At 74.8% G+C, this 113,335-nt stretch carries 115 protein-coding genes and 3 pseudogenes (1 of these 118 cut by a window edge); 64 read left to right on the top strand and 54 right to left on the bottom strand.

Annotation, left to right across the window (positions count from 1 at the left end; genetic code table 11):
• The 4 genes from ACI79U_RS09375 to ACI79U_RS09360 form a co-directional block, all read right to left on the bottom strand.
• Positions 1-450: the 5' end (the start) of a SpoIIE family protein phosphatase gene (locus ACI79U_RS09375; RefSeq protein ID WP_457066809.1), read on the bottom strand. 1,857 nt of this gene lie to the left of the window's left edge; only the first 450 of its 2,307 coding nucleotides appear in the window; its start codon is at positions 448-450; the stop codon falls past the left edge of the window.
• Positions 451-510: 60 nt separating this feature from the next.
• Entirely contained in the window at positions 511-984 is a 474-nt protein-coding gene (locus ACI79U_RS09370) for a hypothetical protein (RefSeq protein ID WP_457066806.1), read from the bottom strand.
• Positions 977-1,342: a hypothetical protein gene (locus ACI79U_RS09365; protein WP_457066803.1), complete on the bottom strand. Its 366-nt coding sequence runs from the start codon at positions 1,340-1,342 to the stop codon at positions 977-979. Before ACI79U_RS09365 ends, ACI79U_RS09370 begins: the two co-directional genes overlap by 8 nt.
• Positions 1,343-1,406: 64 nt before the next feature.
• Positions 1,407-2,399: an aldo/keto reductase gene (locus tag ACI79U_RS09360; RefSeq protein ID WP_457066800.1), complete on the bottom strand. Its 993-nt coding sequence runs from the start codon at positions 2,397-2,399 to the stop codon at positions 1,407-1,409.
• Between the two features lie 195 nt (positions 2,400-2,594).
• Between ACI79U_RS09360 and ACI79U_RS09355 the strand changes: the two genes are divergently transcribed.
• The 22 genes from ACI79U_RS09355 (at position 2,595) to ACI79U_RS09250 (ending at position 27,663) form a co-directional block, all read left to right on the top strand.
• Positions 2,595-3,554: a siderophore ABC transporter substrate-binding protein gene (locus ACI79U_RS09355; protein ID WP_457066797.1), complete on the top strand. Its 960-nt coding sequence runs from the start codon at positions 2,595-2,597 to the stop codon at positions 3,552-3,554.
• 13 nt (positions 3,555-3,567) lie between these two features.
• Positions 3,568-4,605 (top strand): ABC transporter permease, encoded by a 1,038-nt coding sequence (locus ACI79U_RS09350; RefSeq protein WP_457066794.1) that lies wholly within the window; start codon positions 3,568-3,570, stop codon positions 4,603-4,605.
• Positions 4,602-5,585, top strand: coding sequence for an iron chelate uptake ABC transporter family permease subunit (locus ACI79U_RS09345; RefSeq protein WP_457066791.1), 984 nt, complete (start codon positions 4,602-4,604; stop codon positions 5,583-5,585). Before ACI79U_RS09350 ends, ACI79U_RS09345 begins: the two co-directional genes overlap by 4 nt.
• A gap of 30 nt (positions 5,586-5,615) precedes the next feature.
• Positions 5,616-6,374, top strand: a complete 759-nt coding sequence (locus tag ACI79U_RS09340) for an iron ABC transporter ATP-binding protein (RefSeq protein WP_457066788.1) — start codon at positions 5,616-5,618, stop codon at positions 6,372-6,374.
• 392 nt (positions 6,375-6,766) lie between these two features.
• Positions 6,767-8,527: an N-acetylglutaminylglutamine synthetase gene (gene ngg, locus ACI79U_RS09335; protein WP_457066784.1), complete on the top strand. Its 1,761-nt coding sequence runs from the start codon at positions 6,767-6,769 to the stop codon at positions 8,525-8,527.
• Positions 8,524-8,925 carry a fluoride efflux transporter CrcB gene (crcB, locus tag ACI79U_RS09330; protein WP_457066781.1) on the top strand — a complete coding sequence of 134 codons (402 nt, stop codon included), beginning with the start codon at positions 8,524-8,526 and terminating at the stop codon, positions 8,923-8,925. The genes ngg and crcB overlap by 4 nt, the downstream gene beginning before the upstream one ends.
• Positions 8,922-9,275 carry a fluoride efflux transporter FluC gene (locus tag ACI79U_RS09325; protein WP_457066778.1) on the top strand — a complete coding sequence of 118 codons (354 nt, stop codon included), beginning with the start codon at positions 8,922-8,924 and terminating at the stop codon, positions 9,273-9,275. Before crcB ends, ACI79U_RS09325 begins: the two co-directional genes overlap by 4 nt.
• 77 nt (positions 9,276-9,352) lie before the next feature.
• The gene (locus ACI79U_RS09320; RefSeq protein WP_457066775.1) at positions 9,353-10,744 is read left to right on the top strand and encodes an alpha,alpha-trehalose-phosphate synthase (UDP-forming); all 1,392 of its coding nucleotides are present in this window, start codon (positions 9,353-9,355) and stop codon (positions 10,742-10,744) included.
• The gene (gene otsB, locus ACI79U_RS09315) at positions 10,741-11,487 is read left to right on the top strand and encodes a trehalose-phosphatase (RefSeq protein ID WP_457066772.1); all 747 of its coding nucleotides are present in this window, start codon (positions 10,741-10,743) and stop codon (positions 11,485-11,487) included. The genes ACI79U_RS09320 and otsB overlap by 4 nt, the downstream gene beginning before the upstream one ends.
• Positions 11,488-11,711: 224 nt before the next feature.
• Entirely contained in the window at positions 11,712-14,252 is a 2,541-nt protein-coding gene (locus ACI79U_RS09310; RefSeq protein WP_457066769.1) for a chemotaxis protein CheA, read from the top strand.
• A gap of 1 nt (position 14,253) precedes the next feature.
• Entirely contained in the window at positions 14,254-14,700 is a 447-nt protein-coding gene (locus tag ACI79U_RS09305; RefSeq protein WP_457066766.1) for a chemotaxis protein CheW, read from the top strand.
• A gap of 602 nt (positions 14,701-15,302) precedes the next feature.
• Positions 15,303-16,913: a methyl-accepting chemotaxis protein gene (locus ACI79U_RS09300; protein WP_457066763.1), complete on the top strand. Its 1,611-nt coding sequence runs from the start codon at positions 15,303-15,305 to the stop codon at positions 16,911-16,913.
• A gap of 321 nt (positions 16,914-17,234) precedes the next feature.
• Entirely contained in the window at positions 17,235-18,848 is a 1,614-nt protein-coding gene (locus ACI79U_RS09295) for a methyl-accepting chemotaxis protein (protein ID WP_457066760.1), read from the top strand.
• 281 nt (positions 18,849-19,129) lie between these two features.
• Positions 19,130-20,737, top strand: coding sequence for a methyl-accepting chemotaxis protein (locus tag ACI79U_RS09290; RefSeq protein ID WP_457066757.1), 1,608 nt, complete (start codon positions 19,130-19,132; stop codon positions 20,735-20,737).
• 236 nt (positions 20,738-20,973) lie between these two features.
• Positions 20,974-21,900, top strand: coding sequence for a hypothetical protein (locus ACI79U_RS09285; RefSeq protein WP_457066754.1), 927 nt, complete (start codon positions 20,974-20,976; stop codon positions 21,898-21,900).
• A 100-nt stretch (positions 21,901-22,000) separates the two neighbouring features.
• Entirely contained in the window at positions 22,001-23,134 is a 1,134-nt protein-coding gene (locus ACI79U_RS09280) for a protein-glutamate methylesterase/protein-glutamine glutaminase (RefSeq protein WP_457066751.1), read from the top strand.
• A complete protein-coding gene (locus tag ACI79U_RS09275) occupies positions 23,131-23,955 on the top strand; it encodes a CheR family methyltransferase (protein WP_457066748.1) in 825 nt (274 codons plus the stop codon). The genes ACI79U_RS09280 and ACI79U_RS09275 overlap by 4 nt, the downstream gene beginning before the upstream one ends.
• A gap of 2 nt (positions 23,956-23,957) precedes the next feature.
• Positions 23,958-24,344 (top strand): response regulator, encoded by a 387-nt coding sequence (locus ACI79U_RS09270; RefSeq protein WP_457066745.1) that lies wholly within the window; start codon positions 23,958-23,960, stop codon positions 24,342-24,344.
• Positions 24,341-24,847: a chemotaxis protein CheX gene (locus ACI79U_RS09265; RefSeq protein ID WP_457066742.1), complete on the top strand. Its 507-nt coding sequence runs from the start codon at positions 24,341-24,343 to the stop codon at positions 24,845-24,847. The genes ACI79U_RS09270 and ACI79U_RS09265 overlap by 4 nt, the downstream gene beginning before the upstream one ends.
• The gene (locus ACI79U_RS09260; protein ID WP_457066739.1) at positions 24,844-25,206 is read left to right on the top strand and encodes a response regulator; all 363 of its coding nucleotides are present in this window, start codon (positions 24,844-24,846) and stop codon (positions 25,204-25,206) included. The genes ACI79U_RS09265 and ACI79U_RS09260 overlap by 4 nt, the downstream gene beginning before the upstream one ends.
• Complete coding sequence (locus ACI79U_RS09255) at positions 25,203-25,691, top strand: hypothetical protein (RefSeq protein ID WP_457066736.1); 489 nt, start codon at positions 25,203-25,205, stop codon at positions 25,689-25,691. The genes ACI79U_RS09260 and ACI79U_RS09255 overlap by 4 nt, the downstream gene beginning before the upstream one ends.
• Positions 25,692-25,899: 208 nt before the next feature.
• Positions 25,900-27,663, top strand: coding sequence for a SpoIIE family protein phosphatase (locus ACI79U_RS09250; protein WP_457066733.1), 1,764 nt, complete (start codon positions 25,900-25,902; stop codon positions 27,661-27,663).
• 6 nt (positions 27,664-27,669) lie between these two features.
• Here the strand turns inward: ACI79U_RS09250 and ACI79U_RS09245 are convergent, their stop codons facing one another.
• The 3 genes from ACI79U_RS09245 to ACI79U_RS09235 form a co-directional block, all read right to left on the bottom strand.
• Positions 27,670-28,617: an alpha/beta fold hydrolase gene (locus ACI79U_RS09245; RefSeq protein WP_457066730.1), complete on the bottom strand. Its 948-nt coding sequence runs from the start codon at positions 28,615-28,617 to the stop codon at positions 27,670-27,672.
• A gap of 52 nt (positions 28,618-28,669) precedes the next feature.
• Positions 28,670-29,857, bottom strand: a complete 1,188-nt coding sequence (locus ACI79U_RS09240; RefSeq protein WP_457066727.1) for an AAA family ATPase — start codon at positions 29,855-29,857, stop codon at positions 28,670-28,672.
• A gap of 246 nt (positions 29,858-30,103) precedes the next feature.
• Positions 30,104-30,832: a TVP38/TMEM64 family protein gene (locus ACI79U_RS09235; RefSeq protein ID WP_457066724.1), complete on the bottom strand. Its 729-nt coding sequence runs from the start codon at positions 30,830-30,832 to the stop codon at positions 30,104-30,106.
• Positions 30,833-30,968: 136 nt separating this feature from the next.
• Between ACI79U_RS09235 and ACI79U_RS09230 the strand changes: the two genes are divergently transcribed.
• From ACI79U_RS09230 to ACI79U_RS09220, 3 genes are all read left to right on the top strand, one after another.
• Complete coding sequence (locus ACI79U_RS09230) at positions 30,969-31,358, top strand: phage holin family protein (protein WP_457066721.1); 390 nt, start codon at positions 30,969-30,971, stop codon at positions 31,356-31,358.
• 87 nt (positions 31,359-31,445) lie between these two features.
• Positions 31,446-36,383 (top strand): NAD-glutamate dehydrogenase, encoded by a 4,938-nt coding sequence (locus ACI79U_RS09225; RefSeq protein WP_457066719.1) that lies wholly within the window; start codon positions 31,446-31,448, stop codon positions 36,381-36,383.
• Between the two features lie 11 nt (positions 36,384-36,394).
• Positions 36,395-36,883, top strand: a complete 489-nt coding sequence (locus ACI79U_RS09220) for a PGPGW domain-containing protein (protein WP_457066717.1) — start codon at positions 36,395-36,397, stop codon at positions 36,881-36,883.
• Between the two features lie 21 nt (positions 36,884-36,904).
• Here the strand turns inward: ACI79U_RS09220 and ACI79U_RS09215 are convergent, their stop codons facing one another.
• Both ACI79U_RS09215 and yaaA read right to left on the bottom strand, forming a co-directional pair.
• Positions 36,905-38,317 carry an amidase gene (locus ACI79U_RS09215; protein WP_457066715.1) on the bottom strand — a complete coding sequence of 471 codons (1,413 nt, stop codon included), beginning with the start codon at positions 38,315-38,317 and terminating at the stop codon, positions 36,905-36,907.
• Between the two features lie 42 nt (positions 38,318-38,359).
• Positions 38,360-39,118, bottom strand: a complete 759-nt coding sequence (gene yaaA, locus ACI79U_RS09210) for a peroxide stress protein YaaA (RefSeq protein ID WP_457066712.1) — start codon at positions 39,116-39,118, stop codon at positions 38,360-38,362.
• A gap of 156 nt (positions 39,119-39,274) precedes the next feature.
• Between yaaA and ACI79U_RS09205 the strand changes: the two genes are divergently transcribed.
• Positions 39,275-40,156 (top strand): PP2C family protein-serine/threonine phosphatase, encoded by an 882-nt coding sequence (locus ACI79U_RS09205; RefSeq protein WP_457072786.1) that lies wholly within the window; start codon positions 39,275-39,277, stop codon positions 40,154-40,156.
• Between the two features lie 46 nt (positions 40,157-40,202).
• Here ACI79U_RS09205 and ACI79U_RS09200 read toward each other — a convergent pair whose 3' ends face one another.
• Positions 40,203-40,745 carry a hypothetical protein gene (locus ACI79U_RS09200; RefSeq protein ID WP_457066707.1) on the bottom strand — a complete coding sequence of 181 codons (543 nt, stop codon included), beginning with the start codon at positions 40,743-40,745 and terminating at the stop codon, positions 40,203-40,205.
• Positions 40,746-40,821: 76 nt separating this feature from the next.
• Complete coding sequence (locus tag ACI79U_RS09195) at positions 40,822-41,127, bottom strand: hypothetical protein (RefSeq protein ID WP_457066705.1); 306 nt, start codon at positions 41,125-41,127, stop codon at positions 40,822-40,824.
• A gap of 119 nt (positions 41,128-41,246) precedes the next feature.
• On the opposite strand from ACI79U_RS09195, the pseudogene ACI79U_RS09190 reads away from it, so the two are divergent.
• The 4 genes and pseudogenes from ACI79U_RS09190 to ACI79U_RS09175 form a co-directional block, all read left to right on the top strand.
• A pseudogene (locus ACI79U_RS09190) lies at positions 41,247-41,651 on the top strand (FAD-dependent oxidoreductase); the annotation flags it as partial.
• A 115-nt stretch (positions 41,652-41,766) separates the two neighbouring features.
• Positions 41,767-42,345: pseudogene (locus ACI79U_RS09185) on the top strand (GMC family oxidoreductase N-terminal domain-containing protein); the annotation flags it as partial.
• Between the two features lie 27 nt (positions 42,346-42,372).
• Complete coding sequence (locus ACI79U_RS09180) at positions 42,373-43,038, top strand: GMC family oxidoreductase (RefSeq protein ID WP_457066898.1); 666 nt, start codon at positions 42,373-42,375, stop codon at positions 43,036-43,038.
• Between the two features lie 51 nt (positions 43,039-43,089).
• Positions 43,090-43,527 carry a VOC family protein gene (locus ACI79U_RS09175; protein WP_457066702.1) on the top strand — a complete coding sequence of 146 codons (438 nt, stop codon included), beginning with the start codon at positions 43,090-43,092 and terminating at the stop codon, positions 43,525-43,527.
• A gap of 6 nt (positions 43,528-43,533) precedes the next feature.
• On the opposite strand, the gene ACI79U_RS09170 is transcribed toward ACI79U_RS09175, so the two are convergent.
• Both ACI79U_RS09170 and ACI79U_RS09165 read right to left on the bottom strand, forming a co-directional pair.
• Positions 43,534-44,334 (bottom strand): exodeoxyribonuclease III, encoded by an 801-nt coding sequence (locus tag ACI79U_RS09170; protein ID WP_457066699.1) that lies wholly within the window; start codon positions 44,332-44,334, stop codon positions 43,534-43,536.
• Between the two features lie 33 nt (positions 44,335-44,367).
• Positions 44,368-45,330 (bottom strand): acyl-ACP desaturase, encoded by a 963-nt coding sequence (locus ACI79U_RS09165; protein WP_457066697.1) that lies wholly within the window; start codon positions 45,328-45,330, stop codon positions 44,368-44,370.
• 286 nt (positions 45,331-45,616) lie between these two features.
• On the opposite strand from ACI79U_RS09165, the gene ACI79U_RS09160 reads away from it, so the two are divergent.
• Entirely contained in the window at positions 45,617-47,215 is a 1,599-nt protein-coding gene (locus ACI79U_RS09160) for an LCP family glycopolymer transferase (protein ID WP_457066695.1), read from the top strand.
• Positions 47,216-47,221: 6 nt separating this feature from the next.
• Here the strand turns inward: ACI79U_RS09160 and ACI79U_RS09155 are convergent, their stop codons facing one another.
• Positions 47,222-48,823, bottom strand: a complete 1,602-nt coding sequence (locus ACI79U_RS09155) for an ABC transporter permease (RefSeq protein ID WP_457066693.1) — start codon at positions 48,821-48,823, stop codon at positions 47,222-47,224.
• Positions 48,820-49,746: an ATP-binding cassette domain-containing protein gene (locus ACI79U_RS09150; protein WP_457066691.1), complete on the bottom strand. Its 927-nt coding sequence runs from the start codon at positions 49,744-49,746 to the stop codon at positions 48,820-48,822. The genes ACI79U_RS09155 and ACI79U_RS09150 overlap by 4 nt, the downstream gene beginning before the upstream one ends.
• A 96-nt stretch (positions 49,747-49,842) precedes the next feature.
• On the opposite strand from ACI79U_RS09150, the gene ACI79U_RS09145 reads away from it, so the two are divergent.
• Positions 49,843-50,352, top strand: a complete 510-nt coding sequence (locus ACI79U_RS09145) for a GbsR/MarR family transcriptional regulator (RefSeq protein ID WP_457066689.1) — start codon at positions 49,843-49,845, stop codon at positions 50,350-50,352.
• A gap of 9 nt (positions 50,353-50,361) precedes the next feature.
• Complete coding sequence (locus tag ACI79U_RS09140) at positions 50,362-50,559, top strand: hypothetical protein (RefSeq protein ID WP_457066686.1); 198 nt, start codon at positions 50,362-50,364, stop codon at positions 50,557-50,559.
• A 2-nt stretch (positions 50,560-50,561) separates the two neighbouring features.
• Here the strand turns inward: ACI79U_RS09140 and ACI79U_RS09135 are convergent, their stop codons facing one another.
• The 10 genes from ACI79U_RS09135 to ACI79U_RS09090 form a co-directional block, all read right to left on the bottom strand.
• Positions 50,562-51,551 (bottom strand): LacI family DNA-binding transcriptional regulator, encoded by a 990-nt coding sequence (locus ACI79U_RS09135; protein WP_457066684.1) that lies wholly within the window; start codon positions 51,549-51,551, stop codon positions 50,562-50,564.
• Entirely contained in the window at positions 51,527-51,721 is a 195-nt protein-coding gene (locus tag ACI79U_RS09130; protein ID WP_457066681.1) for a hypothetical protein, read from the bottom strand. Before ACI79U_RS09130 ends, ACI79U_RS09135 begins: the two co-directional genes overlap by 25 nt.
• Positions 51,718-53,073, bottom strand: a complete 1,356-nt coding sequence (locus ACI79U_RS09125; RefSeq protein ID WP_457066679.1) for a hypothetical protein — start codon at positions 53,071-53,073, stop codon at positions 51,718-51,720. The genes ACI79U_RS09130 and ACI79U_RS09125 overlap by 4 nt, the downstream gene beginning before the upstream one ends.
• 1 nt (position 53,074) lies before the next feature.
• Positions 53,075-53,584: a SigE family RNA polymerase sigma factor gene (locus tag ACI79U_RS09120; RefSeq protein ID WP_457066677.1), complete on the bottom strand. Its 510-nt coding sequence runs from the start codon at positions 53,582-53,584 to the stop codon at positions 53,075-53,077.
• Between the two features lie 78 nt (positions 53,585-53,662).
• On the bottom strand, positions 53,663-54,874 hold the full coding sequence (locus tag ACI79U_RS09115; RefSeq protein ID WP_457066674.1) for an acyl-CoA dehydrogenase family protein: 1,212 nt from the start codon (positions 54,872-54,874) through the stop codon (positions 53,663-53,665).
• Between the two features lie 106 nt (positions 54,875-54,980).
• Positions 54,981-55,442 (bottom strand): DUF4383 domain-containing protein, encoded by a 462-nt coding sequence (locus ACI79U_RS09110; protein WP_457066671.1) that lies wholly within the window; start codon positions 55,440-55,442, stop codon positions 54,981-54,983.
• A 124-nt stretch (positions 55,443-55,566) separates the two neighbouring features.
• Positions 55,567-57,216, bottom strand: coding sequence for a carbamoyltransferase family protein (locus tag ACI79U_RS09105; protein ID WP_457066669.1), 1,650 nt, complete (start codon positions 57,214-57,216; stop codon positions 55,567-55,569).
• Positions 57,217-57,306: 90 nt separating this feature from the next.
• Complete coding sequence (locus ACI79U_RS09100; RefSeq protein WP_457066666.1) at positions 57,307-59,013, bottom strand: RecQ family ATP-dependent DNA helicase; 1,707 nt, start codon at positions 59,011-59,013, stop codon at positions 57,307-57,309.
• Positions 59,014-59,069: 56 nt separating this feature from the next.
• The gene (locus ACI79U_RS09095; RefSeq protein WP_457066664.1) at positions 59,070-60,494 is read right to left on the bottom strand and encodes a phospholipid carrier-dependent glycosyltransferase; all 1,425 of its coding nucleotides are present in this window, start codon (positions 60,492-60,494) and stop codon (positions 59,070-59,072) included.
• Positions 60,495-60,497: 3 nt separating this feature from the next.
• Entirely contained in the window at positions 60,498-60,761 is a 264-nt protein-coding gene (locus ACI79U_RS09090; protein ID WP_457066662.1) for a hypothetical protein, read from the bottom strand.
• Between the two features lie 182 nt (positions 60,762-60,943).
• On the opposite strand from ACI79U_RS09090, the gene ACI79U_RS09085 reads away from it, so the two are divergent.
• From ACI79U_RS09085 to ACI79U_RS09045, 9 genes and pseudogenes are all read left to right on the top strand, one after another.
• Positions 60,944-61,711: a polyprenol monophosphomannose synthase gene (locus tag ACI79U_RS09085; protein WP_457066661.1), complete on the top strand. Its 768-nt coding sequence runs from the start codon at positions 60,944-60,946 to the stop codon at positions 61,709-61,711.
• Between the two features lie 69 nt (positions 61,712-61,780).
• Positions 61,781-62,173: a TOBE domain-containing protein gene (locus tag ACI79U_RS09080; RefSeq protein WP_457066658.1), complete on the top strand. Its 393-nt coding sequence runs from the start codon at positions 61,781-61,783 to the stop codon at positions 62,171-62,173.
• A 68-nt stretch (positions 62,174-62,241) separates the two neighbouring features.
• Positions 62,242-63,006 (top strand): molybdate ABC transporter substrate-binding protein, encoded by a 765-nt coding sequence (modA, locus tag ACI79U_RS09075; RefSeq protein WP_457066656.1) that lies wholly within the window; start codon positions 62,242-62,244, stop codon positions 63,004-63,006.
• Positions 63,007-63,016: 10 nt separating this feature from the next.
• Entirely contained in the window at positions 63,017-63,826 is an 810-nt protein-coding gene (locus ACI79U_RS09070) for an ABC transporter permease (protein WP_457066654.1), read from the top strand.
• A 5-nt stretch (positions 63,827-63,831) separates the two neighbouring features.
• Positions 63,832-64,293, top strand: a pseudogene (locus tag ACI79U_RS09065) (ATP-binding cassette domain-containing protein); the annotation flags it as partial.
• Between the two features lie 120 nt (positions 64,294-64,413).
• A complete protein-coding gene (locus ACI79U_RS09060; protein ID WP_457066895.1) occupies positions 64,414-64,869 on the top strand; it encodes a TOBE domain-containing protein in 456 nt (151 codons plus the stop codon).
• Positions 64,870-64,881: 12 nt separating this feature from the next.
• Positions 64,882-65,457, top strand: coding sequence for a nucleotidyltransferase family protein (locus ACI79U_RS09055; protein WP_457066652.1), 576 nt, complete (start codon positions 64,882-64,884; stop codon positions 65,455-65,457).
• 20 nt (positions 65,458-65,477) lie between these two features.
• Positions 65,478-65,897 carry a molybdenum cofactor biosynthesis protein MoaE gene (locus tag ACI79U_RS09050; RefSeq protein ID WP_457066649.1) on the top strand — a complete coding sequence of 140 codons (420 nt, stop codon included), beginning with the start codon at positions 65,478-65,480 and terminating at the stop codon, positions 65,895-65,897.
• A gap of 98 nt (positions 65,898-65,995) precedes the next feature.
• On the top strand, positions 65,996-67,603 hold the full coding sequence (locus ACI79U_RS09045; protein ID WP_457066646.1) for a SpoIIE family protein phosphatase: 1,608 nt from the start codon (positions 65,996-65,998) through the stop codon (positions 67,601-67,603).
• Positions 67,604-67,609: 6 nt separating this feature from the next.
• Here the strand turns inward: ACI79U_RS09045 and ACI79U_RS09040 are convergent, their stop codons facing one another.
• Genes ACI79U_RS09040 through moaA form a run of 3 tightly spaced genes read right to left on the bottom strand, consistent with a single transcriptional unit; the run spans position 67,610 to position 69,203 of the window.
• Positions 67,610-67,891 (bottom strand): hypothetical protein, encoded by a 282-nt coding sequence (locus ACI79U_RS09040; RefSeq protein ID WP_457066644.1) that lies wholly within the window; start codon positions 67,889-67,891, stop codon positions 67,610-67,612.
• A gap of 14 nt (positions 67,892-67,905) precedes the next feature.
• Positions 67,906-68,148, bottom strand: coding sequence for a MoaD/ThiS family protein (locus tag ACI79U_RS09035; RefSeq protein WP_457066642.1), 243 nt, complete (start codon positions 68,146-68,148; stop codon positions 67,906-67,908).
• A gap of 5 nt (positions 68,149-68,153) precedes the next feature.
• On the bottom strand, positions 68,154-69,203 hold the full coding sequence (moaA, locus tag ACI79U_RS09030) for a GTP 3',8-cyclase MoaA (protein WP_457066640.1): 1,050 nt from the start codon (positions 69,201-69,203) through the stop codon (positions 68,154-68,156).
• Positions 69,204-69,321: 118 nt separating this feature from the next.
• On the opposite strand from moaA, the gene ACI79U_RS09025 reads away from it, so the two are divergent.
• The 5 genes from ACI79U_RS09025 to ACI79U_RS09005 all read left to right on the top strand — a co-directional run bounded on the left by ACI79U_RS09025 (position 69,322) and on the right by ACI79U_RS09005 (position 75,125).
• Positions 69,322-70,602, top strand: coding sequence for an MFS transporter (locus ACI79U_RS09025; protein ID WP_457066638.1), 1,281 nt, complete (start codon positions 69,322-69,324; stop codon positions 70,600-70,602).
• A gap of 177 nt (positions 70,603-70,779) precedes the next feature.
• The gene (locus tag ACI79U_RS09020) at positions 70,780-72,069 is read left to right on the top strand and encodes an MFS transporter (protein ID WP_457066636.1); all 1,290 of its coding nucleotides are present in this window, start codon (positions 70,780-70,782) and stop codon (positions 72,067-72,069) included.
• Between the two features lie 178 nt (positions 72,070-72,247).
• Positions 72,248-73,738 carry a SulP family inorganic anion transporter gene (locus tag ACI79U_RS09015; RefSeq protein ID WP_457066634.1) on the top strand — a complete coding sequence of 497 codons (1,491 nt, stop codon included), beginning with the start codon at positions 72,248-72,250 and terminating at the stop codon, positions 73,736-73,738.
• Positions 73,738-74,145, top strand: coding sequence for a MerR family transcriptional regulator (locus tag ACI79U_RS09010; RefSeq protein ID WP_457066632.1), 408 nt, complete (start codon positions 73,738-73,740; stop codon positions 74,143-74,145). The genes ACI79U_RS09015 and ACI79U_RS09010 overlap by 1 nt, the downstream gene beginning before the upstream one ends.
• Positions 74,146-74,282: 137 nt before the next feature.
• Positions 74,283-75,125: an aldo/keto reductase gene (locus ACI79U_RS09005; protein WP_457066630.1), complete on the top strand. Its 843-nt coding sequence runs from the start codon at positions 74,283-74,285 to the stop codon at positions 75,123-75,125.
• 135 nt (positions 75,126-75,260) lie between these two features.
• On the opposite strand, the gene ACI79U_RS09000 is transcribed toward ACI79U_RS09005, so the two are convergent.
• Positions 75,261-76,070 carry a DUF3097 domain-containing protein gene (locus tag ACI79U_RS09000; protein WP_457066628.1) on the bottom strand — a complete coding sequence of 270 codons (810 nt, stop codon included), beginning with the start codon at positions 76,068-76,070 and terminating at the stop codon, positions 75,261-75,263.
• A gap of 264 nt (positions 76,071-76,334) precedes the next feature.
• Between ACI79U_RS09000 and ACI79U_RS08995 the strand changes: the two genes are divergently transcribed.
• Positions 76,335-77,138, top strand: coding sequence for a DUF2382 domain-containing protein (locus tag ACI79U_RS08995; protein WP_457066626.1), 804 nt, complete (start codon positions 76,335-76,337; stop codon positions 77,136-77,138).
• A gap of 81 nt (positions 77,139-77,219) precedes the next feature.
• Here the strand turns inward: ACI79U_RS08995 and ppk2 are convergent, their stop codons facing one another.
• The 13 genes from ppk2 to ACI79U_RS08930 form a co-directional block, all read right to left on the bottom strand.
• On the bottom strand, positions 77,220-78,137 hold the full coding sequence (ppk2, locus tag ACI79U_RS08990; RefSeq protein ID WP_457066624.1) for a polyphosphate kinase 2: 918 nt from the start codon (positions 78,135-78,137) through the stop codon (positions 77,220-77,222).
• Between the two features lie 56 nt (positions 78,138-78,193).
• On the bottom strand, positions 78,194-79,375 hold the full coding sequence (locus ACI79U_RS08985) for a glycosyltransferase (RefSeq protein ID WP_457066622.1): 1,182 nt from the start codon (positions 79,373-79,375) through the stop codon (positions 78,194-78,196).
• The gene (locus ACI79U_RS08980; protein WP_457066620.1) at positions 79,365-80,273 is read right to left on the bottom strand and encodes a lysophospholipid acyltransferase family protein; all 909 of its coding nucleotides are present in this window, start codon (positions 80,271-80,273) and stop codon (positions 79,365-79,367) included. The genes ACI79U_RS08985 and ACI79U_RS08980 overlap by 11 nt, the downstream gene beginning before the upstream one ends.
• Positions 80,270-81,049 carry a GNAT family N-acetyltransferase gene (locus ACI79U_RS08975; protein ID WP_457066618.1) on the bottom strand — a complete coding sequence of 260 codons (780 nt, stop codon included), beginning with the start codon at positions 81,047-81,049 and terminating at the stop codon, positions 80,270-80,272. Before ACI79U_RS08975 ends, ACI79U_RS08980 begins: the two co-directional genes overlap by 4 nt.
• A 149-nt stretch (positions 81,050-81,198) precedes the next feature.
• Positions 81,199-82,578: a glucose-6-phosphate dehydrogenase gene (locus tag ACI79U_RS08970; RefSeq protein WP_457066616.1), complete on the bottom strand. Its 1,380-nt coding sequence runs from the start codon at positions 82,576-82,578 to the stop codon at positions 81,199-81,201.
• Positions 82,579-82,633: 55 nt separating this feature from the next.
• On the bottom strand, positions 82,634-83,323 hold the full coding sequence (locus ACI79U_RS08965) for an ABC transporter ATP-binding protein (protein ID WP_457066614.1): 690 nt from the start codon (positions 83,321-83,323) through the stop codon (positions 82,634-82,636).
• The gene (locus tag ACI79U_RS08960) at positions 83,317-84,276 is read right to left on the bottom strand and encodes an ABC transporter ATP-binding protein (protein WP_457066612.1); all 960 of its coding nucleotides are present in this window, start codon (positions 84,274-84,276) and stop codon (positions 83,317-83,319) included. Before ACI79U_RS08960 ends, ACI79U_RS08965 begins: the two co-directional genes overlap by 7 nt.
• On the bottom strand, positions 84,273-85,094 hold the full coding sequence (locus ACI79U_RS08955) for an ABC transporter permease (protein ID WP_457066610.1): 822 nt from the start codon (positions 85,092-85,094) through the stop codon (positions 84,273-84,275). The genes ACI79U_RS08960 and ACI79U_RS08955 overlap by 4 nt, the downstream gene beginning before the upstream one ends.
• The gene (locus ACI79U_RS08950) at positions 85,087-86,145 is read right to left on the bottom strand and encodes an ABC transporter permease (RefSeq protein ID WP_457066608.1); all 1,059 of its coding nucleotides are present in this window, start codon (positions 86,143-86,145) and stop codon (positions 85,087-85,089) included. The genes ACI79U_RS08955 and ACI79U_RS08950 overlap by 8 nt, the downstream gene beginning before the upstream one ends.
• Entirely contained in the window at positions 86,142-87,755 is a 1,614-nt protein-coding gene (locus ACI79U_RS08945) for an ABC transporter substrate-binding protein (RefSeq protein ID WP_457066606.1), read from the bottom strand. Before ACI79U_RS08945 ends, ACI79U_RS08950 begins: the two co-directional genes overlap by 4 nt.
• A 123-nt stretch (positions 87,756-87,878) precedes the next feature.
• Entirely contained in the window at positions 87,879-88,265 is a 387-nt protein-coding gene (locus ACI79U_RS08940) for a YchJ family protein (RefSeq protein WP_457066604.1), read from the bottom strand.
• 4 nt (positions 88,266-88,269) lie between these two features.
• On the bottom strand, positions 88,270-89,304 hold the full coding sequence (locus ACI79U_RS08935) for an aldo/keto reductase (RefSeq protein ID WP_457066602.1): 1,035 nt from the start codon (positions 89,302-89,304) through the stop codon (positions 88,270-88,272).
• Positions 89,305-89,339: 35 nt separating this feature from the next.
• A complete protein-coding gene (locus ACI79U_RS08930) occupies positions 89,340-89,567 on the bottom strand; it encodes a toxin-antitoxin system YwqK family antitoxin (protein ID WP_457066600.1) in 228 nt (75 codons plus the stop codon).
• 201 nt (positions 89,568-89,768) lie between these two features.
• On the opposite strand from ACI79U_RS08930, the gene ACI79U_RS08925 reads away from it, so the two are divergent.
• The gene (locus ACI79U_RS08925) at positions 89,769-91,706 is read left to right on the top strand and encodes a DUF222 domain-containing protein (protein ID WP_457066598.1); all 1,938 of its coding nucleotides are present in this window, start codon (positions 89,769-89,771) and stop codon (positions 91,704-91,706) included.
• A 14-nt stretch (positions 91,707-91,720) separates the two neighbouring features.
• Here the strand turns inward: ACI79U_RS08925 and ACI79U_RS08920 are convergent, their stop codons facing one another.
• Positions 91,721-93,010: a M18 family aminopeptidase gene (locus tag ACI79U_RS08920; protein ID WP_457066596.1), complete on the bottom strand. Its 1,290-nt coding sequence runs from the start codon at positions 93,008-93,010 to the stop codon at positions 91,721-91,723.
• A 124-nt stretch (positions 93,011-93,134) separates the two neighbouring features.
• On the opposite strand from ACI79U_RS08920, the gene ACI79U_RS08915 reads away from it, so the two are divergent.
• The 6 genes from ACI79U_RS08915 (at position 93,135) to ACI79U_RS08890 (ending at position 98,020) form a co-directional block, all read left to right on the top strand.
• Positions 93,135-93,404, top strand: a complete 270-nt coding sequence (locus ACI79U_RS08915) for a hypothetical protein (RefSeq protein WP_457066594.1) — start codon at positions 93,135-93,137, stop codon at positions 93,402-93,404.
• A gap of 52 nt (positions 93,405-93,456) precedes the next feature.
• Positions 93,457-94,335, top strand: a complete 879-nt coding sequence (locus ACI79U_RS08910) for an AAA family ATPase (RefSeq protein ID WP_457066592.1) — start codon at positions 93,457-93,459, stop codon at positions 94,333-94,335.
• The gene (locus ACI79U_RS08905; protein WP_457066590.1) at positions 94,328-95,428 is read left to right on the top strand and encodes a vWA domain-containing protein; all 1,101 of its coding nucleotides are present in this window, start codon (positions 94,328-94,330) and stop codon (positions 95,426-95,428) included. The genes ACI79U_RS08910 and ACI79U_RS08905 overlap by 8 nt, the downstream gene beginning before the upstream one ends.
• 74 nt (positions 95,429-95,502) lie before the next feature.
• Positions 95,503-96,624, top strand: a complete 1,122-nt coding sequence (locus ACI79U_RS08900; protein ID WP_457066588.1) for an XdhC family protein — start codon at positions 95,503-95,505, stop codon at positions 96,622-96,624.
• Positions 96,621-97,193, top strand: coding sequence for an MOSC domain-containing protein (locus ACI79U_RS08895; protein ID WP_457066586.1), 573 nt, complete (start codon positions 96,621-96,623; stop codon positions 97,191-97,193). The genes ACI79U_RS08900 and ACI79U_RS08895 overlap by 4 nt, the downstream gene beginning before the upstream one ends.
• Before the next feature lie 80 nt (positions 97,194-97,273).
• Positions 97,274-98,020, top strand: a complete 747-nt coding sequence (locus tag ACI79U_RS08890; protein ID WP_457066584.1) for a hypothetical protein — start codon at positions 97,274-97,276, stop codon at positions 98,018-98,020.
• A gap of 30 nt (positions 98,021-98,050) precedes the next feature.
• On the opposite strand, the gene ACI79U_RS08885 is transcribed toward ACI79U_RS08890, so the two are convergent.
• The 3 genes from ACI79U_RS08885 to ACI79U_RS08875 form a co-directional block, all read right to left on the bottom strand.
• Positions 98,051-98,968, bottom strand: coding sequence for a vWA domain-containing protein (locus ACI79U_RS08885; RefSeq protein ID WP_457066582.1), 918 nt, complete (start codon positions 98,966-98,968; stop codon positions 98,051-98,053).
• A 140-nt stretch (positions 98,969-99,108) separates the two neighbouring features.
• Positions 99,109-100,014: an AAA family ATPase gene (locus ACI79U_RS08880; protein WP_457066580.1), complete on the bottom strand. Its 906-nt coding sequence runs from the start codon at positions 100,012-100,014 to the stop codon at positions 99,109-99,111.
• Between the two features lie 8 nt (positions 100,015-100,022).
• Positions 100,023-101,150 (bottom strand): NDMA-dependent alcohol dehydrogenase, encoded by a 1,128-nt coding sequence (locus ACI79U_RS08875; RefSeq protein WP_457066578.1) that lies wholly within the window; start codon positions 101,148-101,150, stop codon positions 100,023-100,025.
• A gap of 145 nt (positions 101,151-101,295) precedes the next feature.
• On the opposite strand from ACI79U_RS08875, the gene ACI79U_RS08870 reads away from it, so the two are divergent.
• Genes ACI79U_RS08870 through ACI79U_RS08860 form a run of 3 tightly spaced genes read left to right on the top strand, consistent with a single transcriptional unit; the run spans position 101,296 to position 103,874 of the window.
• Positions 101,296-102,684 carry a bifunctional 3-(3-hydroxy-phenyl)propionate/3-hydroxycinnamic acid hydroxylase gene (locus ACI79U_RS08870; RefSeq protein WP_457066576.1) on the top strand — a complete coding sequence of 463 codons (1,389 nt, stop codon included), beginning with the start codon at positions 101,296-101,298 and terminating at the stop codon, positions 102,682-102,684.
• The gene (gene cpt / locus ACI79U_RS08865; RefSeq protein ID WP_457066574.1) at positions 102,681-103,214 is read left to right on the top strand and encodes a chloramphenicol phosphotransferase CPT; all 534 of its coding nucleotides are present in this window, start codon (positions 102,681-102,683) and stop codon (positions 103,212-103,214) included. The genes ACI79U_RS08870 and cpt overlap by 4 nt, the downstream gene beginning before the upstream one ends.
• A 21-nt stretch (positions 103,215-103,235) precedes the next feature.
• Positions 103,236-103,874 carry a maleylpyruvate isomerase family mycothiol-dependent enzyme gene (locus tag ACI79U_RS08860; protein ID WP_457066572.1) on the top strand — a complete coding sequence of 213 codons (639 nt, stop codon included), beginning with the start codon at positions 103,236-103,238 and terminating at the stop codon, positions 103,872-103,874.
• Between the two features lie 24 nt (positions 103,875-103,898).
• Here the strand turns inward: ACI79U_RS08860 and ACI79U_RS08855 are convergent, their stop codons facing one another.
• Positions 103,899-104,120 carry a hypothetical protein gene (locus ACI79U_RS08855; protein ID WP_457066570.1) on the bottom strand — a complete coding sequence of 74 codons (222 nt, stop codon included), beginning with the start codon at positions 104,118-104,120 and terminating at the stop codon, positions 103,899-103,901.
• An 18-nt stretch (positions 104,121-104,138) separates the two neighbouring features.
• On the opposite strand from ACI79U_RS08855, the gene ACI79U_RS08850 reads away from it, so the two are divergent.
• Positions 104,139-104,879: a VOC family protein gene (locus tag ACI79U_RS08850; protein ID WP_457066568.1), complete on the top strand. Its 741-nt coding sequence runs from the start codon at positions 104,139-104,141 to the stop codon at positions 104,877-104,879.
• Here ACI79U_RS08850 and ACI79U_RS08845 read toward each other — a convergent pair.
• From ACI79U_RS08845 to ACI79U_RS08835, 3 genes are all read right to left on the bottom strand, one after another.
• Positions 104,770-105,294: an N-acetyltransferase family protein gene (locus ACI79U_RS08845; RefSeq protein ID WP_457066566.1), complete on the bottom strand. Its 525-nt coding sequence runs from the start codon at positions 105,292-105,294 to the stop codon at positions 104,770-104,772. The genes ACI79U_RS08850 and ACI79U_RS08845 overlap by 110 nt on opposite strands.
• 136 nt (positions 105,295-105,430) lie before the next feature.
• Positions 105,431-105,733 (bottom strand): transcriptional regulator, encoded by a 303-nt coding sequence (locus ACI79U_RS08840; protein WP_457066564.1) that lies wholly within the window; start codon positions 105,731-105,733, stop codon positions 105,431-105,433.
• The gene (locus ACI79U_RS08835; protein WP_457066562.1) at positions 105,730-106,200 is read right to left on the bottom strand and encodes a hypothetical protein; all 471 of its coding nucleotides are present in this window, start codon (positions 106,198-106,200) and stop codon (positions 105,730-105,732) included. Before ACI79U_RS08835 ends, ACI79U_RS08840 begins: the two co-directional genes overlap by 4 nt.
• Positions 106,201-106,288: 88 nt before the next feature.
• Here ACI79U_RS08835 and ACI79U_RS08830 point away from each other — a divergent pair, with 88 nt between their 5' ends.
• Entirely contained in the window at positions 106,289-107,491 is a 1,203-nt protein-coding gene (locus tag ACI79U_RS08830; RefSeq protein ID WP_457066560.1) for a cysteine desulfurase-like protein, read from the top strand.
• Position 107,492: 1 nt separating this feature from the next.
• On the opposite strand, the gene ACI79U_RS08825 is transcribed toward ACI79U_RS08830, so the two are convergent.
• Positions 107,493-107,957, bottom strand: coding sequence for an SRPBCC family protein (locus tag ACI79U_RS08825; RefSeq protein WP_457066558.1), 465 nt, complete (start codon positions 107,955-107,957; stop codon positions 107,493-107,495).
• A 15-nt stretch (positions 107,958-107,972) separates the two neighbouring features.
• Complete coding sequence (locus ACI79U_RS08820) at positions 107,973-108,695, bottom strand: mycothiol-dependent nitroreductase Rv2466c family protein (RefSeq protein ID WP_457066556.1); 723 nt, start codon at positions 108,693-108,695, stop codon at positions 107,973-107,975.
• Positions 108,696-108,825: 130 nt separating this feature from the next.
• Here ACI79U_RS08820 and ACI79U_RS08815 point away from each other — a divergent pair, with 130 nt between their 5' ends.
• Complete coding sequence (locus ACI79U_RS08815) at positions 108,826-109,377, top strand: hypothetical protein (RefSeq protein WP_457066554.1); 552 nt, start codon at positions 108,826-108,828, stop codon at positions 109,375-109,377.
• Positions 109,378-109,465: 88 nt separating this feature from the next.
• On the opposite strand, the gene ACI79U_RS08810 is transcribed toward ACI79U_RS08815, so the two are convergent.
• Positions 109,466-110,638 carry a diguanylate cyclase gene (locus ACI79U_RS08810; protein ID WP_457066552.1) on the bottom strand — a complete coding sequence of 391 codons (1,173 nt, stop codon included), beginning with the start codon at positions 110,636-110,638 and terminating at the stop codon, positions 109,466-109,468.
• Positions 110,639-110,712: 74 nt separating this feature from the next.
• Positions 110,713-111,306 (bottom strand): mycofactocin system transcriptional regulator, encoded by a 594-nt coding sequence (gene mftR, locus ACI79U_RS08805; RefSeq protein WP_457066550.1) that lies wholly within the window; start codon positions 111,304-111,306, stop codon positions 110,713-110,715.
• A 118-nt stretch (positions 111,307-111,424) separates the two neighbouring features.
• On the opposite strand from mftR, the gene mftA reads away from it, so the two are divergent.
• The 3 genes from mftA to mftC are packed head-to-tail and all read left to right on the top strand — an operon-like array spanning position 111,425 to position 113,126.
• Complete coding sequence (gene mftA, locus ACI79U_RS08800) at positions 111,425-111,544, top strand: electron carrier mycofactocin (RefSeq protein ID WP_457066548.1); 120 nt, start codon at positions 111,425-111,427, stop codon at positions 111,542-111,544.
• 14 nt (positions 111,545-111,558) lie between these two features.
• Positions 111,559-111,897, top strand: a complete 339-nt coding sequence (mftB, locus tag ACI79U_RS08795) for a mycofactocin biosynthesis chaperone MftB (protein WP_457066546.1) — start codon at positions 111,559-111,561, stop codon at positions 111,895-111,897.
• Positions 111,894-113,126 (top strand): mycofactocin radical SAM maturase, encoded by a 1,233-nt coding sequence (gene mftC / locus ACI79U_RS08790; protein ID WP_457066544.1) that lies wholly within the window; start codon positions 111,894-111,896, stop codon positions 113,124-113,126. The genes mftB and mftC overlap by 4 nt, the downstream gene beginning before the upstream one ends.
• The last annotated feature ends 209 nt before the right edge of the window (positions 113,127-113,335 follow it).

The raw sequence follows: 113,335 nt of genomic DNA, 5'->3' as shown, positions 1-113,335 counted from the left end.
GTCGGAGCTGCGGCGCGCGGACAGCCGGACCGCCTCGCCGGTCACCGGGCGGCCCCCCGCGAGGTGGGAGAGCGGGTTGCCGGTGCTGGCCAGCGGTGCACCGGTGAGGTCGGTCAGGCCGGCCGAGGCGCCCCAGGTGTCGATCGGCAGCGGCAGGCGCGGGTTGCCGGCCAGCTCGATCGCGGCGGTGTTGGCGTAGACGACGGTGCCGTCGCGCTGGTCGATGACGAGCACCGCGACCGGGACCTCGGAGAGCACCCCGGGCAGTACGGCCTGCGCACCGTTCCGGCCGGCTGTCGACGAGACGACGGCCTCGGCGGCGCCGACCAGCGAGGCCTGGTGGCTGCGCTCGCTGTCGACGACCGGTGCCCCGGTGCCCGCCAGGGCAGCTGCGGCCTCCGGCGGGACGCCGGCGCCGGGGCTGACCGGTCCCCCGGCATGGTCCACCACGGTGGGGACCCTATCGAGACACTCGGTTGGGCACCACCGACAGAGCGGGGAACCACCCGGTCAGGGGTCAGCCGGCCGCTCCCGCTCGGCGGCCGTCCCGGCCGGGTTGCCGGACCGGTGGCGCAGCCACAGCAGGCCCAGCACCGGCAGCGCCAGCGGGATGAAGCCGTAGCCCTGGCCGTAGTTCGACCAGACGGTGGCGTCGGGGAAGGCGACCGGGTCCAGCAGCGACAGCGTGCCGACGACGAGCACGCCGGCCAGCTCCACCGAGCAGGCGACCAGCGCCGTCCGCCGGCCGCCCCGCCCGCCGCGGGCGAGCCCGACGGTGGCGACCAGGTACACCACCGCGGCCAGCGCGGAGAGCAGGTACGCCAGCGGCGCCTCGCTGAACCGGGTGGCGAGCTGGACCCCGGCCCGGGCGCCGGCGGCGAGGGCGAAGACGCCGTAGACGGCCACGAGCAGCCGGCCGGGGCCCCGCATGGTGTCCGCGGTCGCCGACGTCGGCTCGGCCGGGGTGCCGGCGTGCTCAGCCACCGGTGACCTGCCACACCTGGTCCAGCCGCCAGACCATGACGGCGACCGCGGCGGCGGTCACCGCGATGATCGTGCCGGCCCACCGGGTGGGGTCGGTGCGCGCCCAGAGCACCCCGGCCAGGGGCAGCAGGACGACGCTGGCCAGGTACCCCAGGAAGGTGGCCAGCTCGGTGGGCCGGTGACCGCCGATCAGCTCCGCGACCGCGACCCCGGCCAGCGCCAGGACCAGCAGCTGCAGCAGCCCGGCGCCGACCAGGTGGGCGGTGCCGATGCGCCGGCGCAGGGCGGTGCTCAGCACGCCGAGCAGGGCCAGGGCGACGGCGACGACGGTCACCGCGACGAGCAGCGGGGTGGTCACCGGCGGGGGCCGGACGGGCGGGCACGCACCCGCCCATCCTGCCCCCTGCGGGCCGGCGCCCGGCTCAGCGGTGCACGCTGGACATGTCCGGGTAGCGGTCACCGACGGTCGCCCCGGCGGGCGCGGCCTCGTCGAGGCGGCGCAGGTCCTCCTCGTCGAGGGTCAGCTGCGCGGCGGCGGCGTTCTCCTCCAGGTAGCTCACCCGCTTGGTGCCCGGGATCGGCACGATCGCCGGGTTGCCGTCCCGTCCGGCCTGCGCCATCACCCAGGCCAGCGCGAGCTGGGTGGCGGTGACGCCCTTCTCCTCGGCGATCTCGCGGACCCGGTCGACCAGCCGCAGGTTCTGCTCGAACGCGGCGCCCTGGAACCGCGGGTTGTGCCGCCGGAAGTCGTCGGGGGCGAGGTCGTCGAGGCTGCGGATCTGGCCGGACAGGAACCCGCGGCCGATCGGTGAGTAGGCGACGAAGCCGATGCCGAGCTCGGCGCAGGTGGCCAGCACCCCGTTGTCCTCCGGGTCGCGGGTCCACAGCGAGTACTCGGTCTGCAGCGCGGTGACCGGCAGCACCGCGTTCGCCCGGCGGATGGTGTCGGGGGCGGCCTCGGAGATGCCGGCGTGCCGGATCTTGCCGGCCTCGACCAGCTCGGCGATCGCACCCCAGGTGTCCTCGATGGGGACCGTGGGGTCGACCCGGTGCTGGTAGTAGAGGTCGATCTCGTCGACCCCGAGCCGCTCCAGCGAGGCGTCGCAGGCGGCGTGCACGTACTCCGGCCGACCGTTGATGCCGAGCCGGGTGCCGTCCTCGCGCCGCTCGTTGCCGAACTTGGTGGCCAGCACCACCTCCGCGCGCCGGCCGGCGATCGCCCGGCCGACCAGCCGCTCGTTGGTGAAGGGCCCGTACATGTCCGCGGTGTCCAGGAAGGTGACGCCCAGGTCGAGCGCCCGCTGGACGGTCCGCTCGGCCTCCGCCTGGTCCCCGGTGCCGTAGAACTCGCTCATCCCCATGCAGCCCAGACCCTGGGCGGAGACGGTCAGGTCGCGGAGCGTGCGTGTCTGCATGGGTCGGGAGTGCCCGCCGCGCGGGCGGCGCAACCCGATGCGTCAGCCCGGTCGGACGTCCCACTGGGTGGGAGATCCGGGCGTCTTGGTCACGAAACGGTCACGGCGGAGTGACAAGCACTGGCTGTGCTGATTGGTTAGGCGGGCCTAAGTGAGGCCAGCCTTTCCTCAGCGAGTTCGACCCTGGAGTCCCGCATGTCCCGAACGTCCCGGCCCTTCGCCGCGACCGCCCTGTCCCTGACCGCCGCGCTGACCCTCGGTGCCTGCGGAGGTGGCGAGGAAGAGGCAGCGGCCTCGGCCGGGGCGAGCAGCACCCCCGCCGAGGTCACCGTGACCCACGCGCAGGGCGAGACCACCGTGCCGGTCGACCCGGAGACCGTCGTCGTCTTCGACGTCGGGGTCATCTCCACCCTGGACAGCCTGGGCGTCGAGATCGCCGGCGTCCCGGACGCGGTCTACCCGGAGGGACTGGCCGAGTACGGCGAGGACGAGTACGCGAAGGTGGGCTCGCTGTTCGAGCCCGACTACGAGGCGGTCAACGCCTTGGAGCCCGACCTGATCATCGTGGCCGGGCGGTCATCCACGGTGTACCCGGAACTGGCCGAGATCGCCCCGACGATCGACCTCACCGTCGACAACACCGACTTCCTCGCCTCGTTCGAGGAGCGGACCACCGCACTGGCCGAGGTGTTCGGCGAGCAGGAGGCGGTCGCCGAGCGGCTGGCCGCCGTCGAGGAGCGGGCTGCCGAGGTGGCCGAGGCCGCCGAGGGCGCCGGCGAGGCCCTGATCGTGATGACCAGCGCGTCGGAGGTCAGCGCCTACGGCGCCGGTTCCCGCTACGGCATCATCCACAACGAACTGGGTCTGGCTCCCGCGGACGAGGGGCTGACCGAGGCGAGCCACGGTGACGCGGTCTCCTTCGAGTACCTCGCCGAGACCGACCCGGACATCATGTTCGTGCTGGACCGGGACGCCGCCATCGGTGAGAGCGGTGCTGCCGCCGAGCAGGTGCTGGACAACGAGCTCGTGCGCGGGACCACCGCCTGGGAGAACGACGCCGTGCACTACCTGGACTCCAGCGTCTGGTACATCGCGCCGAACGGCCTGCCCTCGGTGGAGGCGATGATCGAGGAGATCGCCGCCGCGGTCGAGTGACGGCACCTCGCCCATGACCAGCACGTCCGAACGACCGGTCGACGCCGCACCCGCCCCCCGGGGGCGGGTGCGGCGTCGCCGCGGTGTCCAGCCGTGGCATCTGGCGGCGGCGGCGCTGCTGCTCACCGCCGGTGGGATGGCCTCGCTGTTCATCGGCGTCAGCGACCTCACGCCGCTGGACCTGCTCGATGCCGACGAGTCACAGGCCACCGTCTTCTGGACCAGCCGGGTGCCCCGCCTGGTCTCGATCCTGCTGGCCGGATCGGCCATGGCGGTCGCCGGCCTGGTGATGATGTCGCTGACCCGCAACCGGTTCGTCTCACCACAGACGGCCGGCACCACCGAGTGGGTCGGCCTGGGGATCGTCGTGGCCACGCTCGTCTTCGGCAGCACGTCGGTGTTCGCCAAGATGGCGATCGCAACCGTCTTCTCGCTGGCCGGCACCTTCTTCTTCATCTGGCTGCTGCGGCGCATCGTGCTGACCGACATGATCGTCGTGCCCCTGGTCGGGATCCTGCTCGGCGGCGTGGTCATGGCCGCCGCCACCTTCCTGGCCTACCGGTTCGACCTGCTGCAGTCGGTCGACGCCTGGATGAACGGTGACTTCTCCGGAGTCCTGGCCGGGCGGTACGAGCTGCTGTACCTGGTCCTGGCCGCCACGGTGGTGGCCTACCTCTACGCCGACCGGTTCTCCGTGGCGGGCATGGGCGAGAGCTTCGCGGTCAACCTGGGCATCGCCTACACCCGGGTGGTCACGATCGGTCTGGTCATCGCCTCGGTGGTCACCGCGATCGTGGTGGTCACCGTGGGCAACATCCCCTTCCTCGGCCTGGTCGTGCCGAACATCGTCACGCTGGCCATGGGTGACAACCTGCGCCGGGTCCTCCCGGTGACGGCGCTGGCCGGAGCGGCGTTCGTCCTGGTCTGCGACGTGCTGGGTCGGACGATCCGCTACCCCTACGAGGTGCCGGTCGGGATGATCGGTGGCGTCATCGGCGGGGTGGCGTTCATCTGGCTCCTGCTGCGGGCGCGCAGCCGGGGGGTCTCGTGAGCACCGCCGTCCTGACCTCGACCCAGCGGTCCGCCCGGCGGCGGCGCGCACTGGTCGTCCTCGGCGTGCTGACCGCGGCTGCGGTGGTCGCCTTCCTCACGGTGGGCGTGACCGGCTCCTGGGACTACGCGCTGCAGCAGCGCAGCCGGCGGCTGGCGGCCATGGCCGTCGTCGCGGTGGCGGTCGCGGTGTCCACCGTGCTGTTCCAGACGGTGGTCAACAACCGGATCCTCACGCCGGAGATCATGGGTTTCGACCGGCTGTTCGTGCTCATCCAGACGCTCGGGGTGTTCCTCCTCGGCGCCGGCACGGTCACCACGGCCGACCCCCGGTTGCGTTTCGTGGTCGAGGCCGTCGTGCTGGTGCTCTTCGGGGCGGGGCTGTACAAGGTCCTGTTCGGTCGCACGGAGCGCGACGTGTACGTGCTCGTGCTGCTCGGGGTGGTCCTGGGCGGCCTGTTCACCAGCCTGACGCTGCTGGTCTCCCGGCTGATCGACCCCAACGAGTTCCTGACCCTGCAGGACATGCTGTTCGCCAGCTTCAACTCCGTCGATCGCCAGATGCTGGCGCTGTCGGCCGTCGTGGTCGGCGCCGTCGTCCTCGCCGTGTGGCGGCTGGTCCCCCGGCTGGACGTCATCGCGCTGGGCCGGGACACCGCGCTGAACCTCGGTGTCGAGCACCGGCGGGTGGTCAACCGGACCCTGCTCGCCGTGGCGGTCCTCGTGGCCGTGTCCACCGCCCTCGTCGGGCCGGTGACCTTCCTGGGTCTGCTGGTCGCCAACCTCGCCCGCCAGGTGCTGGGCACCCACCGCCACGTCTGGGTGCTGCCCGGAGCGGCCCTGCTGGCCCTGCTCGCCCTGGTGGGTGGCCAGCTGGTCCTCGAGCAGGTCTTCGGCTTCAACTCGGCGCTGAGCATCGTCATCAACTTCGTGGGCGGGATCGTGTTCATCGCCCTCCTGATCCGGGAGCCCCGCCAGTGAGAGAGCACCGCCAGTGAGGGAGCAGAACCAGTGATTGAGATCGACTCGGTCTCGAAGTCCTACGGCGGCGTCCGGGTCCTCGACGACGTCAGTCTGCAGATCCCGGCGGGTGGCATCACCTCGATCGTCGGTGCCAACGGCGCCGGGAAGTCGACGCTGCTGTCCGTCGCGGCCCGTCTGCTACCGGCCGACAGCGGGCGGGTCGAGGTGGACGGCATGGACATCGCCACCACGCCCGGACCCCAGCTGGCCCGGCGCCTGGCCGTGCTGCGTCAGGAGAACTCGATGACGGTACGGCTGACCGTCCGCGAGCTCGTCGAGTTCGGGCGCTTCCCACACTCGGCCGGTCGGCTCACGGCCGAGTGCCGGCGCCGGGTCGACGAGGCGATCGCCTGGTTCGAGCTCGAGCCGTTCGCCGACCGGCACCTCGACCAGCTCTCCGGGGGCCAGCGCCAGCGGGCCTACGTGGCGATGGTGCTGTGCCAGGGCACCGACTACGTGCTGCTGGACGAGCCGCTGAACAACCTGGACATGCGGCACTCCGTGCAGATGATGCGGATGCTCCGCCGGATGGCCACCGAACTGGGCAGGACGGTCGTCCTCGTCGTGCACGACATCAACTTCGCCGCCGCCTACTCCGACCGGATCGTGGCGATGCGTGACGGCCGGGTGATCGCCGAGGGACCCACCACGGAGCTGATGGATCCCGCGGTGCTCCGGAAGGTCTTCGACGTCGAGGTCGACGTGCACGAGATCGGCGGCCGCCCCGTGGGCGTCTTCTGGACCTGACCCCGGCCCACGCCGAGGCCGGACGGGAACACCGAGCGCCGGTGGCCCATCGTCCGCCCGGTTCTGGGCTGTCGGCGTTCACCGGCCAACGGCAGCGGCGATGAGCTCCACCCGCGCCACTGAGATGTCGGAGGCGCGCGACTCGCCCATCCGCCGGGCGATGTCGGCTACGGGTGCCGGGCCGGTGCCCCCCCAGCTCTGCCAGTGCACGCAGTACGTCCCGCTGGGCAGGTGTGGCCCGGCCCCAGCGAAAGCGGTAGAGCCCGTCATCGACCTCGCGCCGGGCCTCGCGCAGCCCCACGCCGACGTCTGATGCCCTCTGACACACGATGGGCCGAGGGTTGCGTTCCACGTGGAACGCCCCCGTCATCCGGGTCCCCTACGGTGGACGGGTGACCAGTGCACCCCGTCGGCTGGCCGGCCACCGCGCGCGACCGGAGCCCCGTGCGCCGCTCACCAGCCGCTCCTGGCAGCAGCCCGACCCCCACGACCTGGCCGGCATGGAGACCGACGTCGTCCTGGACATGGGCTGGGGGCGGCTGGTCTTCGGTCAGACGTTCGCCGACCTCTCGGGCGTGCTGACCGCCCTGCGCGCGGAGGAGACCGGTCGCCGGGACATCTGCATCTACCCCCGCGACCCGCAGGTGCTGGTGGGCCTGGCCCCGGACGAGCTGTTCATCGACCCGTCCTACGTCTACCGGCTCCCGCTGCACCGGTACCGGCCCCGGGAGGAGGTCATCCGGGGCGTGTTCGTGCGCACCGTGACCTCCGCGGCGGAGATGCAGCGGATCAACGACCTCTACGCGAAGGCCGGCATGGTGGTGGGTGACGCCGCCACGATGTGGCGCAACCACCGCACGCGCACCTTCACCTACCTGGTCGCCGAGGACCGCCGCACCGGCGCGGTGATCGGCACCGTCACCGGCGTCGACCACGAGCTCGGCTTCGGCGACCCCGACGGCGGCACCAGCCTGTGGTGCCTGGCCGTCGACCCGCAGGACGCCCCGCCGGGCACCGGCGAGGCGCTGGTCCGGGTGCTGGCCGAGCGGTACATCGGCCGCGGCCGCGCCTACCTGGACCTGTCGGTCATGCACGACAACGGCGGGGCGATCGCGCTCTACCGCAAGCTCGGCTTCTCCCGGGTCTCGGCGGTCTGCGTGAAGCGGAAGAACCCGATCAACACCCCGCTGTTCTCCGCTCCCCCGGCCGGGCTGGAGGAGCTGAACCCCTACGCCCGGATCATCGCCGACGAGGCGCTGCGCCGGGGCATCCGGGTGCAGGTCACCGACCCCGCGTGGGGGGAGATCCGGCTGACCCTGGGCGGGCGGTCGGTGCTCACCCGGGAGTCGCTGTCGGAGTTCACCAGCGCGGTGGCGATGAGCCGCTGCGACGACAAGCGGGTGACCCGGCGGATCGTCGAGCGGGCGGGGGTGCGGGTGCCCCGCGCCGTCGTCGTCGACGGCGACGACCTGGACGCCGCCCGCGGGCTGCTCGCCGAGTGCGGCGAGCTGGTGGTCAAGCCGGCCCGCGGGGAGCAGGGCAAGGGCATCACCGTCGGCGTGCGGGACGACGACGGGCTGGCCCGTGCGGTCGAGCTCGCCGGTCAGTTCTGCCCCGACGTGCTGATCGAGGAGCTGGTGGCCGGCGACGACCTGCGCGTCGTCGTCATCGACCACGAGGTGGTGGCCGCGGCGCTGCGCCGCCCCGCCGAGGTGGTCGGCGACGGGCGCAAGGACGTCACCGCGCTGGTGCAGGAGACCAGCCGGCGACGCGAGCGGGCCACCGGCGGCGAGTCGAGCATCCCGCTGGACGACGCCACCGCCGAGGTCGTGGCCGACGCCGGGCACGGCATGGGCGACGTGCTGCCCGCCGGGCAGCGGCTGCGGGTGCGGCGCACGGCGAACCTGCACACCGGCGGCACGATCGAGGACGTCACCGACCGGCTGCACCCCGAGATCGGCGCCGCGGCCGTGCGGGCCAGCCGGGCGATCGGCATCCCGGTGACCGGCATCGACTTCCTGGTGCCCGACGTCGCCGGCCCCGACGCGGTGTTCATCGAGGCCAACGAACGCCCCGGCCTGGCCAACCACGAGCCGCAGCCGACCGCCGCCCGTTTCGTCGACCTGCTGTTCCCCGAGACCCGCCGGCGGTGATCCCGTACGTCGCCGCGGCACTGGGCGGCGCCCTGGGTGCGCTGGCCCGCTGGGCCGTCGCCGAGACGCTCCCCTCCTCCCCCGGTGGCTGGCCGTGGGCGACGCTGCTGGTCAACCTCGTCGGCTGCCTGCTGCTCGGTGCCCTGCTCGGGGCGGTGTTCGCCCGGCACCCCGACCACCCGTGGCTGCGCCCCTTCCTCGGCACCGGGGTGCTCGGCGGCTTCACCACCTTCTCCACCTTCGCCGTCGAGACGGTGCGGCTGGCCGACGCCGGCGCGGTGGCGACGGCGGCCGGCTACGGGGCCGCCTCGGTGCTCGGTGGGCTGCTCGCGGCGGTCGCCGGGGTGTGGCTGGCCCGGGTGCTCGCGCCCCCGCGCCCGGCGGAGGCCGCCCGGTGACGGCGCTGTGGGTGGTGCTGGGCGCGCTGGCCGGGGCGCCGCTGCGGCTGCTGGCCGAGCGGGTGGCCGTCGCCCGCCGCGGCCGGGGCAGCGTGGTCGGCACGCTCACGGTGAACGTCGTCGGCAGCGCGCTGCTCGGGGTGCTCCTCGGCCTCCGCGGGGTCTCCCCCGCCGTGCTGGCGCTGGTCGGCACGGGCTTCTGCGGCACGCTGACCACCTTCTCCACGCTCGAGCTCGACGTCGTCCGGCTGGTCGAGGAGCGGGCCGTCGGGCGCGCGCTGGCCTACCTCACGGGGACGCTGGTGCTCGGCCTCACGGCGGCCGCCGGGGCGTGGTCGCTGGTCCGGTGAGCGGCTGAGGGCGCGCTCGACCCCTCCGGTTGCGTAGGGTCGGGGCCGACGAGGACCCCGACGGTGGAGGTGCACAGGTGGGCGCGGACAGCCCGGTGGTGGTGGTTGCCAACCGGCTCCCGGTCGACCAGGTCACCGACCCCGACGGCACGACCCGGTACCAGCGCAGCCCGGGAGGGCTGGTCACCGCACTGGAGCCGTTCGTCGCCGGCCGGGGCGGGGCGTGGGTCGGCTGGTCCGGAGCGGCCGGTGAGGCCCCGGAGCCCTTCGAGTCCGGCGGCATGCACCTGGTGCCCGTGCCGCTGTCGGAGGAGGAGGTCGACCGCTACTACGAGGGGTTCTCCAACGCCTCGCTGTGGCCGCTCTACCACGACGTGGTCGAGAAGCCGGAGTACCACCGGCACTGGTGGGACACCTACGTCCAGGTCAACAAGCGGTTCGCCGAGCGCGCCGCCGAGGTGGCCGCCGAGGGCGCGATCGTCTGGGTGCACGACTACCAGCTGCAGCTGGTCCCGGCGATGCTCCGCCAGCGCCGTCCCGACCTGACCATCGGCTTCTTCCTGCACATCCCGTTCCCGCCCTACGAGCTGTTCACCCAGCTCCCCTGGCGGTCGGCGATCATCGAGGGCCTGCTCGGCGCCGACCTCATCGGCTTCCAGCAGCCGGCCGCGGCGACCAACTTCGTCAACCTCGCCCGGCGGCTGCACGACCTGTCGACCAAGGGCAACACGGTCAGCTACGAGGGCCGCACGGTCACCGCGAAGTCCTTCCCCATCTCCATCGACGTCACCGTCTTCGACGAGCTCGCCCGCAGCCCGGAGGTGCTCGCCCGGGCCGCGGAGATCCGCGAGGAGCTGGGGCAGCCGGACAAGATCATCCTGGGCGTCGATCGGCTCGACTACACCAAGGGCATCGGCGTGCGCCTGGAGGCGTTCCAGGAGCTGCTGGAGGACGGCGCCATCGAGGCCCCCTCCACGGTGTTCGTGCAGGTGGCCACGCCCAGCCGCGAGCGGGTCGAGCACTACGTGACCATGCGCGAGACGATCGAGCAGCAGGTCGGCCACATCAACGGCCTGTACGGCTCGATCGCCGGGCCGGCGGTGCAGTACTTCAACCAGTCGATGCCGCGCGAGGAGCTCGCCGCGATGTACCGCGCGGCCGACGTCATGCTCGTCACCCCGTACCGCGACGGCATGAACCTGGTGGCCAAGGAGTACGTCGCCGCCCGGGGTGACCTGGGCGGGGTCCTCGTGCTCAGCGAGTTCGCCGGGGCGGCGGCCGAGCTGAAGCAGGCACTGCTGGTGAACCCGCACGACATCGCCGGGGTGAAGAACCAGCTGCTGCGGGCGCTGCGGATGGACCCGGCCGAGGCGACCAAGCGGATGCGGGCGATGCGCCGGCACGTCACCAAGCACGACCTCGACCACTGGGCGAACTCGTTCTTCGACTCGCTGGAGGCGCAGGCGTGACCGAGCTCGACCCGGCGCTGGCCACCGCGCTCGACGGGCTGGCCGCCCGGCGTCCGCTGCTGGTGGCCAGCGACTACGACGGCGTGCTGGCCGGGCTGCGGGACGACCCCGCAACCGCCGTCCCCGAGCCGGGTGTCGCCGAGCTGCTGGCCCGGCTGGCCGCCGTCGAGGGGGTCACCGTGGCGCTGGTCAGCGGCCGCGGGGTCGAGGACCTGCAGCGCACCAGCGGGCTCACCGGGCCGTTCCGCTGGATCGGCAGCCACGGCGCCGAGTTCGACGGCCCGCTGGCCGGGGAGCTGCGCGCCGTCCGCGACGAGCTGGTCGCCACGCTGTCGCCGCTGGTGGACGCCGTCCCGGGCGCCCGGCTGGAGGTGAAACCGGCCGCCGTCGCCGTGCACGTGCGCACCGTCCCCGAGCCGGCCGCGCGGCCGGCGCTGCTGGAGCGGGCCGCGGCCGCCGCGGGCCCGCACCACACCCCCAAGCCCGGCAAGGACGTGCTGGAGATCGCCGTCACCGACGCCGACAAGGGCACGGCGCTGCTGCGGCTGCGCGACGAGCTCGGCGCCGACGGCGCGCTGTACCTCGGGGACGACGTCACCGACGAGGACGGCTTCCGCGCCCTGGGCGGCGACGGGGTCACCGTCAAGGTCGGCGACGGGGAGACCGCGGCCGCCCACCGGGTGGCCGACCTCGCCGGGGCACGCGCCGTGCTGGCCCGGCTCGCCGACGCGCTCGGCGGCTGAACCGCCCCTCCCCCCCCCGCCGGTGGTCAGGGGGCCCCGCCCGCCTGCCGATGACTGGGAGCACGACGGGCAACGCCCGGCGCCGGCCTCACCCGATCGGTGGCGTCCGGAGCAGAAAGTCGTGCGCAACGGCCGGGTTCCCCTCAAGGAGATCGGCGGTGTGCCGATGAAACCGACGCTGCGCGGGGAAGGCCCGCCGCGGCACCCAGAGGGAAGAGGCGGGCGTGGACGGTCTGGACGACATCGTCGAGGAGTTCCTCGTGGAGAGCCACGAGAACCTCGACCAGCTGGACCAGGACCTGGTGGCACTGGAGCAGGACCCCCGTTCCCGTGAGCGCATGTCGAGCATCTTCCGCACGATCCACACCATCAAGGGCACCAGCGGCTTCCTCGCCTTCAACCGGCTGGAGGAGGTCGCGCACGTCGGGGAGAACATGCTGTCCCGGCTGCGTGACGGCGCCCTGGACCTGACCCCGGCGCGCACCAACGCGCTGCTCACCATGGTGGACTCCATCCGCGCCCTGCTGGCCGCCATCGAGGCCTCCGGTGGCGAGGGCACCGTCGACGTGGCCGGCACGGTGGCCCTGATCAGCGCCGCCCTCGAGGACTCCCCCGCGCCCGTCGCCGAGGCCGCGCCCGTCGCCGAGGCCGCTCCCGTCGCCGAGGCCGCTCCTGCCCCGGCCGAGCCGGCCCCGGTGGCGGCCGCGCCGGCGAAGAAGGCCGCCGTCCGCAAGGCACCGGCCAGCGCCGCCAAGGCCCCGGCCAAGAAGGCCCCCGCCCGCAAGGCGCCCGCCCGGGCCGCGGCGCAGCCCGTCGTCCCGGCGCCCGCCGCGGCGCCGGAGGTCGAGTCCATCCGCACCCCGGCTCCGGCGGTCCTCGACCTCCCGGCCATGGCCGAGGTCCCCCTGGAGGTCCCCCTGGAGGTTCCCGTGGACGTTCCCCCCGCCCCGGCTGCCGCCGGCGACCTGGCTCCCGAGCCGGGCACCCCGGAGGCCCAGTCCGGCCGGCGCGCCGTCGCCGACAGCACCATCCGCGTCGACGTCGACCTGCTGGACAACCTGATGCTGCTGGTCGGCGAGCTCGTGCTCACCCGCAACCAGATCGTCCAGTACGTCGGCCGGCAGAACGACCAGGACCTGGTCCGCGCCTCCCAGCGGCTCAACCTGATCGCCAGTGAGCTGCAGGAGAGCGCGATGAAGACGCGCATGCAGCCGATCGACCACATCTGGAGCAAGCTGCCCCGGGTCGTGCGCGACCTGGGCCTGCAGTGCGGGAAGTCGGTCCGCCTGGAGATGGTGGGTCGCGACACCGAGCTGGACAAGACCCTGCTCGAGGCGGTCAAGGACCCGCTGACCCACCTGGTGCGCAACTCGGTCGACCACGGCGTCGAGCGCGCGGCCGACCGGGCCGCCGCCGGCAAGCCGACCGAGGGGGTGCTGACCCTGCGCTCCCGGCACGAGAGCGGCCAGGTCGTGGTCGAGGTCGCCGACGACGGTGCGGGCATCGACCCGGCCAAGATCGGCGCCAAGGCCATCGAGAAGGGCCTGCTCACCGCCGACGCCCTGTCCCGGATGAGCCCGCAGGACGTGCTGCAGCTGATCTTCCTGCCCGGCTTCTCCACCGCCGCCGCGGTCACCAACGTCTCCGGCCGAGGCGTCGGGATGGACGTCGTCAAGACCAACATCGAGGCGATCGGCGGCACCATCGAGGTCGAGTCGGTCCCCGGCCACGGGACCTGCACCCGGCTGCGGATCCCGCTGACCCTCGCGATCGTCCCGGCGCTGACCATCGAGTGCGCCGGTGACCGCTACGCCATCCCGCAGATCAGCCTGCAGGAGCTCGTGGCGCTGGACGCCGAGAAGGCTGCTGCCGCGGTCGAGGACGTCGGCGGCGCCTCGGTCTACCGCCTCCGCGGCGAGCTGCTCCCCCTGGTCCACCTGGCCGATGTGCTCGGCCTGCCGTCGGACCGGCACGACGGGCACGTCGTCATCGCGGTGCTCAGCTCCGAGGGACGGCGCTTCGGCCTGGTGGTCGACCGGGTCATCAACACCGAGGAGATCGTGGTCAAGGCCGTCAGCGGCCAGCTCAAGCAGATCGGCCTGTACTCCGGGGCCACGGTCCTGGGTGACGGCGCCGTCGCGCTGATCCTCGACGTGCAGGCGCTGGCCCGCCGCGCGCTGCGCACCGAGACCACCGAGCGCCAGGAGCAGCGCAACGCGCTCGCCGCCGCGACCGCCTCCAGCGCCGAGCGGACCCGGATGCTGCTCGCCGCGATCGGTGGGGGCCGCCGGGTGGCCATCCCGCTGGACACCGTCACCCGCCTCGAGCAGGTGCGCAGCGAGACCGTCGAGCGGGTCGGCTCCCGGGAGGTCGTGCAGTACCGCGGCGCGATCCTGCCGATCGTCCGGCTCGACCGGCACCTGGGCGCCTACGGCGACACCGACCGCGAGGTGCTCGAGGTCATCGTCTACGCCGACCACGGCCGCAGCGTCGCGATCGTCGTGGAGGAGATCCTGGACATCGTCGACGGCGAGGCCGCGGTGCAGAGCGACATCGACGACCTCGGCCTGCTGGGCTCCGCGGTCATCGGCGACCGGGTCACTGAGCTGCTCGACGTCCGGGCCGCGATCCTCGCCGCCGACCCGGCGTTCTACACCACCACCGCCCCGCTCGCCGAGCTGCCGGGGATCGGCCTCGACTCCCCCGCCTTCGGCTTCGACGGCGACTCCCCGGCCCACTCCACCACCCACTTGACGGAGGTCTGACATGAGCAGCGCGACCGCCACGATGCCGGCCAGTGCGCAGCTGGCCACGTTCTGGCTCGACGGTGACCTCTTCGGGGTGGAGGTGGAGCACGTCCAGGAGGTGCTGCGCAGCCAGGGGATCACCCGGGTCCCGCTCGCGCCGCCCGCCGTGGCCGGGCTGATCAACCTCCGCGGCCAGGTGGTCACCGCCATCGAGCTCCGCGAGCGGCTGGGCCGCAAGCCCCGTCCGGAGGGGCAGGAGGCGGTCGTCATCGTCGTCCGCCTGCGGGGTGAGGCGGTGAGCCTGCTGGTCGACAGCATCGCCGACGTCGTCGACGTCAACGTCCGGGACTTCGAGACCCCGCCGGACACCCTCGACGGCGCGGCCCGCGACCTGATCCGGGGCGCCTACAAGCTCGACGGCCAGCTGCTGCTCGCCCTCGACGTCAACCGCGCGGTCGGGACCTGAAGAAGGACCCCGCTGCCCCCACCGCTCGCTCGCTCGCGGCGGGCCCCTGCAGCGGGGCCTGACCGAACCACCACGACGGCCGCCGCGCCTCCTCCCCGGGGGCCGGCGGCCGTCGGCGTACCGGTGACCGACCCGCGGGGTCGACTCGTCGATTCCCGAGAATGGTCACCCGGCAATCTTCGGGAAATGCGCGACAACGGGCCCGGTCACCGGGAGAATGGTGTCGTGGGGGGGGGGGGGGGGGGGGGGGGGGGGGGGGGCGGCGCCCCCCCCCCCCCCCCCCCCCCCCCCCCCCCCCCCCCCCCCCCCCCACCTCCGGAAAGCCGAACACCCCGTCCCGGACGACGGTCACTCGACCGGGACCGCACCACCCCGCGGCCACCGCCCCGCCCCCTTCCCCGGGTGAGGTGGTGGCCGCGGTGGCGTTCTGGGGCAGGAGCGTCAGAAAGAGCCTGGAGTGTCGATATGGACACCGGGGAGAATGGTCACCCAGAAATACCCCGACCGGCTGCGCGACACGTGCGGAGAACGGGTACAGCGCATTTCCGTATCCCGCACCATGGACTCCGACGAACTTTTCACCTGCTGTTCTGGAGCCCGCCATGCACGCACCCGCCACCCCGTCCTCCCAGCGCTCCTGGTGGGGCGATCGCAGTGTCCGGACCAAGGTCCTGGCCACCGCCGGCGTCGCCAGCGCCGTCGCCGCCGGCATCGGCGTGATGGGCCTGACGGCGCTCGGCGGCTCGGCCGACGCCGCCGACACCCTGTACGCGGACAACCTGCTCGGGATCGCCGCCGCCGCGGAGATGGACGCCCGGATCGGGGACATGCGGGTCAACCTGCGCGACACCATCCTCGGGGCCGACCCGCAGGCCGCCGTCGCGCAGATCGACGAGCTCGGCGAGACCTTCCGGGCCACCTCGGAGGACTACCGGGCTGCCACCGACGATCCCGGCAAGCTGGAGCTGCTCGACGGGATCGTCGCCGACGTCGGCCAGTACCTCCAGTTCCAGCAGACCGTGCTGGTGCCGCTCGCCCAGGCCGGGGACTACCAGGCGTGGATGGCCCAGAACGCCAGTGGGGGCGCCCCGCCCGTGACCTCGGCGATCGAGGGCATCCAGGAGCTCACCGCGATGGAGTCGGCCGAGGCCGCGGCGATGGTGGCCACCAACCGCGACCTCTACGAGAAGCAGCGCACCCTGTCGCTGGTGCTGATCGTGCTGGGCGTGGCGATCGCCCTGGGGCTGGGCTGGTTCGTCGCCCGCTCGATCTCCCGCGCCGCCGGCCGGGTGCAGGCGGTCGCCGAGGGGCTGGCCGCCGGCGACCTGACCCGCACCAGCGGGCTGACCACCCAGGACGAGCTGGGCCGGATGGGTGCTTCGCTGGACGCCGCGGTGGTCGAGCTGCGGTCGGTGATGACCTCGGTGGTCGCCTCGGCGGATGCGGTGGCGGCCTCGTCGGAGGAGCTGTCGGCGTCCTCGGCGCAGATCTCGGCGTCGGCGGAGGAGACCTCGGCGCAGTCCAACGTCGTCTCCTCGGCGGCGGAGGAGGTGTCGCGCAACGTGGGCACGGTGGCCGCGGGCGCGGAGGAGATGGGCGCGTCGATCCGGGAGATCAGCCAGAACACGAACGAGGCGGCGCGGGTCGCGGCCTCCGCGGTGGCCGAGGCGGAGGCCACCACGCTCACGGTGACCAAGCTGGGCGACAGCTCCCGGGAGATCGGTGAGGTGGTCAAGGCCATCACCTCGATCGCGGAGCAGACGAACCTGCTGGCGCTGAACGCCACCATCGAGGCCGCGCGGGCCGGGGACGCCGGCAAGGGCTTCGCCGTGGTGGCGAACGAGGTGAAGGAGCTGGCCCAGGAGACCGCGCGGGCGACGGAGGACATCGCGCGTCGGGTGGAGGCGATCCAGGGCGACACGTCGGGGGCGGTGGCGGCGATCGGGCGGATCAGTGAGGTGATCGGGTCGATCAACGACTTCCAGCTGACCATCGCCAGCGCGGTGGAGGAGCAGACGGCGACGACGAACGAGATGTCGCGGTCGGTGCAGGAGGCAGCCGGCGGGTCGACGGAGATCGCCGCGAACATCACCGGGGTGTCGTCGGCTGCGGCGTCGACCACGCAGGCGCTGGGTCAGACCCGGCAGGCGGTCGACGAGCTGTCCCGGATGGCCAGTGACCTGCGGGGGAGCGTCGCCCGCTTCACCTTCTGAGCGCGCCACGGCCCTCGTCATTCCCGGGTGTCGCGGTGTGCATGCCGCGCGATCTGCCGCACCATCGGACACGCCGCGATGAATGGCGGCCGCGGGCGAAGTGTGCATCATCATCTTCCCGCAGGGCGAATCCGCCACCGGTGAGCCGGGTGGTGGCCGGTCAGCTGGAACTGTCGACAGAGCGACTGTTCCGGCTCATCGGCGACCTTTCCGGGAAAGCAGCGCGACGCGCTCGCCGGCGGGCGAATCCTGGTGGTGTGCAGCCACATGATGGGCGGAACGCAAGGCCCCTCCGGCAGCACCAGGAAAGGCACGATTGCAATGCGCAGGTCCTCCCCCGGGTCCCGTTTCCGAGACCTCGCCGTCACCACGAAGATCGCCCTCGCGGTGGCCCTGGCCGTCTTCGTCGCCGTGGGCACCGGCCTGGTCGGACTGAGCGCGTTGTCCACCTCGGCCGACCGCACCGCGGACATGCACCGGCAGAACGTCCTCGGTGGGCAGCTGGCCCAGGAGATCCGCTTCCAGTTCCTCGCCAGCCGGTTCGCCTCGACGAACGGCACCTACTCCGCCGACCCGGCGGCGAAGGAGCGCTTCATCGTCCAGCGGGACGAAGCCCGCGCCGCGCTCGCCGCCGCGGGTGAGCAGATGCGCTCGGAGACCACGCCCACGGCGGCGGTCCGGGCCGCGCTGGACACCTCGCTCGCCGACATCGACCGCTACATCGAACTCGGCGTGCAGCTCGACGCACTGGCGGCGGCCGGGAAGGCGCAGTCCCCCGAGTTCATCGAGCTCCGCACCACCCAGGTCGCGCCGCTGAGCGAGGAGATCGTCGCCGACCTGCAGGCGCTTGCCGACCTCCAGGCGTCGATCGCCGCCGACAGTGCGGACGCCGCGGCGGACGCCTACTCCGCCACCCGCACCTGGCTCGTCGTCCTGGTCGGCGTCGGCAGCGCGCTCGCCCTGGGCCTCGGCGTCGTGACCGCACGGTCGATCAGCGGTGCGCTGGCGCGGGTCCGCCACTCCGCCGAGCGGCTGGCCGAGGGTGACCTGACCCAGGCGACCGGGGTCGATCAGCGGGATGACGTCGGCCGGATGGCGGCCGCGCTGGACACGGCCCAGGAGAACCTGCGCTCGGTGATGGCGTCGGTGGTCGCCTCGGCGGATGCGGTGGCGGCGTCGTCGGAGCAGCTGAGTGCGTCCTCGGCACAGATCTCCTCCTCCGCTGAGGAGACCTCGGCCCAGTCCGGCGTGGTGTCCTCGGCTGCCGAGGAGGTGTCCCGGAACGTCGCGACGGTGGCCGCGGGCGCGGAGGAGATGGGCGCGTCGATCCGGGAGATCAGCCAGAACGCGAACGAGGCGGCCCGGGTCGCGGCCTCCGCGGTGACCGAGGCGCAGTCGACGACGGAGACCATCACGAAGCTCGGGACCTCCTCGACCGAGATCGGTGCGGTGGTGAAGGTGATCACCAGCATCGCGGAGCAGACGAACCTGCTGGCGCTCAACGCCACGATCGAGGCCGCCCGGGCCGGCGAGGCCGGGAAGGGCTTCGCGGTGGTCGCGAACGAGGTGAAGGAGCTGGCCCAGGAGACGGCGCGGGCGACGGAGGACATCGCGCGTCGGGTGGAGGCGATCCAGGGCGACACGTCGGGGGCGGTGGCGGCGATCGGGCGGATCAGTGAGGTGATCGGGTCGATCAACGACTTCCAGCTGACCATCGCCAGCGCGGTGGAAGAGCAGACGGCGACGACGAACGAGATGTCGCGGTCGGTGCAGGAGGCCGCGGGCGGGTCGACGGAGATCGCCGCGAACATCACCGGGGTGTCGTCGGCTGCGGCGTCGACCACGCAGGCGCTGGGTCAGACCCGGCAGGCGGTCGACGAGCTGTCCCGGATGGCCAGCGACCTGCGGGGGAGCGTCGCCCGCTTCACCTTCTGACGCAGCGCACGGCTGACGGCCGTCGTCCCCGCAGTCCGGGGGGGCGACGGCCGTCGTCGTGCCCGGGCCGCGGTCACCGGTCGACCGCTGTCGACAAGGAGCTGCCCCGGACCGGTGACCCGACGATCTCGCGGGGGTCGCCGCGACACGCAGCCCGACGGGCCGTGGAGGCGGTTTCAACCCGCCACGATCCCCCGGTAAGCCGGTCCGCCGAGACGGGGGATCGAGTGGGGCCGCCAGCGGCGCGGTCCCCAGTCCCCCCCGCACACCTTGGAGAACTCATGAGCACGGTCGCCTCACCCAGCCGGAGGCTCGCGTGGTTCGCCGACCGGCCGATCGGCGTCAAGATCGGCGCGGTCATCGCGCTCCTCGCCGTCGTCGTCCTGGGCACCAACCTCCTGGCGGTGACGCGGATGAACGACATGCACGCCGACCAGGAGGCGATCTACGCCGAGAACCTCAAGCCGCTCAACGCCCTCTCCGCGGTGCAGCGCGCCACCGCGGCGCACCGTGCACGGGTGCTCGAGTACGCCTTCTCCGACCCGGCCCGCCAGCAGGAGCTGGTCGGTCAGATGGACGAGAAGCAGGCCGACGTGGATGCCGCGCTGGCCGAGTACCAACCCCACGTCGTCGACCAGGCCGCGATGGACAAGTACCTGGACGCCCGCTCCGGGTTGCTGGACCTGCTGACGACGACCGCCTTCCCGCTGGGCGCTTCCGGCGACCTGGGCGGCTACGCCCAGCTGGTGCGGGAGACCATGCAGCCGTACTTCGACGACATCGCCGACGGGCTGGAGGAGGAGGGCATCGCCCAGTCCGAGCAGGCCGCTGCGCGCAACGTGACCGCCGCCGAGGAGGCGCGCGCCTCGATCACCCTGCTCCTGACGATCTCGGTGACGGCAGTCGTCGTCGCCGCCGCACTCGCCTTCCTCGTCGTCCGCCGGCTGCTCACCACCGTGCGTTCGGTGCAGGGGTCCATCCAGGCGATGGCTGCGGGCGACCTGACCCGCGCTCCGGAGGCCCGTGACCGGGACGAGATCGGCCAGATGGCGCAGTCGCTCGCCGCGGCCCAGGAGAACCTCCGCTCGGTGATGGCGTCGGTGGTCGCCTCGGCGGACGCGGTGGCGGCGTCGTCGGAGGAGTTGAGCGCGTCGTCGGCGCAGATCTCGGCGTCGGCGGAGGAGACCTCGGCGCAGTCCGGGGTGGTGTCCTCGGCGGCGGAGGAGGTGTCGCGGAACGTGGGCACGGTGGCCGCGGGTGCGGAGGAGATGGGGGCGTCGATCCGGGAGATCAGCCAGAACGCGAACGAGGCGGCCCGGGTGGCGGCGCAGGCGGTGGCCGAGGCGCAGTCGACGACGGAGACGATCACCAAGCTCGGCACGTCGTCTCAGGAGATCGGTGCGGTGGTCAAGGCGATCACGAGCATCGCGGAGCAGACGAACCTGCTGGCGCTGAACGCCACCATCGAGGCCGCGCGGGCCGGTGACGCCGGCAAGGGGTTCGCGGTGGTGGCGAACGAGGTGAAGGAGCTGGCGCAGGAGACCGCGCGGGCGACGGAGGACATCGCCCGGCGGGTGGAGGCGATCCAGGGCGACACCTCGGGTGCGGTGGCGGCGATCGGGCGGATCAGTGAGGTGATCGGGTCGATCAACGACTTCCAGCTGACCATCGCCAGCGCGGTGGAGGAGCAGACGGCGACGACGAACGAGATGTCGCGGTCGGTGCAGGAGGCCGCGGGCGGGTCGACGGAGATCGCGGCGAACATCACCGGGGTGTCGTCGGCTGCGGCGTCGACCACGCAGGCGCTGACCCAGACCCGGCAGGCGGTCGACGAGCTGTCCCGGATGGCCAGTGACCTGCGGGGGAGCGTCGCCCGGTTCACCTTCTGAGCACGTACCCGGTCGCGACGGCCGTCGTCCCCGCAGTCCGGGGGACGACGGCCGTCGTCGTGCCCGGGTGTCATCGTCCGGGTGACGGGATGTTCACGCTGTGTTGCCGGATCCTGACCGAACGATGCAAACGCGCAGCCCGCCCCCGGTCGCTGTCGCGCGACCGGGTGACGGCCGCGTGGCGCACTCCGGCCGTCACCTCCACGATGGGTGCACCAACTTCCACAGGAGGCGACGTGCCCTACTCCCTGGTCAGCGCGGCGACGCTCGGCTTCGACCTCGTCCGCCTGCCCGCCGGCGGCCAGGTCGCCGACGTGCTGCTGACCGGTCTGGGCGCCGACGCCGCGACCCTGCACCGGCTCGCGGCGGCCCACCCGGGCGCCGGCCGGCCCGCCGCGGAGCGCGCCGAACTCGCCGTCCGGGCCCGCCGGGCGCACGAGCTGGCCGCCGCCGGCGTGCCCCAGCTGCGTGACGTCCCCGGCGCGGTCCCCACCACCGGCGAGGGCGGCGGCGAGCGCGACGCCCGGCTCGTCGCACTGCTCGAGCGGGGCACGATCGGCAACACCCCCGCACTCGAGCGCCTGGTGCGCGACGACGTCCTCGGCGCCGAGCACCCGGTGGTCGCCGACCTCGACCCGGCCGTGGCGGCGGTCGCCGCCGACGTGCTGGCCGACGCCGCCACCGGCTGGTGGGCCGCCGAGGCCCTCGCCCGCCCGGTCCGGCAGGAGCTCACCGCCCCCTACGCCACGGCGACGGCGCTGGAGCCCGCTCCGCGCCCGGACCTCGGCCCCGCGACCGCGGGGCTGGCCGAGCTGCTCGACGAGGTCCGCGGGCTGGGCGAGACCGGCCGCCGCCGCTGGCGGTTGGCCGTCGAGGTCGGCCGGGCGCAGCGGCGGCCCTGGGCTGCCGCGATGCACGGTGCCGCCTGGGCCGCCCACGTGTCCGGCCGCACCCGCACCCTCGCCGCCGCGCAGCTCATGGCGGTCACCGCGTTCACCGAGAGCGGCTTCACCTCCCGCGACGGCGCCGAGGGCGTCTGGAACGCGCTGGCCGGGTGCGTGCAGGGCCTGGCCATGTCCGACCTGCTCGACGAGGAGTCGTTGACCGTCCTCGGTGCGCCGTGGGCGATGGTGACCGGGAGGTCGCTCCCCCTCGCGGGGTAGTGCTCAGCTCGTCCCCCCGCTGCACTCAAGAGAAGGCAGCGGATGCCGATGAAAGTCGTGTGCGGCCCACCTGGCCGGTACATCGGCAGCGGGGGAGCGCGTGGACAAGATCAAGGTGATGGTGGTCGACGACTCGGTCGTCGTCCGCAAGATCGTGACGGACGTCCTCTCCGGGGATCCGATGATCCAGGTCGTGGGCACGGCCGCCAACGGCCGGCTGGCCGTGGCCAAGCTCGAGCAGCTCAAGCCCGACCTGGTCACGATGGACATCGAGATGCCGGAGATGAACGGCATCGAGGCGGTGCGGGCGATCCGCAGCCGCGCCGGCGGCCAGGCGTACAGCCGGGTGCCGATCATCATGTTCAGCACGCTGACCGAGCGCGGTGCGTCCGCCACCCTGGACGCGCTGTCCGCCGGTGCCAACGAGTACGTGACCAAACCGGCCAACGTCGGCAGCGTCGCGCAGTCGATGGAGAGCGTCCGAGAGCAGCTCATCCCCAAGATCAAGGCGCTCACCGGGCGGCCGATCACCTCCGGCCCGGCCGCCGCGCCGGCCCCGGCAGCGGTCGCCCCCCGGCCGCCGGCGCCCCGGACCCGGGCCGCCAGGGAGCCCGCCGTCCTGGTGATCGGCTCCTCGACCGGTGGCCCGGAGGCGCTGACCAAGGTGCTGCCGCTGCTGCCGGCGTCCCTGCCCGTGCCCGTGCTGCTCGTGCAGCACATGCCGCCGGTCTTCACCCGGCAGTTCGCGCAGCGGCTGGACCGGCTGTGCCCGCTGCAGGTCGTCGAGGCCGTCGACGGCACCCCGCTGGCGCCGGGCACCGTGCACATCGCCCCCGGCGACCACCACCTCACGGTCAGCTCCAGCGGTGGCAACAAGCGCACGGCGCTGAGCCAGGCGCCGCCGGAGAACTTCTGCCGGCCCGCCGTCGACGTGCTCTTCCGCTCCGCGGTGGCCGCCTACGACGGCGCGGTGCTCGCCGTCGTGCTCACCGGGATGGGCTCCGACGGCCGGATCGGTGCCGGCCAGATCCGCGAGGCCGGCGGCACCGTCATCGCCCAGGACCAGGCCACCTCGGTGGTCTGGGGCATGCCCGGCGCGGTCACCCAGGCCGGCTTCGCCGACGAGGTCCTGCCGCTGTCCCGGGTGGCCGAGGCGATCACCCGCCTGCTGCCCCACCCCCGTCCGTTCGGCGGCACCGTCCGCCCCCTCACGACCTCGGGAGGCACGCGATGACGCTCACCGCCACCAGCTTCGACTGGGTGCGCCAGCTGGTGCACCGGGAGAGCGCGATCGTGCTGCAGCCGGGCAAGGAGTACCTCGTCGAGGCCCGGTTGCTGCCGATGGCGCAGCAGCGCGGCCTCTCCGGGGTCAGCGAGCTCGTCGAGTCCGTCCGCAACCGCCCGGACGCGGCGACCACCCGGCGGATCGTCGAGGCGCTCACCACCAACGAGACCTCCTGGTTCCGCGACGGCGACCCGTTCACCGCGCTGACCAGCCTGGTGCTGCCGCAGCTGGTCGCGGCCCGCGGGCCCAACGAGCGGCTGCAGATCTGGTCGGCGGCCTGCTCCAGCGGGCAGGAGGCCTACACGATCGCGATGCTGCTGTCCGACGCGCTGCCGAACGCCACCAGCCGGGTGTCGATCACCGCGACCGACCTCTCCCGCGAGATGGTCGAGCGCACCCGGGCCGGCCGGTTCAGCCAGCTCGAGGTCAACCGCGGGCTGCCCGCGCCGATGCTGGTCCGGCACTTCACCCGGGCCGGCAACGAGTGGGAGATCGCCCCCGAGCTGCGCCGGATGGTGACCGCGAGCGAGTGCAACCTCGCTGCGCCGCTGCCCCGGCTCGGTCCGTTCGACGTGGTCTACCTGCGCAACGTGCTCATCTACTTCGACCTCCCCACCAAGCAGGGGATCTTGACCCGCGTCCGTCAGCTCATGCGACCCGACGGGTGGCTGTTCCTGGGCGCGGCCGAGACGACGCTCGGGGTCGACGACAACTGGGAGCGGGTCGTGCTCGGCCGTGGCTCCGCGTACCGCCCGAGGAAGGGGTCCTGACCGTGCGAGCCCTCGTGATCGACGACTCCCGCGCCATGAGGCGCATCGTCGGCAGCACCCTGACCGACCTCGGGTACGAGGAGGTGCGGGAGGCCGGCGACGGCCGGCTGGCCCTCGACGTCCTGGAGTCCGGGTTCGTCCCGGACATCTGCTGCATCGACTGGAACATGCCGGTGATGGACGGGCTGCAGTTCGTCTTCGCCGTGCGCGCGAACCCGGCCCACCGCCAGGTGACGCTGATGATGGTCACCACGGAGAGCGAGCACGGGCAGATCGTCAAGGCCCTGGCCGCCGGGGCGCACGAGTACCTGATCAAACCGTTCACCGCCGATGCGATGCGCGACAAGCTGGCGCTCCTCGGCCTGCTCCCGGAAGGTGCCCCCGCATGACCGCCCCTGAGCTCGCCCAGCCGATCTCCGCGTTGCTCGACGCGGCGACCGTGCAGAGCATCGCCGACGACGTCTGGCCCTCGCTGGTCGGCGACGGCGAGGTCTTCATCCCCGTCCCGGCCCCGCCGCCGCTCGAGCCGGTCAGCGCGTGGGTGACGATCTCCGGCCCGTGGAACGGCGCCGTCGTCCTCACCTGCGACAGCGAGACGGCCGCTGCGCTCACCGAGAGCGTGCTCATGCTCCGTCCGCCGACCGTGGTCGAGGACGAGGACGTCGAGGACGCGCTGGGCGAACTGGCGAACGTGCTCGGCGGCAACATCAAGTCCGTGCTCCCCGGGCCCTCGAGCCTGGGGCTCCCCCAGACCGGCGCCGCACCGCCCACCGGGCGGCTCGACGACGTCTGCCGCATCAACGGCCAGTGGCGCGGCCAGTCCCTGACCATCACCGTCCAGGGCGCCCCCATGGCGCCGGACACCGAGCGGAACGAGGTGCCGCAGCAGTGAAGATCCTGGTGACCGACGACAGCCGTGTCATGCGGCAGATCGTGATCCGCACCCTGCGCCAGGCCGGGTACGACGACCACGACATCATCGAGGCCGAGGACGGCCGCCAGTGCCTGGACAAGGTCGGGTCGGACAAGCCCGACCTGGTCCTGTCGGACTGGAACATGCCCAACATGAGCGGCATCGAGTGCCTGGAGGCGCTGCGCGCCTCCGGTTCCCAGGTGCCCTTCGGGTTCGTGACCTCGGAGGGCTCGCCGGAGATGCGGGAGAAGGCGGCCAACGCCGGTGCCCTCTTCCTCATCGCCAAGCCGTTCAACGAGGAGACCTTCAAGGACGCCCTGGACGGGGTGATCGCGTGACCGCCGCCGTGCAGCCGGCCACGCTGCCCACCGCGAAGCACGTCCGCGACATGCTCCAGGGGCTCTTCGGCAAGGAGGTCGTGGTCTCCCCCGGGGACCCGGTCTCGCTGAACGACAAGCCCGCCGTCGCCGTCTACGTCGACCCGACCATGGCCACCACCGCGCTGTGCCTGGTCGACCTGCGGCTCGGGGCCTGGCTCGCCGGCGCCCTCGCGCTGCTGCCCAAGGGTGGCCTCGAGGACGCGATCGACGAGGGCGAGCTCTACCCGATGCACGTCGAGGCGCTGTACGAGGTGGTGAACATCGCCGCCTCCATGTTCAACGGCGAGGGCGTGAACCACTCGAAGCTGCACACGCTGCACGCTCCCGGGGAGCCCGTCCCCGGGGACATCGCCGGGCTGGCCGCGGCGTTCAACCGGATCGACCTGAAGGTCGACGTCGCCGGCTACGGGTCGGGCTCGCTGTCCATCGTGATGGCGCACTGACCCACCGCTGCACCCGTACGACCCCGGGACCGGGGGAGCGAGGCCACTCGGCCGCGTTCCCCCGGGCCCGTCGTCGTCGGGCCCGTCGTCGTTGCACCCGTGGATGTGTCCGAACGCAGCAGCAGGGTCACCCTGCGGGAGGACGCGCCGGGGTGGTTCCCGGTCCGGCGGGGGAGCGATGTCCCCGGCATGAGGCAGAGTGACCGCCATGAGCCCGGACGGCGCCGCGCCGCCGGCGGACCTGTTGCTGCAGGCGGTCGACGCGATGCCCCGGCCGCTGTTCGTGCTCGACCACGACTGGCGGTTCAGCTACGTCAACCCGGCCGGCGCCCGGCTGCTCCGGCGGCGGGTCGGGGACCTGCTGGGCCGGGTGATCTGGGCGGAGTTCCCGGAGGCCGTCGGCAGCGAGTTCGCCCGGCAGTACGAGCACGTCGCGCGCACCGGTGAGCCGGTCGCCTTCGAGTCCTGGTACCCGCCCCTGCGCACGTGGTTCCACGTCGACGCCTTCCCCGCGGCCGCCGGCCTGGTGGTCACCTACGACGACGTCACCGAACGGCGGGCGGCCGAGCAGGCCCGCGTCGAGGCGGTCGCGGCCCGAGAGGAGGAGGCCGAGCGCGCCGCCGACGCCGCGCACGCCGCGGAGCTGGCCGGCCGGCACCTCCTGCTGCTGGGGGACGTCAGCCAGGCGATGACCGCCACGCTGGACGCCGGCGAGGCGGTGCAGCGCCTCGCGGAGCTGATCGTGCCGCCGCTGGCGGACTGGTGCCTGGTCAGCGTGGTCGAGGACGGCGTCCGGCGGGACGTCGGACGCGCCCACCGCGACCCGGCGATGGTGCCGCACATGCACCGGTACGCCGACCTGCGCGCCCGCACCAACCAGGCGACCGCGCCGGTGCCCACCGCGCTGCGGGACGGCCGGCCGGTGGTCATCCAGGGCATCGCGCCCCAGCAGGTGGTGGCGATGACCACCCCGGCGGCCCGGGCGGCGCTGGAGCCGCTGCGGGTGCACTCGGTGGCGACGTTCCCGCTGATCGCCCGCGGCGAACTGTTCGGCGCCGTCACCCTGGTGACCGGCCCGGAGCGGGGCGCGTTCACCGACGCCGAGCTGCGCACCGCCGACATCATGTCCCGGCGGGCCGGGCTGGCGCTGGACAACGCCCGGCTGGCGACCGCGCAGACCCGGGTGGCCGAACGGCTGCAGCGCAGCCTGCTGTCCCCGCCGGTGCAGCCCGACGCCCTGGAGCTGGCCGTCCGCTACCGCCCGGCGGCCCAGGACGTCTCCATCGGCGGCGACTGGTACGACTCCTTCCTCCAGCCCGACGGCGCCACCGTGCTGGTCATCGGCGACGTGATGGGCCACGACCTGGAGGCGGCCGCGACGATGGCGGAGCTGCGCACCCTGGTGCGGGCCATCGCCTACGACCGGCAGACCGGGCCGGGCGAGGTGCTGCGGCGGGTCGACCGGGCCGTGGTCGGCCTGGACGCCGCCTCCCTGGCCACCGCCCTGGTCGCCCGGATCGAGATGGACGACGCCGACCGGGCCGCCGGTGTGCGCCGGCTGCGCTGGGCGATCGCCGGGCACCCGGTGCCGCTGCTGGTGCACCCCGACGGCACGGTGGCCGACCTCGAGGCGCCGGTCGGGCCACCGCTGGGCATCGGGCTGGGCGGCGCGCGCGGCGAGGGGCTGGCCGAGCTGCCGCCGGGCAGCACGCTGCTGCTGTTCACCGACGGGCTCTTCGAGCGGCGGACCAGCGACCTGGACGCCGACCGCCAGCGGCTGCGCGCGGCGGCCTCCCGGCTGGCGGGGGAGCCGCTGGAGCGGCTGTGCGACGAGCTGCTGCGGGAACTGCTGGCCGGCGGTGCGGAGGACGACGTCGCCCTGCTGGCGGTGCGCTGCCACCCCGTGGACGCGCCCCGGCCGCCGGCGGCCGGCCCCCGGACGCGGCCGGCCGCCGTCCCCGCCTGGGACTGACCCGGGTCAGCGGCCCTGCGCCGCCGCTGCCCGGACCGCCTCGGCGATCGCGGCCACGCCGTCGGCGGACCAGATGATCGTGTCGTGGTCGGTGCCGGGCACCTCCCGGGCGCGGACGTGCGCGTCGGAGAGGTTCATCCGGTCCAGCCGCACCTCGTCGTAGAGGCCGGGCACCTCGCCGTCCATGCCGCGGGTGGCCCACAGCAGGGTGGCCGGCACCGGCAGGTTCGTCGTCGTCTCCAGCACCGCCTGGTTGCGGAGCATGTCGGCGCCGTCGACCCGGACCGCCTCGTGCACCACGGAGCTGCGCAGCTCCGGCGACTCCCCGGTGAGGTCACGGGCCAGGAAGGCGCCCACCGTGGGGTCGTCGACCCACCGGCCGATGACCGGGTGGTCGGCCCAGAACTCGCGGACGGCGGCGAGGTCGGGGAAGGCGACGTCCAGCCGGTCGAGCGTGGGGCCGAGGAAGGCGGCGAGCATGTCGTCGGTGTCGGCGGCCGGGGGGACGGCGAAGGGGAGGCCGCCGTCCACGAGCACCAGGCCGTGCACCAGGTCGCGGGCCTGGCCGGCGGTGGCCAGGGTCGCGACGAAGCCGCCCATCGAGTGCCCGACGAGCACCGTGGCGTCGGCGCCGGCCTCTCCGTCGGCGCCGAAGTGCTCCAGCAGGGCGGTGACGTCGGCGGCGTGCGCGGACAGGCCGTAGGGGCCGGGCAGGCCGGCGCTGCCGGCGCGGCCGCGCAGGTCGGGGGCGACCACCTCGCACTCGCCGGCCAGCGCGCCGGCCACCGGCCCCCAGGTCGCGGCGTTGGAGGTGATGCCGTGCAGCAGCACCACCAGGGGGGAGCCGGGCGCGTCGGCGGACCAGTACAGGGCGGCCAGGTCACCGCCGGCGACCGGCACCTGGATCTCCTCGGGCGTGCGGACGTCGTAGCTGCTGCTCCCGGCGGTGCTCATGCCCTCACCCTGCCCGCGCGCCGGTGGTGTTGCACGTGGAACGGCCGCCGGTTCAGTCGGGGTGGCTGAGCAGGTAGCGCCCGAAGTGCGGCACGGTGAAGGCGATCTGCCCGCGTTCGGCGGAGTAGACCAGGCCCTTCTTGATCAGCGAGTCGCGCGCGGGGGAGAGCGAGGCCGGCTTGCGGCCGAGCGCCCCGGCCACCTCCGCCGTCGCCACCGGGGTGCCCTGCGGGCCGCCGAGCTCGGCCATCGCGTGCATGTACTCGCGCTCGGCCGGGGTGGCGCGGTCGTAGCGGGACCCGAAGAAGCCGACCGCGAGCTCGGCCTCGGCGGCGGGGGCGGCCATCGCCACGTCGGCCGCGGTGACGGGGGAGGAGGCGGCGACGTCCCAGGTGACCTTGCCGTAGGCCTGCACGAAGTACGGGTAGCCGTCGGCGGCGGCGTACAGGGCGTCGAGCGCGTCGGCCTCGAAGGTGACGTCCTCGCGCTCGGCGGGGGCGAGCAGCGCCCGGTCGGCGGCGGGCCGGTCGAGCCGGTCGATCCGCAGGTAGCGGAACAGCCGCTCGGAGTAGCTCTTGGACGCCGAGAGCACCGCGGGCAGGTGGGGGAGCCCCGCGCCGACGACGATCAGCGGGGCCCCCTGCTGGGACAGCTCGTGGCAGGCCGCGCAGATCGCCGAGACGTCGGGCGCCTGCACGTCCTGCATCTCGTCGATGAACAGCGCGATGCCCTTGCCGACGTCGGCGGCGAGGCCGGCGGCGTCGCTGAGCAGCTCGACCAGGTCGATCTCCATGTCCCCGGAGTCGGCCCGGCCGCTGCTGGCGGGGGCGTCGATCCCCGGCTGCCAGCGCTCGCGCACCTTCGCCGAGGCGTCGGACCCGCGCAGGGCGAACGCCTTGAGCACCCCCAGCACCGCCTCCATCGACTCCTGGTCGGGGTGGCGCAGCTCGCGCAGGGCCATGTGCAGGGCCGAGGAGACCGGCCGGCGCAGCGACTGGTCGGGCCGGGCCTCGATCTTCCCGGTGCCCCAGCCGCGGCTGATCGCCGCCGAGCGCAGCTGGTTCAGCAGCACCGTCTTCCCGACCCCGCGCAGGCCGGTGAGCACCAGCGACCGCTCCGGCCGGCCGTGCGCGATCCGCTCGAGGACGACGTCGAACGCGGAGAGCTCGGTGTCCCGGCCGGCCAGCTCGGGCGGGCGCTGCCCGGCGCCGGGGGCGTACGGGTTCCGCACGGGATCCATGTCGAGCACCCTATGGCCTCGTATAGACCAAGGGGTAGAGACGGATAGACGACGGCATGCAGCGACGACTCGACGGTCGTCTGCCGATGTCTAGCCCTGCCGCTAGACGCGGTCAGACGAGGGCAGAGCACTCGCTGTCCGATGCCGGCGAGACTAGCAGACTCCTCGAACGTGTGTTCGAATGAGTGGGACGCCGACGAGGAGGTCGTGGTGACGAGTGCGGTCTTCGGCTCTCTGCTGTGTGCGCTAGAGAGCGGTAGACGGCGGCAGAGCCGACTGCTCCTGCTCGGGGCTGCCGGCCACCGCGGCCCGCCGCCGCCACCAGTGCGCAGCCCCGAACCCGACGAGCGCCAGGGTCAGCGGCACCAGGGTCACCAGCAGGGTCCGGCCGTCGCCGAGTCCGGCGGCACCGACGGTCGCCCCCACCGCCACGTGCAGCACGGTGCCGGGCGTGAGGCCGATCGCCGAGCCCAGGAGGTGGTCGCGCAGCCGCATCCCGGACAGGCCCCCGGCGTAGCTGATCAGGGTGAACGGCACGATCGGCACCAGTCGGGCGACCAGCGCCGACACCACGCCGCGGTCGGTGAGCAGCGCATCCGCCCGGGTCAGCCGTGGGCCGGCCAGGCGGGCGACCGCCTCGCGGCCCAGCAGCCGGGCCACGGTGAACCCGGCCAGTGCACCGAGCACGCCGCTGGTCAGCGCCAGCGCCAGCCCGCCCCAGAACCCGGCGAGCACCCCGGCCAGCACCGACAGCGCGGTCCGCGGCACCGGGGCCAGCGTGGCCAGCGCCGATCCGACCAGCAGGCCTGCCCACCCCGCGGGGCCGGCGTCGTCCAGCCACGCACGCACCTGGCCCACCCCGGGCACGTCGACGACGAGCGCGAGGCCGGCGCCGAGGAGCAGCAGCACGACCAGGAGCGCGGCCCGGCCGGCGGCGGGGGCCGGCAGTCGGCGACGGCGGGGCTGGTCGGTCATGGCCCACCCAGTGTGCCGGGGTGCTGTTCGGTGCCCGGCCGACTGTCGGTGTCTGCACTGCTCTAGCAGAGACGCGATACTGCGCTAGACGGCCGAACAGGGGGTGGCGCCCATCGTCGGGGGCTAGCGTGCCGACGTGGCCACGATCGGGAAGTTCGCCGTCCGCGTCGTCGTGCTCGCGGCGATCATCTATGCCGTCACCCGGCTCGTCGACGGGATCGAGGTGATCGGCAACCCCACCGGGTTCTTCGGCGAGACCGGCACGTACCTCTGGGTGGCGCTGCTGTTCGCCGTGATCAACTCGATCGTGGGGCCGATCGTCCGGTTGCTCGCGTTGCCGTTCATCATCCTCACCCTCGGGCTGTTCCTGCTGGTGATCAACGCCGCGCTGCTCGGCCTGACCGCGGTGATCTCCGACCGGTTCAGCGTGGAGAGCTTCTGGGCGGCGCTCGTCGGCGGCTTCCTCATCGCCCTGTTCAGCTGGATCGCCGAGCTGATCCTGCCGCTGAAGGTCCGTGCCGGCTGACCCCGTGCCGGCTGAGCCGGCGGCGAGCCGCGCCCGGCTCGCCGGTGTACGTGCGGCCCGGGGGAGCGGCCACTAGCGTGGCCGGACATGGTCCGCCGCGGTTCCTCCCCCGACGTCGGTGCCGACATGGCCGCCCTCGAGGCCGCCCAGGAGGAGAAGCGCCGGCTGCTCGACCGGGCGGCCGAGGCCGCCGGCACGCTGGTCGCGACCGCGGAGCCGGCCGCCGGTACCGCCCCGCTCGGCCCGGGTGGCGCGGCGGCGCTGCTGCACCGCTTCTACGCCGGTGAGCCGGCCGCCGAGATCGTCGGGCACGACCCGGCCGACCTCGCGGGGCTGGCGGTGGCGCACCTCCGGCTGGCCGCCTCCCGGCCGCCGGGCACCGCCACCGTCGACGTCCACCGGACCGCCGGCGGGCGGGCCGTGCTGCGGGTGGTCGTCGACGACATGCCCTACCTGGTGGACTCGGTCACCGCGGAGGTGGTCCGCCAGGGCGTGGTGGTGGAGCACGTCGTCCACCCGGTCGTGGTGGTCCGCCGGGACGCCGTCGGCGGGCTGACCGAGTTCTGCGACAGCGCCGACGCCGCCGGCTGCGGCGCGGACGCGGTCGCCGAGTCGTGGATGGCCGTGGTGCTCGCCGGCCAGGTCGACGACGAGGCCGCCGACGACCTGGTCGCCGGACTCGCCGGGGTGCTCGCCGACGTCCGCCGCGCCCACGAGGACGCCGCGGCGCTCGCCGACCGCGCCCGCCAGGTGGCCGGCGCCCTGGACCGGCTCCCCGCGGACGGTGGCGACCACCCGGCCGACGACCCGGCCGAGGCCGCGGCGCTGCTGCGCTGGCTGGTCGACGGCACGTTCCTGTTCCTCGGCGCCCGGACCGTGGAGCTGGTCGGGGCCGAGGCCCGGCCCGAGGTGGTGCCCGGCTCCGAGCTCGGCGTGCTGCGCAGCTCCCCGGACCGGGTCACCTCCGTCGCCCCGGCCGCGCTCGCTGCCCGCGGCGGCACCGGCCACCGGGTGCTGGTCACCAAGGGCGACGCCCGGTCCACCGTGCAGCGTCCGGCCTGGCTGGACCTCGTCGTCGTCGACCTGCCCAGCGACACCCCCGGCAGCCGGGTGCGCCAGCACCTGCTGGTCGGCCTGTTCCCCACCGAGGCCTACGCCAGCAGCGTCCGGGACGTGCCCCTGGTGCGCCGCACCGCCGCCGCGGTCCTCGCCGGCTCCGGCGTGCCGGCCGACAGCCACTCGGGCAAGGAACTGCTCGACGTCCTGGAGAGCTACCCGCGGGACGAGCTGCTGCAGGTCGACGTCGACGAGCTGCTGCCGGTCGCCCTGGCGGTGCTGCACCTGCGCGAGCGCCGGCAGACCCGGCTCTTCCTGCGGCGGGACCCGTTCGACCGGTTCTTCTCCGCGCTGGTCTACCTGCCCCGCGACCGCTACACCACCGCGGTCCGGCTGGCGATGCAGCAGCTGCTGCTGGAGCACCTGGGCGGGACGACGGTGGAGTTCACCGTGCGCTCCAGCGAGTCGGTGCTCACCCGGCTGCACTTCGTCGTGCGGGTGCCGGTCAGCCGGCGGGGGCTGTCCCGGCTGCCCGACGTGGACGTCCGGGCCCTGGAGACGGCGCTGGCCGGTGCCGCCCGGAGCTGGACCGACGACCTGGCCGACGCGCTGGCCGCCCGGCACGGCGACGAGGCGCCCCGGCTGCTCGCCCGGGTCGCCGACGCCTTCCCCGCCGCCTACCAGGAGGACTTCCCGGCGGCGGTCGCCGTCGACGACCTGGCCCGGCTGGACCGGCTCGCGCCCGGGCAGATGGACCTGCGGCTGCGGTCGCCGCGGGGGCCGGTGGGGTCGAGCAGCACCGAGGGGGAGCGGCGGCTGACGATCTACCGGGTGGGGGAGCGGCTGCTGCTGTCCGACGTCCTCCCGGTGCTGCAGCACATGGGCGTCGACGTGCTCGACGAGCGGCCCTACGAGATCGACCGGATCGGCGCCCCGATGGCCTGGGTCTACGACTTCGGGCTCGCCTCCCCCTCCGACGAGGTGCCCTTCGCCGGCACCCTGCCGGAGCGGTTCACCGACACGGTCACCGCGGTCTGGGCCGGCCGCACCGAGGACGACGGGCTCAACGCCCTGGTGCTGCGGGCCGGGCTCACCTGGCGGCAGGTGGCGGTGCTGCGCGCCTACGTGCAGTGGCTGCGCCAGGGCGGGCTGTCGTTCGGGCAGGGCTACGTGCAGCAGACCCTCGCCGCCCACCCCGGCATCGTCGCCCGCCTGGTCGCGCTCTTCGAGACCCGGTTCCACCCCGACCGCGCCGCCGGCCGGGAGTCCCGCACCGAGGCGCTGGTCGCCTCGCTGACCGATGCGATCGGCGAGGTGGCGTCGCTGGACGCCGACCGGGTCCTCACCGCACTGCTGGCTGCGGTCCGGGCGACCCTGCGCACCACCGCCTACACCGCCGACGTCGCCGCCGGGCGCGCGCCGCTGGCGCTGAAGCTCGACCCGACCAGCGTGCCCGACCTGCCCGAGCCGCGGCCGGCCCGGGAGGTCTGGGTCAGCTCACCGCGGGTGCTCGGGGTGCACCTGCGCTTCGGCGCGGTCGCCCGGGGCGGGCTGCGGTGGAGCGACCGCCGTGAGGACCTGCGCACCGAGGTGCTCGGGCTGGTCAAGGCCCAGACGGTGAAGAACACCGTCATCGTGCCCACCGGTGCCAAGGGCGGGTTCGTGCCCCTCCGTCCGCCGGGTGAGGGCGCCTCGCGCGACGAGGTGCTGGCCGAGGGGCAGGCCTGCTACCGGATGTTCATCGGCGCCCTGCTCTCCCTCACCGACAACCTGGTCGAGGGCGAGGTCGTCCCGCCGGAGCGGGTGGTCCGCCACGACGGCGACGACCCCTACCTGGTGGTCGCCGCGGACAAGGGCACGGCGACCTTCTCCGACCTGGCCAACGCCGTGGCCCTCGAGCGCGGCTTCTGGCTGGGCGACGCCTTCGCCTCCGGCGGCTCGGTCGGCTACGACCACAAGGCCATGGGCATCACCGCCCGCGGCGCCTGGGAGTCGGTGACCCGGCACTTCCGCGAGCTCGGTGTCGACGTGCAGAGCCAGGAGGTCACCGTCGTCGGCATCGGCGACATGTCCGGCGACGTCTTCGGCAACGGCATGCTGCTGTCCGAGCACCTGCGGCTGGTCGCCGCCTTCGACCACCGGCACGTGTTCGTCGACCCGACGCCGGACGCCGCCGCGTCCTTCGCCGAGCGGCAGCGGCTGTTCGGCCTGCCGCGCTCCTCCTGGGCGGACTACGACCGGTCGCTGATCAGCCCCGGGGGCGGGGTGTGGCCGCGGACGGCGAAGGCGGTGCCGGTCTCCGCGCCCATGCGCGCCGCCCTGGGCCTGCCCGAGCGCGTCGAGTCGCTCAGCCCGGTGGAGCTGGTCCGGGCCGTGCTGCTCGCCCCGGTCGACCTGCTGTTCAACGGTGGCATCGGCACCTACGTGAAGGCGGCCACGGAGAGCGCGGCCGACGTCGGCGACAAGGCCAACGACGCCGTCCGGGTGGACGGCGGCGAGCTGCGGGTGCGGGTGGTGGGCGAGGGCGGCAACCTCGGCCTGACCCAGCGCGGCCGGATCGAGTACGCGCTGGCCGGCGGGCGGCTGAACACCGACGCCATCGACAACTCCGCCGGCGTGGACACCTCCGACCACGAGGTGAACATCAAGATCGCGTTGAACCGGGTGGTCGACGAGGGCCGGCTGGACGCCGACGGGCGGGCCCGGCTGCTGGCCGAGATGACCGACGAGGTCGCCGTCGCGGTGCTCACCGACAACCACGCGCAGAACGCCACGCTGGCCAGCGAGGCCGCCGCCGCCCGGGGACTGCTGGACGCCCACCAGCGCTACCTGCGCTGGCTGGAGCGGGCGGGGCGGCTGGACCGGGCCGTGGAGTTCCTGCCCGACGACCGGGCGATCGCCGAGCGCCGCCGCGACGGGCTGGCGCTGACCAGCCCGGAGCTGGCGGTGCTGCTGGCCTACGCCAAGATCGAGGCCGGCGACGCGGTGCTCGCCTCGGGGCTGCCCGACGACCCGGCGCTGGCCGGGCTGCTGTCGGACTACTTCCCCGGCCCGCTGCGGAGCCGGTTCGCCGCCGCGCTGGCCGACCACCCGCTGCGCCGGGAGATCGTGGCGACCGCGCTCACCAACCGCACGGTGAACACCGCCGGCGTCACCGGGGTGTTCCGGCTGGCCGAGGAGACCGGAGCGCCGCTGGCGGCGGTGGTCCGGGCGCACGCCGTCGCCCGGGCCGTCTTCGACGTCGAGCGGCTCTGGGACGCACCCCGGCAGCTGGACAACCGGGTGCCCGCGGCCACCCAGGTGCACATCCGCACCGAGGCGACCCGGCTGGCCGAGCGGGCCACCCGCTGGCTGATCCGGCTGCCGGAGCTGACCGCCGAGCCGGCGCCGTCGCTGCAGGAGGTCGTCGACCGGTTCGCCGGGCCGGTCGCGGCGGTCCGGGCCGGGCTGCCCGGGTGGCTGCTGGGCGCCGACGCCGCCGGCTACGCCGAGCGGGCCGCGGCGCTGCACGCCGACGGGGTCCCGGCCGAGCTGGCCGCCGAGGTGGCCGTCGCGCCGCTGCTGCCGGCGGCGCTGGACCTCGCGGTCGTCGCCGAGACCACGGGCGCGCCGATCGAGCTGGCCGGCCAGGTGGCCCAGTGCCTGGGGGAGCGGCTGGGGCTGGTCCCGCTGCGGGAGCTGGTCATCGCGTTGCCGCGCAACCGGCGCTGGGACTCCATCGCCCGCACCTCGCTGCGTGACGACCTCGCCGCCGAGCAGGTCAGGCTCGCCGCCGACGTGCTGGGCCTGCGCGGCTCCGACGACGAGCCGGCGGACGCCCTGGTCGGCCGGTGGGCCGACGCCTGGGACGTCACCCAGCAGCGCGCCGCGGTCCAGCTGGAGGAGCTGGCGAGCGGGGAGCGGCACGAGCTCGCCGAGCTGCTCGTCGCCGTCCGCACCCTGCGCGGGCTGCGCCGCCGCGTCCGGTGACGCCGGCGGGCATGACCCGCAGACATGTGGGGCACAACCGGATCGTGAAGACCGTCGCCGTCGCCACCCTCGGTGGCCTGCTGACCCTCGCCGGCATCGCCCTCCTGGTGCTGCCCGGCCCGGGGTTCGTCCTCGTCGCCGCCGGGCTGGCGGTGCTGGCCACCCGGTTCGCCTGGGCGAGGAAGCCGTTGGACTACGCCCAGGACCGGGCCGTGGCGGGCGTCGAGGAGGTCGGCCGGAGCCCCTGGCGGGCCGTCCTCGCCACCGTCGCCGCCCTGGCCCTGGTCGCCGCCGGCGTGCTCGTGCTGGCCGGGCTGGACCTGCCCTTCGTGAACGCCGTCAGCGCCGTCGTCCTGGTCCTCTCCGGGCTGTTCCTCGTCGGCACGGTGCTCTTCGCCCGCCGCCACGAGCACACCATGGAGGCCCGGGCGCACCGCCCCGCCGGCGTGCCCGGCACGGGCGGCGCCTACCGCGCGGCCGACACGCCCGACCAGGCCTGACGCCGGCTCCCTGCGGCGTCCTCAGAGCTCGGGGCGCCGGAGGCCGTGGCCGGTGGCCTGCTCGAATGCGTGGCCGACCTCCAGCACCCGGCGGTCCGCCCGGGGCGGGCCGACGATCTGCAGGCCGACCGGCAGCCCGTCGGCGGTGAAGCCCCCCGGTACCGACAGCGCGGGGCAGCCGGTGGCCGAGATCAGCGTGCAGGAGCGCATCCAGCCCAGGTAGTCGTCGAACGCCACCCCGTTCACCTCGCTCGGGTACTCGACCTCCACCGGGAAGGGCAGCACCTGGGTGGTCGGGGCGAGCAGCACGTCGTACCGCTCGAAGAACGCCACGACGCGCTCGTACAGCGTCGTGTGCGCGACCTCGGCCCGGCCGACGTCGGCCCCGGTCAGCTCCGCGCCCCGTGCGGCGTTCCAGCGGATCGTCTCCTTGAACGCACCGGGCTCGAGCCGGACCAGGTCGCCGAAGCTCGCCTCGAACAGCCAGGCGCGCAGCACCCCGAACACCTCGTCGGCGCCGCGCAGGTCGGGGCAGTCCTCGTCCACGGTGGCGCCGAGCTCGCGGAAGACGCCGAGCTGGGCCATCAGCACCTCGGTGATCGCCGGGTCGACGGGCACCCGGCCGCCGAGGTCCGGCGTCCAGGCGACCCGCAGGCCGGTCAGCTCGGTGGGCAGCGGGGCGGCGAAGGGGTGCCCGGGGTCGGACAGCGAGATCGGCACCCGCGGGTCGGGCCCGGCCAGCACCGACAGCTGCAGGGCGACGTCGGCCACGGTGCGGCCCATCGGGCCCTGCACCGACAGCTGCGACCAGCCGATCGGTGCGGGGTGGGTGGGCACCCGGCCGGGCGTGGTGCGCAGGCCGACGACGTTGCAGAAGGCCGCCGGGTTGCGCAGCGAGCCGCCCATGTCGCTGCCCTCGGCCAGCGGCACCAGCCCGGCCGCCAGCGCCGCGGCCGCACCGCCGGACGACCCGCCCGCCGACAGGCCGTGCCGGTAGGGGTTGTGCGTGGCGCCGAACAGGGTGTTGAACGTGTGCGAGCCGGCGGCGAACTCCGGCACGTTCGTCTTGCCCACCCGGATCGCGCCGGCGGCGCGCAGCCGGGCGACGGCCAGCTCGTCGCGGGCGGGCACGGTGTGGGCGTGCAGCGGCGAGCCCCACGTCGTCCGCATGCCGCCGGTCCGGTGCGTGTCCTTGTGCGCCACCGGCAGACCGTGCAGCGGGCCGACCGGTTCTCCCGCGGCCAGCTGGGCGTCGGCGGCGTCGGCGGCGGCGCGGGCGCCCTCGGCGTCCAGCGTCACGATCGCGTTGAGCGCCGGGTTCAGCCGGTCGATCCGCGCCAGGTGGGCGTCGAGGAGCTCACGGGCGCTGACCTCCCGGGAGCGGACCAGCGCCGCGAGCTCGGTCGCCGGGCGGGTGCAGAGGTCGTCGCTCACCCCGGCGACGCTAGCCGGTCTCTCAGCGCTGAGAAACCTCACTCACCGGGTCACCGCATCGGCCGGGACGACGAGCGTCAGCTGGGTCCCCCCGTCGTGTTCCACGTGCAACCCGTTCCGGCGCAACAGCGCCCGCAGGCGCACCACCGAGTCCGGCTCGGCCGTCGTGGTGGCCAGCAGCCGGGCCAGCCGGCCCTTGTGCGCCTTGTTGAAGTGGGACACGACCGCGCGGGTGCCGTCCGGCCGCTCGCTGAGCACCTGCACGGTGACCGCGTCGGGCACCGGGGCCAGCTCCGCGTAGGCGCCCGAGCGCAGGTCGACGACGAGCTCCTCGGTGGCGGTCAGCACGTCGGTGAGCGCCGGCTTCCACAGCGACCGCAGGGTGGGCAGGCCGGGCAGCGCCGAGCCCGCCGACAGCCGGTAGGCCGGCACCGGGTCGCCGGCCCGGACCACGCCGAACAGCGCCGAGCCCACGGCCAGGCGCCCGGCCGCCCGGGTCCGCTGGGCCCGGGTGAGCGACCGGACGTCCAGCGCGTCGTAGAGCACGCCGGTGTAGCGCTCGATCGCCGGCAGCGTGGGGCTGGTGCGCAGCGCGGCGTTGCGGGCGATCTCGTCGTCCTGCTTCGCCGAGAGCCCGAGCGCCGCGCGGGCGCCGGGGACGTCGGCGGCGAGGGCGACCAGCGCGTCGACCAGCTGCGCGCGCAGCGGCGTCAGCTCCGGCGCGGTCAGCGCGGCCAGGTCGAGCGGCGGGCCGTCGCCCCCGGGCTGCTTGGTCTCCGACGGGGGAAGCAGGACGAGCACGTCGGCCGACGGTACGGGGCGGTGGTGAGTCCCCGGACACCCCGGTGGCAGGCTGTCAGGACGCCCGGATCCGCGGGCGGCGTACGGCGCTGCCCGCGGGCGATGCGCCGTCGAGTCATCTAACGTCCTCGTGATCACTGCGGTGCGTGATGCCCGGTGGGACGTGCTGCAGGTCAGGAGGTGGAGACGGTGCTCGTGCTGGACAGCGCAGCCGTCTCCACCCGCGGGCCGCGCCCGGACAACCAGGACTCCGCCGTCGGTGGCCCCCTGCTCGTCGCGATCGCCGACGGCGTCGGCGGCAACGTCGGTGGCGCGGTCGCCTCCTCGCTGGTGGCCACCTGGCTCGCACCGCTGGCGGTGGGCAGCACCGGGGAGGGCTCCGACGACCCGGTGCGGGTGGTGGCCAGCGCCAACGAGCGCATCCGTGCCGCCTACACCGAGCGCCCGCGGCTGCGCACCATGGCGACCACGCTCACCGCGGTGCACGTGGACGCCGAGGGCCTGGTGCTGCTGCACATCGGCGACTCCCGCGGTTACCTGCTGTCCGGCGGTGAGCTGCACCAGGTGAGCACCGACCACACCCTCGTCCAGGCGCTGATCGACGCCGGCAGCCTCACCCCGGCCGAGGCCCGGGTGCACCCGCAGCGGTCGGCGGTCTACGCCGCGCTGCACGGCGCCGACGACGACGTCGCCGCGCTGGACGTGATCCGGCTCGATGCGGGCCCCGGCGACCGGGTGATGGTCTGCTCCGACGGGCTCTCCGACGTCGTACCCCCGGACGTCATCGGGCGGCTCCTCGCCACCGGCACCCCCGCCGAGGCCGCCGCGACGCTGCGGGACGCCGCGCTGGCCGGCCCGCCGACGGACAACATCACCGTGGTCGTCGCCGACGTGCGCGCGACCGACGCCGACCCGCGCCCGCTGCGGCTGTGCACGGTGGGCGCGGCGCAGGAGCTGCGCGAGGAGACCGCCGAGGCGCTGGAGGCCGACTGGCCCGGCCCGGTGCCGGTCGGCCTGGTCCAGCACCGCCCGCACTGACGCCCTGAGCCGCCACGGCGGCTCGGGGCGGCGGCTCAGGGCGGTCTCACGGCCTCCGGTCGGCGTCCTCGGCCGTCGGGCGCGGGTCCGGGTCCGGGTCCGGGTCCGGGTCGGACGGTACGCCGGCGGTCTCCACGCCGTCGTTGTCGTCGTCGCGGAGCCGCTCGTCGTCGCCGTGAGCATCCGCGTCGTGCACGGCGCCGGTGCGCGGGGCGTCGTCGGTGCCGGAGTCGGTGTCGGTGTCGTGCTCGATGCGGTTCTCGTGGCTCCCGGACTTCGCCAGGCCACGGGCGAGCAGGTAGCCGACCGTCAGGTAGGTGATGTAGCGGAGGGCGGACTCGGCGCCGAAGGGGTCGTCGCCCCCGAGGCCGTCGTCGTTGACGGCGAGCGCGGTGATGACCACGGCGAGCACGGCGCCCACGTACGCGATGAACTCGGTCGTCCGCACTGCGGACTTCGTCTCGGTGCTCGGGCGGAGGCGCACCGCGTCCGCGGCCGGGCCCCTGGTGGTGTCACGGTTCGCGGGGCGGTTCGCCTTCTGGTTGCCGCTCTGCTTGTTGCGCCTCTTCCGGCGCTGGTTGCGGGACATGGGTGGTGCTCCGATCCGAGGTGGTGTCGGGGAGCGGGCGCGGCGTGCGACCGCGCTCCCCGCAGACCGGCAGAGGTCAGTTGCCGTGCTCGTCGTAGAAGTCGCGACTGCCCGACTTGGCCAGACCGCGGGCCAGCATGTAGCCGATGGTGAGGAAGGTGATGTAGCGGATGGCCTCGTTCGCGCCGAAGGGGTCGCCACCGTCGCCGTCGCCGTCGCCGACGACGAAGGCGGTGACCACCACGGCCACCACCGCGGCGACGTAGGCGTACAGCTCGGTGGTCTTGGTCGACGCCTTCGTCTCGGTGCTGAGACGACGGTCGCGGATGGTGCGCTGGGCGGTGTTCGCCACGGAGTTCTCCTGGAGGTGTCTGGTGCGCACGCGGCAGAGCCCACGCGGTCGCAGCCACGACAGGCGGCGCGCCGACATGGGGCTCATCGGGGTGGCTGAGCGAGCGGGTGGGTGACGTGCTCATCGCTCGCCGGGCCGGCGACGCGCTGATGCGGGAGTCCGCGCTGTTGGGACTCCTCGGGTACTCATTCCTACGGCACCCCCGGTCCACCGGCCACTCGGGAGAGCCCCGGCGCTGCTCGCCGCGGTGGTCTTCCGCCGCCGCCGTGCGGGGGATGACGGCACGTGCCGGACGCGGCACGCTGGGCACCGTCATCGGCGCCGCGCGTCGACCGCCGTCACGAGAGGTCCCGATGAGCCGACAGCGGCCTGGGAGCGACCCCCGATCGGCACGCGACGCGGGTGGGCCGGGTCGGCCTGCGGCCGTCGACGTCCTGGTCATCGGTGCGGGCAGCGCCGGCGCGGTGATCGCCGCGAGGCTGTCCGAGGACGGTCATCGGAGCGTGCTCCTGCTGGAGGACGGTCCGGACCACCCGACGTCGGGAACACCTGCCGCCCTGCGGGGCCCCAGCATGTTCGCTGCCGTGTCGGAGCCGGGCCGGGTCTTCGATCGACTGACCGCGCGGCACCACCCCTCCCAGTCGCCGGCGCCGTACCTCTGGGGGCCGTGGCGTCGGCGGGTCGTCGAACGTGAACGCGATGATCGCCCTCCGCGGAGCACCGCAGGACTACGACCACTGGGCCGAGGACCTGGGCTGCGCCGGCTGGTCGTGGCGCGATCTCGAGCCCTGGTTCCTGGCGGTCGAGGACGACGTGGACCTCGGCGACGGGATCGGTCACGGCACGGGCGGACCGATCCCCCTGGCGCGTCCGCCGGCGGACCAGTGGTCGCCGTGGGACCTCGCCCTGCAGGACGCCGCCCTCGGCCTGGGGTATCCAGCCTGTCCGGACCACCACGCGCCCGGCGCGGTCGGCTTCGGGCCTGCCGCCCTCAACATCCGCGACGGACTGCGCGTCTCGACCAACGAGGCGTACCTGGAACCTGCGCGCTCGCGCCGTAACCTCCGCGTTCGCGGAGACACGAAGGTGGACCGGATCCTGTTCGACGGCACGCGCGCGCGAGGGGTCGTCACCGTCGACGGCGAGGAGATCCCGGCGAGCCACGTCGTGCTGTGCGCGGGCGCGATCCACTCACCGGCCATCCTCCTGCGCTCCGGCCTGACCAGTCCGGCGGTCGGCGGCAACCTGTGCGAGCACCCGCAGCTCCCCGTCGCGATGGCGCTGACCGGAGATGCGGCCGAGCGTGCCCGGGGCGCCCGGACGGTGACCACCCTCATCCGCTACACGTCCGGGATGGCCGGTGCGGGCGTCGGCGACATGCAGCTGATCCCGCTGACCGGGATGGGCACCGAGCCACCGCTCGACTCGCTGTGCGTGCTCAGTGCAGCCGCCATGCAGGTCTTCTCGCGCGGGCGCGTCACGCTCGCGTCGGACGACCCGCGGGTCGAGCCGGCGATCGAGCTGGACCTGCTGTCCGACGAGCGGGACCTGAGCCGGATGCGCGACGGCGTTCGCCGGATCATCGAGCTGGTCCGCCATCCAGCCGTCGGGCGGGTGGCCGCGGGCCCGCTGGAGGGGTTCATCCCCGAGGCCGATCTCGACCACCCGGACCGCTGGGACGACTGGATGCACGCGAACGTGAGCAACTACGTGCACCCGGCCGGGACGTGCCGGATGGGCCGGGCGGACGACCCCCGCGCCGTCGTCGATCTGGACTGCACGTTGATCGGCCACCAGGGGGTCTCGGTCGTGGACGCGTCCGTGCTGCCCGACGTACCGCGGGCCAACACCCACCTGACCGTCGTCGCCGTCGCCGAGCGCATGGCGTCGCGGCTGCGCAGCGACATCCTGCCGCCCCTCGGCACGCACGGCGGGAGCTGACCCGAGCTCGCCCGCAACTCCCCGACGATCCTCAGGAGGACCCCCGTGTCCATGCCCAGCCGCAGCCAGGCGCCCTCCCTGGCCGGGTTCCACCACTTCTCGCCCACCGTGAACGACGTCGAGGCCAGCGCCGCCTGGTATGAGCGCGTCCTGGGCCTGCAGCGGCTGCCCGGCACGATCCCGCACCACGGGTCGGAGGAGCACGGGTACGCCGTCCTCCTCGTCGACCCGGCCTCCGGCGTCGCGATCGGGCTGCACCACCACGACGACCACCAGCAGCAGCCCGCCGACGAGCGGCGGACCGGCCTGGACCACATCTCCTTCACGGTGGCCGGCCACGATGAGCTGCACGCCTGGGCCGACTGGTTCGACGAGCAGGGTGTCACCCACTCCGGGGTGATCGACCTGACCACCCCCTCGCCCTACTCGGTCGTCGTCTTCCGGGACCCCGACGAGATCCAGCTGGAGCTCATGTACGTGCCGTCCTGACCGGTGTCAGTCGGCGAGGTCGACGACGACCGGGGCGTGGTCGCTGGCGCCCTTGCCCTTGCGCTCCTCGCGGTCGATCCGGGCGGCGGTGGCCCGGCGGGTGAGCGCGGGGGAGCCGAGCACGAAGTCGATCCGCATGCCCTCGCGGCGGGGGAAGCGCAGCTGCGTGTAGTCCCAGTAGGTGTAGACCCCCGGTCCGGGGGTGTACGGGCGGACGACGTCGGTGAACCCGGCCTCCACCACCCCCGAGAACGCGGCCCGCTCCGGCGCGGAGACGTGCGTGGAGTGGCTGAACACCGAGATGTCCCAGACGTCGTCGTCCTGCGGGGCGATGTTCCAGTCGCCGACCAGCGCCACCTGCGCGTCGGCGTCCTCGCTCAGCCAGCCGCCGGCGGCCACCCGCAGCGCTTCGAGCCACTCCAGCTTGTACTGCAGGTGCGGGTCGGTGAGCGTGCGGCCGTTGGGCACGTACAGGCTCCACACCCGCACGCCGCCGCAGGTCGCCCCCAGGGCACGGGCCTCGGCGGCGGGTTCAGCGCCTTCCTTGGCCCACGACGGCATGCCCGGGAAGCCCACCTGGACGTCGGTCAGGCCGACCCGGGAGAGCAGCGCCACGCCGTTCCACTGCGAGTAGCCGACGTGCGCCACCTCGTAGCCCAGCGCGCGGAAGCGGTCCTCGGGGAACTGCTCGTCCTTGCACTTGGTCTCCTGCAGCGCCAGGACGTCGACGTCGCTGCGCTGCAACCAGGCCTCCACCCGGTCGACGCGGCTGCGGATGGAGTTCACGTTCCAGGTGGCCAGGCGCACGAGGACCCAGCGTAGGTGCGGCCCTGCGTGCGCTCAGGCCTGGGGGAGCGGGGTCAGCTGGGTGTCCTGCCGGGCCTGCTGGCGGGCGCGCAGCCGCTCGCGGCTCTCCACGAACTTCGTCGCCTGGGCGTCCAGCCCGACCATGAACTGGGCCAGCTCCTCCCGGGCCTGCTCACCGACGGGGCCGAGGTTGGTCCGCTCGAACACCTTCCAGGCGCGCAGCACCGGGGAGATGACCTCGTCGTGGTGCAGACGCAGGTCGTAGATGCCGGCCTTGGCGATGATCACCGAGTTCTTCCGGAAGCCGGCCATGGTGGCGCCGGGCATCTCGAACCGCATCACCTCGTCGGCGACCGCCCGCATGGTGGCGTCGGGGTCGATCTCGAAGGCCGCGGAGACGATGTTCCGGTAGAAGACCATGTGCAGGTTCTCGTCCTTGGCGATCCGGGCGAGCAGCTGGTCGGCGATCGGGTCGCCGGTGGCCTTGCCGGTGTTCCGGTGGCTCACCCGCGTGGCGAGCTCCTGGAACGACACGTAGGCGACCGTCTCCAGCGCGGTCTTGTCGCCGGAGTCGTAGCCGGAGGTCATGTAGTCCATCCGGGCCCGCTCGAGCTCCACGGGGTCGACGCCGCGGGTGACGACGAGGTAGTCGCGCAGGGCGATGCCGTGCCGGTTCTCCTCTGCCGTCCAGCGGCCCACCCAGGTGCCCCAGGCACCGTCCCGGCCGAACTGGGTGGCGATCTCCCGGTGGTAGCTGGGCAGGTTGTCCTCGGTCAGCAGGTTGGTGAACATGGCCGCCTTGGCGGTCTCGTCCAGCTGGGACTGCTCCGGTGACCAGTCCTCGCCGCCGAGGAACGCGAAGTCGCGGCCCTGGGACCACGGGACGTAGTCGTGCGGGTGCCACTCCTGGGCCAGCCCGAGGTGGCGGTTGAGGTTCTCCTCCACGACGGACTCGAGCTCGATGAGCAGTGCGGACTGTGACGGGGTCTGCGGCACGGGTCCTCCTCGGATGGCACCTACGGTCTCGTAACCTACGCGACCGTAACAACGCGGGCGACGGTGCCGCGTCCCGTCGAACTACCCGCGATCGCCCGGCGCAGTCCGCCGGCTGTGCCGCCGGTCACCGCCACGCCCTGCATCGGCGGCTGACGGTGATCGCCTGCGGACGCGCCGTCGACCTCCGCGGTCCGGCGGGTGACCCGGGATCGCGCCGGCGCGCGCGACCCGCCGACGGTGGGATCATGGCCGGGATGACCGGTTGCTGCGAGGGGACGACGGCTGCGTGAGCGACGACCCGTCGGGCCCGGCCCACCACCCCCCTGGCCCCGCGCCGTCCACCGGAGCCAGCGCCGCCCCTCGGGGCAGGCGCTCCGTCCTCGGCTTCGGCGCCGCGCTGGGGCTCACCGTCGTCGGCGCGGTCCTGCCGGGGACGGCGCTGATCGCCGGTGGCCGCCGCCGGCTGGGCGCCGCCGTGCTCGTCCTCTTCGGGCTGTTGATGGTCGGGCTGGCGTGGCTGGGCCTGGGCGGCTGGCGGGACGCCATCCAGGTGGCCGTCGACTCCACCGCCCTGACCTGGGTGGTCGTCGCGACGATCGTCCTCGCGCTCGCCTGGGCGCTGCTCGTGGTCGCCGGGTACCTGGTGCTGCGCCCGCGCCGGCTGCGTCCCTGGCAGCAGGCCGTGGGGGCGGGGGTGGTCCTGGCCCTCTGCGCGGGGATCGCCTGGCCGGCGTACCAGGCGGTGGGGGCCGCGCTGGCCCAGCGCGACCTGGTCGACACCGTCTTCGCCGACCGCGAGAGCGCCACGGTCACCGATCCGGTCGACCAGGAGCACCCCTTCGGCGACCGGGAGGAGGTCAACGTCCTCCTGCTCGGCGGCGACGGCGGGGAGGGCCGTGAGGGGGTGCGGACCGACACTGTCATCGTCGCCAACATCCAGACCGAGACCGGCGAGACGACGCTGTTCAGCCTGCCCCGGAACCTGCAGGAGCTGCCCTTCCCCGAGGACAGCCCGCTGCACGACGTCTGGCCCGACGGGTTCGACGTCGGCAGCGAGAGCGAGAGCCTGCTCAACGCCGTCTACCGCAACGGGCCGGCCTGGTACCCGGACATCCTGGGGCCGACCGACGACCTCGGTGCGGACATGCTCAAGCTCGGCGTCGGAGAGGCGCTCGGCCTGCACATCGACTACTTCGTGCTGGTGAACCTCGAGGGGTTCAGCCGGCTGGTCGACGCCCTCGGCGGCATCACCGTCAACGTGAACTACTGGGTGCCGGTGAACGGCATCGTCGGCCAGCAGCTCCCCGATGACTACATCGCGCCCGGCCCCGACCAGCACATGGACGGCACGCGCGCGCTGGACTTCGCCCGGGGCCGCTACGGGCTGTCGGACTACCAGCGGATGGACCGGCAGCGCTGCGTCATCGACGCGATCGTCGAGGCCGCCGACCCGGTGACCCTGCTGTCCCGCTACCGGCAGCTGGCCGCGACCACCCAGGACATCGTCTCCACGGACCTCCCGCAGTCGCTGTTGGACGACGTCGTCGACCTGGCCTTCCTCGTGCAGGACACCGAGATCCGCAGCGTCGTCTTCGACGACACGGTGATCACCCCGGCCTACCCCGACTACGACCGCATCCGGTCGTTGGTGCAGCAGGCGCTGCAGCCGACCACGGACGGCGACCCGGCGGAGGGCACGACGGAGGGCACGGCGGAGGGCACGACGGAGCCGCCGGCCGACGCCACGCCGCCCGCGGAGACCACCGCCCCGCCCGCGACCACGCCGGGCGACCCGGCCGCCGAGGTCACCGACGCCTGCGCCTACGACCCGGTCCAGGCCCAGGAGGCGCTGGCGGAGGGCAAGCCGCCCACGCGCGGGGACTGACCGCGCTCAGGTGGTGGCGAGGTCCCGGCGGCGGAAGCCGCCCAGGCCGATCGCCGCCAGCGCCGCGGTGACCGCGAGCAGGCCGGCCACCGGCGCCGTCGACCACGGCTCGACGGGCATCGCCGGCGTCCAGGTCAGCGGCGACAGGTCGGCCACCCAGCCGGGCCAGTCGAAGGACTCGGCGAACAGCGTGACGACGGCGACCAGGCCGAACGCGGCCCACGCCGCCGGCAGCGCCGGCTCGGGGACCAGCCCGACCAGGGCGACGGCGACCGCCACCACCACCCAGACGCCGGCGGTGTGCGCCAGCGCCGCGCCGAGCACCCGGACGAGCTCGCCGGCGTCCCCGGTGGAGACGGCGCGGGCCGCACCCATGCCGAGCCCGCCCAGCCCGAGCAGCAGGAACGTCCCGGTGAGCGCGACGAGGGCGTGCCCGCCCAGCCAGCGGCTCCGTGAGGTGGCGGTGGCCAGCACCGGCTCGGCGCGCCCGGCGGTCTCCTCCGCGCGGGCCCGCAGCGCCGCCGAGACGCCGTAGGCGGCCACCAGCAGCGCCGTCATGGTCAGCGCGACGCTGAGGAAGGCGTCGACCAGGCCGGCCGCGGAGGCGTCGGGCAGGAAGGCGGCGACGTCGGGGTTGTCGGCCAGCAGCGTCTCCACCGACTCGGCGAGGGCGCCGTAGACCACACCCAGCAGGGTCACCCCGACGGCCCAGCCCAGCAGGGCGCCGCGGTGCAGACGCCAGGTCAGCCCCAGGGGGGAGCGCAGCGACCGCGGCGCCACCGCAGCGGCGGGGCGGGGCTGCACCAGCCCGGCGCCGAGGTCGCGCCGGTCCAGCACCTGGGTGGCCGCGCCCAGCGCCACGAGCCCCCCGGCGACGCTCAGCAGCAGCGGCCACCAGCGGTCGCCGGACCAGGGGTGGCTGGCCTGGGCCCAGCCCACCGGGGAGGCCCAGGACAGGCCGTTGCCCTCGACGTCGCCGATCGCCCGCAGCACCAGGGAGACCCCGAGCAGGGCGCTCACCAGGCCGTGGACGCCCCGGGCGGTGGAGACGACCTGGGCGGCCAGCGCGGTGAGCCCGGTGAAGACGAGCCCGGTCGCCGTGGCGGAGGCGCCCAGCACGAAGGCACCGGTCGTGGGGAGACCACTGGCGGTGGCCCCCACGCCGATCGCCGTCCCCAGCGCCGCGCTGGCAAGCGCGGCGACACCGGCGGCCGCGGCGAGCGGGGCGTGCCGGCCGATCCGGGTCGACCGGACCAGCTCGGTGCGGCCGAGCTCCTCGTCGGCGCGGGTGTGCCGCACGGTGGTGAACATGACCATCAGCGCCGCGACCACGGCCAGCGGGGTGGCCATCTCGAAGGCCACCGTGCCCGCGACGGTGTCCAGGCCCACCGGTGGGCCGGAGAGGGCGATGGACGCGGCGTTGCTGCCGACCGAGGCCCGGTAGGCGGCCAGCGCCCCGGGCGAGTCGTAGGTCGACTGGGCGGCGGCGGACTGCACGACGACCAGCAGGGCGCCGCCGGCCACCCAGACCGGCAGCCGGACCCGGTCGCGGCGCAGGGCGAAGCGCAGCAGCGCACCGGTGCCGGTCAGCGCGGGGCGCGCGCTCACCGGGCGCCGTCCGAGCCGTCGCAGTCCGTGCCGTCGTCCCCGGTCATGTCGTAGTGGCGGAGGAACAGCTCCTCCAGCGTCGGCGGCGCGCTGTGCAGCGAGCGCAGCCCGGCGGCGCTCAGGCAGCGGACCGCGGCGTCCAGCGCGTCGCCGTCGACGTCGAAGCCGACCCGGCCGTCCACGGTCTCCAGCCCGTGCACGCCGGGCAGCTCGGCGAGCCCGGTGGCGGGGCGCTCGGTCTCCGCGGTGACCGCGGTGCGGGTCAGGTGGCGCAGCTCGGTCAGGCTGCCGCTCTGCACCGTGCGGCCCGACCGGATGATGCTCACCCGGTCGCAGAGCGCCTCGGCCTCGGCGAGGATGTGGCTGCTCAGCAGCACCGTGCGGCCCTCCGCGCGGACCTCCTGCACGCAGCGCTGGAACGTCGCCTCCATCAGCGGGTCGAGCCCCGAGGTCGGCTCGTCGAGCACGAGGAGCTCGGCGTCGGAAGCCAGCGCCGCGACGAGCGCCACCTTCTGCCGGTTGCCCTTGGAGTAGGTGCGTGCCTTCTTCCGCGGGTCGAGGTCGAAGCGGTCGAGCAGCTCGGCGCGCCGCCGGGGGTCCAGTCCGCCGCGCAGCCGGCCGAGCAGGTCGATCACCTCGCCGCCGCTGAGCGTGGGCCACAGCACGACGTCGCCGGGCACGTAGGCCAGCCGGCGGTGCAGGGCGACGGCGTCACGCCAGGGGTCACCGCCCAGCAGCCGGACGTCCCCGGAGTCGGCCCGCAGCAGCCCCAGCAGCACCCGGATGGTGGTGGACTTCCCGGCGCCGTTGGGGCCGAGGAAGCCGTGCACCTCCCCGGCCCGCACGGTGAGGTCCAGCCGGTCCAGCGCCCGGGTGCGACCGAAGGTCTTCACCAGCCCGGACACCGCGATCACCTCGGTCATGGCGGACAAGCTACACAGCCTTCACAAACTTGTGAACATCATTGATGGCGCGACGGCCGGGTAGCCTCGCGTCCCCGACCCAGGAGAGGAGAGCCCGTGGCCGACGAGGACGACGCCGAGCGGGCCGTGCTGCTCCGGTTCGTGGAGCGGTTCGCCCTGGTGCTGCGCGAGACCGGGATGCAGCCGATGGCGGCGCGGGTGCTCGCCTACGCGCTCGCCGACGACGCGGACCGCTACACCGCGACCGAGCTCGCCGAGGGCCTGCAGGTCAGCCCCGCCGCGATCAGCGGCGCGGTGCGCCAGCTGGTGCAGATCGGGTTCCTGACGAGGGAGCGGGAGCCGGGCACCCGCAGCGACCTCTACGTGCTGCACGACGAGGACCTCTGGTCCCGCTTCTTCGCCGCCCGGCTGGGCGCGCTGGACCACTACGAACGGGTGGTCGCCGGCGGGGTGGCCGACCTCGGCGACGAGCGGCCCGGTGGTCGGCGGCTGGCCGAGACCCGTGACTTCTTCGCGTACTTCCGGGAGGAGCTCGCCGCGATGCTCGAGCGGTGGCCAGCCGAGCGCGACCGGCGCGCCGCTGGTGGCGCACCCGGCCGCCCGTAGGGTCGCGGCGTGACCTCACCCGGCCCCCACCGCCCCCGTGAACGACTCGTCGCCCTGCTCGTGCTGGGCGTCGCGGCCGTGCTGCTGGTCTCCAGCGTGACCTGGTTCGGCGCCGACCGGGCCGGCGTCGGCATCGCCCAGCTGGTGCTGGGGGTGGTGCTCGCGGTGGTCGGGTTCCTGCTCTACCGCCGCGCGCCGCGGGGCTGAGCTCACGCGCTGTCGCGCACCACGAGCTCCGAGGGGAAGAGGGTGACCGGGGCCGGGTCCTGCCCGAGCAGGGTGTGCGCGGCCCGGGCGGCGATCTGCTCGACCGGGTGGGTCGCGGTGGTCAGCGGCGGGCCGCTGAAGGCGGCCACCGGCAGGTCGTCGAAGCCGGTCACCGCGACGTCGTCGGGCACGCGGCGGCCCAGCGCCCGCAGCGTCTGGATCGCCCCCAGCGCCGTCTCGTCGCAGATCGCGTACAGCGCGTCGGTGTCCGGCCACCGGCGCAGCGCCTCGGCGGCACCGAGCCGGCCGCTGCGAGTCGTGTAGTCGCCGGGGAGCACCCGCGTGGGCAGCCCGGCCGCGCGCATCGCCGCCCGGTGGGCGGTGACGGGGACCTCGGCGCAGGGCAGCCACGGCGGGCCGGCCAGCATCGCCACCCGGCGCCGGCCGGAGGCCAGCAGGTGGCCGGTGAGCGCCGCCGCCGCGGCGGCGATGTCGACGTCGACCGCCGGGACGGTCGCCGAGCCCGCCCCGATGGAGACCACCCGGCCGGTCAGCCGGGGCGGGACGGCGGCCAGCACCCGGTTGGTGGTGTCGACCAGCACCACACCGGCGACCGAACGGTCCCGGGCCAGCGCGTCGAGGACGGGCTCCGGCGCCGCCTGGGGCAGCCACTGCAACGCCACGCCGAGGCCTTCGCCGGCGCACTGCTGGGCGGTCGAGGCGACCACCCGGGACACGTAGGGGCAGTCGACGAGGTCGGTCGCCGAGGCGCGGGACACCGCGACGACCAGCCGCGTGCCCCGCCCGCGCACCAGTGCCCGGGCCACCGGGTCCGCGACGTAACCCAGCTGCTGGACGGCGTCCCGCACCCGCGCGGCCGACGCCGCGGAGGCGGGCCCGGAGCCGGTCAGCACCCGGGACACCGTCGCCCGGGACACCCCGGCGACCCGGGCCACGTGCTCGATCGTCACCGGTGGTCGGACGTCGTCCACGCTGCCTCCTCCGCCGTGGCACCGTCGTACCACCGGCCCACCCCGTTGGGAACCGTCCGCCGGGGTGGAACCGTTCTCAGCACCCGCGCCGTCGTGCGCCACCGCCGCTGCTGGTGGGCCTCCTCGGCCAGCTGCCGCATGGCGATGACCGACGCCGGCTCCCCGGTCACCGGGCCAGCTCGGTCAGCGGCCCCTCGGCGACCACGGTGCCCGCGGCATCGCGGATCCGCACCGCTGCCGCCGCCGGTGGGGGCACGTCTCCCGCGCCGCCGCCGGACACCAGGGGCAGGGTGGTGAGCAGCTCGCCGTCCCGGTCCAGCACCTCGGCGGTGACGCCGGTGAGCGGCCCGCTCACCGCCAGGTGCCCGCCCGGGATCGGCAGGGCGAACAGCTGGCCCAGCAGGTCGGGTCCCGCGGCCGCGGGCGCCCCGGCGACGGTGCCCGTCTCGCTGCTGCGGGTGTCGGCGATGGACCGGCCCGCCCAGGTCGTCGTCGCCCCGGACGGGAACGTCAGGCCGACCATGATGATCTGCTCGGCCGCGCTGCCGGTGGGGGAGCCGACGGCCAGCAGCGTGGGCGCCACGTCCTCCGGGCGCACCCCGTAGTGGCCGAGCATCTGCTGGAGCAGCCCCTGCAGCCAGGTCTCGTTGGCCGAGGACCGCAGGCCGCGCGGGTCGGCGACGGGGACGGGCGACGAGGCCGCCGTGGCGGCGCGGTCGCTGAGCTCCGCCGGCAGCGTGTAGGCGGTGCTGCCGTCCCGGACCACCTGGACCTGCCGACCGAAGAGCCAGCCGGTCGGCGCGGGGACGTCGACGACGGCCACCCCGTCGGCCGCCTCGACCGGCGTGAACACGGTGGACTCCGAGCCGTCCGCGGCGACGGACGGCCCGGCGCTGTGCGCGAACTCGTCGCCCGGGCGGCTCACCGCGACCAGCACGCCGCGGGAGTCGGCCGGATCGGCGACGTCGATCAGCAGCTGAGGCTGGTCCGGGAAGGTCTCCCGCGGCTGCGTCGCCGGGACCATCTCCTCCGGTCCTGCGCCAGCCGGGCCGGTGAACCAGGTCGCGGACAGCTGGTTGTCCTCCCGGCCGAGCACCAGGGCGACGCGACCGGTGGCGGTGTCCCCGGCGAAGGCGACCCGGTGCGAGTCGGTCGGCGGGGTGGGCACGTACGCCGGGTCGTGCGGCCCCCAGTCGAGGGCCGCGACGCCGGCGAGCCACTTCTCGTCGCCCGCGAGGGTGCCGCGGGTCGGCAGGTCGTAGAGGCTGGGCAGTGCCGTGCTGGCCGACGGGGCCGCGGTGTCGGACCGGCCGACGTCCGGCAGCAGACCCTCCACCACCGGGACCGCGCCGAACAGCAGCGCCACGGTCAGCCCGGCGCCGGCGACGACGGCCTGGTGGCGGCGACGACGCCGGTGCCGGTCGCGGGTGCGCGTCACCAGGTCCCGCGGGTCGGGGGCCAGCGGGGTGGGCCGGTTCGCCAGGTGCGACCGGAGCTCGGTCTCCACGTCCATGAGGTCCACGTCAGCTCTCCACGGGGGCAGGGGCGGGCAGCTCGCCGAACGCGGCACGGAGCCGGGCGAGCCCTCGGGTGGTCTGGCTCTTCACGGTGTTCACCGAGCAGCCCAGCGCTGCGGCGGTGGCCGCCTCGCCGAGGTCCTCGCCGTAGCGGAGCACCAGCACCGCCCGCATCCGGGGCGGCAGGGTCGCCAGGACGGTCGCCATCCGGTCCCGCTCGGCGACGTCGTCGGTCGGGTCGGGGCCGGCGACGTCGTGCGCGGGGAGCGAGACGATCTCCTGGGTCGCCCGCCGGCGCCGCCAGCTGGCCGCGCTGGTGACCAGCACCTTGCGGACGTATGGGTAGGGGTCCTCCCGGGAGATCCGTCCCCAGTGGCGGTAGGCCTTGAGCAGGGCGGTCTGCAGCAGGTCCTCGGCATGGCCGCGGTCGGCGGTCAGCAGGAACCCGACCCGCAGCAGGTCGTCGGAGCGCGCGGCGACGAACGCCTCGAACCCCGCCTCGTGGTCGGCTCGCACCCGGTCTCCTCCCGCCGTCACCCCCTAGGACGCCGTGGGGGTCGCCGCAGGGGTGCCGCCGTTACCGAGTCGTGACCTTCAGCCGTGCCAGGGGCGCTCGCGCGCCAGCTCCTCCCGGGCCACCGAGCGCACGTGCACCGCGTCCGGGCCGTCGACGATCCGCAGCGTGCGGGCGCTGGCGTAGAAGCGGGCCAGCACCGTGTCGTTGCTGACCCCGGCCCCGCCGTGCACCTGGATCGCCCGGTCGATGACGTCGCAGGCCACCTGCGGCGCGGCCACCTTGATCGCGGCGATCTCGGTGCGCGCGCCCTTGGCGCCGTGCCGGTCGATCAGGTCGGCGGTCTTGAGCACCAGCAGCCGGGCTGAGTCGATCTCGATCCGCGAGCGGGCGATCAGCTCCCGGACGGTGCCCTGCTCGGCCAGCGGCCGGCCGAAGGCGACCCGGGCCTTGGCGCGTTCGACCATCAGCGTCAGCGCCCGCTCGGCCATCCCCAGTGCCCGCATGCAGTGGTGGATGCGGCCGGGGCCCAGCCGGGCCTGGGCGATCATGAAGCCGTCGCCCTCCCCGGCCAGCAGGTTCGCCACCGGGACCCGGACGTCGGTGAACCGCAGCTCCGAGTGCCCGTGCTGGTCCTGGTAGCCGAAGACCGGCAGGTGCCGCACGATCTCCAGGCCGGGGGTGTCCCGGGGCACCAGCACCATCGACTGCTGCCGGTGCGCGTCGCCGTCCGGGTCGGTCTTGCCCATCACGATGAAGACCTGGCAGCGCTCGTCGGCGGCGCCGCTGGTCCACCACTTGCGGCCGTTGACCACGTACTCGTCGCCGTCGCGGACGATCGAGGTCTGGATGTTGCGCGCGTCGGAGCTGGCGACGTCGGGTTCGGTCATCGCGAACCCGGACCGGATCTCCCCGGCCAGCAGCGGTTCCAGCCAGCGCGCCCGCTGCTCCGGCGTGCCGAAGAGCATCAGCGTCTCCATGTTCCCGGTGTCCGGGGCGCCGCAGTTGGTCACCTCCGGCGCGATCACCGGCGACCAGCCGGTCACCTCCGCCACGCTGGCGTACTCCAGGTTGCTCAGCCCGGAGAGCTCGGGGGAGAAGAGGTTCCACAGCCCGCGGGCGCGCGCCTCGGTCTTGAGTTCCTCGAGCACCGGTGGGTGCCCGTGGTCGTCGTGGCCGCGGGCGGCCCGCCAGGCGTCGTAGACGGGTTCGGCGGGGAACACCCGCTCCCGCATGAAGTCCCACATCCGGCCGGTGACGTCCTCGGCCCGGACGGACAGGCTGAAGTCCATGCCCGGACCGTAGTCGTGCGGACGCACGACCGCCCCGGACGCCGGACGGCGGCCGGGGCGGCGGTGTCGGTCGGTCCCCGCAGTGGCAGCTGCCGGGAGGCCGGGGTCAGCGGGTGCGGAGGGACTCGTCCCGGCCGCGGGTGCCCGCGTGCTTGACCGGGCCCAGCGCGATGGCCAGGCCGGCGAGGGCGCTGACCAGGTGCAGCCAGTTGTCCGCCCAGTTGATGCTGAGGAAGTTCAGCGGCTCCTCCTCGCCGGCGGCGAACAGGCCGTAGATGAACGCGGCCCCGTAGCCGACGGCGAGCAGCCACCCGTAGGTGCGCGCGGCGCCCAGGGTCCGGGACAGCGCGATCCCGGCCAGGCCGATCACCAGGTGCACGATGTTGTGCAGCGGGTTGATGGAGAACCCGATCAACGTCTCGTCGGTGTGCGCGGCGAAGTCGTCGAACCCGGTGATGAAGAACCCGATGATGCCGATGAGCGTGTAGATCACGCCGATCGCCAGGGCGAGCATCTGAGGCCAGGTCATGCCTCGGCGGCCGGCGCCGGGCTGGTCTGCTGTGGTCATGGATGCCTCCGGTGTCGTCTTCGGCCCGCCAGTTCTCAGCGCGCCAGCACAGGGAGTTCCCAGGCTCGCGGCAGGAAAACGATCGCCACCCGATCAGGTGGCGGTCGTTCCCGGATCGTGATCTTCAGGCGGGGCGGGCGGTCGCCTTCGGGCGCCGGACGACGAACGGACCGATGGCCAGCAGGTCGACCGGGGCGGAGCCGAAGCACTCCAGCGCGTCCCGCGGGTCGTCGACCATCGGCCGCCCGGCGGTGTTCAGGCTGGTGTTGACCACGACCGGGACGCCGGTGCGCCGCTCGAACGCCGAGATCATCCGGTGCACCAGCGGTTCGGTCTCCGGGTCGATGGTCTGGATCCGCGCCGTCCCGTCGACGTGGGTGACCGTGGGGATGCGGTCCTTCCACTCCGGGGCGACGTCGTGCACGAAGAGCATGTACGGCGAGGGGATGGGGCCGCGGCTGAAGATCTCCGGGGCCTTCTCCAGCAGCACCATCGGCGCCACGGGGCGGAACTGCTCGCGGCCCTTGACGTCGTTCATCCGCTCGAGGTTGGCCTCGTACCCGGGGTGGGCGAGCAGCGAGCGGTGGCCCAGGGCGCGCGGGCCGTACTCGCTGCGGCCCTGGAACCAGGCGACGATGCCGTTGTCGGCCAGCACCTCGGCGACGGCCTCGGCGACGTCGTCGGGGCGCTCGTAGTCGATCGCGGCGGTCTGCAGCCACTGCTCGATCTCGTCGTCGCTCCAGCCGCGGCCCAGCGCCGCACCCGGCATCGGCTCGGTGGTCTCACCGAGCTCGGCGGCCACGTGCAGGGCGGCGCCCAGAGCGGTGCCGGCGTCACCGGCGGCCGGCTGCACCCAGACCTCCTCGAACGGGCTCTCGGCGAGGATCCGGGTGTTGGCCACGCAGTTGAGCGCGGTGCCGCCGGCCAGGGTGAGGGTCTTCTCCCCGGTCTGCTCGTGCACCCAGCGGGCCAGGTCGACCAGCACCTCCTCCAGCCGCGCCTGCACGCTGGCGGCCAGGTCGGCGTGGTCGGCGGTCCACCGGTCGCCCTTGCGCAGCCGGGGGGCGAACTCGGTGTAGTCGATCTCCTCGGTGCGGAACCCGCCGTCGCCGGTGGCCCGGATCAGCTCGGACAGCTCACCGAGGAAGCGTGGCTTGCCGTAGGAGGCCATCGCCATGACCTTGAACTCGTCGGAGCTCCGCAGGAAGCCCAGATGGGCGGTGAGGTCCTCGTACATCAGGCCCAGCGAGTGCGGCAGCGCCTGGCCGGCGAGCACCTCCAGCTGGCCGTCGACGTACCGGCCGGCGAGGTGGCTGTGCGCCTCGCCGCGGCCGTCGAGCACCAGCACGGCGTTGTCCCGCTGCGGGGCGGCCTTGCCGGCCGAGGCGGCGTGCGCGACGTGGTGCTTGACGAAGCGCACCTTCGCCGGGTCCAGACCGGGCAGGGCGTGCGCGAGGAAGTCCGGCGCCATCTCCGCGTACTGCTTGCGCATGACGTCGCCGGGGTCGTTCAGCCCGGACTCCTCCGGGGTGCCCATCAGCGCCGGGTCGAAGGAGTAGGCGACCGCGTCGAGCTCCTCGGGCCGGATCCCGGCCTCCGCCAGGCACCACGCCGCGGCGAGCTCCGGCTGCTCCCAGGCGCTCCAGGGCAGCGGGCGCTTGCCGTGCTTGCGCCGGCTGAACCGCTCCTCCTCGGCCGCGGCCACGACCTTGCCGTCGACGACCAGGGCCGCCGCCGGGTCGTGGTAGATCGCGTTGATGCCCAGGACCTTCACGTACGCACTCCTCCCGGCCGGGCTCCAGCGGCCCGGTCCCCGCTCATGATCAAGCCACCGCCGGGAACCCGCACGGCGAACCGGCGCAGATCACCCGCCGGCGCGCTCGGTGAGCAGCTGGTTGTCGACGACGGCCTGGAGGGCGAGGGTCTTGTAGCCGACCTCCTCGAAGAGCACGACCACCCGGTCGTCCTCGTGGCGCATCACGATGCCCGGACCCCACTCGGTGTGCTCGACGGCCGAGTCGACCGGGAACGGGTGGTCGGCGTCGGCGGTGCGCTGCTCGGTGGAGAGCCCGGCGGTGCAGTTGTCGCAGTTGCCGCACGGGGAGTCCAGCTGCTCCCCGAAGTAGCCGAGCAGGAACTGGCGCCGGCAGCCGGTGGTCTCGGCGTAGCCGCGCATCATCTCGACCCGGCTCTCGTCGACCCGGACGTGGTGCTCGGCCAGCTCGCGGGCGGCCGCCGCGGCCTCGCCCGGTGCCGGGGCGTCGGGGGCGGGGGAGGCCGTCCCCTCGTCGTCCAGCACCACCGCGCCGGCCTGCGCCAGCAGGTTCAGGTCCCGCACCAGCGGGGTGGCGGCGCGGCCGGTCTCCGTGCGCAGGTCCGTCACGTCGACGCCGTCCATGCCGGCCTCGGTGCCGGCCCGGACCAGCCCGGCGACCTGCTGCAGCTCCTCCTCCGCCGGGGCACCGGCGGCGAAGAACTTGCGGATGCCGAGGTCCTCCTGCCGGTACACCAGCACTGCGACGGCCGGCTCGCCGTCGCGGCCGGCGCGACCGATCTCCTGGTAGTAGCTGTCGACGGAGTCGGCGGGCTCGGCGTGCACCACGAACCGGGTCTCGGGCTTGTCGATGCCCATCCCGAAGGCGGTGGTGGCGACGACGACGTCCAGCTCGTCGGCCATGAAGGCCCGCTGCACGTCCTCGCGGTCGCTCTTCTTCAGCCCGGCGTGGTAGGCCCGCGCCCGCAGCCCACGCTCGGTGAGCTGCTCGGCGAACTCCTCGGTGCCCCGGCGGGTGGCGCTGTAGAGGATCCCGGTGCCACGCCCGGTCAGCTCGGTGACCCGGTCGAGCACCGCGGCGTGCTTGCCGTGCGCGTCGGCGTGCTGCTCGACCTCCAGCCGGATCTCCGGCCGGTCGAACCCGGCGACGACGACCTCCGGGTCGCGCATCTCCAGCCGCTCGACGATCTCCGCGCGCACCGGCGGAGCCGCGGTGGCGGTCAGCGCCAGCACGGTCGGGTGGCCGAGCTGCTCGACCACCCCGCCCAGGCGCAGGTAGTCGGGGCGGAAGTCGTGGCCCCAGGCGGAGACGCAGTGCGCCTCGTCGACGACGAACAGCGCGGGCTCGGCCTGCCGGATCGTCTCGACGACCTCGGGCTTGGCCAGCTGCTCGGGCGCGAGGAAGCAGAAGCGGACCGTTCCGTCACGCAGCCCGTCGAGCACCGCCTGCTGGTCACCGCCGGACAGGTTGGAGTTCAGCACGGCGGCCCGGCCGACGGTCTCCTCCCCCAGCTCCGCCAGCCGCTGGACCTGGTCGCGCTGCAGCGCGATGAGCGGCGAGACGATGAGCACCGGCCCCTCGAGGAGAGCGCCGAGCACCGTGTAGACCGCCGACTTGCCCGCGCCGCTGGGCAGCACGGCCAGGGTGTCCCGGCCGGCGGCGACGGCCTTCATCGCCTCCTCCTGGCCGGGGCGGAACTCGGTGAAGCCGAGCACCTCCCGGGCGGTCTGCCGGATGCGCCGGGTGCGCGCCGAGGCCGAGCCGCCGACGGGGTTCTGCTGAGCGGTGCTGGTCACCGGCGCCGGATTCCCGACCCCCGAGATCGACAAACGACGCGCAGGTGCGGCGCGGGTCACCGCCAGGAGCCCAGCCAGTACCGCAGGTCGAGCTGGTCGGGGGTCAGCGGCGTGCCGAACCAGATCGGCGCGAAGAAGGCGGACGCGGCGACGGCGAGCGCGAGCAGCCCGGCGCCCAGCACGCGCGGCCACCGGCTGAGCTGCACGGCGTACACCAGGCCCAGGGCGAGGAACGGCACGGCGGGCACCAGGTAGAAGAAGTAGCCCGGCTTCCCCGCGGCCAGCCAGGGCAGCCACAGCGCCAGCAGGGTGACCCCGATCGTCGCCGCCACGCCGTCCCGCCGGGCGACCGACCGCCAGAGCAGCACCGGGGCGGCGAGCAGGGCGGGCCACCACAGCGCGGGGCTGCCGAGCAGCACGATCCGGGCCTGGGTCCCCGCCGGGACGGCGCAGCCCTCCTCGACCTGCTCGGTGGTGGTGCAGGACTCCAGGTAGACCAGCACCGGGCGTTCCAGCCACGGCCAGCCCAGCGGGTCCGACCGGTACGGGTGGGTGGCCTCGAGGCGCTGGTGGAAGCCGACGAGGTCGACCTGGCTGTCGACCCAGGTGTCCAGCCGCTCACCGATCGACGCGGTGCACTCCCCGGGGCCGCAGGCGCGGGCGCCGGCCTCGCTGTCGGCGTAGTTGAGGAACCAGCCGGTGAAGCTGGCGAGGTAGACGACGGCCGGCAGCAGCAGGAAGCTCAGTGCGGCCCCGGCGCTCACCGCCAGGCCGCGGCGGATCGCCCGGCCGGCTCCCTCCGACCGTCCGGCGAGCTCGGTGCCGAGCACCAGGAGGCCGGCGGCGCCGACGGCCAGCAGGCCGGACCACTTCGTCGCCACGGCCAGGCCCAGGGCGAGCCCGGCAAGCCAGCGGTACCGGGAGCCGAGGAACGAGCTGCGCAGCGGCTCCCCGGCCCGGCGGTCGTGGCGGCGGGCGTCCCGGTCGACGAGCACCAGCCAGACGGCCAGGACGACGAACAGCCCCAGGACGGCGTCCAGCATGGCGATCCGGCTGCTCGTCAGGGCGAGCCCGTCCAGCGCCACCAGGACCGCGGCGAGGGCGGCCGCGGCCGGGTGTCGGAGCAGCCGCCGTCCCGCGAGGTAGGTCAGCAGGACCGTCAGCGACCCGGCGAGCGCGACGCCGATCCGCCAGCCGAACGGGGTGTACCCGAAGGCCTCGATGCCCAGCGCGATGACCCACTTGCCCAGCGGAGGGTGGGCCGGCCGGCCCTCCTCGACGCCCCGGGTGACGTAGTCGAGCGCGTCCTGGGCGTAGTACTTCTCGTCGAAGTACAGCCGGTCCGGGTCGCCCAGGGCCCAGAACCGGAGTGCGGTGCCCAGCAGGAAGAGCGTCAGGGGCAGTGCCCAGACCCACAGCGGGCGGCGCCCGGAGGCGCCGCCCGCTGGGGACTGTTCAGCCGCTGGTGCGGCCAGGTGCACCGGTCAGTTGGTCTCGGTGGCGAACTCGGTCTCGGTCTCGGTGTCGACCTCGGTCTCGGTCTCGACGACCTCCTCCTCGGTCGACACCTCGGTCTCGGTCGGCTCGAGGGTCTCGGTGACCTCGGTCGACGTCTCCTCGGTCTCCGTGACCTGCTCGGTCTCGGTGACCTCGACGGTGCCCTCCTCCTCGGCGCCACAGGCGCCGACGCCGAAGACGACCAGGCCGGAGAAGGACGCGGCGGCAACGCCGCGGACGATGCGGTTCATGGGGTGCTCCTGAGATCGGGTGAAACGGTCCCTGCTCCCATGACCGCGCACCGGCCGGGTGACCCGCGAGATCGGGTAACGATCCGGTATCGCCGGTTATGGATCGATGCCGAATCGTGTCTTTCCAGGGGGTGTCCGCAGGCCGGGCGTCGGCAATGGCTCCGACGGTGACCCCTCCGAGCGTGTGTGTCTGCATCCCCACCTACCAGGAGTTCGAGAGCCTGCCCCGGACGCTGACCGCCGTGCTGCAGGCCGTCCCGGACGCGCACGTCCTGGTCGTCGACGACAACAGCCCGGACGGCACCGGCGCCCTGGCCGACCGGATCGCCGCCGCGGACCCCCGCGTGCACGTGCTGCACCGGCCGGGCAAGGCCGGCCTGGGCCCGGCCTACGTCCAGGGCTTCCGCTGGGCGCTGGACCAGGGCTACGACGTCATCGCGCAGATGGACGCCGACGGGTCGCACCGCGCGGAGGACCTGCCCCGGCTGCTGGACCGGCTCGCCACCGCCGACGCCGTCCTGGGCTCGCGCTGGGTGCCCGGTGGCAGCGTGCGCGACTGGCCGCGGCACCGCGAGCTGCTCAGCCGCACGGCGAACCGGTACGTGCAGGTCGCCCTCGGCCTGCCGCTGGGCGATGCGACCGGCGGGTTCCGGGCCTTCCGGCGGCAGGCGCTGGAGTCGCTGGACCTGGGGTCGGTGCAGTCGCAGGGGTACTGCTTCCAGATCGACATGGCCCGGCAGGTGTGGTCCCGGGGGCTGCGGCTGGCCGAGGTGCCGATCGTCTTCGCCGACCGGGAGTTCGGGCAGAGCAAGATGAGCGGCCGGATCATCCGCGAGGCCCTGGTCCGCGTCGGCATCTGGTCGCTCGAGTCGCTGCGCCCGGCCCGGCCCGGGGCCCAGCCGGTCCGCGGCCGGCACCCGGTGCTGCTCCGCCGCCGCGCCCTGGTCTGACCCGTGAAGTCCGCATCTGCGGTTGCTATGTTCTTGTAGGTCCGCACCTGCGGTCGCTACGGTGCGCCGGTGCCCGCCACCTACCGCATCGCCGAGGCCGCTGCGCTGCTCGGTGTGAGCGACGACACCGTGCGGCGCTGGATCGAGGCCGACCGGCTCGCCGCCCACCGGGATGCCGGCCCGGCCCAGGTCGACGGCGCGGACCTCGCCCGGGTGGCCGTGGAGCTGCACGAGACCCCGCCGCCCGGGGTCACCCGGTCGTCCTCGGCCCGCAACCGGATGGCCGGGATCGTCACCCGGGTGCTGCGAGACGGCGTCATGGCCCAGGTGGAGATCCAGGCCGGGCCCTTCCGGCTGGTGTCGCTGATGAGCCGGGAGGCCGCCGACGAGCTGGGCCTGGAGGTCGGCGGCCGGGCGGTGGCGACGGTGAAGGCCACCCAGGTCAGCGTGGACGTGCCGTGAGTGAGCATCGCAGCGAGCGTCAGCGAGCGAGGAGCGGAGCGAGCGCGCACCTGCCAGGTCATCGTGCCGTGAGGAGGGCGCTGGCTGCGGCGACCTCGGCTCTTGTGCTGACCGGTTGCGGGGCCCCGGCGGAGGACGAGGACACCCTCACCGTGTTCGCGGCCGCCTCGCTCACCGACGTCTTCACCGAGCTCGGTGCCCAGCTGGAGGACCAGCGCCCCGGGCTGACCGTGCAGTTCACCTTCGCCGGCAGCTCGACGCTGGCCACCCAGCTCACCCAGGGGGCACCGGCCGACGTCTTCGCCCCGGCGGACGCGGAGCAGCTGGCCCGGGTCGCCGACGCCGGGCTGGCCGGGGACCCGGAGGTCTACGCGGCCAACCGGCTGATGCTCGCCGTCCCGGTGTCGAACCCCGCCGGGATCGCCCCGCCGGCGGCGGCCGGCATCCCCTCGCTGGCCGACCTGCTGCCCTCGGACGTCACGCTCGCCGTCTGCGCCGCCGAGGTGCCCTGCGGGGCGGCTGCCGCGGAGGTGCTCGAGGTGGCCGGCCGGTCCGACGCGCCGGACACCTACGACGACGACGTGCGCGCCGTGCTGACCAAGGTCGAGCTGGGTGAGGTGGACGCCGGGCTGGTCTACCGCTCCGACGTCGTCGCCGCCGGTGACCGGGTGCTGGCGTTCGCCTTCGGCGAGGCCGAGCAGGTCGCCAACCGCTATCCGCTGGCGACCCTGGCCGACGCGCCGCACCCGGTCGCGGCGCAGGCCTTCGTCGACCTGGTGCTCAGCGACGCCGGGCAGCAGGCGCTGGCCGACGCCGGCTTCTCCGTCCCATGAGCACCGCCCCGTGAGCGACGCGCGGGGGCCCCGGGACGGCGGGGTGCCGGTGCCGCTGCTGGTGCCGGCGGTGCTCGCCGTCTGCTTCCTGGTGCTGCCGCTGCTCGGCCTGGTGCTGCGGGCTCCCTGGTCGCAGCTCCCGACCCTGCTGGCCGAGCCGGCGGTGGGCCAGGCGCTGCGGCTGTCGCTGGTGTCGGCCACCCTCGCCACCGGGTCGTCCCTGCTGCTCGGGGTGCCGCTGGCCTGGGTGCTGGCCCGTTCCCGGGCGCGCGGGCGCAGCGTGCTCCGGGCGCTGGTGACGGTGCCGCTGGTGCTGCCCCCGGTGGTGGGCGGCGTCGCCCTCTTCCTGGTGCTCGGCCGGCAGGGGCTCGTCGGGCAGTGGCTGTACGAGTGGTGGGGCGTCACCATCCCGTTCAGCACCACCGCCGTCGTCATCGCCGAGACGTTCGTGGCGATGCCGTTCCTGGTGATCAGCGTGGAAGGGGCGCTGCGCGCCGCCGACGCCCGGTTCGAGGACGCCGCGGCCACCCTCGGCGCCGACCGGTGGACGACGTTCCGCCGGGTCACCCTGCCGCTGGTCGCGCCGGGGATCGCCGCCGGCGCGGTGCTGTGCTGGGCCCGCGCGCTGGGCGAGTTCGGCGCGACGATCACCTTCGCCGGCAACTTCCCCGGGACGACGCAGACGATGCCGCTGGCGGTCTACCTGGCGCTGCAGTCGGACCCGGAGGCGGCGATCGCGCTGTCCCTGGTGCTGCTCGGCGTCTCGCTTGCCACCCTGCTGCTGCTCCGCGACCGCTGGCTGGGGCGGGCGGCGGCGTGACCCTCGACGCGCGCGTCGTCGTCGACCGGGGCGGGTTCACCGTCGACGTCGAGCTGTCCGTCGCCGACGGCGAGGTGCTGGCGGTGCTGGGGCCGAACGGTGCGGGCAAGTCCACCGTCCTGCGGGTGCTCGCCGGGCTGCTGCGCCCGGACGGCGGCCGGGTCCGGGTCGACGACCAGGTCTGGGACGCATCGGGCGTGCACCTCCCCGCGCACCGCCGCCCGCTGGGCATGGTGTTCCAGGACCACCTGCTCTTCCCGCACCTGTCGATCACCGAGAACGTCGCCTTCGGCCCGCGCTGCCGGGGCGCCCGCCGCGCGGACGCCCGCGCGGCGGCGGCCGGCTGGCTGGACCGGGTCGGGCTCGGGGAGCTCGGCGAACGGCGCCCCGGGCAGCTCTCCGGTGGGCAGGCCCAGCGGGCCGCGCTGGCCCGGGCGCTGGTCGGCGACCCGCGGGTGCTGCTCCTGGACGAGCCGCTGTCGGCGCTGGACGCCCGCACCCGGCTTGCCGTCCGGGCCGAGCTGCACCGGCACCTGGCCGACTACGGCGGCAGCGCGGTCCTGGTCTCGCACGACCCGGTGGACGCGATGGCGCTGGCCGGGCGGGTGCTGGTGGTGGAGGACGGGCGGGTCGTGCAGACCGGGACGCCGGCGGAGGTGGCCCGCCGGCCGCGCACCGACTACGTCGCCCGGCTGGTCGGGCTGGTGCTGCTCCCCGGGGTCGCCGCGGGCACGTCGGTGGCGCTGGACGGAGGGGGCCACGTGTCGATCGCGGAACCGGCGCAGGGCCCGGTGTTCGCCGCCGTCCGGCCGGAGTCGGTGGCGCTGCACCGGGAGCGGCCCGGCGGCAGCCCGCGCAACGTGTGGCCGGTGGAGCTGGTCGCCGCCACGCCGCACGGTTCGGTGGTGCGCTGCGACCTGGCCGGGGAGGTGCCGCTGACCGCCGACGTCACCGCCGCGGCCTTCGCCGAGCTGGCCCTGGCCCCGGGCGCCCGGGTGTGGGCCGCGGTGAAGGCCAGCGAGATCACCGTCCACCCCCGCTGAGACAGTGGGCGGATGACATCGGATGCGCCCGTCGCCGGGTTGGTGCTCGCCGCGGGAGGCGGCCGGCGGTACGGCATGCCCAAGGCCCTGGTCGAGTACCGGGGCAGCCTGCTGGTCGAGCGGGCGGTGCGGACGGCGACGGCGGTGTGCGACCCGGTGCTCGTCGTCCTCGGCGCGGCAGCCGTGGAGGTGTGGCAGCGCGCCGACCTCTCCGGCGCCACCGTGCTGGCCAACCGCGACTGGGAGACCGGGATGGCCTCCAGCCTGCGCACCGGTCTGCAGGGGTTGCTGGGGTGGCCGGGCCGGGTCGACGCGGCGCTCGTCCAGCTGGTCGACATGCCGGGGATGACGCCGGAGGCGCTGGCCCGGGTCGCCGGTCACGCCGCGCCCGACGCCCTGGCGGTGGCCACCTACGACGGCGTCCGCAGCCACCCGGTGCTGCTCGGCCGCGAGCACTGGGCCGGGGTGGCCGGGACGGCGACCGGCGACGAGGGCGCGCGCGGCTACCTGGCCGGCCGCGACGTCGTCGAGGTCGACTGCACCGGCCTGGCCGACCCCACCGACCTCGACGTGCCGCCGACGGCGTGACCGCGAGTACCTTCGCCGCCGTGAGCACGCTGCTGACCCGGGTCACCGACGAGCCGCTCTCGGTCGCCGAGCACGAGGACGCCGTGGCGGACGACGCGGCCGGCGCCGTGGTCTCCTTCGCCGGCGTCGTCCGCGACCACGACGGCGGCCGGTCGGTCACCGAGCTGGAGTACGTCGGCCACCCGACCGCGCCGGAGCTGATCGCCGAGATCGCCGCGGAGTTCGCCGCGCGCCCGGAGGTCCGGTCGGTCGCCGTCTCGCACCGGATCGGCCTGCTGGCCATCGGCGACGTCGCGCTGGCGTGCGCGGTCAGCGCCGCGCACCGCGGCCAGGCCTTCGCCGCCTGCGCCGAGCTGGTCGACGAGGTCAAGGCCCGGCTGCCGATCTGGAAGCGCCAGGTGTTCACCGACGGCCAGGAGGAGTGGGTCGCCTGCCCGTGACCGGTGGTGCGCCTGGGGTCGGGCTGCTTGCTCGTCATCGATCCGTCATGACATAACTGAACCGCTCGGCCTCTGAACCGGGACGGGGAGGTGCGGGCGTGGCGACCCACGAGGGCATCGAGCGGCAGCTCGAGGTGATGCCGATGGGCTACCTGTCCGTCGATCGCGAGTGGCGGATCACCTACCTCAACGCCGCGGGCGAGGCGGTCGTCGGCCGGCCCCGCGAGGAGCTGGTCGGCCAGGACTACTGGGCGGTGTTCCCGGCGAGCGTCGACAACGAGTTCGGCCGCACCTTCCGCGAGTGCCTGGCCACCGGGCGTCCGGCCGTCGTCGAGGCGTTCTACCCGCACCCGCTCAACCGCTGGTTCGAGGCGCGCGCCGTGCCCAGTGCGGCGGGCCTGGGCATGTACTTCATCGACGTCACCGACCGACGGGCCGCCCAGGAGCGGCTGGCGATGCTGGCCCGGGTCAGCGCGGAGCTGGCCGGCACCCTGGACGTCGACACCGCCGCCGCGCGCATCCCGCGGCTGATCGTCCCGGTGATGGGCGACTGGTGCATCCTCACCGTCCTCGACGGCGACGGGCGCCCGCGCGACGTCGGCTCGTGGCACGTCGACCCGGCCAAGCGCGCGCTGGTGTCGCGGTACGCCGAGGTCCGGTTGTCGTCGATGCCGGTCGCCTCGCCGGTGGTGCGGGCGCTGATGGGGGAGACGGTGGTCGCCCCCGGCGCCGACGTCGCCGACCTGCTGCCCGACTGCGAGGCCCGGGAGCTGCTGCGCCTGCTGGCGCCGAACTCGGGGGTGACCCTGCCGCTGCGTGGCCGCGGCCGCACCCTCGGCGTCCTCACCCTCTACTTCGACGGCGGCCGCGCCCCCAGCGAGGCCGATCTGGCCACCTCCCAGGAGGTCGCCGACCGCGCCGGCCTGGTGCTGGACAACGCCCGGCTGTTCGACCAGCAGCGGCAGCTGGCCGAGGCCCTGCAGCGCAGCCTGCTCACCGGCGGCTACGAGGACGACCAGGCGGAGGTGGTGGTCCGGTACACCCCGGCGGCGGAGGCCGCCCGGGTCGGCGGTGACTGGTACGACGCGTTCACCCAGCCCTCCGGGGCGACGATGCTGGTGATCGGGGACGTCGTCGGGCACGACACCGTGGCCGCGGCAGCGATGGGCCAGCTGCGGGCACTGCTGCGCGGGGTCGCCGTCTACAGCGACGCCGGCCCCGGGGAGGTGCTCCGCGGGCTGGACGCCGCGATGGCGCAGCTGCACGTGGACACCTACGCCACCGCCGCCGTGGCCCGTTTCGAGCAGACGCCGGCGGAGGCCGACCGCGGGCTCACCCGGATGCGCTGGAGCAACGCCGGGCACCTGCCACCGCTGGTGATCCACCCCGACGGCACCCTCGCCGCGCTCGCCGACTGGCGCGGCGACCTGATGCTGGGGGTCGACGCCACCGCCGAGCGGGCGGAGTCGGTGGTCACCCTGGACTGCGGGACGACCGTGCTGCTCTACACCGACGGGCTCATCGAGCGGCGTGGCGGCGACCTGGACGAGGGGATGACGCGCCTGCGGCAGGCCGCGGTCGACCTCGCCGGCCTGCCGCTGGGTCAGCTGTGCGACGAACTGCTGGACCGGCTGGTGCACGGCCGGCCGGAGGACGACGTGGCGCTGGTCGCCATCCGCCTCGCCGCGCCGGTCCGCGCCGGCTGAGCGGGGTCAGCGGGCGCCGGCGCCGGCCAGCCCGTCGTCGTCCGGCTTCCGGTCTCCGGGGTGCTGGTGCTCGGGGTCCTGGTGTGTGGGGTCCTGGTGCTGGGGGTCCTGGTGCTCGGGGTGCTCGTGCTCGGAGCGCTCGACCTGCTCCTCCTCGGCCTCGCCCTCCAGCCGGCGGGCCTCGCCGTCGAGAGCGGCGGCCGCGTCGCCGTGCGACTGACCCCAGAGCTCCTCGGCGTGCCCCACGGCCTGGTCGACCTTGGCCTTCGCCTTGTCCCAGATGCTCATGTCACTCTCCTGTCTCATCCGCCCGCGAACGGCGGCAGGACGTCGACCACCGCGCCGGGCGCAAGCACCAACGACCGGTCCCGGGTCTGCGTTCCGTCGACCAGGAACGAGCAGGCGGTGAGCACCCGCTCCAGCCGCTCGCCGTGCGCGTCGACGATCTGACCGACCAGCTCCTCGAGGCTGGCCGCCTCGCGCGACTCGGTGGTCACGCCCGCGGCGGCGCGCGCCCCGGCGAAGTACCTGACCGTGACCGTCACCGGTCTCAGCCCCCGATCGCGGACATCGGCCGCGAGGGCTGCAGGAACGACGGGTCGTCGATGCCGTGGCCGGGCAGCTTGCCCAGGGTGGCGATCCGCCAGCGGTCGGCCAGCTCGGCGTCGGTGGCGCCGGTGCGCATCGGGCCGCGCAGGTCGGACTCCTCGCGGGCGAACAGGCAGTTGCGCACCTGACCGTCGGCGGTGACCCGGGTGCGGTCGCAGGCGCCGCAGAAGGAGCGGGTGACCGAGGCGATCACGCCGACCGTGGCCGGGCCGCCGTCGACCAGCCAGCGCTCGGCGGGGGCGGAGCCGCGGTCCTCCTCGACGGGGGTCAGCGTGTGCGCGGTCGAGAGCCGCTCCAGGATGTCCTCGCCGGTGACCATCCGGCCGCGGGTCCAGGCGTGGTGGGCGTCCAGCGGCATCTGCTCGATGAACCGCAGCTCGTAGCCCTGCGCCAGGCAGAAGTCCAGCAGCGGGACGGCGTCCACGTCGTTGATCCCGTGCAGCAGGACGGCGTTGACCTTCACCGGGGTGAGCCCGGCGTCCTGCGCGGCCCGGAGACCGGCCAGCACGTCGTCGAGCCGGTCGCGGTGGGTCAGCTGCTTGAACCGGTCGCGGTCCAGGGTGTCCAGGCTGACGTTGATCCGGTCCAGCCCGGCCTCGGCCAGCGCCGGCGCCATCCGGGAGAGCCCGATCGCGTTCGTGGTGAGGGACACGTCCGGCCGGGGCAGCAGCGCCGTGCTGGCCGCCACGATGCCCGGCAGCCCGGGGCGCAGGAGCGGCTCCCCGCCGGTGAACCGGACCTCGCGCACGCCCAGCAGCTCGACGCCGATCCGGACCAGCCGGACGACCTCGTCGTCGGTGAGCTGCTCCGTCTTCGGCAGCCACTGCAGGCCCTCCGGCGGCATGCAGTACGTGCAGCGCAGGTTGCAGCGGTCGGTGAGCGACACCCGCAGGTCGGTGGCGACCCGGCCGTGCCGGTCCACCAGACCGCCGGTGCCCGGGGTGACCTGCGGGCGCACCCGCGGGTCGGGCAGGGGGCTGGAGGTCGTCACCGGTCCCAATGTAATGGCGCACGCGAGCAGTGGCGCGCTGCTACCTTCGGCACCGCCACCCGAGGGTCCGGCGGGCACCCCCGCACTCGCCTGTGGCCAGAGAGCGCGAGACGAGAACGTGTCACCCCGCACCGTCTTCTCCCCCTACGCCCAGCTGTTCACCGTGCCCGGTTCCCGGGCCTTCTCCCTGGCCGGCTGGTTCGCCCGCGTGCCGATGGCGACCGTCGGGCTGGGCTCGGTCCTGCTCGTCGCCGGTGAGACCGGCAGCTACGCGCTGGCCGGCGCGGTCGCCGGCACCCTGTCGCTGTCCTTCGCGATCGCCAGCCCGCAGTGGGCCCGGCTGATGGACCGGATCGGGCAGAGCCCGGTGCTGCGCTGGACGGCGCTGCTCTACCTGGTCACCGGCCTGGCGTTCGTCACCGTGGTGGTGGCCGACGGGCCCCGCTGGGCCTGGTTCGCCCTGGCCGCCGTCTGCGGGGCCAGCGGCTCCAACGTCGGCTCGGTGGTGCGCAGCCGCTGGGCGCACGCGCTGCCGGACGCCGCGCAGCGGCAGACCGCGTTCGCCTTCGAGTCCGTCGCCGACGAGGTGGTCTTCGTCGCCGCGCCGCCCGCGGTGACCGTGCTGGCGGCCGCGGTGTCGCCGCCGGCCGGTTTCCTGACCGGGCTGCTGCTCGGCGTGGTCGGGGCGTTGGTGCTCTCCCGGCTGGAGGCGACCGCGCCGCCGGTGGAGCGCCGGGTGGCCGGTCAGCCGCGGCCCCGGGTCCGGGTGCTCACCGCCGGGCTGGTGGCGATCGCGGTCACCTACCTGGCGATCGGCAGCGTGTTCGGCGCGATCGACGTGGTGGTCGTCGGTTTCGCCGAGGCGGAGGGGCATCCCGCCGTCGCCGGGATCGCGTTGTCCACGTACGCCGCGGGCAGCCTGGCCGCGGGCCTGGCCTACGGCGTGCTGCGGCTGCCCGGCACCCTGGTCAGCCGGTTCCTGGTCTGCGCGCTGCTGTTCGCCCTGGCCGCGCAGACGCTGCACCTGGTCGACTCGCTGCCGATGCTCATCGGGCTGGCCTTCCTCGCCGGCCTGGCCATCGCCCCGGTGCTGGTCGCCGGGATGTCGCTGGTGGAGTCGCGGGTGCCCCGGGCGGCGCTCACCGAGGGGCTGACCTGGACCTCGACGGGGCTGACGGTCGGGGTGACCGCGGGGTCCGCGCTGGCCGGTGCGGCCGTGGACGCCTGGGGTGCCGAGGCCGCCTTCGCCGTCCCCGCGGCCGGCGCGGCGCTGGCCGGGCTCGTCGGCGTCGTCGGGTGGCTGGTGCTGCGCCGTCCGGACGCCCCGGTCGTGGCGGCTCCGCCCTCGGTACCGGGTCCGTCCACCGACGTCGGCGCGCCGGAGGCGCAACCGCGCTGATCCGGCGCGGCCCCGGCCCCGCCGCTACCGTTCCACCCGGACCACCCTGGCCGCCGACGGTGCCGGCCCCGCTCCGGGAAAGGCACTCCGACGTCCCGCTTCCGCACGCCCGCTCGTCGCCCGGCACCACTGGACCGGTCCGGCCCCCGCTCTCCCGGTGGCTTCTACGGCTGGCACATGGTGGCCGTCTCGGCGCTGGCCCTGGCGCTGACCGCCCCCGGCCAGACGGCCGCCATCTCGGCGTTCATCGACCCGATGACCGCCGACCTGGGCATCAGCCGGTCGGCCATCTCCACCGCCTACCTGGTCGGCACCCTCGTGGGCGCGGGCGCGATGCCGCTGGTCGGCCGGGCGCTGGACCGCCTGGGCACCCGCCGCACCATGGCCCTGGTCGGCCTGGTCTTCGGTGGCGTGCTGCTGGCCCTGTCGTTCGTCTCCGGGCTCGTCGGGCTGACCGCGGGGTTCGTCGGGGTCCGGATGGCCGGTCAGGGCGCTCTCGGGCTGACCGCCACGACGGCGGTGGCGGTCTGGTTCACCCGGCGGCGGGGGACCGCGGTGGGGCTGGTCTCCGCCGTCGGTGCGGCCGGCATCTCGCTGGCGCCGATCGGGCTGGAGGCGCTGATCGGGGCGCACGGCTGGCGGACCGCCTGGGTGGTGGAGGGCCTGGTCGTGTGGGCGCTCGTGGTCCCGCTCGCCCTGTTCGGCGTGCGGAACTCCCCCGCCGACCTCGGCCAGCAGCCGGACGGCCGGCGGTCGTCGCAGGGCCCGGTGGCCGCCCCGCCACGGGGGCGGACCCTGGCGCAGGCCAGCCGGGTGTCGCTGTTCTGGGTGGTCATCACCGCCGTCGGGGTCTCCGGGATGCTCTCCACCGCCGTCGCGTTCCACCAGATCGACCTGCTCGGCGCGCGCGGGCTGAGCAGCACCGAGGCGGCGGCCAACTTCCTGCCGCAGACCGCGGCGGCCCTGCTGGCCACCCTCGCCGTCGGCGCGCTCATCGACCGGGTCGACCCCCGGTGGGTGACCGCCGTCTGCATGGGCCCTGCTCGCCGGTGGTCTGCTGATGGGCACCGCGGTCGCGCCGGGGTGGTCGGCCCTCGCGTTCGGCGCGCTGATCGGCGGTTCGGGCGGCGCGGTGCGCACCGTGGAGGCCGGCGCCTTCCCGCGCTACTTCGGCACCACCCACCTCGGCGCCATCCGCGGCGTGGTCGCCGCGGTCAGCGTCGGCTCGACCGCACTCGGCCCGGTGGGGTTCGCCCTGGTGCACGACGCCACCGGGGGGTACGGCGTCGCGCTGGTCGCCTCCGCCGCGCTGCCGCTGGTGGTCGGGGTGGTGGCCCTGCTGTCGCCGGTCCCCCCGCCGCTGGAGGAGGCGTCCGTCGTGCCGGCCGACGCGCGGCCGGCGGAGCCGGGGACGGTGCCGGCGACGCCGCCGGAGTGACGAAGGCCGCATTGTCAACCCTTACGTAAGGGCAGGGTCTCCGGCAGACTGTCCCCGACACCGCGTGCCGCCACCTGGGGTCGACGACGTCCCCCGGTGGCCTGCAGAGCACGCGACCCCGGGTGCGCTGACGCACCTCCCGCCCTCCCGGTGCCGCGCTGGCGCCGAGCCTCCGCGCCTGCCGGCGCACGACCTGGAGATCCCACCTTGACCTCAGCACTGCCCGCGCGGTCCCGGCCGCGCCTGAGCCGGCCATCCTGGCTCTCCCCCTCGGTCGCCCGCACCGAGATCCTGGCCGGCCTCGTCGTCGCCCTGGCGCTCATCCCCGAGGCGATCAGCTTCTCGATCCTCGCCGGGGTCGACCCGCGGGTGGGCCTCTACTCCTCGTTCGTGATGGCCGTGGTCATCGCCTTCACCGGTGGCCGCCCGGCCATGATCACCGCGGCCACCGGCGCCATCGCGCTGGTGGTGGCCCCGCTGGCCCTGCAGTACGGCGTGGAGTACCTGTTCGCCGCCGTCGTGCTCGGCGGCGTCTTCCAGATCCTGCTGGGCCTGGTCGGCTTCGCCCGGCTGATGCGGTTCATCCCGCGCAGCGTGATGGTCGGCTTCGTCAACGCGCTGGCCATCCTGATCTTCACCGCACAGCTGCCCTACCTGGTCGACGTGTCCTGGCTGGTCTACCCGATGGTCGCCGCCGGCCTGGCGATCATCTTCCTGCTCCCGCGGCTGACCAGGGTCGTCCCGGCGCCCCTGGTGTCGATCGTGGTGCTCACCGGGCTCACCGTGGCCGCCGCCCTGACCGTGCCGACCGTGGGCGACCAGGGTGAGCTGCCCGACAGCCTGCCGTTCTTCGGCATCCCGGCCATCCCCTTCGACCTCGAGACGCTGACGATCATCGCCCCCTACGCCCTCGGCGTCGCCTTCGTCGGGCTGATGGAGTCGCTGATGACGGCGAAGCTGGTCGACGACCTCACCGACACCCCGTCGAACAAGACGCGTGAGTCCTGGGGCCAGGGCACCGCGAACATCGCCTCCGGCTTCTTCGGCGGCATGGGCGGCTGCGCGATGATCGGCCAGACCATGATCAACGTGAAGTCCGGCGCCCGCACCCGGCTCTCGACGTTCCTGGCCGGTGCGCTGCTGCTGGTGCTGGTGGTCGCGCTGGGCGACGTCGTCGCGATCATCCCGATGGCCGCGCTCGTCGCGGTGATGATCTTCGTGGCCATCGCCACCTTCGACTGGCACAGCCTGCGCACCATCCACCGGATGCCGCGCAGCGAGACCGCGGTGATGCTCACGACCGTCGCCGGCACGCTGATCACCCACAACCTCGCCATCGGCGTCGCCGCGGGCGTGCTCGTCGCCTGTGTGCTGTTCGCCCGCCGGGTGGCGCACCTCGTCCAGGTCACCAGCGTCGACGACCCGGACGGCGACACCCGCGTCTACCAGGTGAGCGGCGCGCTGTTCTTCGCCTCCAGCAACGACCTGTACACCCAGTTCGACTACGCCGGCGACCCGGAGAACATCGTCATCGACCTCACCGACGCCCACGTCTGGGACGCCTCCACGGTCGCCGCGCTCGACGCGATCACCCACAAGTACGAGACCCGCGGCAAGCAGGTCCGGGTCGTCGGCCTGACCGGCCACTCGGCCGACCGCTACGACCGGCACACCGGCCAGCTCGCCGGGGCGCACTGATGCCGCCGGCCACCGCGGCCGCCGGCGGTGGGCTGATGCAGATCGGCCAGGTCGCCGAGCGGACCGGGCTCAGCCTGCGCACCATCCGGTTCTACGAGGAGAACGGCCTCGTCGTCCCCACCACGCGGACCGAGGGTGGCTTCCGGCTCTACAGCGAGGCCGACGTCGCCCGGTTCGAGGTGGTCAAGCGGATGAAGCCGCTGGGCTTCAGCCTCGAGGAGATGCACGAGCTGCTCACCCTGCTCGCCGACCTGGAGCGGGGCGCGGGTGACCGGGCGCAGCTGCTCGACCGGCTGCGGATGTTCCACGAGGCGGCCACGGCCCGGGTGACCGCGCTGCGCGAGCAGCTCGCCGTCGCCGAGGGGTTCGCCGGCAGCCTGGTCGACCACCTGGCGGCCAACGGTTGAGCATTCCCACCGGCCGGGTGAGATGACTCGCGGATAGCGGCCGCGTGCCCGGGGTACGGGGGACCACCAGGCCGGCAGCGCACCACGGTGTCGCGCGCCGCCAGTCCCACGCAGCAGTCGAACCAGGAGGACACCGCATGGCCACCGTGCCCACGATCACCCTGAACAACGGCGTCGAGATCCCCCAGCTGGGCTTCGGCGTCTTCCAGATCAAGCCCGAGGACACCGTCGAGGCCACCCGCACGGCGCTCGAGGTCGGCTACCGGCACATCGACACCGCCGAGATGTACGGCAACGAGGCCGAGGTCGGCGAGGCCGTCCGCCAGTCCGGCGTCCCGCGCGAGGAGGTCTTCGTGACCTCCAAGCTGAACAACGGCTTCCACGCCCGCGACGCCGCGCTGAAGGCGTTCGACGGGACGATGGACGCGCTGAAGTTCGACTACCTGGACCTGTTCCTCATCCACTGGCCGCTGCCGGGCATCGACGTCGACTACGTCGAGACCTGGAAGGCGATGGAGGAGATCTACCGCTCCGGCCGGGTCAAGGCCATCGGCGTCTCCAACTTCAACGCCCACCACCTGCGCCGGATGTTCGGGGAGACCGAGATCCGCCCGGTGGTGAACCAGATCGAGGTGCACCCGTACTTCGCGCAGAACGACCTGCGGGCGTTCAACGCCGACCACGAGATCCGCACCGAGGCCTGGGCGCCGATCGCGCAGGGCAAGGTCCTCGACGACGAGACCCTCATCCGGGTGGGCGAGCGGTACGGCAAGACCCCGGCCCAGGCGACGCTGCGCTGGCACATCCAGCGGGGCGACATCGTCTTCCCGAAGTCGGTCACCCGCGCACGGGTCGAGCAGAACTTCGACCTGTTCGACTTCGAGCTCACCCACGACGACATGCGTGAGATCGACGGTCTGGACCGCGCCGACGGCCGCAACGGCCCGAACCCGGACGAGTTCAACTACATCCCGGGCTGACACCAGCAGCTCGCGTCCGGCCGCCGTCCCCGCTGGGGGCGGCGGCCGGCGTCGTCTCCGGGGCACGGTGTGCCGAGGGCCGGTTCCGGTGTGGACACACGCCCCGGGCGCACAGTGCGGGAGCCGGGGTGCCCCTCAGTCCGTGGTGACGAAGTCGATGAGCTCCTCGACCCGGCCGATCAGCGTCGGCTCCAGGTCGGTCCAGACCTTGACCCGGGCCAGGATGCGCTGCGCCCACACGTAGCCGGTGTCGTCCTCCCAGCCCAGCCGCCGGCAGACGCCGGTCTTCCAGTCCTCGCCCCGGGGCACCGTCGGCCAGGCCTCGATGCCGACCACCGAGGGCTTCACGGCCTGCCAGATGTCGATGAACGGGTGCCCGACGACGAGCGCGTGGTCGCCGGTGATCTGGGCGGCGATCCGGGACTCCTTGGAGCCGGTCACCAGGTGGTCGACGAGCACGCCCAGCCGCCGACCCGACGACGGGCGGAACTCCTTGACGATCCCGGGCAGGTCGTCCACGCCGTGCAACGGCTCGACGACGACGCCCTCGATCCGCAGGTCGTGGCCCCAGACCTTCTCCACCAGCTCGGCGTCGTGCTTGCCCTCGACGTAGATGCGCCCCTCCCGGGCCACGCGGGCGCGGGCGCCGACGACGTACGTCGATCCCGACGCGCTGCGCTGCGGGCCGGACGGCGCGTTCTGCTTGGGCCGCACCAGCACGACCGGCCGGCCGTCGACCCAGAAGCCGGGGCCCAGCGGGTAGGCGCGCACCTTGCCGAACCGGTCCTCGAGGTGGACGACGTCCTTCTCGCACCGCACGACGGCGCCGACGAACCCGCTGCTGGGGTCCTCGACGACGACGTCCTTGAGCGCCTCGACCTGGGGTGAGGGCTTCTTCTGGGTGCGCGGGTGGACCAGGTTGTCGTAGGGCGAACGAGGAGGCACCCGCCCATGCTGCGGCGGAACCGGGCGCAGACCTGGACGACACGCCTGCCCGGGGCCGATCCGGCACCGCCGGGCGTGTCGCGCCGATCGCCCCCGGTGCCCGGTTGACGCCCCTGGCGCGGCGCTGACCAGCGAGATCGCGGCAGCGCGACGCGTCGGTCACCCGCGTCCGGAGGTGTCGATCATGGACAGCCCGTTTCCGCTCGTGATAGGTGGGCAGACCTGTCTGCGACGACACGTCCCCGAGAAGAGGAGCACGGAACCATGATCGGCACCGACACCCTCGACCGCGTGATCGGCGCAGACGTCTACGACGCCTCCGGCGACAAGATCGGCACTGCCTCCGAGGTCTACCTCGACGACCAGTCCGGCAACCCGGAGTGGGTCACCGTGAAGACCGGTCTGTTCGGCACCAAGGAGTCCTTCGTCCCGATCGCGGACGCGGACCTCACCGGTGACGGCGTCCGTGTCCCGGTGACCAAGTCCCAGGTCAAGGACGCGCCGAAGATCGACACCGACGGGCACCTCTCCCCCGAGGAGGAGCAGGAGCTCTACCGGTACTACGGCACCACGCGTGGCACGGCCACCACCGGCACCGACACCACCGACACCGCCCGGACGGAGTCGGCCGGCACGGCCGACACCAACCGGCACGGCACCACCGGGCACGACACCTCCGGCCCGACCACGGACGACGCGATGACCCTCTCCGAGGAGCGCGTCAACGTCGGCACCCGCAAGGAGGAGACCGGTCGCGCCCGGCTCCGCAAGTACGTGGTCACCGAGAACGTGACCGAGACCGTGCCGGTGTCCCACGAGGAGGTGCGGATCGAGCGCGAGCCGATCACCGACGCCAACCGGGGCAAGGCCATGGACGGGCCGGCCATCTCCGAGGAGGAGCACGAGGTGACGCTGCACGCCGAGCGTCCGGTCGTGGAGAAGGAGGCCGTCCCGGTCGAGCGTGTCCGGATGGACACCGAGACCGTGACCGACCAGCAGCAGGTGAACGAGACCGTCCGCAAGGAGCAGGTCGACACCGACGAGGTCACCGACACCAACCGTCGCTGATCTCCGGCTGAACCAGCACAGCGCCCGCCCCGGCAGTTCGGGGCGGGCGCTGTGCTGTCCGGGGGGTCGTGCTGCCCGGGGTCAGCGCGCCGAGGGCAGCTCGTCGGCGGCCGGGCCGACGATCAGCGGGTCGGGCGTCCCGACGGCCGCGGCGTCCTTGTCGGTGTAGTCGAAGCGGTGCAGCACGTGCCGCATGGCGCCGAGCCGGGCCCGCTTCTTGTCGTTGCTCTTGACCACCGTCCACGGCGCGTGCTCCGTGTCGGTGTGCAGGAACATCGCCTCCTTCGCCTCGGTGTAGGCGTCCCACCGGTCCAGCGAGGCGAGGTCGGTGGGGGAAAGCTTCCACTGCCGCACCGGGTCGATCTGGCGCACGATGAACCGGCTGCGCTGCTCGCTGCGGGTCACCGAGAACCAGAACTTGACCAGGTGGGTGCCCGACTCGACGAGCATCCGCTCGAACTCCGGGGCGTGCCGCATGAACAGCCGGTACTGCTCGGGCGTGCAGTAGCCCATCACCCGCTCGACGCCGGCGCGGTTGTACCAGGAGCGGTCGAACAGCACGATCTCCCCGGCCGCGGGCAGGTGCTGCACGTACCGCTGGAAGTACCACTGGGTCTGCTCGCGCTCGGAGGGCTTGTCCAGCGCCACCACCCGGGCGCCGCGCGGGTTCAGGTGCTCGGTGAACCGCTTGATGGTGCCGCCCTTGCCCGCGGCGTCGCGGCCCTCGAACACGATGACCAGCTTCTGCCCGGTGGCCTTCACCCAGCCCTGCAGCTTCAGCAGCTCGATCTGCAGCAGCCGCTTCTGCACCTCGTACTCCCGGCGCGGCAGCCGTTCGTCGTAGGGGAAGCCCTCGCGCCAGGAGTCGACGCGGTTGCCCTCGGGGTCGAAGAGCTCCCGGTCGTCGTCCCAGTCCTCGTCGCTGTTGGCGTCCGGCAGGGCGTTGAGCCGCCACCGGGACAGATCGATGACGGACGAGGGGGTCGGTTCGATGGCCACGCCCTGATCCTCACCCGAACCGCCCGGCTGGTTCCACGTGGAACCCGTCGGCGCGGTCACCGGGGCAGCGCCGCAGGGGCCCGGACCCGCCGCAGGTGCTCGATCAGCGCATCACCGGCCCGGCCCCAGGTGCGGTCCTCCACCGAGGGCCGCGCCCGGACGGCGGCCGCCGCCAGCGCGGCCGGGTCGTCCCGCACCCCCGCGACGACGGCGGCCAGCAGGTGCGGGTCGTCGCCGGCCCACAGCCAGCCGTTCTCCCGGTGCCGCACGAGGTCCAGCGGTCCGCCCGATGCGGCGACGACCGCCGGCACCCCGGCGGCCAGCGACTCCTGCACCGCCTGGCAGAACGTCTCGTCCGGGCCGGGGTGCACGAAGAGGTCCAGCGAGGCGACGACGGCGCCCAGGCCGGCCCCACCGAGCTGGCCGAGGAATCGGGCCCGCGGCATCGCCCGGGTCAGCGCCCGCCGCTGCGGACCGTCCCCGACCACGACCAGCCGCACGCCGGGCAGTTCGCTGACCGGGCCGAGCAGCTCCAGCCGCTTCTCCAGCGCCAGGCGCGCCACCACCCCGACCAGCAGTTCACCGCCGGGCGCCAGCTCGGCGCGGAGCGCCGGGTCGCGCCGGGCCGGGCAGAACTGCTCCAGGTCCACGCCCCGCGGCCAGAGCGCCACCGGGCCGATCCCGTGCCGCTGGAGCGCCGCCGCCGTCGCGGAGGACGGCGCCAGCGTGAGGTCGGCGGTGCCGTGCACCGTGCGCAGGAGACGCCAGGCCGCGGCCGGGCCGCCCGGCAGCCGGTAGCGCTGGGCGTAGGCGGCGAGGTCGGTCTGGAACGCCGCGACGATCGGCACGCCCAGACTGCGTGCGGCGAGGCCCGCGGCCCGGCCGAGCACCGCCGGGGACGCGAGGTGGACGACGTCCGGCGCCAGCCGCCGCACCACCGAGATGAGGTCGCCGGTCGGGCGGGCCAGCTGCAGCTGCCGGTACCGCGGCAGCCGCACCGCCGGCACGGTGACCACCTGCACCCGGGCGCCGCAGCGGGACTCGTAGTCGGCGCCCGACGGCGCGAGCACCACCGGGTCGTGCCCGCGGACGGCGAGGTGGTCGACCAGCCGCAGGACCGAGTTCACCACCCCGTTGACCGCCGGCAGGAAGGTCTCGGCGACCACCAGGACGCGCATGCCCGGGGCGCCGGGCACGGCCACGGTGGCCGGGTCGGCGGGCACCTGCTCACGCAGCACGGGAGGGTTCCCGGGGCACCGGCACGACCCGCCGCACCGGCACGCGCAGCCGGCGCGGGTGCGCCGCGACGACCGGGGCGCGGACCTCGGTGACCGAGGCGACCGCGTACTCGGCCAGCGCGGCGAGCTCCCGGCGGTCCGCCCCGGCCGGGTCCAGCGCCGGCAGCAGGTGCACCTCGACGACCAGGCCCCGCGCGGCGACCACCCGGGCGACGCTGCGCCACAGCGGCTCGTCGGCCAGGTAGCCGGCGAGCGCAGTGGGGTCCCCGTCGGCCAGCCGGTACCGGACGGCGACCGGGCACACCGGGGCGGCGGCGTCGACCGCGGCCTGGAAGAAGGCGGGGCGGAACCGCGCCAGCTCCACCCCGCAGGACGTCGTCCCCTCCGGGTGCACCGTCACGGTCGCGCCGGCGCGCAGCGCCGCGGCGGCCTGCGCCACGGCGCCCGGCAGGGTGCGGATCCGGGCGCGGTCGAGCAGCACCAGCCCGGCCCGGCGGGCCAGCCCGCCCACCAGGGGCCAGTCGCCCACCTCGCGCTTGGCCACCGGCAGGCCGGGGACGACGGTGAGCATCGCCAGGTCGTCGACCCAGGAGACGTGGTTGCTGACCACCAGGTGCCCGGGGCCGTGCCCGGGCCCGGTGCGGGGCCAGCCGACCGGGGAGGCGTGCACCTCGACGCGGACGCCGACCGCGGTCAGCACCCGGGCGGCGGCGCAGACGAGGATCCGGCGGCGGCCGCGGGCGCTGGCCACCGGCGCGCGCAGCGAGGCGGCACCGGCCCCGGCGAGTGCACCGGACAACCGCAGCCAGCGGCGGCGCCGGACGGCGGCCGGCACCGGTGCGGCGGTCGTGGTCGCGCAGCCTGCGGTGCAGGTGCTGACCGGCAGCCAGATGCTCATCGGGCACCCCCGGTGAGGCGGTCGAGCACCGGACGGGGGACGTCGGCGAGGTCGAGCAGCACGTAGAAGTCCGCCGTCCCGAAGGCCGGGTCCCAGGCCGGCCGCCCGCACACCCGGGCGCCCAGCTTCAGGTAGGCGCGCAGCAGGGGTGGCACCACCAGCCGGACCGGCCGGGGTGGGGACTCGACGTCGAAGGGCAGGTGCGGCACGACCCGCAGGTGCGCGGGGGACAGGTGCCGGGCGCGCACCAGGTCCCACACCCCGGCGGCGGTCGCGCCGCCGTCGGACAGCGGCACGGAGGCGCAACCGGCCAGGTGGGTCGCGCCGCGGTCGAGCACGTAGCGGGCCACGCCGGCCCAGAGCCGGGTGATCACCGCGCCGCTGCGGTGCGCGGGGTGCACGCAGCTGCGGCCGGCCTCGACCAGGCCGGGGCGCAGGGCGGCGTGCCGGTCGAGGTCGAACTCGCCGGCCGAGTAGCTGCGGCCCGCGACGGCGGCGCGTTCGGGCGGCAGCAGCCGGTAGGTGCCGACCACCTCGCCGGTGCGGTCCTCGCGGACCAGCAGGTGGTCGCAGAGCTCGTCCCACTCGTCGACGTCCCGGCCGACGGCGGCGCCCGGAGAACCCAGCTGGGCGCCGCCCTCGACGGCGAACACCTCGTGCCGCAGGCGCTGGACGGCGGCGAGGTCGGCGGGGTGGGTGGCCAGCGCGGTCGTGTAGGCGGTGGTCGGGGACCGGAGCGCGGGGGCCGGGGCGAGCGCGGTCGGGGTGGGGGTCACGGGGACACCTCGGGTGCCGGGAGGCCCCTGGGCGGGGCCCGGACGCCGCCAGGTTCAGCGGGCGAGGTGTCCGTCGAGTGGCCGCGGCCTGGCGCGTCCCCGTCGGGACGACGAATCCCGGCCGGGATGTCCCCCGGCCGGGGGACGCCTCAGTCGCGGGTGGGCCCCGCCGACCCGGCCGGGTACTCCTGCAGCGGCACCTCACCGGCGGCCCACGCGGCGAGGATCGGCTCGACGATCCGCCAGGACTGCTCGGCCTCCACGTCGCTGATGGACAGCGTCGCGTCGCCGGTGGCCATCTCGCGCAGCAGCAGCCCGTAGGCCGACAGCGGGTTGGGTGGCAGCCCGATGTCCAGCGCCCGCCGCTCCAGGTCGAACGGGTCGCCGGCGCCGTTGAGGTTGAGCTCCAGCGTGACGTGGTCGGGGTCGAAGCGCAGCCGCAGCACGTCCGGCTGCGGCTGCTCACGCCCGGCCGCGGCGGGGCCGAAGGCGAGGTGCGGCACCGGCTTGAACCAGACCGCGATCTCCTGCCGGCCCTCGCCCAGCGCCTTTCCGGTGCGCAGCCGGAACGGCACCCCGGCCCACCGCCAGTTGTCGATGGTGACGGTGTACTCGGCGTAGGTCTCGGTCTCCCGCGCGGGGTCGACGCCCTCCTCGCTGGTGTAGTCGGGGAGGTCCCGGCCCTCGACCGTGCCGGCGGTGTAGCGGGCCCGCACGGTGTCCCGGGCCATGTCGGCCGGGGGCCGCACCGCCCGCAGCACGTCGGCCTTGCGGCCCGACAGGCTGGCGCCGTCGACCGCGAGCGGTGGCTCCATCGCGATGAGGGCCAGCTGCTGCAGCAGGTGGTTCTGCAGCATGTCCCGCAGCGCGCCGGCGGTGTCGTAGTAGCCGGCCCGGCCCTCCAGGCCCAGCGTCTCGTCGAAGACGATCTCGACCCGCTCGACGTGCCCGGCGTTCCAGACCGGCTCGAACACCCGGTTGGCGAACCGCAGGCCCAGGATGTTGAGCACCGTCTGCGTCGCCAGGAAGTGGTCGGTGCGGAAGACCCGGTCCTCCGGCAGCAGCCGGTGCAGCACGGTGTTGAGCTCGCGGGCGTCGGCCTGGTCGCGGCCGAACGGCTTCTCGACGCCGATGGAGGTGCCCTCGGGCAGCTCGACCTCGGTGAGCGCCTGCAGGGTCGCCAGGAAGACGGTGTTGGGCAGCGCCAGGTAGACGACCGGGCGGCCGGTGGCCCGGTCCAGCGCCCGCCGCAGGTCGTCGGCGACGGTGACGTCGCCCTGCTGGTACCCGAGCCGGCCCACCAGGCGGTCCCGGACCTCCTCCGGCACGTGCCCGGCGTGCTCGGCCAGCCGTTCCCGGGCCCAGTCGCGGTACTCGTCGTCGGACCACTCGGCCCGGCCCACCGCGAGCAGGTCGATCTCGTCCCCGCCGCCATCGCCGTCGGCGGCGAACAGCTCGGCCAGTCCCGGGAGGAGGAGCCGTCCGGTCAGGTCACCCCGGCCGCCGAGCACCACGAAGGTCACAGACATGCACTCGCCCTGCCCATCCGGCGGGGTGCTGAACCCCGCCGGTCCGGGGGTCCGGTCACGGTGCCCGGGTCACGGAGCCGCTGCCCAGGGCGACGACGCGGTCGGCCCAGACGGCGAGCAGGTCCTCGTCGTGGCTGATCGCCAGCACGCCCAGCCGCCCGGCGTCCACCTCGGCCCGGACGACGCCGACCAGCGCTGCCGTGGTCGACGCGTCGAGCATCGCGGTCATCTCGTCGCACACCAGGTACCGCGGCTGCGCGGCCAGTGCCCGGGCCAGGCAGGCCCGCTGCAGCTGCCCGTCGCTCACCTCGTGCGGTCGCCGGCAGAGCAGGTCGGCGGTGAGCCCGACCCGGTCGGCGAGCTCGGCGGTGCGGGCGTCGCGGGCCGCCGCGCCGCGCCGCCCGGCGGTGGGCAGCCCACGCAGCCGCAGCGGCTCGGCGATCACGTCGCGCAGCCGCAGCCGGGCGTCGACCGACCGGCGCGGTGACTGGAAGACCATGCCGACGGGGGTGCGCAGCGCGGCCGGCCGGGCGTACCGGACCCCGCCGGCGTGGACGCCGTCCACCTCGACCCTGCCGCGGGCGGGCGCCAGCAGCAGCGCGGCGACCCGGGCCAGCGTCGTCTTGCCGGTGCCGCTGGGCCCGGCCAGCCCAACCACCTCACCGGGCGCCACGCGCAGGTCGACCCCGTGCAGCACCGGGCGGTCCGGCTCGTACCCGGCGACCACACCGGTGAGGGTCAGCACCGGGCACCCGCCGGGGGCCGGCAACGGCTGGTCCGCGGCCCGGCCACGTGGACCGTCCGCCCGCCGTCGCAGGCGCCGCTCTCCGGCCGGCGGGCGTGCCAGGCGCAGCCGCGCGGCAGGTCGGTGAGCGTCGGCGCCACCCCGGGGATCGGCACCAGCCCGCCCGCGGGCAGCGCGCCCAGCAGCGCCCGGGTGTAGTCGTGCGCCGGATCGGCCAGGACGGCGTCCGCCGGCCCCGTCTCGACCAGCCGGCCGGCGTACATCACCGCCAGGTCGTCCACGATCCCGGGCGAGCGCTGCAGGGCCCCGAGGTCGTGGGTGATGAGCAGGACGGCGCAGCCCCGGTCGGCCACCGAGCGCAGCAGCCGCAGCGTGCGGTCGACCAGCGGGCGGTCCAGCCCGGCGGTCGGTTCGTCGGCGAGCACGACGCCGGGGTCGCCGGCCAGCGCGAGCGCGCCGACCACCCGCTGCGCCATGCCGCCGGAGAGCTCGTGCGGGTACCGGTCCAGGTCGGCCGGGTCCAGCCCCACCCGGGTGGCCAGCTCGTCGGCGCGGACCCGGCGGTCGGCGCCCGGGGTGAGCTCGCCGACCGTCTCCTCCAGCTGCGACCGCACGGTGCGCACCGGGGTGAGCGCGGTCGCCGCGGACTGCGGCACCAGCGCCACCCGGCGTCCCCGGACGGTGCGCCGCAGCACCCGGCCGGGCGCGCTGAGCAGATCCAGCTCCCCGGCGAGCTGCGCCGTGCCGCGCACCTCGGTGCCGGGCGGCAGCAGCCGCAGCAGCGCGGCGGCCAGCACCGACTTGCCGCAGCCGCTCTCCCCGACCAGCGCCAGCACCCGGCCCGGGGTGAGGTCGAAGGAGACGTCCGTGGCCGCGTGCACCGTGCCGCCCCGCCGCCGGGCAGGCGGGAAGCGCACCGTGAGGCCGGCGACCTCGAGCACCGGCGCGGTCACAGCCGGGCTCCGGCCCGCTCGGGCAGCGCGGTGCGGTCGCGCAGGGCGGCGCCCACGGCGGCGACGGCGAGGGTGGCGAGCACCAGGCCGAGCGCGGGGAAGACCAGCGTCCACCAGCCGCCGAGCAGCAGCGAGCTGCGGGCCTCCTGCAGCAGCGTGCCCAGGCTGGCGGCGTGCGGGGGCAGGCCGAGGCCGAGGAAGCTCAGCGTCGACTCGTGCCAGACGGCGTGCGGCAGCAGCAGCACGGCGGCGACCAGCGCCTGGGGGGCCGCGGCGGGCAGCAGGTGCCGCTGCACCACCCGCCACCGGCCCGCACCGCCCAGCAGCGCGGCGTCCACGTGCTCCCGGTCGCGCAGCGACAGCACCTCCGCGCGGACGATCCGGGCCACCTGGGTCCAGTGGGTGAGCGCGATCGAGGCGATGATCGCCACCAGGCTGCCCCGGAACAGCGCCACCAGCACGATCCCCAGCAGCAGGTGCGGGACGGCGTTGACCGCGTCGACGACCCGCATGGTCACCCGGTCGACCCAGCCCCCGGCGGCCGCCGAGAGCGCGCCGACGAGTGCGCCGATGAGCACCGAGAGCACGGCGCAGACGACGGCGATGAGCAGCGAGATCCGCAGCCCGGCGGCGGTGCGGACGAACAGGTCGCGCCCGGCGGAGTCGGTGCCGAACAGGTGCCCCCAGCTCGGGCTCTGCCGGGCGGCGGCGAAGTCGGTCACCCGGTCGTCGACGCCGGCGAGCCACGGCACCAGCAGGGCGTAGCCGGCCAGCAGCGCGATCACGGCGAGCCCGGTGACCAGGCGGCGGTCAGCCATCGGCGGCCACCCGCGGGTCGAGCAGCACGTAGGCGGCGTCGGCGAGCAGCGAACCGAGCAGCACCGCCGCGGTGGTGAGCAGGGTCAGCACCGCCAGCAGCGGGAAGTCCAGCTGGACGGCGGAGGTGACCACCGCCTGAGCGACCCCCGGCCAGCTGAAGACCTCCTCGACGAGCACGGCGCCGACCACCAGCTCGGGCAGCCGGGCGCCGAGCAGGGTGACGAACGGCAGCAGCGCCGTCGGCAGGGCGTGCCTGGTGACCACGGTGCGCTCGCTCAGCCCGCGGGCCCGGGCGGCGACGACGGCGTCGTCGGCGAGCGTGGCGAGCACCGACTGGCGCGCGTTGAGCAGCAGCCACGGCAGCTGGGAGGCGCCCAGCACGGCGGCGGGGAGCACCAGGTGCCGGGCCACCTGGCCGGCGGACAGCTCGGCGCCGGCGTCGGTGAGGCCGGCGACCGGCAGCCAGGACAGCCCGATCGCGAACACCGCGACCGCGCCCAGGGCCACGACGAACGGCGGCACGGCCTGCAGCAGCAGACAGACCGGGGTGACCACCCGGTCGACCCAGCCGCCCCGGCGGGCCGCGCTCCAGGTGCCCAGCACCAGCGCGGCGACGACGGCGAGCCCGAGCGCCACCGTGACCAGCAGCAACGTCCAGGGCAACCGCTCGGCGAGCACCTCGCCGACCGGCTGGCCGAAGGACCGGGACGTGCCGAGGTCGCCGGTGAGCAGCCCGCCCAGCCAGTCGCCGTACTGCTGCCACCAGGGCCGCCCGGTGCCCAGCTCCTCGGCGATCCGGGCCTGGGCCTCCGCGCTCGCGGTCAGGTACCGGTCACCGAGGTAGCCGGCCAGCGGGTCGAACGGGGAGGCCGCGGCGAGGGCGAAGACGCCGCCGGAGACGACGGCGAGCACGGGGAGGACGAACAGCAGCCGCCGGCGGGCCAGCCGCCCCGCGGCCCGCCACCGGTCCCGCCGTGGCTCGCGCGCCGGGACCGGTGGCGCGGGTACCGCCTCGGGGACGCGTGCGGCCAGGGTGTCGATCAGGGTCACCCGTCACGCCGCCACTCGGCCAGGTTCCACCACGGGCCCCAGCTGACGCCGTGGGAGTGCGGCTCCAGCACCGGCTCGGTGCCGGTCCAGCCGCCGTCCCGCACCACGTAGACGTGCTCGAGGAAGACCAGCACGACGGCGGGCGGGTCGGCGACCAGCTGGCGCTGTACCTCGCGGTAGGCGTCGACCCGGACGGCGTCGTCGGTGCTGCGCCGCGCCTCGTCGAGCGCGGCGTCCACCGTGGGGTTGCGGTAGTCGCTCGGGTTGTCGAACGGCCCGCCCACGCCGTCGGCGGTGAAGGAGGAGTGCAGCGCGTTGTAGAGCTGGGTGTCCGGGTCGTAGGGGACGTCGCCGCCGCCCAGCAGCGCGCCGTCGGTGGGGATCCGCGGTCGGAACTGCGGTCGGTCCACCGCCTCCAGGTCGACTTCCACGCCCACCGCCAGCGCATCGGAGGCGAAGGCCTGGGCCAGGTCGCGGCGCAGCGTCTCCTCCGGGAAGTACATGACGGTGAACTCCGCCCGCTGCCCGTCGCGCACCCGGACGCCGTCCGGCCCGGGGACCCAACCGGCCTCGTCGAGGATGCGTCGGGCCTCGTCCGGGTCGTGCTCGAAGACCGCCGAGGGTTCGGCGTACTCGCCGAACACCGCCGGCACGAAGGTCGAGGCCGCCTCGCCGTGCCCACCGAGCACCGACCCGACGATCGCCTCGCGGTCGACGGCGGCGTTCAGCGCCCGCCGCACGGCCGGGTCGCCGGTGACCGGGTCGCCGGCGGGCAGCGAGACGCCGCGCCAGTCGGCGGAGGGGTGGCCGACCACGGTCAGCCCGTCGTCGTCGGCGAGGGTGTCGGCCAGCAGCGGGGGCAGCGTCGTCCCGTCGAACTCCCCGCCGGCCATCCGCTGGGCGCGGGTGTTGTCGTCGGGCACGTAGACGACGACCAGCTCGTCGACCTCGGGCTCGCCGTCCCAGTGGTCGGGGTTGGCGCGGAAGACCGTCCGGTCGCCGCGCCGCTCGGTGAGCACGAACGGGCCGGTGCCGACCGGCGCGGTGTTCAGCGCGGACTCCTCGGCACGGCCGGGCGTGGCCAGCGCCTCGGCCGGTGCGATGCCGAGCAGCAGCTTGGTCGGGAAGGGCACGTAGGACCAGGCGAGCCGGAAGACGACGGTCTGCGGGTCGACCGCCTCGACGCTGTCGACCATCGCGTAGTTGCCGGCGATCGGGGAGGCCGAGGCCGGGTCGAGCACGGCCTCGTAGGTGGCGACGACGTCCTCGGCGTCGAACGTGGTCCCGTCGGAGAAGGTGACGCCCTCGCGCAGCGGGACGGTCCACTCGGTGGCGTCGTCGTTGCCCCGCGGCAGCTCGGTGGCCAGGGCCGGCTCCAGCTCGGGGATGCCCGAGCTGCCGCCGGCGAGGCGGACCAGGCCGTCGTAGACCCGGGAGTAGCCGGTCTCGCCGTGCCCGGCGACCGGGTTGAGCGGCTCGGGCTCGTAGGCGTCGGCCAGCACCAGCCGGTCGCTGCCGGCCGCGGCCGCGGTGTCGTCGCCGCTGCCGGGGGCGGTGCAGCCGGTCAGCACGACGGCGGCGAGGAGGACGAGCGGGGCGCGGGGGGACAACGGGGCTCCGTTTCGCGGGACGGCCAGGGCTTGCTGCGACCAGTTCGCAAGAACGTAGCTCTTGCGAAGAGGTCGCAACAAACCCGGAGGCGTCGTCCGGGTGAACAGTGGCCGCCCGCGCTCTCAGGCCAGGGCGATGCCGTCCAGGTACCGCCAGGCGCCGTCCTCCCGGGCGAACCGGCTGTCCTCGTGCTGGCTCCCGGGCACGCCGTCCACGACGTAGGACGCCCGGAACTCCACGGTGCCCTCGGCCGCCAGCAGGGCGCCGCCGGTGGTGCGCAGCACCGCCAGGCCGGTCCAGCGCACGCCCGGGTCCAGCTGGAGCGTGCGCGGGCGGGTGGTGGAGTGCCAGGTGGCCAGCAGGTACGCCGGGTCGCCGACGACGAAGGCGCTGTAGCGAGAGCGCATCAGCTGCTCGGCGGTCGCCGCGGCGGCGGTGCCGTCGTGCAGCCGGCCGCAGCACTCGGCGTAGGGCAGGCCGGAGTCGCAGGGGCAGCGCCGGGGTGCCACCGGCTCAGACCTGGAGGGTCGCGCCGGCCGGGGCGATGTGGTCCTCGACCGCCGCGAGCTCGGCGTCGGTGAGGTCCGGGCCGGACGTGGCGGCCAGGTTCGCCTCGAGCTGGGCGACGCTGCTCGCGCCGATCAGCGCCGTGGTCACCCGCTCGTCGCGGACCGCCCAGCGGAGCGCCAGCTGGGCCAGGCTCTGCCCGCGGGCGCCGGCGATCCCGTCGAGAGCCCGGGCGCGGGCGACCAGGTCGTCGGTGACGTCGTCGGCGGACAGGTAGGCGCTGCGGGTGGCCCGGGAGCCCTCCGGGATGCCGCCGAGGTAGCGGTCGGTGAGCCGGCCCTGGGCCAGCGGGGAGAAGACGGCGACGCCGGCCCCGACCTCGGCGGCGGTGTCGAGCAGCTCACCCTCCAGGCGCCGGTCGAACATCGAGTAACGCGGCTGGAGCAGCAGCACGGGGGTGCCCAGGTCGGCGAGGATCCCGGCGGCCTCGCGCAGGTCGGCCGGGGCGTAGTTGGACAGGCCGACGTAGAGCGCCTTGCCGGCCCGGACGGCGGCGTCCAGGGCGCCCATCGTCTCGGCGAGCGGCGTCTCGGGGTCGCGGCGGTGGTGGTAGAAGACGTCGACGTAGTCGAGCCCCGTGCGGCGCAGCGACTGGTCCAGGCTGGCCAGCAGGTACTTGCGCGAGCCGCCGTCACCGTAGGGGCCGGGCCACATGTCGTAGCCGGCCTTGGTCGCGATGAACAGCTCGTCCCGGTAGGGCGCCAGGTCGCTGCGCAGCACCTGCCCGAAGGTGGTCTCCGCGGCGCCGTAGGGCGGGCCGTAGTTGTTGGCCAGGTCGATGTGCGTGACGCCGAGGTCGAAGGCGCGGCGCAGGATCGCCCGCGCGGTCTCCAGCGGCCGGTCGGCGCCGAAGTTCTGCCACAGGCCCAGCGAGACCGGGGGCAGCACGACGCCGCTGCGCCCGGCCCGGCGGTACTGCGTGTGGTCGTAGCGGTCGGGCGCCGGGCGCCACGACGAGTCCTGCCGGTCCTCGGTGAGCACGACGGAGAGTGTGCCGCAGGGCGTGCCCGGGGTGGTCAACGGTGGGTGGTCACCTTGTACGGCGCTCCGCTCCGGTCGTACGTCGTCCACTCGCCCACCTGCTCGCCGGCGGCGAAGTGCCCGGAGCGCAGCTTCGTGCCGTCGAGTCGGAACCACTCCCAGTAGCCGTCGGGCTTCCCCTCGGCCACCGGACCGCGGGCCCGTACCGAGCCGTCGCGGTGGTGCTCCACGTGCAGGCCCTCGGTGAACTCCGTCTGCGGCACGGCCGCCCTCCCTCGTCGCTGGTTGCCGCGACCCTGCCGCGGGCGGACGACGTTCTCGGGAGTCGCTCAGCGCGGCCGTCGGGAACTGTCGGCGGTCGCAGTCATGCTGCGCGGTCGGGGTCTTCCGGCCACCGGCCTGATGGTGCATCTGCGCTGGTCACCGGCTTGCCGAGTGTCCTCTTCGAACGTATGATCGAACACGTGAACACGCTCGCCGACGCCGCGGAGCAGGGCTCGCCTGCTCCTCCGGTGATGCTCTCGGCGGGTCCGCTGGGCGCCGTGCAGGCAGCCGACCGGGAGATCGCGCGGCAGACCGCCCTGCGCGCCCGTGCCGTGGCCGAGTTCGCCGCGTCCCGGCCCGCGTCGGCCGACCGCGCGCAGGGTGAGCCCGGCGCGATGAGCCCCGAGCGCTGGGCGGCCCGCGCCGAGGTGCTGCGTCCGGTGAGCGAGTGGGCCACCCGGGAACTGGTCGTGGCGCTGTCGATCACCGCCGAGGCCGCCGAGGGGCTGCTCGAGCGGTCGTTGACGCTGGTCCACCGGTTGCCCCGCACGCTGGCCGCGCTCGAGTCGGGCGCGCTGCACAGTGGGCACCTGTGGCCGATGCTCGACAAGGTCGCCCCGATCGAGGACGACGAGGTGCGGGCCGAGGTCGAGGTCGCGCTGCTCGCGTGGGCGGCCGGGCGGGTGACGACGCCGGCGCAGCTCGGTGCCAAGGCGCGCCGTGAGGTCCTCCGCCGCGACGCCCGGGCCGCGGCCCGTCAGCTCACCCGGGCGCTCGCCCGGCGCGGTGTCCACCTCCGGCCCGGACGCACCGACGGCACGGCCGAGGTGGTCGCGCTGCTCACCGCGCCGGAGGCGCAGGTTCTCCTCCGGGCGCTGGGCGCCTACGCCGATGCCCTCGATGAGCCCGGTGACCAGCGCACCCGCGGTCAGAAGATGGCCGACTGCCTGCTCGACCTGGTGCTCCGCCCCGGTGAGCGGGAGTTGCCGCCGGTGCAGCTGATGCTCCACCTGGTCGCCCCGGTCGCCACCGTGCTCGGTGGCGACGCGCCCGGCGAGGTGGACGGCCAGGTCGTCCCGGCCGAGATGGTCCGTGCGCTGGTGCAGGCCTTCGGCGGGGTGTCCGGGTTCGCAGCCGACCTCGAGGCCGACGCCGATACCGACGCCGAGGCCGATGCCGCCGCCGAATCCGCCGCTGAGGCCGACGGCGAGGTCGAGGCCACCGCCGAGGCCACCGCCGAGGCCGACGGCGAGGTCGCTGGCGCCGCCGACGGCGCCCTGCCCTCGGACGCACCCGACGGGCGGGAGGAGCCGGTCGGCACGACGCGCTGGTGGGCCGAGCTGGAGCAGTGGCTGCTGGCCGACGACGTCGGGCCGCCCGATCTCCCGGGCGGGTTCAGGGACCTCGCCAACGCGCCCGCCGACGGCTGGTGGGCGACGGCCGACCGTGCTGTCGAGCGGGCCGGCGCCGAGCTGCGCGCGGCCGGCGAAGCGCTCGGCTCCGCCCGGCGGGCCGTCGCCGACGCCTGCCGCGCCGACGCCGTCGACGAGAGGTCCTGGCGCACCGGGTCGATCGACGCCGCCGACGACGCCCTGGCCGCGCTCGATGCCGCCGCGGCCGAGCAGCGGGCGGTGCTCACCGAGCTGCTGACCCGCACCGGCGGCGGTGGCCTCGCCGACCGTCCGCGGCTCGTGCTCGCCGACGCGCTCAGCGGCACCTTCCTCGCGCTGACCGGCCTCCCCGAGCTGCGTCGTGCTGCGCACTGCGGTGCCCGGCGCTGCCGACGGCGCCCCGAGGAGTGCACCCACGACCTGACCGGCCGCCCCGGCCTGCGCCCACCGCCGGCGACCGACGGCTACCGCCCCGGCGCCGAGCTGGACCGGTTCGTCCGCGCCCGCGATCGCCGTTGCCGCTTCCCCGGCTGCCGCCGCCGCGTGCCCCGCGGCGGCGAGCTCGACCATGACGTCCCGTACCCGGCGGGCCCGACCAGCGCGACCAACCTGGCCGGCTACTGCACCACCGACCACCGCGGCAAGCACCAGGCGCCCGGCTGGCGGCACGAGCTGGCCGCCGACGGCGCGCTCACCGTCACCACCCCCACCGGCCTGACCGCCGTCACCACCCCGCCGCCGTACTGACCAGGGCAGTGCGCTCAGTCGGTGAAGCAGGCGGTCAGCGCGGAGACCATCAGCGGGACGTCCCGGGCGCTGGCCAGCTCGCGGGCCGAGTGCATCGCGAGCATCGGCGCGCCGATGTCCACCGTGGCGATCCCCAGCCGGGTCGCGGTCAGCGGGCCGATGGTGCTGCCGCACGGCAGGTCGGCGCGGCTGACGAACCACTGCACCGGCACCGACGCCGCCGCGCAGCGCTCGGCGAACCACGCGCCGCCCACCCCGTCGGTCGCGTACGCCTGGTTGGCGTTCACCTTCAGCACCGGCCCGCCACCCAGCTGCGGGGTGTGCGCCGACTCGTGCCGCTCGCCCCGGGTCGGGTGCACGGCGTGCGCCATGTCCGCGCTGACCAGCACCGACCGGGCGATCGCGCGGTGCACCGCCTGGGCGTCCCCCGGGTCGGTCGCGGCCACCAGCCGGTTCACGACGTCCTCCAGGAAGCTGCCCCGGGCCCCGGACATCGACCCGCTGCCGACCTCCTCGTGGTCGTTGCAGACCAGCAGCTGCGTGCGCTCCCCGGCCGGTGCCCCGATCAGCGCGGTCAGCCCCGAGTGGCAGCAGGCCAGGTCGTCCAGCCGCGGCGCGGCCACCCAGCTGCCGTCGGCACCTGCCCGGGCCGCCGGCTGGGTGTCGGCCAGCACCAGGTCGTGCCCGACGACGTCGCCCACCCCGACCCCGGCCGCCGTGGCGACCGCCTCGCGCAACCCCGGCTCGGTGCCCAGGTCGCGGTCCCACACCGGCACCAGGTGTCGCTGCGGGTCGAGGGTCAGCCCCTCCCGCACGCTGCGGTCCAGGTGGATCGCGAGCGACGGCAGCCGCAGCGGCGCCCCCGGCAGCTCGACCAGCGCCTCCCCGCCACCGCGCAGCGCCACCCGGCCGGCCACGGTCAGCTCCCGGTCCAGCCAGGTGTGCCACAGCCCGCCGCCGTAGGGCTCCACCCCGACCAGCCGGTACCCGGCCTGCCGGACGTCGGAGTGCGGCCGCACCCGGAACGTGGGGGAGTCGGTGTGCGCGCCGACCAGCCGCATCCCGGTCTCCGCCAGCGCCCCGCTGCCCAGCCGGAACGCGATCAGGCTGCCGCCCCGCCGGACGACGAAGTGGGCACCGCCGGGCGCGAGCGCCCAGCTGTCGGTCTCGGCGAGCTCGGTGAACCCGGCCCCGACCAGGCGGCGGGACATCTCGGCCACCGCGTGCCCCGGCGAGGGGGAGGCGTCGATGAAGGCGCGCAGGTCGTCGCCGAGGGGCAGGTCGTCGGTCGGGGTCTCCGGCATCCGCCCATCGTCCCCCGAGCGAGTGGCACCCAGATCGCAGGGGCCGGAGTGGAGACGGTCGCCCCTACGCCGCCCCGCCCGCCTGACCTGCGTTTCCCGGGGCCGGCCCGGGTAGGGGCCTCCCGTGGCGGACGACGACATCGAGATCCAGAAGCAGGGCGAGGGCGAGTACGTGGTGGTGCAGCCCACCGAGGCCGACGACGTGACCACGTGGTTCACCCTCACCCCCGAGGCGCTCGACCGGCTGGGCGCCGACGACGAGGAGGACGTCGTGCGGCGCACGGTGCGGTTCCTCCGCCGGCACCAGGACGTCGCCGACTTCCCCGAGGTCGTCGAGCTGGAGGACGTCATCGCCAGCTACGAGGACTACCTGCCCGCGATGGCGGAGGACTGACGGGCGGAAGGCTGGTCGGCCCGGGGAGCCCCGCGGTGGGATGCTGCGGGGCGTGACGCAGCCTACCGACCCCGCCGCGCTCGCCGACGCCCTCGAGTCGACCGGCTACCTGCCGGACGAGGGCCTGGCGACGGCGGCGTACCTGGCGCTGGTCATGCACCGCCCGCTGTTCCTGGAGGGCGAGGCCGGCGTCGGCAAGACCGCGCTGGCCCGGGCGCTGGCGGAGGTCACCGGCCGGCCGCTGTACCGGCTGCAGTGTTACGAGGGCCTGGAGGCCAGCCACGCCCTCTACGACTGGGACTTCGGCCGGCAGCTGCTGCACCTGCGCGCCGCCGAGGCCGCGCACGCGACCGGTGACGCCGAGCAGCTGGAGGCCGGGCTCTACGACCGGCGCTTCCTGCTGGCCCGCCCGCTGCTGCAGGCGCTGGAGGACTCCCCGTCGGTGCTGCTGGTCGACGAGGTCGACCGGGCCGACGACGAGTTTGAGGCGTTCCTGCTCGAGGTGCTCAGCGACTTCACCATCTCCGTCCCCGAGCTCGGCACCATCCGGGCGGAGACACCGCCGCTGGTCGTGCTCACCTCCAACCGCACCCGCGAGGTGCACGACGCGCTCAAGCGCCGCTGCCTCTACCACTGGCTGGAACACCCGGACTTCGACCGCGAGGTGGCGATCCTGCGCCGCCGGCTGCCCGAGGTGACCGAGTCGCTGGCCCGCCAGGTGGCCGGGGCGACGGCGAAGCTCCGCACGCTGGACCTCATGAAGCCGCCGGGGGTGGCCGAGGCGATGGACTGGGCCTCGGCGCTGCACGCGCTCGGTGCCCGGGAGCTGGACCCGGACACCGCCGCCCGCACCCTCGGTGCGGTGCTCAAGTACCGGGAGGACGGCGAGCGGGTGCGTTCGCTGGCCCGGGGGGCGCTCTTCGGTGGCTGACGTCGTCTCGACCGTGCTGGGGTTCGCCCGCACGCTGCGGCACGCCGGGGTCGCCGCCTCGCCCGACCGGGTCGAGGCGATGCTCGCCGCGGTGGCGCACCTCGACGTCCTCGACGCCGCCGCCGTCTACTGGGCCGGCCGGCTGACCCTGTGCGGCAGCCCCGACGACCTCGACCGCTACGACGCCGCGTTCGCGGCCTACTTCGCCGGCGAGGCGCCGCGCCTGCGGCGGGGTGCGCCCGCCGAACCCCCGCGGGTGGCGCACATCGCCCCACTGGGCAGCGGGGACGCCGGCGAGCCCGGCGAGGAGCCGTCGGACCTGGCCACCCGGGCCAGTGGCCAGGAGGTGCTGCGGCACCGGGACGTCGCCGAGCTGACCGGAGCCGAGCGGGAGCAGCTGCGCCGGCTGTTCGCGCTGCTCGCCCCGGCCACCCCGATGCGTCGGTCGCGGCGCCGGGCCCCGTCGCCGCACGGGTCGGTGCACCGGGGGCGCACGGTCCGCGCCGCGCTGCGCGACGGCGGTGAGGTGCGCCGGCTCGTGCACCACCGGGCCCGGCCCCGCCCGCGCCGGGTGGTGCTGCTGATCGACGTCTCCGGCTCGATGAGCCCCTACGCCGACGCGCTGCTGCGGTTCGCGCACGCCGCCGTCCGGGCCCGCCCGGCGTCGACCGAGGTGTTCACCATCGGCACCCGGCTGACCCGGGTCACCCGCGAGCTGCGGCTGCGCGACCCCGACCGCGCGCTGGCGGCCGGGGGTGCGGCGATCCCCGACTGGTCCGGCGGCACCCGGATCGGTGAGGTGCTCAAGGCGTTCCTGGACCGCTGGGGCCAGCGCGGCACCGCCCGCGGCGCGGTGGTCGTGGTCTGCAGCGACGGCTGGGAGCGCGGCGGGTCGGAGCTGCTGGGCGAGCAGATGGCCCGCCTGCACCGGCTCGCGCACGCCGTCGTCTGGGTGAACCCGCACAAGGGCCGGTCCGGCTACGAGCCGTTGACCAGCGGGATGGTGGCGGCGCTGCCGTCGGTCGACCACTTCGTCGCCGGGCACAGCCTGGCCGCATTCGAGAAGCTGGCAGGGGTGATCACGCGTGCCTGAAGGACCTCGGTCCACTCACCACTCGCAAGCTCGCGGCGAGCCTCCGACCGAGGCCGAACGACGGGAGGACGCAGATGCGCGAAGTTCTTGAGGACCTGGTCGGGTGGTGGCAGGCCGGGGAGACGGTCGGCGTGGGCACCGTGGTGGACACCTGGCGGTCCGCGCCACGACCGCCGGGCGCGTCGATGCTGGTCGGCCCGGACGGGACGGCGGTGGGCAGCGTCTCCGGCGGGTGCGTCGAGGGCGCGGTCTACGAGGAGGCCCGGGACGCCGTCGCCACGGGGACGCCGTCGCTGCAGCGCTACGGCGTGAGCGACGACGACGCCCTCGCCGTGGGCCTGACCTGCGGCGGGATCCTCGACGTGTACGTGGAGCCGGTGTCCCGGGAGTCGTTCCCCGAGCTCGGCGAGGTCGCCGCATCGGTGGGCGCGCACGAGCCGGTCGCCGTCGTCACCTGCGTCAAGGGGCCCGACGACCGGCTCGGCAAGCGGCTGGTGCTCTGGCCCGACCGCTCGTCGGGGACGCTCGGGCTGCAGCGGCTGGACGACGCCGTCGCCGACGACGCCCGCGGCATGCTCGCCGCCGGCCGGACGGCGACGCTCACCTACGGCCACGACGGCGAGCGGCGCGGTGACGAGCTGACCCTGTTCGTCTCCTCCTTCGCCCCGCCGGCCCGGATGGTCGTCTTCGGCGCGATCGACTTCGCCGCCGCCGTCGCCCGGGTGGGGGCCTTCCTCGGCTACCGGGTCACCGTCTGCGACGCCCGGCCGGTGTTCGCCACCGCCCGCCGCTTCCCGGACGCCCACGAGGTGGTGGTCGAGTGGCCGCACCGGTACCTGCAGGCCGAGGTGGACGCCGGGCGGATCGACGAGCGCACCGTGCTCTGCGTGCTCACCCACGACCCGAAGTTCGACGTCCCGCTGCTGGAGGTCGCGCTGCGGTTGCCGGTGGCCTACGTCGGCGCGATGGGCTCCCGGCGCACCCACGACGAGCGGCTGGACCGGCTGCGCGAGGCGGGGCTCACCACCGCCGAGCTGGACCGGCTCGCCTCGCCGATCGGGCTGGACCTGGGCGCCCGCACCCCCGAGGAGACGGCGATCTCGATCGCCGCGGAGATCATCTCCGGCCGCTGGGGCGGTACGGGGGAGCGGCTGGCCGAGGTCGCCGGGCCCATCCACCGCACCGCGGATCGGTGAGCAGCGACCTCCCGCACCGGTACGACGTCGAGGTCGTGGGGCTGCTCGCGTCGCCGGAGCACCGGTACGACGGGCGGCCGGACGACGCGGTCGCCGCGCGGCCGGTGGAGCGGCGGGACCGGATCGAGGTGCGTGCCGGTCTCGGCGTCGTCGGTGACCGCTACTTCGGGAAGCCCGCGCACCGGGACGCGTCGGTGACCGTGCTCGCGGTGGAGTCCGTGGAGGCGCTCGCCGCCGAGCTCGGCGCCGGCCGGCTCGACCCGCTGGCCACCCGGCGCAACGTCGTCCTGCGCGGCGCGGAGGTCGAGGCGCTGCGCGGGACGGAGTTCAGCCTGGACTGCGGCGAGGGCGAGCTGGTGCTCGCCGGCGGCCGGCCGGCGCACCCGTGCGCCTGGCTGGACCGGGTGCTCGCCCCGGGCGCGCACCGCGGCATGCGTGGCCGGGGCGGGATCCGGTGCGCGCCGCGCACCGACGGCGCGCTGCGGCTGGGGCCGGCGGTGCTGCGCTCGGCGGTGCCGCTGGACGCCGCGCGGGCGGCGGTGGCGGTCCGGCCGCCGGTGCGCCGGTGAGTGGTGCATCAGCGCACCGGGGATGATGCCCTGGTCGGGGCGCGACGGGCGGGTCCACGGCACCGAGGAACGGAGACCCCATGCACATCCGCAGGCTGGCCACCGCCGGCGCCACCGCGGGACTCACCGCGGTCCTGCTGGCCGGCTGCGGTGGTGACAGCGGATCGACCGACGAGTCGTCCGGCGAGTCGTCGTCGCCGTCCGCCTCGGAGACCAGCACTGAGCCCGACCTCGCCGACCAGACCGGCGCCGAGGTCTCCGCGGCCGCCGCCGACGCCCTCGAGGAGGCCGGTTCGGTGCACGTCATCGGCAGCACCGGCGTCGGCGCGGAGATGTCGAGCATCGACCTGCTCATGCAGGGCGACGACGTCAGCGGCAGCGTGGAGGTCGGCGGGCAGGCTCTCGGTCTGCTGCGCACCGGCGGCGTGTTCTACATGCAGGCGCCGGCGGACTACTGGACCGCCTCCGGCGTGCCGACCGAGCTCGCCGCCGAGCTGGACGGCTCCTGGGTCGTCCTCCCCGAGGACGCCGCGGCCAGCTTCGCGGAGCTCTCCCTCGACACCCTGGTCGAGGAGCTGCGCACCCCCACCGCCGGGGTCGAGGACGAGGTCGCCACCGACGAGTTCGAGGGTGAGCCGGTCGTCGTCGTCACCCGGACCGACGGCAGCACCCTGGCCGTCGCCGCCGAGGGCGAGCCGTACCCGCTGCAGGTCGTGAGCACCGGCGAGCAGAGCGAGACCCTGACCTTCAGCGAGCACGGCGAGCAGTTCGACATCACCGCCCCCGAGGCGCCGATCGACCCGAGCCAGCTGGGCGCCGGCGGCTAGTCCGAGAGGGCGCTCAGTCCAGCAGGGCGCTCAGTCCAAGAGGGCGCGGACCGCGGCCGGGGCCTGCGCGGGGCGGTGCAACGGTGCACTGCGGCCCCCGCCGGCCGCGGCCAGCGTCGCGCAGTTCGCCACCGACTCCGGGTCCGTGGACAGCCCCAGCACGTGCAGCCGCGCTCCCGCGCGGACCAGCGCGGCCGCCGCGGGGCGGGGGTCGGGGCTGTCGGTGGGCATCCCGTCGGACAGCAGGAGCACGTCCCGCGCCGCCGTCCGGGTGCGGGCGAGCTCCCGGCCCGCCGTCCGCAGCGCCAGGTCCAGGTCGGTCGTGCCGCCGCCGCGCAGGTCGAACAACCGGTCGACGACGAGCTCGGGCCGCGCGACCGCGGACAGCGGCTGCAGCACCACCGCCGTCGACCAGAAGGCGACGACGGCCAGCTCGTCGCCCGGGCGCATCCGCTGGGTGAGCGCCGAGGCGGTGAGCACCGCCGCGGCCAGCTCGTCGCCGGCGACCGAGCCGGAGGCGTCCACCAGCAGCACGCAGGCCCGTCCGGTCGCCCGCCAGCCGCGGGTGTGCAGGTGCTCGGCCCGCCAGTGCGGTTCGGCGCCGCGGGCGGCCAGGGTGGCGTCCAGGTCGACGTCGGAGCCGGTGGGGTCGCGCCGGGTGACCACCCGCCGGCTGCCCGGCCGGTCCGGCAGGCCCCGGCGGGGTGCGGTCACCGGCAGCCGCGCGGCGAGCGCCCGGGCGGCGGCCCGCAGCGCGGGGTCGACCGCGCGCCCCAGCGCGGTCAGCAGCCGCACCGCCGCATCGGGGTCCCGGCCGGCGAGCTCGGCCAGCGCGGCCTCGTCCAGCTGGCCGGCCTCCGGGCTGACCTGCGGCAGGTCCGGGTGCGCGCGGGCCAGCTCGGCCCGCCCGGCGCGCGGGGTGCGCTGCTCGCGCAGCAGCGCCTCCACGTCGGCGTCCTCGGTGACCGGGGCGGGCTGCGCCGGCCGCCGTCCCGGCGGGTCGGCCAGCCGGTCGGGCTGAGGCGCGGGCGGCGGCGGGGGTGCGGGTGCGGGCGCGGGCGCGGACTCCCCCGGCTCGGGCCCGGGGGTCAGTCTTTTCCCAGCTCCTCACCGGCCCGGCGCCAGATGTCGCGGACGACGTCCTCGACCGGGCGGGTCAGGCCGTCGGACACGGTGACCTTGCCGGTCAGCGCGGCGAGCGCGGCGTCGACGCCGACCTCCTCGTCGTTCGGCTCCAGCCCGCGCACCCCGGCCAGCTCCCGGGCGATCAGCACCGTGTCGATCGCGCCGCGCACCGAGGAGCCGATCCGCAGCTCCGGGTGGTCGCGGGTGATCCGCACCGCCCGCACCGCGCGGTGCAGCAGCAGCGCGGGGCCGCCGGTCGCGGTCGTCACCACGGCCCGCTCGTCGTCCTCGGTCTGGTAGCCCATCGCGACGCGGCAGGAGCGGTCGTAGAGCGCCGGGGTGATCCGGGCGGTGCCGACGGCGTCGAACGGGTTCATCGCCGCGACCAGCCGGAAGGTCGGCTGGGCGGTGACCCGGCCGTAGCGGGGCACGTGCATCTCGCGCTCGGACAGCACGCCGAGCAGCACGTTCATCGTCTCCTCGGGCACCCGGTTGAACTCCTCGACGTAGAGGAGCGCGCCCTCGGTCATCGCCCGGGTGAGCGGGCCGGGGACGAAGTTCTCCGGGCGGTAGTCCTCGGTGAGCACCCGGGAGGCGTCGTGGTGGCCGACCAGCCGGGTGGGGGTGAGCTCGGCGTTGCCCTCGACCAGCACGAGCGGCACCCCGGTGCCGTCGGCGAGGGCGCGCAGCAGGGTGGTCTTGCCGGTGCCGGGCGGGCCCTCCAGCACCACGTTGCGGCCCGCCGCCAGCGCGGCGGCGACGACCTCCGCCTCCCGGACGCGGGCCACCACCCGCTGCCGGGCGGTGCGCACCATGCCCACGCCGTCCAGGCGGGCGGCGCCGTTCACGGCGGAGGTCGTCGTCGTCATCGGGCGGGTCAGCCGAACTCGATGACGCCGCGCAGGTTCTTGCCGGCGTGCATGTCGTCGTAGCCGGCGTTGACGTCGTCCAGCCGGTAGCGCTTGGTGATCAGGCCGTCGAGCTTGATGTTGCCCTCCTGCCAGAGCCGCAGCATCCGCGGGATGTCGGTGGTGGGGTTCTGGTCGCCGAACAGCGCGCCCTTGATCTCCTTGCCGAACAGGGTGAAGTCCATCGAGGAGATGGGCAGGCCGACGGCGGAGACCGGGCCGAGCCCGGTCACCACGACCACCCCGGCCTTGCGGACGGAGCCCAGGGCCGCGGCCACGTGCTCGCCGGTGGTGACGCCCACGGTGACCAGCGCCTTGTCCGCGCCCTGCCCGTTGGTGACGCTGCGGGCGAAGTCGGCGGCCTCCTCGATGTCACCGAAGGCGTGCGTGGCGCCGAACTCGCGGGCCTTCTCCTGCTTGAACGGCACCGGGTCGACGGCGATGACGTGGCTCGCGCCGGCGAAGGCCGCACCCTGGACGGCGTTGATGCCGATGCCGCCGATGCCCATCACGATCACCGTCTCGCCCGGCTCGACCGCGCCGGCCTGGGTGGCGGTCCCGAAGCCGGTGCCGACGCCGCAGGAGACCAGGCAGGCGACGTCCATCGGGATGTCGGGGGCGATCTTCACCGCGGACCGGACGTCGATCGTGGTGACCTCGGAGAAGCTGCCGAGCCCGCACATCTGGCCGACCGGGGTGCCGTCGGGCAGGGAGTAGCGGAAGCTCTCCGCGTCGTCCCAGCGCGAACCCATGCCGATGTTGGCGCCGGAGTCGCACAGGTACTGCTTGCCGGTGGCGCACCAGCGGCAGCGGCCGCACGCCGGCAGGAACGAGAAGACGACGTGGTCGCCCTCCTTGATGTCGGTGACGCCGGCGCCGACCCCGATCACCTCGCCGGCGCCCTCGTGGCCGCCGCAGATGGGGTAGTGGCCGCTGGGCATGTCGCCGGTGGCGATGTGGTCGTCGGAGTGGCAGAGGCCCGAGGTGGCCAGCTTCACCTGGATCTCGCCGGAGCGCGGGTCGTCGGCCAGGAGGTCGGTGACCTCCCACTTGCCGGGGGCCTCACGCAGGATCGCGCCGCGGGTGGGAACGGGCACGGGGACCTCCTCCTGCCCTCGTCGTCGAGGGCGTCGGTGCACGGGCACGTTCCTGCACCCGGAGCCGGAACCTATGCCGCCGGTCACACAACCGCGACGTGGGCTTCCGCCAGGTGGCACGGCGGCGGTGGGTGAGACTGGCCCGGTGAGCGTGGTCGTGGTGGGTGCCGGCCCGGTGGGGGTGACCGCGGCGCTGCTGCTGGCCCGCCGGGGGGTCGACGTCCTGGTGCTCGACCGGCACCCGGCGCCCCCTCCGCAGCCCCGCGCCGTCCATCTGGACGACGAGTCGCTGCGGGTGCTGCAGGCCGCCGGCGTCGCCGACGCGTTCGCCGCGGCGAGCCGGCCGATGGCCGGGCTGCGCCTGCTGGACGCCGACCACCGGGTGCTGCTGGAGGCGGCCCGGGGGAGTGGCGTGCACGGCTGGCCGCAGGGCTCGATGTTCCACCAGCCCGACCTGGAGGCGGTGCTCCGGGCGGCGCTGGACGCCGAACCCCGGGCCGGCCTGCGCGGCGGGGTCGAGGTGTTGCACGTGGAACACGGGAGCAGATCGGTCCGGCTCGTGGCCCGGGACCGGGCGACCGGGGCGGTGGAGGAGGTGGTCGCCGACGCGGTGCTGGGCTGCGACGGGGCGAACAGCACGGTGCGCCGGCTGATCGGCGGGTGGATGCGCGACCTCGGCCCGGCCGAGCGCTGGCTGGTGGTCGACCTGTCGTCCGCCGTCCCGCTGGACGTGTGGCCCGGCGTGCACCAGGTCTGCGACCGGGTGCGCCCGGCGACGTTCATGCCGATCACCGGGGACCGGTACCGCGCGGAGTTCCGCCTGGCGCCGGGGGAGACGGCGGCGGACCTGGACCTGCCGGCCCTGCTCGGCCGGTTCGGCGCCGCGGGCTGCGCGGTCGTGCGGACGGCGGAGTACACCTACCGCGCGCAGGTCGCCGACCGCTGGCGCGCCGGGCGGGTGCTGCTGTGCGGCGACGCCGCGCACCTGACGCCGCCGTTCATCGGCCAGGGGCTCGGGCTCGGGCTGCGCGACGTGCACCAGCTGAGCTGGAAGCTGGCGGCGGTGCTGGCCGGCGCCGACGACGCGCTGCTGGACACCCACCAGGCGGAGCGGGCGCCGCACGCCGCGGCGCTGATCCGGCTGGCGGTGCTGCTCGGCCGGCTGATGAACGGCGGCGGGCGCTCCGCGGCGCTGCTCCGCCGGGGCGTGCTCGCGCTGCCCGGGGTGGCCGCCTTCGCCGCGGACAGCCGGACGCCGCCGCTGCGGCCGGGGCCGCTGGTGCGCCGCCGTCGGTTCGCGCCCGGGTCGCCGGTGGGCACGCTGGTGCCGCAGCCGACCGTCGGGGGTCGGCGGCTCGACGACGTGCTGGGTGACGGCTGGACGGTGCTCACCGCGGGCGGCCGGGTGCCCGCCGACTGGCCGGGGCAGGTGGTCGACGCGACCGCGCTCGCCTCGCCCGAGCTGGTCCGGTGGCTGCGCGGCCGCTCGGTGCTGGTGCGGCCGGACCGGATCGTCGCGGCGGTGACCCGGTGACGACGCAGGTCATCGTGCTCAACGGCGGGTCGAGCTCGGGCAAGTCCGGGATCGCCCGCTGCCTGCAGGCGGTGCTGCCGGACCCGTGGCTCCGCCTCGGCGTGGACGACCTGATCGACCGGCTGCCCCCGGCGCTGCTGGACGACCACACCGGCGTGGCGGTCGGGCAGCGTGGCGAGGTGGCCGTCGGCGCGGCCTTCCGGGAGCTGGAGGACGCCTGGATGGCCGGAGTGGCGGGGATGGTCCGGGCAGGGGCGCGCGTCATCGTCGACGACGTGTTCCTCGGCGGGGCCGCCTCCCAGGCGCGCACGCGGGCCCACCTGGCCGGGCTGGCGGTGCTGTGGGTCGGCGTGCGCTGCGATCCGGCGGTCGCCACGGGCCGGGAGCTCGCCCGGGGTGACCGGGTGACCGGGATGGCGGCGTCACAGGCCGAGATCGTGCACCGGGGAGTGCACTACGACTTCGAGGTGGACACCACCCGCACCGAGGCGCTGGACTGTGCCCGCGCCATCGCGGCGCGCGTCAGCTGACCGCAGGCGAGGAGCAGCGCTGTGCAGGAACCCGACCCGTTCGCGCTGACGGCGGTGCGGCGGCGGGCGGTCGCGGACCTGCTGGCGGGGCTGGACGAGAACCAGCTGACGACGCCGAGCCTCTGTGCGGGGTGGGACGTGCGCACGGTCGGTGCCCACCTCGCCGACGCCGCCGCGCCGGGTGCGCTGGGGGAGTTCGCCCGGGACCTGGTGCGCGCCCGAGGCCGGCTGCACCGGGCCAACGACGAGGCCGCGCGCCGCGCCGGCCGCCGTCCGGTGGCCGAGACGGTGGCGCTGCTGCGGGAGCGGGCGGAGAGCCGGTTCACCCCGCCGGTCACCGGGCCGCGGGCGCCGCTGGCCGAGGTGCTGGTGCACGAGGGCGACATGCGGCTCCCGCTCGGGCTGCCGTTCGACCCGGACCCGGCGGCCGTGCGGGTCGCGCTGGAGTTCGTCACCACCGGGCGGCCGGTCGGGTTCGTCCCCCGGGGCCGGCTGCGCGGCCTGCGGTTGGTGGCCACCGACCTGGACTGGTCGGCGGGCGACGGCGCCGAGGCCTGCGGCCGCGGCATCGACCTGCTCCTGGCCGCCTGCGGTCGCACCGCTGTGCTGACGGAGCTGGCCGGGCCGGGCCGGCAGCTGCTCGAGTCGCGCTCGTCGTGACCGGGTGAGGTGGGCGGCGCCGGCTCACGGCCGCTGGTCGGCGATGAGTGGCGCGAGGCCGTCCAGCACTCGCTGGATGCCGAAGCGGTAGGCGTGGTCGGGGTCGTGCGCGCTGCCGTGGGCGGCCCCCGCGGCCGTGCCGACCCGGACGGCGAGGGGGTGGTACTCCTCGTCGAACACCTGACTCAGCAGCGGCGCGTTGGCCGCCCACCACTGCTCGTCGCTCGCGCCTTCCTCGCCGAGCACTTCGGCTTCGCCGAGGAGATGGTCGCCGACGGGTTCGCCTCGCTCTCGCGGGCCGACGCCGGCCTGAACGTGGTCTTCCTGCGCAGGGGCCTGGCCACGCTGCCGGCCGACCAGCGCGACGAGCACGCGAGTGGCCTGATCCTGGCGTTCACCGTTGACGACCTGGAGGGCGAACTGGCGCGCCTGCAGGCGGCCGGGGTCGCCATCACCATGCCGCTGACCGTCGAGGAGTGGGGTGAGCGCGCCTTCCAGGTCCGGGACCCCAACGGCGTGATCGTCCAGCTCGTCGACTGGCAGGGTGCCCCAGCAGCTGAGGACCAGTGGCCCAGCGGACGGGGGTGTGAGGTGATGACCGGGTGGGGCGGAGGGCTCCGGGACGGAGAGCCGGGCGACGCCGATGAGCTGACCGCGCTGCTCCGGCGTTCGCGGGCGGTCGCGATGCCCTGGCTGGCCACCCCGCACGACGAGGCGGCCACCCGCTGGTGGATCGCGCACGTGGTGCTGGCCGAGCAGCGGGTCCGGGTCGCCCAGCACGGCGAGCGCATCGTCGGCTTCTCCGCCGTGGCCGGCGGTTCTACGAGGCGGCGGGCTTCGTCCTGGTCGACGAGGACGACGGCGGCCGCAACGAGGAGCGGGAGCCCGACTGCACCTACGTGTGGCGGGGCTCCTCAGCGCCCTGACGGTCCAGCGGGCGGGCGCGCCAGACGATCGCGCGGGCGGGGTCGCCGGTGGGGCTCGGTTCGATGCGCTCGACGGTGAAGCCCGCCCGCTCGTAGAACGCGCTCGCGCGCTCGTTGGCCGCGAAGTGCTCGATGCACAGCCGCTCGGCGTCGTCCGGCAGCTGGCCGATGACGGCATCGAGCAGCTGCGGGCCCAGCCCCCGGCCGCGGTGCCCGGGGTGGACGTACAGCTTCCAGACCACGTGGTCGGCGCCGCTGCGGCCGCGCTGGGCGACACCGAGCAGCTGTCCGCCGGCCTCGGCGACGACCACCAGCCCGGCGGTCACGGCCGAGCCGATCGCCGTCTCGCTCCACCAGGTGCGGACCTGGTCGGCCGCGGCCTCCGGGCCGATCAGCGGCGCGTAGTGCGGCGGGACGTGCGCCGCACCGAAGCGGCAGATGGCCGGGACGTCGTCCGGCCCCGCCACCCGCACGACCGGCTGCGCTCCCGACACGCGGGCATCTTCCCGCAGCGCTGGACGCACGCGCCCGGCTGCGCCACCCTCCGGGCCCGGATCGCCGGACTGACCGGTCGCCTCCGGGCCGGAGAGACCCACTCGTAGAGCCCCCGTCCCGTGCGGCGGCTCCGCGTCACGTCGGCGAGCTGGCCAGCTGGGCGATGGAGCGCAGCGCGGCGAGGTGGCCGGCCAGGGCCTCCCGTCCACGGGGGGTGAGCTCGAGCCAGACCCGGACGTGGCGGTTGCCCGACTCCTTGCGGATGGTCAGGTAGCCGGCCTCCTGCAGGATCTTGGCCTGCTTGCTGAGCACTGAGTCGCTCACGGCCAGGGCCTCGCGGACCTCGGCGAAGGCCAGCGCCTCGACGGAGCTGAGGATCGCGCAGAGGCGCAACCGGTTCTCCGGGTGGATCACCTCGTCGAAGGCCGGCTGGGTCACCCGTGGTCCCGGCTCGCTCGCTGCTCGGCGCTCGCCCGGTCCACCCGCCGGCCGGTGATCACCGTGAGCACCAGGACCGCCAGGCCGCAGACGACCATCGCACCGGTCAGGTCAGCTGCCCGCTCCAGCACGAGACCGACGGCGAACAGTGCGACGGTGAGGACGACGAAGGCGACGCTGGGGCCCCTGGTCGCCCGGCTGAGGTACGAGCGGTGGGGGGCGGCTCCCGTCGCCGACCGGGCGCCTGCGGAGATGGCGACGACGAGGACGACGAAGGCCGCGACCACGGGCGTGCTCAGGTCGAAGCTGAAGGACGCGAAGACGAGGGCCAGGCAGCCGCCGAGGGCGGGGTGGTACCACCAGGGCCGCACGGCGCGTCGAGCGCCGGCTGCGCTGGCCCCGTCCGCCACGGCCAGCGCCCGCCGGGCAGCTTCGGGGTCCGTCTCGCTGCGCCACGAGTTTTCCATGTCGGAAAGTATGAGACGAGTTTTCCAGTATGGCAACCACGGGTCGGCCGGATCTGTCCCGGCCGACGACCGCGGTTAGCGTGATCCGGTGAGCTTCGACGTCGCCGCGCTGCGTGCCCAGTTCCCGGCCCTGCGGGGCGGGGCCGCCCACTTCGACGGGCCGGGCGGCTCGCAGACGCCGCTGGCCGTGGCGCAGGCGGTCGCCGCGACGATGACCGCGCCGATGGCCAACCGCGGCTCGGTCACCCAGGCCGAGCGGAACGCCGACGCGGTGGTGCGGGAAGCCCGGCAGGCGGTCGCGGACCTCACCGGCGGCGAGCCGGGCGGCGTCGTCTTCGGCCGCAGCGCCACCGCGCTGACATACGAGCTGTCCCGGGTGCTCTCGGCCGGCTGGGGCACGGGCGACGAGGTGGTCGTCACCCGGCTCGACCACGACGCGAACATCCGGCCCTGGGTGCAGGCCGCCGAGGCCCGCGGCGCGACCGTGCGCTGGGCCGACTTCGACCCCGCCACCGGGGAGCTCCACGCAGCCACCGTCGGCGCGCTGCTGTCGGAGCGGACCCGGCTGGTCGCCGTCACCGGCGCCTCCAACCTGATCGGCACCCGCCCCGACGTCGCCGCGATCAGCGCACTCGCCCACGACGCCGGCGCGCTGGTCTGGGTCGACGGCGTCCACCTCACCGCGCACGCCCCGGTCGACGTCACCGTGCTGGGCGCGGACTTCTTCGTCTGCTCGCCGTACAAGTTCCTCGGCCCGCACTGCGGCTGCCTGGTCGCCGCCCCGGCGCTGCTGGAGACGCTGCACCCGGACAAGCTGCTGCCCTCGACGAACGCCGTCCCCGAGCGGTTCGAGCTGGGCACGCTGCCCTACGAGCTGCTCGCCGGCACCACCACCGCCGTCGACGTGCTGGCCGGGATCGCCGGCCCGGAGGGCGACCGGCGGAGCCGGCTCACCGCCGCGATGGCCGCCGTCGAGGAGCACGAGGACCGGCTGCGGGTGCGCATCGAGGACGGCGTCCGGGAGCTGCCCGGCGTCACCCTGTGGTCCCGCGCCGGCCGGCGCACCCCCACGCTGCTGCTGACCTTCGCCGGCCGGGACGCCGCCGACGCCCACCGGTTCCTGGCCGAGCGGGGCGTCAACGCCCCCGCCGGCTCCTTCTACGCGCTGGAGGCCAGCCGCCACCTGGGGCTGGGTGACACCGGCGGCCTGCGCGTCGGCCTCGCCCCCTACAGCGACGACGCCGACGTCGACCGGCTGCTCACCGGCCTGCGGGCGTGGCTGGCCGGCTGAGTCAGCCGCGCTCGGCGATGCGCTTGATCGCGGCGAGCGTGGCCGGGATGCCCTCGTGCGCCGCCCGGGTGCGGTCGTCGATCTGCGCCTGGGCCTGGTCGCCGAACCGCTCGGCGAACAACTGCTGCCCGGCGGGCAGGAACTCCCAGGACTCGGTCAGCCGGGTGCCGCCCTCGACCGGCGTCATGGTGAACTCCCAGCGGACCAGCTTCCCGCCGACCAGCCAGGCGAACTCGCGCCCGCGGTCGGCGGCGACCACCTGGCTGCGGGTCTCCCAGCTGCGGCCGGGCACCTCGTTGCGGCCGGTGAACCAGTCACCCACCTGCCCGGTCGCGCCCTCGTCCCACCAGCAGGCGGTGCATACCGGGCTCCACTCGCCGGTGCGGGTGACGTCGGAGACCAGGTCGTAGAGCGCCTCGGGCGTGGCGTGGACGACGACGGACTCGGTGTGGGTCAGGCTGCTCACCGGGGCAGTCTCCCCCTACTTGTGCTGCCGGCGGCTGCCGCCGTGCCAGTCCTCCTGCGCGCCGACCTGACCCTCCTCGACGCCGAGCCCGCGCAGCTGGGGCAGCTCGCGCAGGCTCCGCTTGAGCTCGGCGAAGCCGGGGAAGCCGGCCAGGCCGACGACGTGGTCCCACAGCCGGACGGCGTCCTCCTCGGCGGGCAGCCGGCTGATCACCGGGCCGAAGAACGCCAGCCCGGCCGGCGGCTGCACGTGCAGGATCGGCGTCCCGACGTCCTTGCCGGTCAGCGCCAGCGCCTCGTCGGTCTCCGCCTGGACGACGGCGTCGTACGAGGTGTCCTCCAGGGCGTCGGCCAGCTCGACCGGGAGGCCGGCGCGCTCCAGCACCGGGGTCAGGTAGCCGCGGGTGCCCCGGTCGCCGTCGCGGGCCCCCGGGTCGGGTGCGGTGTCGAAGACCCGCTGCCCGATCGCCTCGTAGAGCGTGCCGACGGCGGCCCGGCCGTGCTCGTCCCGGGTGCGGGCGGCCACCCGCAGCAGCCGGAGCCCGGCGGTGTGCCCGGCCTCGTACTCCGGCGGGAACTGGGCGTCGTAGTCGACGTGCGCGTTGACCAGCCGCAACGAGATGAACCGCCAGTCGACGGTGTAGTCGCGCTGGGACTGCACCAGCCGCACCCACTTGCTGGTCATCCAGGCGAAGGGGCACACCGGGTCGAAGTAGAAGTTCAGGTCGGCGTCGGCCATGCCCCGAGGCTGCCACGGTCGGCGGCCGATGGCGTGTCGGCGGGTGGGATGCGGGACCACGGGGTACCGGGCCGCTCGTGCGCGGCGACCGCCCCGGCCGCCGTCCTCCTTCGACCACTGGAGTTCGATCATGGCCCGCAACACCCTCTCCCGCTCTCTGCACGACGTCGGCCTCGCGGCCTGGTTCGGTGGCACGCTCGCCAACGCCGTCGCGCTCAACCCGGCGTCCGGCGCAGCCGGCAGCGCCAAGGCCACCGGCGCCGTCGCCAACGAGGGCTGGAACCGGTGGACGCCGGTCAACGCCGCGGCGATCGGCGCGCACCTGATCGGCAGCGTCGGCCAGCTCCAGGCGAACAAGCAGCGCGTCGCCCAGCAGCAGGGCGCCGGTGGCATGTCGGTCGCCAAGACCGCGCTCACCGCCGCGGCCCTCGGCGTCACCGCCTACAGCCGTGCGCTGGGCCGGATCGTCGCCGCCGGGGGCGCCACCCCCTCCAGGCGGGGTACCCGGCCGGCCAAGCGGGCCCGCGCCGAGGTCGCCGTCGCCCAGGAGCGGCTCGACCAGCTCCAGTGGGTCATCCCGGCGCTGACCGGGGCCCTGGTCGTGGTCAGCTCCTATGCGGGGGAGCAGCAGCGCCCGGCCGAGGTGCTGCGCGGGGTCTCCCAGAAGAACCCGACGGTCTGAGACCCGGCCGCGGCGCAGGCGTTGGTGGCCGGCGTCGCGGCCTGCCACCCTCCGGCTGTGTGGCTCGGCGTCGTGAACGCGTCGTCGGTCAGGCGAGCGCCGTCCGGGCCGCCCGGACGGCGTCCCGGCTGCCCTTCGCCCGGTAGAGCTGGGCGTCCGCCGAGGCCAGCAGCCCGCGTGGGTCCGCCCCGGCGCCCACGGCGGCGGCGACGCCGAGCGACAGGCTGACCCCGGGGTCGGTGAACCCCTCGGGGCGCAGGTCGTGCGAGTCGGCCCGGATCCGTTCGGCCAGCCGGACGCCGTCCGCCACCCCCGCCCCGGGCAGCAGCACCGCGAGCTCGTCCCCGCCCAGGCGGGCCACCAGGTCACCGGTGCGCACCCGACTGTGGAGCAGGCCGGCCACCGCCTGCAGGGCCGCGTCGCCGGCCGCGTGGCCGAGCCGGTCGTTCACGCGCTTGAAGTGGTCGACGTCCAGCAGCACGACCGTCAGCTGGTCGCCGGTCTCCCGGGCCCGGGCGCAGCACTCGGCGAGCTCGGCGTCCCAGCGGCGGCGGTTGGCCAGGCCGGTGAGCGGGTCCTCGTGGCTGAGCCGTTCCAGCTGGACGAGCAGCTGCTGGGTGCGGCGCTGCTCGGCCTCGAGCTGCTGCCGAGCGATGAACTCGCCCACGGCCAGCCGCCAGCGTCGCCAGTGGGCCAGCAGCACCACCATGCTGGTGATGGCCAGGAACACGAGCACGGCGACGATGAGCCGGGAGCCCACGGGTGTCGGGTCGACCGCGACCGCGACGAGGAACGCAGCCCACGTGCACAGCACCAGGCGGACGGTCCACCGGGGGCGGACCACCAGCAGCACACCGCTGCCGTGCAGCGCCAGGGACGCCGCCAGCAGGTAGAACTCCAGGTGCTGCACCTCGGTCAGCATCCACGCGCTCGTCACCTGGACCACCGCGAGGAGGGCGAAGACCAGCGCGCCAGGGCGCTCGTGACCTACCGATCGGCGCCACAGCACCAGCAGCAGCGTCCAGATCACCAGGGTGCCGATGGCGCGCACGACGAGCAGTCGGCCGGAGGCCGCGGGCTCCAGGGCGGCGTCGAGGACGGCCCAGCCCGGGTAGCCGACCGCAGCCACCGAGCCGACCGCGAGCCCTGAGGTGCGGGCCCGGGCGGTCACGTGCCGGCGGACCTGGTCGGCGACGAGGTCCGAGCGGCGCGTCCGGGTACGCGCCGGGCGAGGCGCCGGTGCCGGGCGCGCAGTGGGCATGGCTGTTCGATCGGCCGGGCGCTGCGGGCGCTGGACGGGCCTGCCGGGGGGCGTCCCCCGGACGGGTGGCTCGGTCAGCGGCGCAGGGCCGGGAACCCGGCGGCGAGCTGGTCGAAGGCGCTGTGCAGCGAGGCCGCCAGGGTCATCTCGCCGTCGGCGAGCCAGACCTCGAAGGCCGTCGTCGCCGCCGCCCGGGTGCTGGTGGCCACCAGCCGGGGCAGCAGCCCGCCCGGCGTCGTCCCGGTGCGCCGGGCCACGTGCTCGGCCACCACCCGGTCGACCTCGGCGTAGCGCACCTGGGAGTGCGCCTGCAGCGCCGGCTCGGTGAGGATCAGCCGCATCCGCTGCCGCAGCAGCGGCAGATCGGCCTCGGCGTAGTCGTTGACCTCCACGTAGGCCGCGCAGATCGAGGCCATCACCGGTTGCCGGCCGTCGGTGGCGGCCAGCCGGGCCTCCAGGCGCTGGACGTGGCCGGCGAAGTCGCCCCACACCGCGTCGGCCTTGGTGGCGAAGTACCGGAAGTAGGTCCGACGGCTGATCCCGGCGGCGTCGGCGACCTCGTCGGTGGTCACCTGCTCGAAGCCGGTGCCGGTGAACAGCTCCAGGGCGGCCTGCTCGATCCGGGCTCGCGTCAGGTCCCGCGCATCCCCGACCATCGTCTCGACCACGCCCGCCATCCTCTCTCTTCCGCCGTACGGAAAGTCGGCCTCGTTGCCCTTGTCCGTGGCACTGGGTGTCACCTAGCGTCGCCGGAGTCCACGTGACCCAGCTCACCCGGAGGCAATGGTGCCCGAGACCACGCAGCAGGACAGCCAGATCGAGAACGCCGCGCCCGCGGAGGAGGCCCTCGTCGAGGAGTCCCTCGTGGAGGAGGTCTCCATCGACGGCATGTGCGGGGTGTACTGATCGACGCCGCACTGGTGACCGACTCCGCTGCCGGCGCACAGCCGGCCGCGGAGCCGGTGACCGTCCCCGCTGACGAGATCCCCTTCGACGCCTCCGTGCCCTGGCGCAAGTCGCCGTCGGTGGCGCTGCGGCCCGAGCCCTTCGGCGCGCTGGTCTACCACTTCGGCAACCGGAAGCTGTCCTTCCTCAAGTCGAAGCCGCTGGTCGCCGTCGTCACCGCGCTCGAGGAGCACCCGGACGTCCCCGCCACCCTCGTCGCGTGCGGCGTGCCCGAGGCCCAGCACCCGGCCTACGTGACGGCGCTCGCGACGCTCGCCCGGTCGCAGATGATCGAGAGAAGGAGCCCCGCGTGACCGCAGTGCTGCCGTCCCGCCCCGCCCCCGACCGCCCCGTCGGCGGCAAGCTGATCGACCAGTTCGAGTACGGCCTCGACGCCCCGATCTGCCTGACCTGGGAGCTCACCTACGCCTGCAACCTGGCGTGCGTGCACTGCCTGTCCTCCTCCGGACGGCGCGACCCCCGCGAGCTGTCCACCGCCGAGGCCGAGGCGGTCATCGACGAGCTGCAGCGGATGCAGGTCTTCTACGTCAACGTCGGCGGCGGCGAGCCCACCGTCCGGCCGGACTTCTGGCACCTGCTCGACTACGCGATCGGGCACGACGTCGGGGTCAAGTTCTCCACCAACGGCGTGAAGCTGGACAAGACCCGCGCCGCGCAGCTGGCCCGCACCGACTACGTCGACGTGCAGATCTCCCTCGACGGCGCCACCGCCGAGGTCAACGACCGGGTCCGCGGCGCCGGCTCGTTCGCCACCGCCACGAAGGCGCTGGAGAACCTGGCCGAGGCCGGGATGAAGGACTTCAAGGTCTCCGTCGTCGTCACCCGGGAGAACGCCGGGCAGCTCGACCAGTTCAAGGAGCTCACCGACCACTACGGCGCCCAGCTCCGGATCACCCGGCTGCGACCGTCCGGCCGCGGGGCCGACGTCTGGGACCAGCTGCACCCCACGATGGCCCAGCAGAAGGACCTCTACACCTGGCTGCTGGCCAACGGCGACAACGTGCTCACCGGCGACTCGTTCTTCCACCTCTCCGCGTTCGGCGAGGCCCTGCCCGGGCTGAACCTGTGCGGCGCGGGCCGGGTCGTCTGCCTGATCGACCCGGTCGGTGACGTCTACGCCTGCCCGTTCGCCATCCACGAGAACTTCCTGGCCGGCAACGTGCGCAGCGAGGGCGGCTTCCAGCGGGTCTGGCAGACCAGCGAGCTGTTCACCGACCTGCGCAACCCGCAGACCGGTGGCGCCTGCACCAAGTGCGCCCACTTCGACGCCTGCCGCGGTGGCTGCATGGCGGCGAAGTTCTTCACCGGCCTCCCGCTGGACGGGCCCGACCCCGAGTGCGTGCAGGGCTACGGGGAGAGCGCGCTGGCGGCCCGGGACCTCGAGCTGGTCACACCCAAGAGCCACCTCGACCACTCGCACAAGGGACCGGTGCGCGGCCAGCCCACGCTGCTGGGCATGCCGTCGATCCCGCCGGCGAAGATCTGCGACGAGTCCCCGCTCGCCGGCCTGCAGCTGGACTGACTGTGAGCATGGCCGGGCCGGTCTGATGGTGATGGGCTGGCGGCCGGCAGTAGTGGGCGTGACCCTTGGTCTGACTGGCTTGGTGCCTTTGAGCCGACTTGTCCGTCTGCTGCTGCCGGCACCGGCCCGGCCGGAGACGTTGGCCTGATCAGGAGCTTGACCGCCAGTTGGCGCTGGCGTGTCTCATCACAGTCCTGCCATCTCCGCAC

It is taken from the genome of Modestobacter sp. SYSU DS0904 (assembly GCF_054051115.1).
Note: the sequence above shows the minus strand (reverse complement) of the source record. Positions and strands in the feature narration are given on the sequence as shown.

Excerpts from the sequence above, each read along its gene's own strand:
- ACI79U_RS09220 (WP_457066717.1), top strand. The coding sequence starts at position 36,395 with ATGACCCGCAGACATGTGGGGCACAACCGGATCGTGAAGACCGTCGCC.
- ACI79U_RS09295 (WP_457066760.1), top strand. The coding sequence starts at position 17,235 with ATGCGCAGGTCCTCCCCCGGGTCCCGTTTCCGAGACCTCGCCGTCACC.
- ACI79U_RS08835 (WP_457066562.1), bottom strand. The coding sequence starts at position 106,200 with ATGGAAAACTCGTGGCGCAGCGAGACGGACCCCGAAGCTGCCCGGCGG.
- ACI79U_RS08820 (WP_457066556.1), bottom strand. The coding sequence starts at position 108,695 with ATGGCCGACGCCGACCTGAACTTCTACTTCGACCCGGTGTGCCCCTTC.
- ACI79U_RS08970 (WP_457066616.1), bottom strand. The coding sequence starts at position 82,578 with ATGTCTGTGACCTTCGTGGTGCTCGGCGGCCGGGGTGACCTGACCGGA.
- ACI79U_RS08815 (WP_457066554.1), top strand. The coding sequence starts at position 108,826 with ATGGCCCGCAACACCCTCTCCCGCTCTCTGCACGACGTCGGCCTCGCG.
- ACI79U_RS09010 (WP_457066632.1), top strand. The coding sequence starts at position 73,738 with ATGCCGCCGGCCACCGCGGCCGCCGGCGGTGGGCTGATGCAGATCGGC.
- ACI79U_RS09150 (WP_457066691.1), bottom strand. The coding sequence starts at position 49,746 with ATGACCGAGGTGATCGCGGTGTCCGGGCTGGTGAAGACCTTCGGTCGC.
- ACI79U_RS09355 (WP_457066797.1), top strand. The coding sequence starts at position 2,595 with ATGTCCCGAACGTCCCGGCCCTTCGCCGCGACCGCCCTGTCCCTGACC.
- ACI79U_RS09060 (WP_457066895.1), top strand. The coding sequence starts at position 64,414 with ATGGCGCTGGCCGGGCGGGTGCTGGTGGTGGAGGACGGGCGGGTCGTG.
- ACI79U_RS08810 (WP_457066552.1), bottom strand. The coding sequence starts at position 110,638 with ATGCCCACTGCGCGCCCGGCACCGGCGCCTCGCCCGGCGCGTACCCGG.
- ACI79U_RS09245 (WP_457066730.1), bottom strand. The coding sequence starts at position 28,617 with ATGAGCACCGCCGGGAGCAGCAGCTACGACGTCCGCACGCCCGAGGAG.
- ACI79U_RS08980 (WP_457066620.1), bottom strand. The coding sequence starts at position 80,273 with ATGAGCATCTGGCTGCCGGTCAGCACCTGCACCGCAGGCTGCGCGACC.
- ACI79U_RS09040 (WP_457066644.1), bottom strand. The coding sequence starts at position 67,891 with ATGAGCATCTGGGACAAGGCGAAGGCCAAGGTCGACCAGGCCGTGGGG.
- ACI79U_RS09350 (WP_457066794.1), top strand. The coding sequence starts at position 3,568 with ATGACCAGCACGTCCGAACGACCGGTCGACGCCGCACCCGCCCCCCGG.
- ACI79U_RS09250 (WP_457066733.1), top strand. The coding sequence starts at position 25,900 with ATGAGCCCGGACGGCGCCGCGCCGCCGGCGGACCTGTTGCTGCAGGCG.
- ACI79U_RS09360 (WP_457066800.1), bottom strand. The coding sequence starts at position 2,399 with ATGCAGACACGCACGCTCCGCGACCTGACCGTCTCCGCCCAGGGTCTG.
- ACI79U_RS09180 (WP_457066898.1), top strand. The coding sequence starts at position 42,373 with ATGGCGCTGACCGGAGATGCGGCCGAGCGTGCCCGGGGCGCCCGGACG.
- ACI79U_RS09175 (WP_457066702.1), top strand. The coding sequence starts at position 43,090 with ATGCCCAGCCGCAGCCAGGCGCCCTCCCTGGCCGGGTTCCACCACTTC.
- ACI79U_RS09240 (WP_457066727.1), bottom strand. The coding sequence starts at position 29,857 with ATGGATCCCGTGCGGAACCCGTACGCCCCCGGCGCCGGGCAGCGCCCG.
- ACI79U_RS09005 (WP_457066630.1), top strand. The coding sequence starts at position 74,283 with ATGGCCACCGTGCCCACGATCACCCTGAACAACGGCGTCGAGATCCCC.
- ACI79U_RS09200 (WP_457066707.1), bottom strand. The coding sequence starts at position 40,745 with ATGTCCCGCAACCAGCGCCGGAAGAGGCGCAACAAGCAGAGCGGCAAC.
- ACI79U_RS09305 (WP_457066766.1), top strand. The coding sequence starts at position 14,254 with ATGAGCAGCGCGACCGCCACGATGCCGGCCAGTGCGCAGCTGGCCACG.
- ACI79U_RS09300 (WP_457066763.1), top strand. The coding sequence starts at position 15,303 with ATGCACGCACCCGCCACCCCGTCCTCCCAGCGCTCCTGGTGGGGCGAT.
- ACI79U_RS09225 (WP_457066719.1), top strand. The coding sequence starts at position 31,446 with ATGGTCCGCCGCGGTTCCTCCCCCGACGTCGGTGCCGACATGGCCGCC.
- ACI79U_RS08900 (WP_457066588.1), top strand. The coding sequence starts at position 95,503 with ATGCGCGAAGTTCTTGAGGACCTGGTCGGGTGGTGGCAGGCCGGGGAG.
- ACI79U_RS09275 (WP_457066748.1), top strand. The coding sequence starts at position 23,131 with ATGACGCTCACCGCCACCAGCTTCGACTGGGTGCGCCAGCTGGTGCAC.
- ACI79U_RS09115 (WP_457066674.1), bottom strand. The coding sequence starts at position 54,874 with ATGGACTTCAGCCTGTCCGTCCGGGCCGAGGACGTCACCGGCCGGATG.
- ACI79U_RS08955 (WP_457066610.1), bottom strand. The coding sequence starts at position 85,094 with ATGGCTGACCGCCGCCTGGTCACCGGGCTCGCCGTGATCGCGCTGCTG.
- ACI79U_RS08890 (WP_457066584.1), top strand. The coding sequence starts at position 97,274 with ATGCACATCCGCAGGCTGGCCACCGCCGGCGCCACCGCGGGACTCACC.
- ACI79U_RS08995 (WP_457066626.1), top strand. The coding sequence starts at position 76,335 with ATGATCGGCACCGACACCCTCGACCGCGTGATCGGCGCAGACGTCTAC.
- ACI79U_RS09110 (WP_457066671.1), bottom strand. The coding sequence starts at position 55,442 with ATGACCACAGCAGACCAGCCCGGCGCCGGCCGCCGAGGCATGACCTGG.
- ACI79U_RS09020 (WP_457066636.1), top strand. The coding sequence starts at position 70,780 with ATGGTGGCCGTCTCGGCGCTGGCCCTGGCGCTGACCGCCCCCGGCCAG.
- ACI79U_RS09055 (WP_457066652.1), top strand. The coding sequence starts at position 64,882 with ATGACATCGGATGCGCCCGTCGCCGGGTTGGTGCTCGCCGCGGGAGGC.
- ACI79U_RS08880 (WP_457066580.1), bottom strand. The coding sequence starts at position 100,014 with ATGACGACGACGACCTCCGCCGTGAACGGCGCCGCCCGCCTGGACGGC.
- ACI79U_RS09290 (WP_457066757.1), top strand. The coding sequence starts at position 19,130 with ATGAGCACGGTCGCCTCACCCAGCCGGAGGCTCGCGTGGTTCGCCGAC.
- ACI79U_RS08850 (WP_457066568.1), top strand. The coding sequence starts at position 104,139 with ATGGTCGCCGACGGGTTCGCCTCGCTCTCGCGGGCCGACGCCGGCCTG.
- ACI79U_RS08920 (WP_457066596.1), bottom strand. The coding sequence starts at position 93,010 with ATGCCGGAGACCCCGACCGACGACCTGCCCCTCGGCGACGACCTGCGC.
- ACI79U_RS09265 (WP_457066742.1), top strand. The coding sequence starts at position 24,341 with ATGACCGCCCCTGAGCTCGCCCAGCCGATCTCCGCGTTGCTCGACGCG.
- ACI79U_RS09090 (WP_457066662.1), bottom strand. The coding sequence starts at position 60,761 with ATGAACCGCATCGTCCGCGGCGTTGCCGCCGCGTCCTTCTCCGGCCTG.
- ACI79U_RS09235 (WP_457066724.1), bottom strand. The coding sequence starts at position 30,832 with ATGACCGACCAGCCCCGCCGTCGCCGACTGCCGGCCCCCGCCGCCGGC.